66 protein-coding genes are annotated in these 80,941 nt (G+C 71.8%); 23 read left to right on the forward strand and 43 right to left on the reverse strand.

Annotated elements, in window-relative coordinates:
* Positions 1 to 393 precede the first annotated feature (393 nt).
* The 3 genes from ACIBAD_RS32240 to thyX form a co-directional block, all read right to left on the reverse strand.
* A complete protein-coding gene (locus tag ACIBAD_RS32240) occupies positions 394 to 2,079 on the reverse strand; it encodes a ribonuclease J (protein ID WP_134070701.1) in 1,686 nt (561 codons plus the stop codon).
* 120 nt (positions 2,080 to 2,199) lie between these two features.
* Positions 2,200 to 3,099, reverse strand: a complete 900-nt coding sequence (dapA, locus tag ACIBAD_RS32245; RefSeq protein WP_398910267.1) for a 4-hydroxy-tetrahydrodipicolinate synthase — start codon at positions 3,097 to 3,099, stop codon at positions 2,200 to 2,202.
* Positions 3,100 to 3,347: 248 nt separating this feature from the next.
* Positions 3,348 to 4,088: an FAD-dependent thymidylate synthase gene (gene thyX / locus ACIBAD_RS32250; protein WP_134070705.1), complete on the reverse strand. Its 741-nt coding sequence runs from the start codon at positions 4,086 to 4,088 to the stop codon at positions 3,348 to 3,350.
* Positions 4,089 to 4,334: 246 nt separating this feature from the next.
* Between thyX and ACIBAD_RS32255 the strand changes: the two genes are divergently transcribed.
* Positions 4,335 to 4,574 (forward strand): hypothetical protein, encoded by a 240-nt coding sequence (locus ACIBAD_RS32255; protein WP_134070707.1) that lies wholly within the window; start codon positions 4,335 to 4,337, stop codon positions 4,572 to 4,574.
* A 47-nt stretch (positions 4,575 to 4,621) separates the two neighbouring features.
* Positions 4,622 to 5,188: a PH domain-containing protein gene (locus ACIBAD_RS32260; RefSeq protein WP_134070709.1), complete on the forward strand. Its 567-nt coding sequence runs from the start codon at positions 4,622 to 4,624 to the stop codon at positions 5,186 to 5,188.
* An 86-nt stretch (positions 5,189 to 5,274) separates the two neighbouring features.
* Here the strand turns inward: ACIBAD_RS32260 and ACIBAD_RS32265 are convergent, their stop codons facing one another.
* The 6 genes from ACIBAD_RS32265 to eccD form a co-directional block, all read right to left on the reverse strand.
* A complete protein-coding gene (locus ACIBAD_RS32265) occupies positions 5,275 to 5,733 on the reverse strand; it encodes a hypothetical protein (RefSeq protein WP_398910270.1) in 459 nt (152 codons plus the stop codon).
* Between the two features lie 18 nt (positions 5,734 to 5,751).
* Entirely contained in the window at positions 5,752 to 6,507 is a 756-nt protein-coding gene (gene dapB, locus ACIBAD_RS32270) for a 4-hydroxy-tetrahydrodipicolinate reductase (protein ID WP_134070713.1), read from the reverse strand.
* A 75-nt stretch (positions 6,508 to 6,582) separates the two neighbouring features.
* The gene (locus tag ACIBAD_RS32275) at positions 6,583 to 7,962 is read right to left on the reverse strand and encodes a M16 family metallopeptidase (protein ID WP_398910272.1); all 1,380 of its coding nucleotides are present in this window, start codon (positions 7,960 to 7,962) and stop codon (positions 6,583 to 6,585) included.
* Positions 7,959 to 10,181 (reverse strand): polyribonucleotide nucleotidyltransferase, encoded by a 2,223-nt coding sequence (locus ACIBAD_RS32280; RefSeq protein ID WP_134074363.1) that lies wholly within the window; start codon positions 10,179 to 10,181, stop codon positions 7,959 to 7,961. Before ACIBAD_RS32280 ends, ACIBAD_RS32275 begins: the two co-directional genes overlap by 4 nt.
* Positions 10,182 to 10,493: 312 nt before the next feature.
* Positions 10,494 to 10,781: a 30S ribosomal protein S15 gene (gene rpsO, locus ACIBAD_RS32285; protein WP_030161433.1), complete on the reverse strand. Its 288-nt coding sequence runs from the start codon at positions 10,779 to 10,781 to the stop codon at positions 10,494 to 10,496.
* A 184-nt stretch (positions 10,782 to 10,965) separates the two neighbouring features.
* The gene (eccD, locus tag ACIBAD_RS32290) at positions 10,966 to 12,483 is read right to left on the reverse strand and encodes a type VII secretion integral membrane protein EccD (RefSeq protein WP_398910275.1); all 1,518 of its coding nucleotides are present in this window, start codon (positions 12,481 to 12,483) and stop codon (positions 10,966 to 10,968) included.
* 218 nt (positions 12,484 to 12,701) lie between these two features.
* On the opposite strand from eccD, the gene eccCa reads away from it, so the two are divergent.
* The gene (gene eccCa, locus ACIBAD_RS32295) at positions 12,702 to 16,667 is read left to right on the forward strand and encodes a type VII secretion protein EccCa (RefSeq protein ID WP_398910277.1); all 3,966 of its coding nucleotides are present in this window, start codon (positions 12,702 to 12,704) and stop codon (positions 16,665 to 16,667) included.
* Between the two features lie 159 nt (positions 16,668 to 16,826).
* Entirely contained in the window at positions 16,827 to 17,072 is a 246-nt protein-coding gene (locus ACIBAD_RS32300; RefSeq protein WP_030161442.1) for a DUF397 domain-containing protein, read from the forward strand.
* Positions 17,073 to 17,147: 75 nt separating this feature from the next.
* Here ACIBAD_RS32300 and ACIBAD_RS32305 read toward each other — a convergent pair whose 3' ends face one another.
* The 4 genes from ACIBAD_RS32305 to eccB all read right to left on the reverse strand — a co-directional run bounded on the left by ACIBAD_RS32305 (position 17,148) and on the right by eccB (position 20,969).
* Entirely contained in the window at positions 17,148 to 17,456 is a 309-nt protein-coding gene (locus tag ACIBAD_RS32305) for a WXG100 family type VII secretion target (protein ID WP_134070720.1), read from the reverse strand.
* A gap of 63 nt (positions 17,457 to 17,519) precedes the next feature.
* Complete coding sequence (locus ACIBAD_RS32310) at positions 17,520 to 17,855, reverse strand: WXG100 family type VII secretion target (RefSeq protein WP_030859748.1); 336 nt, start codon at positions 17,853 to 17,855, stop codon at positions 17,520 to 17,522.
* A gap of 211 nt (positions 17,856 to 18,066) precedes the next feature.
* Positions 18,067 to 19,347, reverse strand: coding sequence for a type VII secretion-associated serine protease mycosin (gene mycP, locus ACIBAD_RS32315; RefSeq protein ID WP_398910337.1), 1,281 nt, complete (start codon positions 19,345 to 19,347; stop codon positions 18,067 to 18,069).
* 17 nt (positions 19,348 to 19,364) lie between these two features.
* On the reverse strand, positions 19,365 to 20,969 hold the full coding sequence (gene eccB / locus ACIBAD_RS32320; protein ID WP_398910279.1) for a type VII secretion protein EccB: 1,605 nt from the start codon (positions 20,967 to 20,969) through the stop codon (positions 19,365 to 19,367).
* A 222-nt stretch (positions 20,970 to 21,191) separates the two neighbouring features.
* On the opposite strand from eccB, the gene eccE reads away from it, so the two are divergent.
* From eccE to ACIBAD_RS32335, 3 genes are all read left to right on the forward strand, one after another.
* On the forward strand, positions 21,192 to 22,466 hold the full coding sequence (eccE, locus tag ACIBAD_RS32325) for a type VII secretion protein EccE (RefSeq protein ID WP_398910281.1): 1,275 nt from the start codon (positions 21,192 to 21,194) through the stop codon (positions 22,464 to 22,466).
* Entirely contained in the window at positions 22,463 to 23,161 is a 699-nt protein-coding gene (locus ACIBAD_RS32330; protein ID WP_134070726.1) for a hypothetical protein, read from the forward strand. Before eccE ends, ACIBAD_RS32330 begins: the two co-directional genes overlap by 4 nt.
* A 230-nt stretch (positions 23,162 to 23,391) precedes the next feature.
* Positions 23,392 to 25,845 carry an SCO5717 family growth-regulating ATPase gene (locus ACIBAD_RS32335; RefSeq protein ID WP_398910283.1) on the forward strand — a complete coding sequence of 818 codons (2,454 nt, stop codon included), beginning with the start codon at positions 23,392 to 23,394 and terminating at the stop codon, positions 25,843 to 25,845.
* Positions 25,846 to 25,942: 97 nt separating this feature from the next.
* On the opposite strand, the gene ACIBAD_RS32340 is transcribed toward ACIBAD_RS32335, so the two are convergent.
* From ACIBAD_RS32340 to rimP, 8 genes are all read right to left on the reverse strand, one after another.
* Positions 25,943 to 26,899, reverse strand: coding sequence for a bifunctional riboflavin kinase/FAD synthetase (locus ACIBAD_RS32340; protein ID WP_134070730.1), 957 nt, complete (start codon positions 26,897 to 26,899; stop codon positions 25,943 to 25,945).
* Between the two features lie 355 nt (positions 26,900 to 27,254).
* A complete protein-coding gene (gene truB, locus ACIBAD_RS32345; protein WP_398910286.1) occupies positions 27,255 to 28,163 on the reverse strand; it encodes a tRNA pseudouridine(55) synthase TruB in 909 nt (302 codons plus the stop codon).
* On the reverse strand, positions 28,160 to 28,621 hold the full coding sequence (rbfA, locus tag ACIBAD_RS32350; RefSeq protein ID WP_030708679.1) for a 30S ribosome-binding factor RbfA: 462 nt from the start codon (positions 28,619 to 28,621) through the stop codon (positions 28,160 to 28,162). Before rbfA ends, truB begins: the two co-directional genes overlap by 4 nt.
* 28 nt (positions 28,622 to 28,649) lie before the next feature.
* Positions 28,650 to 28,943, reverse strand: coding sequence for a DUF503 domain-containing protein (locus ACIBAD_RS32355; protein WP_030651158.1), 294 nt, complete (start codon positions 28,941 to 28,943; stop codon positions 28,650 to 28,652).
* A gap of 153 nt (positions 28,944 to 29,096) precedes the next feature.
* Entirely contained in the window at positions 29,097 to 32,222 is a 3,126-nt protein-coding gene (gene infB, locus ACIBAD_RS32360; protein ID WP_134070734.1) for a translation initiation factor IF-2, read from the reverse strand.
* Positions 32,223 to 32,370: 148 nt separating this feature from the next.
* Positions 32,371 to 32,658 carry a YlxR family protein gene (locus ACIBAD_RS32365; RefSeq protein ID WP_078622365.1) on the reverse strand — a complete coding sequence of 96 codons (288 nt, stop codon included), beginning with the start codon at positions 32,656 to 32,658 and terminating at the stop codon, positions 32,371 to 32,373.
* Positions 32,659 to 32,777: 119 nt separating this feature from the next.
* Positions 32,778 to 33,788 carry a transcription termination factor NusA gene (gene nusA / locus ACIBAD_RS32370; RefSeq protein WP_030161474.1) on the reverse strand — a complete coding sequence of 337 codons (1,011 nt, stop codon included), beginning with the start codon at positions 33,786 to 33,788 and terminating at the stop codon, positions 32,778 to 32,780.
* 2 nt (positions 33,789 to 33,790) lie between these two features.
* On the reverse strand, positions 33,791 to 34,288 hold the full coding sequence (rimP, locus tag ACIBAD_RS32375) for a ribosome maturation factor RimP (protein ID WP_134070736.1): 498 nt from the start codon (positions 34,286 to 34,288) through the stop codon (positions 33,791 to 33,793).
* Positions 34,289 to 34,444: 156 nt separating this feature from the next.
* Here rimP and ACIBAD_RS32380 point away from each other — a divergent pair, with 156 nt between their 5' ends.
* The 4 genes from ACIBAD_RS32380 (at position 34,445) to ACIBAD_RS32395 (ending at position 37,482) form a co-directional block, all read left to right on the forward strand.
* A complete protein-coding gene (locus ACIBAD_RS32380) occupies positions 34,445 to 35,005 on the forward strand; it encodes a hypothetical protein (protein WP_398910290.1) in 561 nt (186 codons plus the stop codon).
* Positions 35,002 to 35,460: a ferritin-like domain-containing protein gene (locus ACIBAD_RS32385; RefSeq protein WP_398910292.1), complete on the forward strand. Its 459-nt coding sequence runs from the start codon at positions 35,002 to 35,004 to the stop codon at positions 35,458 to 35,460. The genes ACIBAD_RS32380 and ACIBAD_RS32385 overlap by 4 nt, the downstream gene beginning before the upstream one ends.
* A gap of 16 nt (positions 35,461 to 35,476) precedes the next feature.
* Positions 35,477 to 36,379 carry an aminoglycoside phosphotransferase family protein gene (locus ACIBAD_RS32390; RefSeq protein WP_134070740.1) on the forward strand — a complete coding sequence of 301 codons (903 nt, stop codon included), beginning with the start codon at positions 35,477 to 35,479 and terminating at the stop codon, positions 36,377 to 36,379.
* Between the two features lie 119 nt (positions 36,380 to 36,498).
* Positions 36,499 to 37,482 carry an SPFH domain-containing protein gene (locus ACIBAD_RS32395; RefSeq protein ID WP_398910294.1) on the forward strand — a complete coding sequence of 328 codons (984 nt, stop codon included), beginning with the start codon at positions 36,499 to 36,501 and terminating at the stop codon, positions 37,480 to 37,482.
* 28 nt (positions 37,483 to 37,510) lie between these two features.
* On the opposite strand, the gene ACIBAD_RS32400 is transcribed toward ACIBAD_RS32395, so the two are convergent.
* The 11 genes from ACIBAD_RS32400 to ACIBAD_RS32450 all read right to left on the reverse strand — a co-directional run bounded on the left by ACIBAD_RS32400 (position 37,511) and on the right by ACIBAD_RS32450 (position 53,892).
* A complete protein-coding gene (locus ACIBAD_RS32400; protein WP_398910296.1) occupies positions 37,511 to 39,205 on the reverse strand; it encodes a proline--tRNA ligase in 1,695 nt (564 codons plus the stop codon).
* A 42-nt stretch (positions 39,206 to 39,247) separates the two neighbouring features.
* The gene (locus ACIBAD_RS32405; RefSeq protein WP_134070746.1) at positions 39,248 to 39,820 is read right to left on the reverse strand and encodes a GNAT family N-acetyltransferase; all 573 of its coding nucleotides are present in this window, start codon (positions 39,818 to 39,820) and stop codon (positions 39,248 to 39,250) included.
* 91 nt (positions 39,821 to 39,911) lie between these two features.
* Positions 39,912 to 40,757: a GNAT family N-acetyltransferase gene (locus tag ACIBAD_RS32410; RefSeq protein ID WP_208328974.1), complete on the reverse strand. Its 846-nt coding sequence runs from the start codon at positions 40,755 to 40,757 to the stop codon at positions 39,912 to 39,914.
* Positions 40,758 to 40,927: 170 nt separating this feature from the next.
* Positions 40,928 to 42,085, reverse strand: coding sequence for a flavodoxin-dependent (E)-4-hydroxy-3-methylbut-2-enyl-diphosphate synthase (ispG, locus tag ACIBAD_RS32415; RefSeq protein WP_053693180.1), 1,158 nt, complete (start codon positions 42,083 to 42,085; stop codon positions 40,928 to 40,930).
* Between the two features lie 185 nt (positions 42,086 to 42,270).
* The gene (locus ACIBAD_RS32420) at positions 42,271 to 43,572 is read right to left on the reverse strand and encodes a site-2 protease family protein (RefSeq protein ID WP_134070750.1); all 1,302 of its coding nucleotides are present in this window, start codon (positions 43,570 to 43,572) and stop codon (positions 42,271 to 42,273) included.
* Positions 43,569 to 44,822, reverse strand: coding sequence for a 1-deoxy-D-xylulose-5-phosphate reductoisomerase (dxr, locus tag ACIBAD_RS32425; protein ID WP_398910299.1), 1,254 nt, complete (start codon positions 44,820 to 44,822; stop codon positions 43,569 to 43,571). The genes ACIBAD_RS32420 and dxr overlap by 4 nt, the downstream gene beginning before the upstream one ends.
* 20 nt (positions 44,823 to 44,842) lie before the next feature.
* Entirely contained in the window at positions 44,843 to 46,252 is a 1,410-nt protein-coding gene (locus tag ACIBAD_RS32430) for a hypothetical protein (RefSeq protein WP_398910301.1), read from the reverse strand.
* Between the two features lie 89 nt (positions 46,253 to 46,341).
* The gene (locus ACIBAD_RS32435) at positions 46,342 to 48,285 is read right to left on the reverse strand and encodes an acyl-CoA dehydrogenase family protein (protein WP_398910303.1); all 1,944 of its coding nucleotides are present in this window, start codon (positions 48,283 to 48,285) and stop codon (positions 46,342 to 46,344) included.
* A gap of 155 nt (positions 48,286 to 48,440) precedes the next feature.
* Positions 48,441 to 49,886: an aldehyde dehydrogenase family protein gene (locus ACIBAD_RS32440; protein ID WP_134070756.1), complete on the reverse strand. Its 1,446-nt coding sequence runs from the start codon at positions 49,884 to 49,886 to the stop codon at positions 48,441 to 48,443.
* Positions 49,887 to 50,066: 180 nt separating this feature from the next.
* The gene (locus ACIBAD_RS32445) at positions 50,067 to 51,647 is read right to left on the reverse strand and encodes a PucR family transcriptional regulator (RefSeq protein ID WP_134070758.1); all 1,581 of its coding nucleotides are present in this window, start codon (positions 51,645 to 51,647) and stop codon (positions 50,067 to 50,069) included.
* A 118-nt stretch (positions 51,648 to 51,765) separates the two neighbouring features.
* Positions 51,766 to 53,892: an ATP-binding protein gene (locus ACIBAD_RS32450; protein ID WP_398910306.1), complete on the reverse strand. Its 2,127-nt coding sequence runs from the start codon at positions 53,890 to 53,892 to the stop codon at positions 51,766 to 51,768.
* A gap of 249 nt (positions 53,893 to 54,141) precedes the next feature.
* Between ACIBAD_RS32450 and gabT the strand changes: the two genes are divergently transcribed.
* Both gabT and ACIBAD_RS32460 read left to right on the forward strand, forming a co-directional pair.
* Positions 54,142 to 55,488 carry a 4-aminobutyrate--2-oxoglutarate transaminase gene (gene gabT, locus ACIBAD_RS32455; RefSeq protein WP_134070762.1) on the forward strand — a complete coding sequence of 449 codons (1,347 nt, stop codon included), beginning with the start codon at positions 54,142 to 54,144 and terminating at the stop codon, positions 55,486 to 55,488.
* Positions 55,489 to 55,621: 133 nt separating this feature from the next.
* Positions 55,622 to 56,464 carry a phosphatase PAP2 family protein gene (locus ACIBAD_RS32460; protein WP_398910308.1) on the forward strand — a complete coding sequence of 281 codons (843 nt, stop codon included), beginning with the start codon at positions 55,622 to 55,624 and terminating at the stop codon, positions 56,462 to 56,464.
* Here ACIBAD_RS32460 and ACIBAD_RS32465 read toward each other — a convergent pair.
* From ACIBAD_RS32465 to ACIBAD_RS32500, 8 genes are all read right to left on the reverse strand, one after another.
* Positions 56,449 to 58,251, reverse strand: coding sequence for a chitinase (locus tag ACIBAD_RS32465; RefSeq protein WP_398910310.1), 1,803 nt, complete (start codon positions 58,249 to 58,251; stop codon positions 56,449 to 56,451). The genes ACIBAD_RS32460 and ACIBAD_RS32465 overlap by 16 nt on opposite strands.
* Before the next feature lie 97 nt (positions 58,252 to 58,348).
* A complete protein-coding gene (locus tag ACIBAD_RS32470) occupies positions 58,349 to 58,813 on the reverse strand; it encodes a hypothetical protein (protein ID WP_398910312.1) in 465 nt (154 codons plus the stop codon).
* A 182-nt stretch (positions 58,814 to 58,995) separates the two neighbouring features.
* Positions 58,996 to 60,414: an NAD(P)/FAD-dependent oxidoreductase gene (locus tag ACIBAD_RS32475; RefSeq protein ID WP_398910314.1), complete on the reverse strand. Its 1,419-nt coding sequence runs from the start codon at positions 60,412 to 60,414 to the stop codon at positions 58,996 to 58,998.
* Between the two features lie 21 nt (positions 60,415 to 60,435).
* Entirely contained in the window at positions 60,436 to 61,230 is a 795-nt protein-coding gene (locus ACIBAD_RS32480; protein ID WP_134070772.1) for an ABC transporter permease, read from the reverse strand.
* Positions 61,230 to 62,159, reverse strand: a complete 930-nt coding sequence (locus ACIBAD_RS32485; protein ID WP_134070774.1) for an ABC transporter permease — start codon at positions 62,157 to 62,159, stop codon at positions 61,230 to 61,232. The genes ACIBAD_RS32480 and ACIBAD_RS32485 overlap by 1 nt, the downstream gene beginning before the upstream one ends.
* On the reverse strand, positions 62,156 to 63,325 hold the full coding sequence (locus ACIBAD_RS32490) for an ABC transporter ATP-binding protein (protein WP_134070776.1): 1,170 nt from the start codon (positions 63,323 to 63,325) through the stop codon (positions 62,156 to 62,158). Before ACIBAD_RS32490 ends, ACIBAD_RS32485 begins: the two co-directional genes overlap by 4 nt.
* A gap of 73 nt (positions 63,326 to 63,398) precedes the next feature.
* Entirely contained in the window at positions 63,399 to 64,649 is a 1,251-nt protein-coding gene (locus tag ACIBAD_RS32495; RefSeq protein WP_398910317.1) for a spermidine/putrescine ABC transporter substrate-binding protein, read from the reverse strand.
* Between the two features lie 72 nt (positions 64,650 to 64,721).
* Positions 64,722 to 66,239 (reverse strand): gamma-aminobutyraldehyde dehydrogenase, encoded by a 1,518-nt coding sequence (locus ACIBAD_RS32500; RefSeq protein WP_398910319.1) that lies wholly within the window; start codon positions 66,237 to 66,239, stop codon positions 64,722 to 64,724.
* Positions 66,240 to 66,421: 182 nt separating this feature from the next.
* Between ACIBAD_RS32500 and ACIBAD_RS32505 the strand changes: the two genes are divergently transcribed.
* Together ACIBAD_RS32505 and ACIBAD_RS32510 are read left to right on the forward strand one after the other, a co-directional pair.
* On the forward strand, positions 66,422 to 66,973 hold the full coding sequence (locus ACIBAD_RS32505) for an NADAR family protein (RefSeq protein ID WP_134070782.1): 552 nt from the start codon (positions 66,422 to 66,424) through the stop codon (positions 66,971 to 66,973).
* Positions 66,974 to 67,453: 480 nt separating this feature from the next.
* The gene (locus tag ACIBAD_RS32510) at positions 67,454 to 69,055 is read left to right on the forward strand and encodes a TROVE domain-containing protein (protein WP_398910322.1); all 1,602 of its coding nucleotides are present in this window, start codon (positions 67,454 to 67,456) and stop codon (positions 69,053 to 69,055) included.
* Positions 69,056 to 69,092: 37 nt separating this feature from the next.
* On the opposite strand, the gene ACIBAD_RS32515 is transcribed toward ACIBAD_RS32510, so the two are convergent.
* Complete coding sequence (locus tag ACIBAD_RS32515) at positions 69,093 to 69,758, reverse strand: DUF4190 domain-containing protein (protein WP_398910324.1); 666 nt, start codon at positions 69,756 to 69,758, stop codon at positions 69,093 to 69,095.
* Positions 69,759 to 69,867: 109 nt separating this feature from the next.
* On the opposite strand from ACIBAD_RS32515, the gene ACIBAD_RS32520 reads away from it, so the two are divergent.
* On the forward strand, positions 69,868 to 70,893 hold the full coding sequence (locus tag ACIBAD_RS32520; protein WP_134070789.1) for an adenosine deaminase: 1,026 nt from the start codon (positions 69,868 to 69,870) through the stop codon (positions 70,891 to 70,893).
* 21 nt (positions 70,894 to 70,914) lie between these two features.
* Entirely contained in the window at positions 70,915 to 71,613 is a 699-nt protein-coding gene (locus tag ACIBAD_RS32525; protein WP_208328975.1) for a glycerophosphodiester phosphodiesterase, read from the forward strand.
* Between the two features lie 162 nt (positions 71,614 to 71,775).
* Here ACIBAD_RS32525 and ACIBAD_RS32530 read toward each other — a convergent pair whose 3' ends face one another.
* Together ACIBAD_RS32530 and ACIBAD_RS32535 are read right to left on the reverse strand one after the other, a co-directional pair.
* Positions 71,776 to 72,954: a PotD/PotF family extracellular solute-binding protein gene (locus ACIBAD_RS32530; protein ID WP_398910327.1), complete on the reverse strand. Its 1,179-nt coding sequence runs from the start codon at positions 72,952 to 72,954 to the stop codon at positions 71,776 to 71,778.
* 104 nt (positions 72,955 to 73,058) lie between these two features.
* Entirely contained in the window at positions 73,059 to 74,498 is a 1,440-nt protein-coding gene (locus ACIBAD_RS32535; RefSeq protein ID WP_134070793.1) for a gamma-aminobutyraldehyde dehydrogenase, read from the reverse strand.
* Positions 74,499 to 74,667: 169 nt separating this feature from the next.
* On the opposite strand from ACIBAD_RS32535, the gene ACIBAD_RS32540 reads away from it, so the two are divergent.
* From ACIBAD_RS32540 to ACIBAD_RS32565, 6 genes are all read left to right on the forward strand, one after another.
* Positions 74,668 to 75,171 carry an Lrp/AsnC family transcriptional regulator gene (locus ACIBAD_RS32540; RefSeq protein ID WP_134070795.1) on the forward strand — a complete coding sequence of 168 codons (504 nt, stop codon included), beginning with the start codon at positions 74,668 to 74,670 and terminating at the stop codon, positions 75,169 to 75,171.
* 3 nt (positions 75,172 to 75,174) lie between these two features.
* Positions 75,175 to 76,536 carry an aspartate aminotransferase family protein gene (locus ACIBAD_RS32545; RefSeq protein WP_030162551.1) on the forward strand — a complete coding sequence of 454 codons (1,362 nt, stop codon included), beginning with the start codon at positions 75,175 to 75,177 and terminating at the stop codon, positions 76,534 to 76,536.
* Between the two features lie 183 nt (positions 76,537 to 76,719).
* Positions 76,720 to 77,517 carry an ABC transporter ATP-binding protein gene (locus ACIBAD_RS32550; protein WP_398910330.1) on the forward strand — a complete coding sequence of 266 codons (798 nt, stop codon included), beginning with the start codon at positions 76,720 to 76,722 and terminating at the stop codon, positions 77,515 to 77,517.
* The gene (locus ACIBAD_RS32555) at positions 77,499 to 78,572 is read left to right on the forward strand and encodes a hypothetical protein (RefSeq protein ID WP_398910332.1); all 1,074 of its coding nucleotides are present in this window, start codon (positions 77,499 to 77,501) and stop codon (positions 78,570 to 78,572) included. The genes ACIBAD_RS32550 and ACIBAD_RS32555 overlap by 19 nt, the downstream gene beginning before the upstream one ends.
* Positions 78,573 to 78,598: 26 nt before the next feature.
* A complete protein-coding gene (locus tag ACIBAD_RS32560) occupies positions 78,599 to 79,699 on the forward strand; it encodes an LOG family protein (RefSeq protein WP_134070801.1) in 1,101 nt (366 codons plus the stop codon).
* Positions 79,700 to 79,821: 122 nt separating this feature from the next.
* The gene (locus tag ACIBAD_RS32565; protein WP_398910334.1) at positions 79,822 to 80,739 is read left to right on the forward strand and encodes a hypothetical protein; all 918 of its coding nucleotides are present in this window, start codon (positions 79,822 to 79,824) and stop codon (positions 80,737 to 80,739) included.
* The last annotated feature ends 202 nt before the right edge of the window (positions 80,740 to 80,941 follow it).

The following is an 80,941-nucleotide window of genomic DNA, read 5'->3' on the forward strand; positions in this document are numbered from 1 at the left end:
GGACGCTTCCTTTGTACTCACCCTCTCGGGCTTTCCTCCGGGCTTTCGCTCTTCGTTCTTGCGTTTCCGACTCTATCAGAGTCGGTCCCGCTTGCCTTCCGGGGTCTTCGCTTTCGCGCTTTCCCTTTCCGGCGATTCCAACCTTACCAGATCCTTTCCGCTCCGTTTCCGGAGTGGAATTGAATTCCGTGGCCGTTGGAGGGCCTTTCCCTTTCGGGCGGATCAGACTTTATCAGGTTTCCCCGGTCTCGAATCCCACCCGCTCGCGCATGACACGTACGGGCACACGTGTGTGCCCGGGGTGTTGTGCGAGGTGGAGACGTAAACGTACTGGAGCGGGGCCCCGGATGCAAATCCGGTTGCCCCGCTCCAGTGACGGCGCTACGGCGAGGCTCAGACCTCGACGACGACCGGGAGGATCATCGGGCGGCGGCGGTAGCCGTCCGAGACCCACTTGCCCATGGTCCGGCGGATGAGCTGCTGGATCTGGTGCGGTTCGGCGACGCCGTCGGCCGCGGCGCGGGCGATGGCTTCCTCGATCTTCACCATGACGGAGCCGAAGGCCGAGTCCTCGATGCCGGAGCCTCGGGCCTGGATGTTCGGGCCGCTGACGACCTTGCCCGTGCTGCTGTCCACGACCACGTAGACCGAGATGATGCCCTCGTCGCCGAGGATCCGGCGGTCCTTGAGGGAGGCCTCCGTGACGTCGCCGACCGACAGGCCGTCCACGTACACGTACCCCGCCTGGACCTTGCCGGAGATCCGGGCCTTGCCGTCGATCAGGTCGACGACCACGCCGTCCTCGGCGATGACGATGCGGTCCTTCGGGACGCCCGTCATGGCGCCGAGCTCGGCGTTGGCGCGCAGGTGCCGCCATTCGCCGTGGACCGGCATGAGGTTCCGCGGCTTGCAGATGTTGTAGAAGTACAGCAGCTCGCCGGCGGAGGCGTGGCCGGAGACGTGCACCTTGGCGTTGCCCTTGTGCACGACGTTGGCGCCCCAGCGGGTCAGGCCGTTGATCACGCGGTAGACCGCGTTCTCGTTGCCCGGGATCAGCGACGACGCGAGGATCACGGTGTCGCCGGGGACGATCCGGATCTGGTGGTCGCGGTTGGCCATGCGGGACAGGGCCGCCATCGGCTCGCCCTGGGAACCCGTACAGACCAGCACGACCTCGTCGTCCGGCAGGTCGTCGAGGGTCTTGACGTCGACGACGAGGCCGGCCGGAACCCGCAGGTAGCCCAGGTCACGGGCGATGCCCATGTTGCGGACCATCGAGCGGCCGACGAAGGCGACCCGGCGGCCGTACTCGTGGGCGGCGTCGAGGATCTGCTGGATGCGGTGCACGTGGCTGGCGAAGGACGCCACGATGATCCGCTTCTGGGCACCCGCGAAGACTCCGCGAATGGCGTTGGAGATGTCGCGCTCCGGCGGGACGAACCCCGGGACCTCGGCGTTCGTCGAGTCCGAGAGGAGGAGGTCGATGCCCTCTTCGCTCAGGCGCGCGAAGGCGTGCAGGTCGGTGAGGCGGTTGTCCAGCGGCAGCTGGTCCATCTTGAAGTCGCCGGTGGCGACGACCAGGCCCGCGCCCGTCCGGATCGCGACCGCGAGGGCGTCCGGAATGGAGTGGTTGACCGCGATGAACTCGCAGTCGAAGGGGCCGAGGTTCTCGCGCTCGCCTTCCTTCACCTCAAGGGTGTAGGGGCGGATGCGGTGCTCCTGGAGCTTGGCCTCGATGAGGGCCAGCGTCAGCTTGGAGCCGATCAGCGGGATGTCCGGCTTCTCCCGGAGGAGGTACGGGACCGCGCCGATGTGGTCCTCGTGGCCGTGCGTGAGGACGATGCCCTCGACGTCGTCGAGCCGGTCCCGGATGGACGAGAAGTCCGGCAGGATCAGGTCGATGCCCGGCTGCTCCTCCTCGGGGAAGAGAACGCCGCAGTCGACGATCAGCAGGCGGCCGTCGAACTCGAAGACGGTCATGTTGCGGCCGATCTCGCCGAGACCGCCCAGGGGGGTGACCCGGAGGCCGCCCTTGGGGAGCTTGGGCGGCGGGCCGAGTTCAGGGTGCGGATGGCTCAAAAGTATCTCCTCACCACACACGCCACGTACCTCGTCGTAAGGCACGCGGCGCGCATGTCATTCGTGCACTTGCATTCGTCTGTTTTGTTCGTCTTGCTTATTCAGTTGTGAAGTCTGATGTCAGAGCTGTACCCCGCCGGCGGCAAGATCGATCTTGAGCTGGGCCGTCTCTTCGGCCGTCAGCTCGACCAGCGGGAGGCGGAGCGGTCCTGCGGGCAGGCCCTGCAGGTTCAGCGCGCCCTTGGTGGTGATCACACCCTGGGTGCGGAACATGCCGGTGAAGACGGGCAGCAGCTTCTGGTGGATCTCGGTGGCCTTCTGGACGTCGCCGCCCAGGTGGGCTTCGAGCATCGCGCGGAGCTCGGGGGTGACCACGTGGCTGACGACGGAGACGAAGCCGACCGCGCCGACGGACAGCAGCGGCAGGTTCAGCATGTCGTCGCCGGAATACCAGGCGAGTCCGCTCTGGGCGATGGCCCAGCTGGCACGCCCGAGGTCGCCCTTGGCGTCCTTGTTGGCCACGATCCGGGGGTGCTCGGCGAGCCGCACCAGGGTTTCGGTGTTGATCGGGACGCCGCTGCGGCCGGGGATGTCGTAGAGCATCACCGGGAGCTCGGTGGCGTCGGCGATCGCCGTGAAGTGCCGGTAGAGGCCCTCCTGCGGCGGCTTGCTGTAGTACGGCGTCACCGCGAGCAGGCCGTGGGCGCCGGTGGCCTCGGCCTGGCGGGCGAGCTCAAGGGTGTGGCGGGTGTCGTTGGTGCCGATGCCGGCGACGACGTGGGCCCGGTCGCCGACTGCTTCGAGGACGGCTCGTACGAGGTCGTTTTTCTCCGCGTCGGTGGTGGTCGGGGACTCGCCGGTGGTCCCGCTGAGGATCAGGCCGTCGTTGCCTGCGTCCACCAGGTGGACGGCGAGCCGCTGCGCGCCGTCGAGGTCGAGTGCGCCATCCGCCGTGAAGGGCGTGATCATGGCGGTGAGGACCCGCCCGAAGGGGGTCTGCGGAGTCGAGATCGGAGCCATGGGTAACACGCTACTCGCTGCCATGCTCGCGTTGCCCCCTCGGGGGACGTCAAGAGGGTGTGGCTCCCGGCACGGGCCCCGGAGGGTTGTTGGATCCCGGCACTGCCTGCTCGGGGGTTCAAGCAGTGCCGGGTCCGTTTGATCAGCCTAGATGAACTTTACGAAACGTGGCAATACGGACACTTCGGACTTGACTCCGCACATCTGTACGCCATGGGCTCATCCGTCCCCATCGGGCCGTACCGTCCTTACGGGGCGACGCGTCCGTTGGCGTTGTACGCGGCGTACGTGAGCGGCATCAGCGAGGCCCAGTGCCGCTCCATCTTCTCGCCGACCATCTCGATCTCCCGCTGCGGGAAGGACGGGGTGGTCGCGAGCTCGTGCTGCGTGCGCAGGCCGAGGAAGTGCATGAGGGAGCGCGCGTTGCAGGTGGCGTACATCGAGGAGAAAAGTCCGACCGGCAGGACCGAACGGGCAACCTCCCGGGCCACGCCCGCCGCCAGCATCTCCTGGTAGGCCTCGTAGGCCTGACGGTACGAGTCCTCCATGACCCTGCCCGTCAGTTCCTGCTGGGCCGCGGTGCCCTCGACGAACACGTACTTGCCCGGACGGCCCTCCTGCACGAGCTTGCGCTCGGAGTCCGGGACGTAGAAGACCGGCTCCAGCTCCCTGTAGCGGCCCGATTCCTCGTTGTAGGACCAGCCGACGCGGTGCCGCATGAACTCCCGGAACACGAAGATGGGCGCACTGATGAAGAAGGTCATCGAGTTGTGCTCGAACGGGCTGCCGTGCCGGTCGCGCATCAGGTAGTTGATGAGGCCCTTGGAGCGCTCCGGGTCCTTCTGGAGCTCTTCGAGCGACTGCTCGCCGGCCGTGGAGACACGGGCGGCCCACAGCACGTCGGAGTCGGCGGCGGAGTGCTTCACCAGCTCCACCGTCACATCACTGCGGAAGCTGGGTTTCAGGTCTGAAGCGGCGGTCTCGCTCACCGGGGGTCCTTCCGAACGACTCTCTTGGGGCGCGCCCACTCTACGGCGCGGCTCACGGCTCGACGCGCAGCTCTCCCCCGGGACCGGGAGGCCCCTCGGCCACCCTTTCAGCTGACGCCCAGCCATAAAATTTGGTTAATGTCCCGAATTCCGGCACCGATTGGACGGTTCGTACGTCTTCACCAGTAGACGTCACACACCCCCGCCGCCCCCGCCCCCGGGCCCGACCGTGAGGAGAGTCGCTCTATGTTTCGCCGGAGCGAGCCCGTTCCGTTCGCCTTCGTCGCCGAGGCCGACCGCTTCCGCAGCAATGTCACTCCGCCGCCGCGCGAGCGTCTGGGCACGGCCCAGATAGCCGCCCGTAGTCTGGTCGGGCTGACCGTGGTGGCCGGGCTCGCCGGCTCCCTGCTCTTCGGCATGCCGGCACTGCAGCCCCACCAGGCGCCCGCCAAGTCGCAGCAGTCGGAGGCCTCCGAGGGGCGGTAGCCTCACGGTCAAGCCCAACCGAACGTGCATGTGAGTGAGGTACAGCCGTGCCCCTGCCCTTCTTGACGGCCGACCGCGCGTTCGACGCGCACGAAGACAGCGCCGGCGAGGACGTACTGGCCCACGAGGACCCCGACCGCTGGCGCCGGCCGTACCGGCCCGGGCCCTGGCGGGTGGCCGGCGCCGCGCTCCTGCTCCTGCTCGCCGCTTTCATGCTGCTCTCCACGATGATCATCGCGTTCGCGGGCACCTGGGCCGGCGCCCTCATCTGCCTGGCCGCCGCGCTCTGCGTGATCGGGTCCGCGCTGCGGATCCTCATGGCGGGCGTCTGGGTGAGCCCCGCCGGACTGCGCCGGGTGTCGTTCTTCCGGACCCGCTCGATCGCCTGGGACGAGATCACCGAGCTCCGTACGGTCCAGCAGCCGGTGCGCTGGCTGGGACTGCCGCGGACCGTCCAGGGCCAGGCCCTGACGGCGGCCGGGCGCGGCGGCGCCGAGCTGCCGGTGCTGCTGACCGACCACAATGCCGATTTCCTGTCGCGGACCGAGGCGTTCGACCGGGCCGCTGACACCGTCGAGGCCTGGGCCGAGGAGTACCGGGCCGTGCCCGCCTGACACCGGCGTCCAATGCCCTGGAAGCCCGTACGGGATCCGCCGAGGCGGCCTGTACGGGCTTCCGGGGTCCACGGGGCTTTCGGGCCTTACGGTGCCACCTGGCGGCGCGCTCCGCCGTGCAGGGCGATGGCCCGCTGCATGGCCTTGCGGGCCCGCGGGGTGTCTCGGGCGTCGTGGTAGGCGACGGCGAGGCGGAACCAGCTGCGCCAGTCCCCCGGCGCGTCCTCCGTCTCGGCCTTGCGGCGAGCGAAGACCTCGTCGGCGGAGTCGCGCAGGATCCGGCCGTACTGGTCCCGCTCCAGCTCGTCGACGGGCAGTCCGCCCTCGGCCTCCAGCTCGGTCGCGAGCTGGTTCGCCCTGGTCACGAACTGCGTGTTCTTCCAGAGGAACCAGACGCCGATGACCGGCAGGATGAGTACGGCGGCACCGAAGGCCACGGTCAGTGCGGTGCCCTGCCGGATCAGCATCACCCCCCGGCTGCCGACCAGGACGAAGTAGACGACCAGGACGGCGGCCGTGAGGAAGTAAGTGATCTTCGCGCGCATGGGACTACTGCCTGCTCATCAGCCGAGGTCGAGGAAGTTTTCCAGGCCGAACGTGAGGCCCGGGTGCTGCACGACGCGGCGTGCGCCGAGCAGGATGCCCGGCATGAAGCTGCTGTGGTGCAGGGAGTCGTGACGGATGGTCAGGGTCTCGCCCTCACCCCCGAGGAGCACCTCCTGGTGGGCCAGCAGGCCGCGCAGGCGGATCGCGTGCACCGGGACGCCGTCGACGTCGGCACCGCGTGCGCCGTCGAGGGCGGTGGCGGTGGCGTCGGGCTGCGGGGCGCAGCCGGCCTCGGCGCGGGCGGCCGCGATGAGCTGCGCGGTGCGGGTCGCGGTGCCGGAGGGGGCGTCGACCTTGTTCGGGTGGTGGAGCTCGACGACCTCGACCGACTCGAAGTAGCGGGCGGCCTGGGCGGCGAACTTCATGGTGAGGACGGCGCCGATGGAGAAGTTCGGGGCGATGAGCACACCGGTCTGCGGGGAGCCGGCCAGCCAGGTGTCCAGCTGGGTGAGGCGCTCCTCGTTCCAGCCGGTGGTGCCGACCACCGCGTGGACGCCGTGGCCGATGAGGAAGTCGAGGTTCCCCATGACCGACGCGGGGGTGGTCAGCTCGACCGCGACCTGCGCGCCGGCCTCGACCACCGTCTCCAGTTTGTCGCCGCGGCCGAGGGCGGCCACCAGCTCCATGTCCTCGGCGGCCTCGACGGCCTTGACCGCTTCGGAGCCGATGCGGCCCTGGGCACCGAGAACCGCTACCCGCAGCTTGCTGCTCATGCTTGTTCGCTTCCTGTCGTACGGGCCGGGCACCGGCCGGCGGCGGCCGGTGCCCGGCCTCGGGGTGTCAGGGTCTCAGGCCACCGCTTCGTCGAGGCGGGCGGCCTGCTTCTCCTTCAGCGGGCCGACCACCGCGAGCGACGGCCGCCGGGCCAGTACGTCGGCGGCGACCGAGCGGACGTCGTCCGGGGTGACGGACGCGATCTTCGCCAGCATCTCGTCGACGGACATCTGGTCGCCCCAGCAGAGCTCGCTCTTGCCGATGCGGTTCATGATCGCGCCGGTGTCCTCCAGGCCGAGGACGGTGGAGCCGGACAGCTGGCCGATGGCCCGCTTGATCTCCTCGTCGGCGAGCCCCTCGGACACGACCTTGTCGAGCTCGCCGCGGCAGATCCGCAGCACGTCGTGGACCTGGTTCGGGCGGCAGCCCGCGTACACGCCGAAGAGGCCGGTGTCGGCGAAGCCCGAGGTGTACGAGTACACGCTGTAGGCCAGGCCGCGCTTCTCCCGGACCTCCTGGAAGAGGCGGGAGGACATGCCGCCGCCGAGGGCGGTGTTCAGCACGCCGAGCGCCCAGCGGCGCTCGTCGGTGCGGGCCAGGCCGGGCATGCCGAGGACCACGTGGGCCTGCTCGGTCTTGCGGCCCACCAGCTCGACGCGGCCGGACGTGCGGATGCGCTTGGTCCCGGTGCGCGGTCCGATCGGCTCGGCGTCGGTGTGCCCGAGGGCGCCCGCCTTCTCGAAGGCCGCGCGGACCTGGCGTACGACCTTGTTGTGGTCGACGTTGCCGGCCGCGGCCACCACCAGGTGGCGGGGGTCGTAGTGCTTCTTGTAGAAGCGGCGGATCCGGTCGGCGCCGAGCGCGTTGATCGTGTCGACGGTGCCGAGGACGGGGCGGCCCAGCGGGGTGTCCCCGTACATGGTGTGCGCGAACAGGTCGTGGACCATGTCGCCCGGGTCGTCCTCGGTCATCGCGATCTCTTCGAGGATGACGCCGCGCTCGGCGTCGACGTCCTCCTCGCGGATCAGCGAGCCGGTGAGCATGTCGCAGACGACGTCGATCGCCAGCGGCAGGTCGGTGTCGAGCACCCGCGCGTAGTAGCAGGTGTACTCCTTCGCCGTGAAGGCGTTCATCTCGCCGCCGACCGCGTCGATCGCGGAGGAGATGTCGAGGGCGCTGCGCTTGCCGGTGCCCTTGAAGAGGAGGTGTTCGAGGTAGTGCGTGGCACCGTTGAGCGTGGGCGTCTCGTCACGGGAGCCCACGTGCGCCCAGATGCCGAAGGTGGCGGAGCGGACCGAGGGCAGCGTCTCGGTGACGATGCGCAGTCCGCCGGGGAGGACCGTGCGCCGGACGGTGCCGATGCCGTTCTCGCCCTTGAGGAGGGTTTGGGTACGGGCGACGGCCCGCCCCTCCGAAGAGGGGCGGGCCGTCACACGGGAACTACGCGACGTCACTTGTCGGAGTCGTCCTTGTCAGCGTCGTCGCCGGCGGCCTCGCCGTCGATCACGGGGATCAGGGAGAGCTTGCCGCGCTGGTCGATCTCGGCGATCTCCACCTGGACCTTGGCGCCGACCGCGAGCACGTCCTCGACGTTCTCCACGCGCTTGCCACCGGCGAGCTTGCGGATCTGCGAGATGTGCAGCAGGCCGTCCTTGCCCGGGAGCAGGGAGACGAAGGCACCGAAGGTGGTGGTCTTGACGACCGTACCCAGGTAGCGCTCGCCGACCTCCGGCATGGTCGGGTTGGCGATGCCGTTGATCGTGGCGCGGGCGGCCTCGGCGGCCGGACCGTCGGCGGCACCGATGTAGATGGTGCCGTCGTCCTCGATCGTGATCTCGGCGCCGGTGTCCTCCTGGATCTGGTTGATCATCTTGCCCTTGGGGCCGATGACCTCACCGATCTTGTCCACCGGGATCTTGACGGTGATGATCCGCGGGGCGTTCGGGGACATCTCGTCCGGCGTGTCGATCGCTTCCATCATCACGTCGAGGATGTGGAGGCGGGCGTCGCGGGCCTGCTTGAGGGCCGCGGCCAGGACGGAGGCCGGGATGCCGTCCAGCTTGGTGTCCAGCTGGAGGGCGGTCACGAACTCCTTGGTGCCGGCGACCTTGAAGTCCATGTCGCCGAAGGCGTCCTCCGCACCGAGGATGTCGGTGAGGGCGACGTAGTGGGTCTTGCCGTCGATCTCCTGGGAGATCAGGCCCATGGCGATGCCGGCGACGGGGGCCTTGAGGGGCACACCGGCGTTCAGCAGCGACATGGTGGAGGCGCAGACCGAGCCCATGGACGTCGAACCGTTGGAGCCGAGGGCCTCGGACACCTGGCGGATCGCGTAGGGGAACTCCTCGCGGGTCGGCAGGACCGGCACGATCGCGCGCTCGGCGAGCGCGCCGTGGCCGATCTCGCGGCGCTTCGGGGAACCGACGCGGCCGGTCTCACCGACGGAGTACGGCGGGAAGTTGTAGTTGTGCATGTAGCGCTTGCGGGTCACCGGGGAGAGGGTGTCCAGCTGCTGCTCCATGCGGAGCATGTTGAGGGTGGTGACGCCCAGGATCTGGGTCTCGCCACGCTCGAACAGCGCCGAGCCGTGCACGCGCGGGATGGCCTCGACCTCGGCGGCGAGGGTACGGATGTCCGTGATCCCGCGGCCGTCGATGCGGACCTTGTCCTTGATGACGCGCTCGCGCACCAGCGCCTTGGTCAGGCTGCGGTAGGCGGCGGAGATCTCCTTCTCGCGGCCCTCGAAGGCCGGGAGGAGCTTCTCGGCGGCGATGTCCTTGACGCGGTCGAGCTCGGCCTCGCGGTCCTGCTTGCCCGCGATGGTCAGCGCCTGGGCGAGGTCGCCCTTGACGGCGGCCGCGAGGGCCTCGTACACGTCGTCCTGGTAGTCCAGGAAGACCGGGAACTCGCCCTCGGGCTTGGCGGCCTTGGCCGCCAGGTCCGCCTGGGCCTTGCAGAGGGCCTTGATGAAGGGCTTCGAGGCGTCGAGGCCGGCGGCCACGATCTCCTCGGTCGGCGCCTCGGCGCCGCCCTTGACCAGGGCGATGGTCTTCTCGGTGGCCTCGGCCTCGACCATCATGATCGCGACGTCGCCGTCCTCCAGGACGCGGCCCGCGACGACCATGTCGAAGACGGCGTCCTCAAGCTCGGTGTGCGTCGGGAAGGCCACCCACTGGCCGCGGATCAGCGCGACGCGGACGCCGCCGATCGGGCCGGAGAAGGGCAGGCCGGCCAGCTGCGTGGACGCGGACGCGGCGTTGATCGCGATGACGTCGTACAGGTGGTCCGGGTTGAGCGCCATGACGGTGGCGACGACCTGGATCTCGTTGCGCAGGCCCTTCTTGAAGGACGGGCGCAGCGGGCGGTCGATCAGGCGGCAGGTGAGGATCGCGTCCTCGGAGGGGCGGCCTTCGCGGCGGAAGAAGGAGCCGGGGATCTTGCCGGCCGCGTACTGCCGCTCCTCGACGTCCACCGTCAGGGGGAAGAAGTCGAGCTGGTCCTTGGGCTTCTTCGACGCGGTGGTGGCGGAAAGCACCATCGTGTCGTCGTCCAGGTAGGCAACGGCGGAGCCGGCGGCCTGGCGGGCCAGACGGCCCGTCTCGAAGCGGATGGTGCGGGTGCCGAAGGAACCGTTGTCAATGACGGCCTCGGCGTAGTGGGTCTCGTTCTCCACTAGCGTTTTCTCCATTTTCGTCGTCTCCGTCCGCTGCCCGTGTGGCTGCGGACGGTGTCGGAGAAGCGCTCCTTGCGTGCGGGCCGGTCTTCGATCGAAGTACCCGGTTCGGTGCCCGTGGGGCATTCCGGGTACCACTACCGAGGACCGGCGGCCTGGGAGGGCGCTCCTCCTCTTCAGTTGTGCACGTGGTTCGCATGCACGTTGCGTCCAGACTACAAAGCGTCCGGTACGTCCCGCACGTAGAGCGACAGCACGTACAGCAAAGGGAGCGGCCCCCTCAGTGTGGGAACCGCTCCCTTCACAGCGTCTTTACTTGACGCCGGCCGCACCGCGGCGGATGCCGAGGCGCTCGACCAGCGTACGGAAGCGCTGGATGTCCTTCTTGGCCAGGTACTGCAGCAGGCGGCGACGCTGGCCGACCAGGATCAGCAGACCACGACGGGAGTGGTGGTCGTGCTTGTGGGTCTTGAGGTGCTCGGTCAGGTCCGTGATGCGCTTGGAGAGCATCGCGACCTGGACCTCGGGGGAGCCGGTGTCGCCCTCCTTGGCACCAAACTCGGCGATGATCTGCTTCTTCGTAGCGGCGTCGAGCGACACGCGTACTCCTCGTATAGGTCTTCGTGGCCACCGAGTGCCCCAGGTCGAATTCTCTGGGGATCTTCCGTAACTCGGGAGGCGGGGTCCGCTGAGCGCAGTCCGCAGACTCCTCGTCGAGGGATCCGGCGGACGCGTACACAAACGGCCGTCACACAGCGTACCAGGCTGCCGCCCGGCTCCTGTCTCAGCTGGTGAGAGCTCGGGCCCGGGCGTACACGTCCAGCACGGCGAGGGCCAGCGGGACAAGACTGAGAAGTACTGCCGCCTCGGCGAGGTCGAGCAGCCGTCCCCAGAAGGGTGACAGACCCTTGCGCGGGATGACAAGCGCAATTCCAGCGAGGAGGGCCGCGCCGGCGGCGACGGCGGCGGAGAGCCAGATCGTACGGAGGTCCAGGCCGCCGCGGTCGTGGTACAGGACGAGCTCGCGGACCAGGTCGGCCGGCGGGTGCAGGGCCAGGCCCAGGATGAGCAGGGCGATGGCGGCCAGACCGGCGACCAGGGTGCACACGACCTGCGAGGTGTAGCGGAAGAGGCGGGCGCGCAGCAGCATGGCCAGTCCGGTGGTCAGGGCCAGGAGGCGGCCCCAGGTGTTGTCGGAGAAGCCGAGGACGGCGGCGGAGCCGACGGCGACCGCGGCGCAGCCGCCGACCAGGCCGAGCAGCATCTCGTGGCCGCGGCGGGCCTGGGCGGCGATGGCCTCGGCGTCGAGCGGGGTGCCCGCCTCGTGCTGCTCGGAGCCGGAGGGGTCGCCGTACGGCTCGGTCTCGTAGCGGTCCGGGGTCCCCGCGTGGTCGACGTACTCGTCGGTGGCGCTCTGCGGGGCGGCGTAGCCGATGGGCAGGCGGGCGAAGCGGGCGGAGAGGCCGGGGAGGAAGGCGACGAGGCCGATGGCGACCGGGGCGCAGACGGCGGCGGTCCCGGTGGCGGAGGCCTCGGAGACGATGGCGAGGAAGGTGGCCAGGGTCCCGGTGGCGGCGAGGAAGGTCGCCGCGACGAAGGGGGCGTCCCCGTTCGGGGTGAGGGCGACCAGGGCGACGGAGGCCACCAGGACGCAGGCGCAGCCGAGCAGGAACTGCAGCCGGCCGGGTCCCTCGCCGGCGCCGGCGGCGACGATGCCGGAGCCGGCGATCAGCAGGAGCGGAAGGGCGCCGAGGCCGAGGGCGACGGCGGAGCCGCGGTCGCGGTAGACCCGGGCGCGCACTCCGGCGGCGGCGGTCAGGAGCACGCCCGCGGCGCCGGCGATGATGCCGGGCAGGCCGTGCATGTCGTGGCGGACCGGGTCGGCGTACCAGAGGACGAAGCCGAGCAGGACGAGGAGCAGGGCGGCGCCGATCAGGCCCGCGCCGCGCAGCATGTCGTCGCTCCAGCGGTGGCGGTCGCGGACGACGGCGGAGGCGACCGCGTCGGAGACGTCGTCGAAGACGGCGGGCGGCAGCGAGTCGGCGAACGGGCGCAGGCTCAGCACCTCGCCGTCGAGCACCTGCTGGGCGGCGAGCGTGCGGGCGCCGTCGAGGACGGTGCCGTCGCGGCGGACCAGGTGGAAGCCGGTGGGAGCCCCGACGGGCTGGGTCTGGCCGGTGAGGCGCAGCAGTTCGGGGTAGACGTCGGCGACGGCGATGTCCTCGGGGAGGGCGACGTCGATGCGGCTGTCGGGAGCCACGACGGTGACCCTGCAGAAGCCCGTCGTTGCGGCCGTACTCACCTGTGTGACCCCCCTGGTTGGCGAAGCGGGTGCATGCACCGCCGCATTGGATTCGCCGTGGATTCGCGGATGCGCATGCTGCGCGGGCCACCCTACCGGGCGTATGAGTGACTGTCGGCAAGTAGGATCACCGTCGCGCAGGGGAGACCCCCTTCGCGCCCGGGACTTGGGGGCGCCGGTTGCGACGTCCCGTCCGTTTTCGAGGGATTGATGCTCCGGTGAGTCAGATCGTCGTCAAACGCCCGCCGCGGTCCTTGCCGCCCGAAGTTCCTTCGGACGAGCTGAGGCTGGAGGCTCCGCCGGAGCTTCCCCGCGGGCAGCAGGAGGGCATGCTGATGCAGCTCCTGCCGATGCTCGGCATGGGCTCGTCGGTCGTGTTCTTCTTCATGCCGGGTGCGGCGCCCTTCATGCGCATCATGGGTGTGCTGATGCTGGTGTCCACGGTGGGCATGGTCTTGGCCCAGCTGGTGCGCCACCGGCGCGGTACGCAGGGGCAAATGGCCGATGTGCGCCGGGACTACCTGAAATACCTCGCGCAGACCCGCCGTCAGGTCCGCAGGACCGCGCGGGCGCAGCGCGACGCCCAGCTGTATCTGCACCCGGCCCCCGAGCAGTTGTGGTCGGTGGTCGCCGAGGGTTCGCGGCTGTGGGAGCGGCGCGTCGGCGACGAGGACTTCGGGCAGGCGCGGCTCGGGCTGGGCGCGCAGCGCCTGTCGACTCCGCTGGTGGCGCCGGACACGGCGCCGGTGGACGAGCTGGAGCCGCTGACGGCGGGCGCGATGCAGCGCTTCCTGAAGGTGCACTCCTCGCTGGACGGGCTGCCGGTGGCGGTGTCGCTGCGGGCGTTCTACCACGTGACGGTGTCCGGGGAGCCGGAGTCGGCGCGCGGGGCGGCGCGCGCGCTGGTGGCGCAGCTGGCGACGCTGCACTCCCCCGAGGACCTGGTGGTGGCCGTGGTGGCGGCGCCCGGGGCGGTGCCGTCCTGGGACTGGACGAAGTGGCTGCCGCACACGCAGGTGCCGGGGCAGGTCGACGGGGCCGGTACGAAGCGGCTGTTCAGCGACGACCTGACCGAGCTGGAGGGGTTGCTGGCGCCCCGGCTTGAGGGGCGGCCGCGGTTCAGCCGGGACGTGTCCCCGGTGCTGGACCAGCCGCACCTGGTCGTCGTGCTGGACGCGAACTCGCGCGGCGGGCTGGTGCCGCCGGACTCGGCGTTCGCGGCGGCCGAGGGGCTGCAGGGCGTGACCATCGTCGAGGTGGTCGCGGGTGAGCTGGACGAGCCGCGCGGCGGGCTGTCGGTCGTGGTGCGGCCGGGCCGGCTGCGGCTGGAGTCGGGCGCGGGGATCGCGTACGAGGGCGTACCGGACACGCTGTCGCTGCCCGCGGCGGAGGCGCTCGCGCGGCAGCTGGCACCGCTGCGCACCGGCGGCGGGGACGATGACGAACCGCTGCTGGCCAACCTGGACTTCACTGACCTGCTGAACCTGGGCGACGCGGCCTCGATCGACGTGGCCCGCACCTGGCGGCCGCGTTCGGCCGGTGAGCGGCTGCGCGTGCCGATCGGCGTCGGCGAGGACGGTGCGCCGGTCATGCTGGACCTGAAGGAGGCGGCGCAGGAGGGCATGGGCCCGCACGGCCTGTGCGTGGGCGCGACAGGTTCCGGCAAGTCGGAGCTGCTGCGCACGCTGGTGCTGGGCCTGGCGGTCACGCACACCTCGGAGACGCTGAACTTCGTACTCGCGGACTTCAAGGGCGGTGCGACCTTCACGGGCATGGGGCAGATGCCGCACGTGGCCGCGGTCATCACCAACCTGGCGGACGACCTGACGCTCGTGGACCGCATGGGCGATTCGATCCGCGGTGAGCTGCAGCGCCGGCAGGAGCTGCTGCGCTCGGCGGGCAACTACGCGAACATCCACGACTACGAGAAGGCGCGGGCGGCGGGTGCCCCGCTGGAGCCGCTGGCCTCGCTGGTGCTGGTCATCGACGAGTTCAGCGAGCTGCTGACCGCGAAGCCCGACTTCATCGACATGTTCATCCAGATCGGCCGCATCGGCCGTTCGCTGGGCGTGCACCTGCTGCTGGCCTCGCAGCGCCTGGAGGAGGGCAAGCTGCGCGGGTTGGACACGTACCTGTCGTACCGGATCGGTCTGCGGACCTTCTCGGCGGCGGAGTCGCGGACCGCGATCGGCGTGCCGGACGCGTACCACCTGCCCTCGGTGCCGGGTTCGGGCTACCTGAAGTTCGGCACGGACGAGATGACGCGCTTCAAGGCGGCGTACGTCTCGGGCACCTACCGCTCGGGCGGCCCGGACCTGTCGGTCGGGCTGTTCCCGGTGGAGCGGCGGCCCGCGCTGTTCACGGCGGCGCCGGTGCCGGTCGTGTACGCGGCGCCGGACCCGGCGTACCTGGCGGCGCAGTCGCAGCGGGAGGACGACGCGCTCGCGGACACGGTGCTGGACGTGATCGTGGGCCGGCTGGAGGGGCAGGGGGTGCCGGCGCACCAGGTGTGGCTGCCGCCGCTCGACCAGGCCCCGCCGCTGGACCAGCTGCTGCCGGCGCTGGCGCCTTCGGCGGAGCGGGGGCTCCACGCGGAGGGGTACACGCGGCCCGGCGGGCTCGTCGTACCGCTCGGCCTCATCGACAAGCCGTTCGAGCAGCGCCGCGAGGTGCTGTACCGGGACTTCTCGGGTGCGGCGGGCCACATGATGGTGGTCGGCGGCCCGCAGTCGGGCAAGTCGACGCTGATGCGGACGCTGATCTCCTCGTTCGCGCTGACGCACACGCCGCGCGAGGTGCAGTTCTACGGGCTGGACTTCGGTGGCGGCAGCATGTCGTCGATCTCCGAGCTGCCGCACGTGGGCGGGATCGCCTCGCGCCTGGACCCGGAGCGGGTGCGGCGCACGGTCGCGGAGGTGGGGGGCATCCTCAACCGCCGCGAGGAGTTCTTCCGCGCGAACAACGTCGACTCGATCGGCACGTACCGGCGCCGGCGCGCGGCGGGCGAGCTGCCCGGCGAGGCGTGGGGCGACGTGTTCCTCGTCATCGACGGCTGGGGCGGCTTCCGGACCGAGTACGAGGGCCTGGAGTCGGTGGTCACGGACATCGCCTCGCGCGGTCTGGGCTACGGCATCCACGTGGTGATCACGGCGGCGCGGTACATGGAGGTGCGGGCCGCGCTCAAGGACCAGATGCTGAACCGGCTGGAGCTGCGGCTCGGCGACGTCATGGACTCGGAGTTCGACCGGAAGGTCGCGGCGAACGTGCCGACCGGGATGCCGGGCCGCGGCCAGGTCGCGGAGAAGCTGCACTTCCTGGGCGCGCTGCCGCGGATCGACGGCGCGCACGACCCGGAGGACCTGTCGGAAGCCACGGCCGCCTTCGTGTCGGCGGTGAAGCAGAACTGGGCGGGGGCCGCGGCTCCCGGCGTACGGCTGCTGCCGCGGCTGCTCCATGCCCACCAGCTGCCCCGGGGCGGGGACCAGCCGGGCCGCGGGCTGGCCATCGGCATCGACGAGACGGACCTGGAGCCGGTGTTCGTCGACTTCGAGAGCGACCCGTTCTTCCTGGTGTTCGGCGAGAGCGAGTCCGGCAAGACGAACCTGCTGCGGCTGATCTGCCAGCAGATCGCGGAGCGGTACACCCCGGACCAGGCCCGCCTCGTCGTCGGCGACTACCGGCGCAGCCTGCTCGGGGCACTGCCGGAGGAGCACCTGCTGGAGTACGCGCCGATGGCGAGCTCGCTGCAGACGCACATGGAGGCGCTGGGCGGGGTGTTCTCCCGGCGCCAGCCGCCGACCGACGTCACTCCGCAGCAGCTGCGCGACCGCAGCTGGTGGACGGGCCCGGACGTGTTCATCGTCATCGACGACTACGACCTGGTCGCCACCAGCCAGGGCAATCCGCTGGCCCCGCTGGTGGAGTACCTGCCGTTCGCCCGCGACACGGGTGTGCGCTTCATCATCGCGCGCAACTCGGCGGGTGCCTCGCGTTCGCTGTACGAGCCGTTCATGCAGCGCTTCAAGGAGCTCGGCGCGCAGGGCGTGGTCCTGTCGGGCGACCCGTCCGAGGGCGATCTGATCGGCAACGTCCGCCCCCGTCCGATGCCCCCGGGCCGCGCGTACTTCTCCTCGCGCAAGCGGGGCACGTCGCTGGTCCAGCTGGGCCGCCTGCCGGAGATGTAGGGGCCTGGGGAAGAGCACGGACGAGGAGCGGGGCCCGGCCGACGGCCGGGCCCCGCTTTCCCGTGATCGACGGGAAACGCTCCCCCGGGGGCGGCCGGAGCACCGATAATCGGGAGGGAACACCGCGGGAGCACCGCACCGCCGAGGGAAAGGCCGCACATGGGCACTCAGCAGGAGAAGGACGAGCTGTACGCGCTCGACATCAGCGGCGTGGAGTGGGAGGGGCCTCCGGGGTCCAGCCCCGACGAGGAGCGGGTCGAGATCGCGCGGCTGCCCGAGGGCGCGGTGGCCATGCGGTCCTCGCTCGACCGGGACACCGTCCTGCGCTACACGGCGGCCGAGTGGGAGGCCTTCGTACTCGGGGCCCGGGACGGGGAGTTCGACCTCGACCGCGGCCCGCGCTGAGTCCCGTAGGCCCGGACGGCACGAAGGGGCGCGCCCTGATCGGGCGCGCCCCTCTTCGCATGCGGTCGACCGGGCTCAGTAGGCCTCGGTGAACAGGCGCGAGGCCTTCACGTCGGTGGCGCGGTAGTCGCCCTTGCCGCGCTCGATCAGCGTGGCGACCTGCTCCAGCTGCTTGTGCATGTGGTCGGCCTTGCCCTTGTACTTCCCCTGGAGGGTGACGTACGCCTGGTGCGCCTCACCGTCCCAGGTGTCCGTGACGACCTTCAGGGCCTGGTCCATCTCCTCCAGGTCCGTCATGATCTTCTTCGAGACGACGCGGATGCGGTTCGCCATCTCCTGGACGCTCTCATACCGGACCTTGGTGTGCCCGCTGTCACCGGACATGTTGTGCTCCTTCGCGCTGAGTTGAGTGGGAACGACGTGGCGTCGTAGGACCTGGGCGGCAGGTCAGATGCCGTTGAGGCCCGAGCCGCCCTGGCCCGCGCCGGCCTGCACCGTCTTGAACGCCGCGCGCACGTCGTCGTCCTGCGCGTTGCTGAGGTTCTTGGTCTGCGCGACCGCGTTGTGCAGCACCCCGAGCAGACGGCGGATCTCGTCGTGGTCCTCGTTGACGACCGTCTGGGCGGAGACGAAGCCCGAGGCGCCCACACCGGTCCAGCCGGCGCTCACCGTGGCGAGGATGTCGGCCAGCTCTCGGGACTGGGTGGTGACGGCACGGGCCGTCGTCTCGATCTTGTTCTTCGCCTGGACGATCGGATCGTCTGCGAGTCCGAAATTGCTCATCCGAAGCTCCTCACTTCTCAATTCGCCGGCAGAACCGGCGGATTGCGCAGCGGAAGGGGTTCCGGGCGCGGATCTGAGCCACGCGCCACCGGAAATCCCCTCCGCCTCACGCGATCCCCCGATCACAGTCGTGAAGCCTGGTGTCACTCTAGCCAGTTCATCTGACAGCCCCAACACCGGTGGGCCGCTACCGTTGATGAACTGTGACGGTTCACTGCAAACGGCCGCGGCGCTTGCGGGCGTCGCGCACCACCGTCGCCGTGCCCGCGATGACCGCGATCAGCACGCCTGCGATGCCGAGAGCGTACGTGCCGAACCGCTCCTCGCGCTCCTGCGCCGTCTCGGTCATCCGCAGCGCCGCCGCCTCGGGCGCGGCCGCCGGGGGCGGGCCCGGGTCCGGGACGGGCGCCTTGGGCGCCTCGTGGTCCTGGGTGACCGCGCGCACCGGGTCGACGACTCCCCATCCGACGTAGTCGTCACGGCCGTTGACCGATCGCTCCGCGGTCCCCTGGATCTGCCAGATGATCTGCTGCGGGGTCCAGTCCTCGTGCTCGGCGCGCAGCAGGGCGGCGAGCCCGGCCACGTACGGCGCCGAGAAGCTGGTGCCGTTGTCGATGCACTGGCCGAAGCCGGGGACGGTGGAGACCATGTCCACGCCGGGCGCGGCGACCCCGATGAAGTCGCCGGGCTGGGAGAACGCCGCCCGCTCGTTGTTGCGGTCCGAGGCGGCCACCGCGAGGACGCCGGGGAAGGCCGCCGGGTAGGTCTTGCGCTTCTCCCCGGTCATGCCGTCGTTGCCCGCCGAGGCCACGACCACGACCTTGGCGTCGACGGCCCGCTGGACGGCCTTGCCGAGCTCGGAGTCGGCGCTCAGCGGGACGTCGGTGTCCTGGGAGATGTTGATGACCTGGGCGCCCTTGGACACCGCGTGGTCGATCGCCTGGCCGAGCGTGAGGGCGTTGCCCTTGCCCTGCCCGTCGTTCTGCCGGATCGGGATGATCGTGGCGTCGGGGGCCAGGCCGACGAAGCCGGTGCCGTCCTGCGGGCGGGCCGCGATCAGCCCGGCCACCTTGGTGCCGTGGCCGACCGTGTCGGTGGTGCCGTCGCCGCCCTTGGGGTCGATGAAGTCCTTGCCCGCGCCCACGTCTATGGCCCCGCTGAGCTGCGGGTTCGCCCGGTCCACGCCGGTGTCGATGACGGCGACGCGGACGGGCTTGCCGTTCTTGTCCTTGCCCTTGGTTTGCGCCCAGAGCGCGTCGAGCAGCAGCCGCTGCAGGGCCCAGGGGCGGTCGGCGATCTGCTTCTTCATGGGGAAGGTGCACTCGCCCGCGCCCGCGAGCGCCAGGGGGGCGGCCGGGGCACTGACGGGCTCCGGGTGCGGGGCCGCCGCCGCGGCGGCACCGGCCGCGGCGGTCGTACCGGACAGGGCCGCGACGGCGAGCGCGGCGCAGACGAGCGCACCGCGCGCGTACGGGGACATCGGGATCGGCATCGGCATCGGCGGCGTCCTCACGAACCCTGGGGCTGGCGGGCGGAGTTGGTGTCCAGGCGCGGCCCCTTCGAGAGGAACTCGGACCAGGCGATGGGCACCAGGGCCGGAGTGACGGTCCCGTAGCCGAGCCGGATCTGCGCCTGGCTGGCCTCCGGCCGGCTGTCGGCGGCGGGCTGGCCGTTCTGCTGGTCGGGCGCGCCGATCTTCGACTTCTCGGCGTCGCTGTCCCCGTTGGCCTGCACCGCGTACCGCAGGCCGGTGTCGGCGACCAGGAAGAGGGCGCCGCCCGCCGTGGTCTGGCGGCCCTGGACCTGCGTGTAGAGCAGCCCCGAGCCGGGCGTGACGTACGCGCTGGTGCCGCTGGCGGTGATGTCGATGGGGAATCCGGTGCCCGCCCACGTGCTCAGCGTCTGGTTGCCCTGGCCGTCGACCGAGCGCAGCACGTTGCAGACGGTGTCACGGGCGCCGGCGCCCTGGGCGGCCGCGCCCTGGGCACCCGCGGCGTCCGCGGCCCCGGCCGTCACGTTGACCCGGTCGGCCTTCTTCTGCGGCCACTTGGCCTCGCCCTTGAACGCGGTGGCGTCCGGCGTGAGGGACTGGAGGTCGACCTCGTGGGGCTTGCCGTGCATGTTGAGGCCGTCGGTCGCGGGCGCCGAAATCAGCAGCCACGCCATGAAGTCGGAGACCGGCGCGACCTTCCCGGGCAGGACGACGTAGTGCTGCGCGCCGGAGCCGGTCTGCGCCATCAGCACCATGCCGACCTTGTTGTCGGCGGTGGTCAGGCCCTGGACGTCCGCCTTGGTGCCGGCCGGCACCGGAAGCTGCGGGAACGCGAGGTCGTCCCCGGAGTTGAGGGTGGCCAGCCACGACTCGGTGACCTGCTGCGGGGTGGCGCCGGTGCTGCCGACCAGCGCGTTGGTCATCTTCGCGGCGTCCGGGCCGCCTTCGGGGAACTTGTACTTCGTCCCCGAGGCGTCGACCAGGTAGCGCTCCTTGGCCCCGCCCGTGCTCTGCACGTACAGCATCTGCTTGTCGGTGAGCTTGCGGCCGTCGTCCATCAGCCCCGCCTCGCGGTCGGCGAGGACGAACGTCGCGGTCTGCACGGTCTTGCCGTTGCCGCCCGGCGCCTGGCAGACGGCCCACCGCTTGGCCTTGCCCGCGTCCTGCGGGGCGGGCAGCCGGTCCGGCGCGTACGGGATGCCGATGATGGGCCCGCGCGGCGGCTTGCCCGCGTCCAGGACCTTGTCGTCGATCTGGATGACCTTGAACTTCTGCGGATCCAGCAGGAGTCGGGCGGAGGCGAGGTTGAGCACCGGGTGCAGCCGGGTCTGGTCCTTGCCGTTCACCTTCGTCGTCAGCACCACGTACCGGGTCGTCGACTGCTTGCCGACGATGACCTTCGTACCGGCCTCGTCCCAGCCCTTGGGGGCCTGCGGCTTGAACATCCCCCACGCGCCGAACGCGGCGAGTACGAGCGCCCCCGCGACCAGCCCGGGCAGGACCGCGCGAAGCGGGCGCGGGGCGCCTTCCTCGGAGCCCGTGGCGGAAGGCTGGAGGAACGCGGAAACCGTGCGCCGCTTCGCAAAGGTGTACGCGTTGAGTTCATCACGTCGTGATGCCATGACCGCCTGCTTCTCCCCGCACGGCCCGGTCGGTGAGTACGGTCCCCGGGCCTCGATTGTCGGACCGGGCACCTACTATGCCTCTTGACGGAGGGTGGGTACGGGCCGGGTAGGGTGAGGCCGCCGCTCACTGCCTTCCGGACCGCACGAATCAGCGCGGGGACACGGCCCTGGGGGCACCTCCCGGCGGTAGCTGGGGGAGAAAGGGGAGGTGGGCGCGTGATGGCCACCGCGACGCAGCCGCAGACGGGTGCGCCCGCACCCGCGCGGGGCGGGGTGACGCCGTATCCGAAGTCGAGCCCGGGCCGCTTCGGCCCGTTCCGACTGCAACAACTCGTCCTGCTCCAGATAGCCGTGGCCGCCCTGCTGGTGGCCTGGGTCGTGGAGCCGATGCTGTTGGTGCCCGCCGGTGTCCTGGCGCTCGCCCTGGTGGTGCTCGCCGTCGTACGCCGCCACCAGCGCTCCCTGCCCGAGTGGCTCGGCAGCGCCCTCGAACTGCGCTCGCGGCGCCGCCGGGCCGCGGCGTTCGCGGTGCCCGCGGGTACCGAGCCGGGGCTGGCCCCGCTCGTCGAGGCCGATCCGGCGCTGCGGACCCTCACGTTCAGCGACCGCGACCGGCGGCCCGTCGGGATGGTCGGTGACGGGACGTTCCTGACCGCCGTGGTCCAGGTGGACATGGACGCCACCGCCCTGCGGCCCGACCGCGGCGCGCGTCCGCTTCCGCTCGGGCTCGTACGGGACATCCTCGAAGTCGACGGCATCCGGCTGGAGTCGGCCCAGCTGGTGCAGCACACGCAGCCCGCGCCGGCCCCGCACCTGCCGGCCCAGTCGATGGCCACCCGCAACTACGCGCCGCTGCAGGCCGCCACGGGCACCCCGGCGGTGCGGCTGACCTGGATCGCGCTCAAGCTCGACCCGGAGCTGTGCCCCGAGGCGGTCACCGCGCGCGGTGGCGGCCTCGCGGGCGCGCAGCGCTGTGTGGTGCGGGCGGCCGACCAGTTGGCGAGCCGGCTCACCGGGGCCGGCTTCCGGGCCACCGTGCTCACCGAGCAGGAGCTGACGGGCGCGCTGGCCACGTCCTCGTGCGCGAACCCGATGGCGATCACGCAGGCGGGGCGCTCGGCGAGCACCGGCCGGCGGACGGAGGAGACGGCGCGGATCTGGCGCTGCGACGACCGGCGGCACACCACGTACTGGATAGCCCGCTGGCCGCAGCTCGGCGGCGGCGGGGCGGCGTCCCTGCCCCAGTTCGTGGCGCTGCTGACCTCGCTGCCGGCGCTGGCGACGAACTTCAGCCTGACGATCGCTCCGGCGGATCGCCAGGGCGTGACGCTGACCGGCCACGTACGGGTCACGGGACGCAGTGACGAGGAACTCGTCGCGGCCCGCCGGGAACTGGAACGGACCGCCCGCGGCGTGCGCACCGGGCTGGTCCGGCTCGATCGTGAACAGGTACCGGGGCTGCTGGCTTCGCTGCCGCTGGGAGGGGCGCGATGAAGGGCGGCTTCGGGCTGATCGGCCCGCGCCGGGAACGGCACGCGGTCCCGGCGGCGGATCTGGACGCGCTCGCGCTGCCGGTCGGGGACGACGGGGTCGTCATCGGCGTGGACGCCGAGGGCCGTCCGGCAGTGCTCGGCGTCAACCGGCCGACGCCGTACGAGGTGACGCTGATCGGCGGCCTGTGGACGGCTCAGGTGCTGGCGCTGCGCGCGGCCGCCACGGGGGCCCGGGTGGCGGTGGAGACCGGTCGCGGACAGGTGTGGTCCGGGCTGGCCCAGGCGGCGGGCGGCGGGCAGCAGTGCGTGACGCTGCACGAGGTCGGCCGGGTGCCGCCGCAGGGCGCGTCGGCGGGCAGCCCGGTGCTGGTCATCCGGGACTGCGGGATGCGGCCGCCGCGCGGACGCGTGGTGGCGGGACCCTGGCAGTCGGTGCTGACCCTGCTGCCGTACCTGAGTCCGACGGCGCCGCGGCTGCTGCAGAACTCCTCCCTGGTGGGTGTCCAGCGGGTGTCCCCGGACGAGGCGGAGCAGCTCGGCCGCCTGATGAACCTGCCGCGGGCGGCCGTGGATTCGCTGCCGACGCTGGGCGACGGGGTCACCCTGTGGTGCACGCCGCGGGACCGCCAGTTCGTGATGACCCAGGGCACGGAGGCCGAGACCGGCCTCCTGGGCCCGTCCCGCCGCATCGACTGAGCCCGGCCCGGCCCCGCCGTCACCGGGCCCGGGCCCGGTGACGGTTGCTCAGGAGGCGGCCACCCTGTAGGCAGGACGGGAAGGACGACGCCACCGGGCGGCCCGCAGGGCCCGGCACCGCGGCCCGTCCGACGGGGGCGGACACCGGCGTCGGCGCGCGCGATTAGGCTGAGCGTGGGCGCGGCGTCGAGGTGGGCGCCGGACCAGTGTTCGACAGACCAGGAGGACCAGTGAGCGGCGATCGGAACGAGAGGCGCGGCGGGACTTGGGACGTCCCGACGGACGATCAGTCCGACGCGGAGCCCGAGGTGACGGGCGAGTTCACCATCGACTACACCCCGCCGGCCTGGTACACGCAGGGCGCGGCTCCGGCCACCCCCGTGCCGGGGCTTCCCGTGGGCAGCGGCTTCGAACCCCACCGCCCGTCGGACGTGGCCTCGCCCCCGACGATGCGGATCGCCCCGCCGGCCCCGCGCACTCCGTCGGACGGTGCGGGCGCGCCTTCCCCCTTCCCCGCCCCGGCGCCCGCCGACGACGCCGCCCCGGCCGCGCCTCCGGCTCCGGCTCCCTTCAGCACACCGGCCGACACGCCCCCGGCGTACCCGGCGCCCGCCCCGGCCGCGACGGCACCGGCCCCCGCCGACGCGCCCCCGGTGCTCCCGGTACCGGCCCCCGCCGACACGCCCCCGGCCCCGGCGGCACCGGCCGACGGCAGCGGCGCCCCCGCGTCCGAGGCGCCCGCTCCGCCGGCCCCGGCCCCCTTCGCCGCCCCGGCCCTCCCGGCACCGGTCGACGCGCCCGCGCTGCCGGCTCCGGTCCAGGTCCCGGCGCCCTTCGCCGCCGAGCCCTCGGACGCGCCCGAGCCGCTGGTGAAGGCCTCCTTCGAGGCGCCCGTCCCCGCCCAGCGGCAGGACACCCCGCCCGACGGGACGCCCGTCCCGTTCGCGAGCACCGAGCCCGCCGCCGGGGAGGAGGAGCCCCGGGACGCGGTCCCCGTGCCGGAGGCTCCGAAGCCCGTCAGCCCCGCGGAGGCGGTTCACCCGCCCGTGGACGCCCCCTTCGGAGGACCCGGCGGCGAACTCCCGGCGCTGCCGCCCGCGTTCCCCTCCAGCCCGGCACCGCAGGACGGGTACGGCTTCCCGCCCGCCCCCGGTCCGGCCCCGACCGCGCCCCGGGACGGGTACGGGTTCCCCCCCTCCCCCGGCCCCTCGGCGACCGCCCCCCAGCAGGGCTACGGGTTCCCCCAGGCCCCCGTCCCCGCCGCGCCCGCGCCGCAGGACGGGTACGGCTTCCCCCCGGCTCCCGCACCGGCGCAGCCGATGCCGCAGCCTCAGCCGCCCGTGGACGCGAGCGACTACGCGTTCCCGCCCGCTCAGCCCGCGCCCGTACCGCCGCAGCACCAGCAGCCGGCGCCGCAGCCGCAGTACGACCCCCGTACCGGCGCCCAGTGGTCCGCCGGGCCCCAGCCCGGTCCCCAGCCGCACGACCCGCGCTACCAGCCCGGCCCGGGCACCGGCGGCGGCGCGCCCCTCGGCTACACCGCCGCCGTCGAGCTGTCCTCGGACCGCCTGCTGCGCGGCAAGCAGAAGCCGCGGCCCCAGCGCTCCGGGTTCCGGTTCGGCGGCAAGGCCGCCGAGGCCGAGCGCCTGCGCAAGCTGGAGCTGATCCGCACCCCGGTCATCTCCTGCTACCGCATCGCCGTCATCAGCCTCAAGGGCGGCGTCGGCAAGACCACGACCACGACCGCCCTCGGCGCCACCCTCGCCACCGAGCGCCAGGACAAGATCCTGGCCATCGACGCGAACCCCGACGCCGGCACCCTCGGCCGCCGGGTCCGCCGCGAGACCGGGGCCACGATCCGGGACCTGGTCCAGGCGATCCCGTACCTGAACTCGTACATGGACATCCGGCGGTTCACCTCCCAGGCCCCCTCCGGCCTGGAGATCATCGCCAACGACGTGGACCCGGCCGTCTCCACGACGTTCAACGACGAGGACTACCGCCGCGTCATCGACACGCTCGGCCGCCAGTACCCGATCATCCTCACCGACTCGGGCACCGGTCTCCTCTACTCCGCCATGCGGGGCGTCCTGGACCTGGCGGATCAGCTGATCATCATCTCGACCCCTTCGGTGGACGGCGCCAGCAGCGCGAGCACCACGCTCGACTGGCTCTCCGCGCACGGGTACGCCGATCTCGTCTCCCGCTCGATCACCGTCATCTCGGGGGTCCGCGAGACCGCCAAGATGATCAAGGTCGAGGACATCGTGCAGCACTTCGAGACCCGCTGCCGGGGCGTCGTCGTGGTCCCGTTCGACGAGCACCTCGCGGCCGGCGCCGAGGTCGACCTCGACATGCTGCGGCCGAAGACCCGAGAGGCGTACTTCAACCTCTCCGCACTCGTCGCCGAGGACTTCCTCCGCGCGGCCCAGCAGGCCCCCCAGGGCCACTGGGGCGCGCCTCAGCAGCCGCAGCCCCAGCCCCCACCGCACCAGCAGGCTCCGCAGCAGCCGCAGCCGCAGCCGCAGGGCCAGCCGTACGGCCAGCCCCAGGGCCCGTCCCCCTACCAGCAGCCTCCGCAGCCGTACGCCCAGCCGTATCCGCAGCCCGGCCAGCCCTGGCAGCCCCAGCAGCAGCCGCCCCACCACCCGCAGCAGCCCCCGCGCGACCCGCGCCTCGGCTGACGGCGGCGACCGCCGACGAGAAGGGCCCGTACCTCCCCCGGGGGAGGTACGGGCCCTGGCGCTTTCGGGGCGGTGGGCGCAGCCGTCGCGACCCGGCTCAGCGCTCCGCGTCGTACGACTCGGTCAGCGTCCGCGCCCGCTTCACGTCGTCCGCGATCGCTTCGAGGAGGCCGTCCAGCGATTCGAACTTCGCCATGCCGCGCACGTACGCGAGAAAGTCCACGGTGACGTGCAGGCCGTACAGGTCCAGGCCGACCCGGTCGATCGCGTACGCCTCCACCGTCCGCTCGGTGGCGTCGAACTGCAGGTTCGTGCCGACCGAGATCGCGGCCGGCATCCGCTCGCCGTTGGCCGTGAGCCAGCCCGCGTACACGCCGTCCGCCGGGATCGCGGTGTGCGGGGGCGTCTCGACGTTGGCGGTCGGGTAGCCGAGCTCGCGCCCGCGCTGGGCGCCGCGTACGACGACGCCCTCCACCCGGTGCGGGCGGCCCAGGATCTCGGCCGCGCCCTCCATGTCGCCTTCGGCGACCAGCCTGCGCGCCAGCGTGGAGGAGAAGGGCACGCCGCCGCCCGCCTCGCCGCGCTCGACCAGGTCCACGACGTCGACCTCGTAGTCGTAGGTGGCGCCCAGCTCGCGGAGGAAGTCGACGTTCCCGGCGGCCCGGTGGCCGAAGCGGAAGTTCGGACCCTCGATGACGGCGCGCGCGTGCAGCTTGTCGACGAGCACCTTCACGATGAAGTCGGCCGGGGAGAGCTGCGAGAACTCCGCCGTGAACGGCAGGATCAGCAGCGCGTCCACACCCAGTCCGGCCATCAGTTCGGCACGGCGGTCGTACGGCGCCAGGATCGGCGGGTGGCTGCCGGGGCGCACGACCTCGCTCGGGTGCGGGCTGAAGGTGACGACGACGGACGGGACGCCGAGCGCGCGGGCCTTGGCCACGGCCCGCCCGATGATCAGCTGATGGCCCCGGTGCACACCGTCGTACGAGCCGATGGTGACGACGCTGCGTCCCCAGTCCTGGGGGATGTCCTCCAAGCCACGCCAGCGCTGCACTGTGACCGCTCCTCGCCCGAACCGTGTAGGCCCTTGTACTGGTTGCCGATTGCTGGTCTAAGACTGCCATGCCCGTGCCCGGGGCCCCGCATCGGCATCTGGCTGGGGGCCGTCTCCGTCATCTCGGGAAGGCGGCGCCCCCGGCGGGAGGGGCACGGGGGCGAAAGCGCCCCCTTACGCTCCCTCCAGTCACTCCGAGCGCCTGCCCGGACGGGTGAATACGAGGGCCCGACTGGATAGAGACCTACCCGAGGGGGGTCGTGGAGCGGTGAGCGGCAGGAGATGTGCGCTCACCGCTCCACGTCACAGCGGACCAGCGGGTCGGCGGGTCGGCGGGTCCTGGGAGACCGGCGGATCAGGCGAAGACCGCCAGCGACTTCGCCTTGCCGCCCTTGCTCTCCACGAGACCGAGCAGCACGCCGTCCGGCCCGTAGACCGCCACCGTCTGCCCCGCGGGGTACGCGTCCGGCATGTCGATCCGCACGCCGTTGGCGAGCAGCGAGGCCCGCCGGGCGTCGAGGTCCCAGCGCGGGAAGGCCGCGGCCGCCGCCTCGCCGATGGGCATGACGGTCAGCTCCTCCTGGAGCTGGTCCAGGGTCCGCGCCCGGTCGATCTTGTACGGGCCCACCCGGGTGCGCCGCAGCGCGGTCAGGTGGCCGCCGACGCCGAGGTCGGCGCCCAGGTCACGGGCGAGCGCGCGGATGTACGTACCGCTGGAGCAGACGACGGAGACGACGAGGTCGACGACCTTGGTGCCGTCCTCGGCTTCCGCGTCCCGCATGTCGTACACCTGGAAGGAGGAGATCGTCACCGGCCGGGCCGGGATCTCGAAGTCCTCGCCGTCCCGGGCGCGCTTGTAGGAGCGCACGCCCTTGATCTTGATGGCGCTGACCTTCGACGGGACCTGCATGATCTCGCCGGACAGCTTGGCGATGCCCTGGTCCACGGCCTCGCGCGTCACCGAGGAGGCGTCCGCCGAGGAGGTGACCTCACCCTCCGCGTCGTCCGTCAGCGTGTTCTGGCCGAGGCGGATCGTCCCGAGGTATTCCTTCTCGGTGAGCGCGAGGTGGCCGAGGAGCTTGGTGGCCTTCTCGACGCCCAGGACGAGGACGCCCGTCGCCATCGGGTCGAGCGTGCCGGCGTGGCCGACGCGGCGGGTCTTGGCGATCCCGCGCATCTTGGCGACCACGTCGTGCGAAGTGAAGCCGGACGGCTTGTCGACGATGACAAGGCCGTCCGGCGTCTTTCCTACCTGCGTGCTCATTCCGCGGCTGCGTCCTCGTCGGAGTCGTCGGCGTCCTCGCCCGGCTTCTTGTACGGGTCGGCGTCCCCGGCGTACTGGGCGCCGGAGGACACCTCGCGCACCTGGGCGTCGGAGGTCCGCGCCTTCTCGAGGAGGTCCTCGATGGTCTTGGCGTTCTCCGGGAGGGCGTCCGCGACGAAGGTCAGGGTGGGCGTGAACTTGGTGCCCGCCGCCCGGCCGACCGCGGAGCGCAGTACGCCCTTGGCGCTTTCGAGGCCCGCCGCCGCGCTGGCGCGGTCCTCGTCGTCACCGTAGACCGTGTAGAAGACCGTGGCCTCCCGCAGGTCGCCGGTGACCCGGGTGTCCGTGATGGTCACGTGCGTACCGAGGCGGGGGTCCTTGACACCACGCTGCAGCTTCTCGGCCACCACCTCCCGGATGAGGTCCGCCAGCTTCTTCGCCCGCGCATTGTCGGCCACTGGTCCGTCTCCTTCTTATGTCTTGCAGTCAGTCTTCATCACCGTGCAGCCGCCGTCTCACCGACAGCAGCTCCACTTCCGGACGTGCCGCGACCAGCCGCTCGCAGCGGTCCAGTACATCCGAGAGGAACCCCGCGTCCCCACTGACCAGAGCGACCCCGATACGGGCCCTGCGGTGCAGATCCTGGTCGCCCACTTCGGCCGCGCTCACGGAGAACTTGCGTTGGAGCTCGGCGACGATGGGCCGGACGACAGAGCGTTTCTCCTTCAACGAGTGGACGTCGCCGAGGAGCAGATCGAAGGACAGAGTCCCCACGTACATTCAGTTCCGGATATCCCGCCGGTGCGGGTTCGGTGGCCTGCCGGCCGTCGCGCGGCAGGGTCACCAGAACCGTACACGCAACGGCCGGGGCCGATCGACGGATATTCCGCCGACCGGCCCCGGGCTTACGACACGGTGCGAACCGCCTCGCGCTTACGCGCGGGGCTTCTCGCGCATCTCGTACGTCGCGATGACGTCGTCGATCTTGATGTCGTTGAAGGAACCGAGGTTGATACCACCCTCGAAGCCCTCGCGGATCTCGGTGACGTCGTCCTTGAAGCGGCGCAGACCGGAGATGGTGAGGTTCTCGGCGATGACCTTGCCATCGCGCAGGAGCCGCGCCTTGGTGTTGCGCTTGACCTCGCCGGAGCGGATGAGGACACCCGCGATGTTGCCCAGCTTGGACGAGCGGAAGATCTCGCGGACCTCCGCCGTACCGAGCTCGACCTCTTCGTACTCCGGCTTGAGCAGACCCTTGAGGGCCGCCTCGATCTCCTCGATGGCCTGGTAGATCACCGAGTAGTAGCGGACGTCGACGCCCTCGCGGTCCGCCATCTGCGCGGCACGGCCGGCCGCACGGACGTTGTAACCGATGACGATGGCGTCGGAGCCCATCGCCAGGGCGATGTCGGACTCGGTGACCGCACCCACACCGCGGTGCAGGACGCGGATGTCGACCTCTTCGCCGACGTCGAGCTGGAGCAGCGAGGACTCAAGGGCCTCGACCGCACCGGACGCGTCGCCCTTGATGATGAGGTTGAGTTCCTGGACCAGACCGGCCTTGAGGACCGAGTCGAGGTCTTCCAGGGACACCCGGCGGACACGCTTGGCGAAGTTGGCGTTGCGCTCACGCGCAGCACGCTTCTCGGCGATCTGACGGGCGGTGCGGTCCTCGTCGACGACGAGGAAGTTGTCGCCGGCGCCGGGGACGTTGGTGAGACCCAGGACCAGGACGGGGGTCGACGGACCCGCTTCCTCGACGTTGTTGCCCTTGTCGTCGAGCATGGCGCGCACACGGCCGTAGGCGTCGCCCACGACCATCGTGTCGCCGACGCGGAGGGTACCGCGCTGGACGAGGACGGTGGCAACGGCACCGCGGCCGCGGTCGAGGTGGGACTCGATCGCAATACCCTGAGCGTCCTGCTCCGGGTTGGCGCGCAGGTCGAGCGAGGCGTCGGCGGTGAGGACGACGGCCTCCAGCAGGGAGTCGATGTGCAGACCCTGCTTGGCGGAGATGTCGACGAACATCGTGTCGCCGCCGTACTCCTCGGCGACCAGACCGAACTCGGTGAGCTGACCGCGCACCTTGACCGGGTCGGCACCCTCGACGTCGATCTTGTTGACCGCGACGACGATCGGGACGCCGGCGGCCTTGGCGTGGTTCAGCGCCTCGATCGTCTGCGGCATGACGCCGTCGTTGGCCGCGACCACGAGGATCGCGATGTCGGTCGACTTGGCACCACGGGCACGCATGGCGGTGAACGCCTCGTGACCCGGGGTGTCGATGAAGGTGATCTTGCGGTCTTCACCGTTGACGTTGGTGCCCACCTGGTAGGCACCGATGTGCTGGGTGATGCCGCCGGCCTCGCCCGCGACGACGTTCGTCTTGCGGATGGCGTCGAGCAGTCGGGTCTTGCCGTGGTCGACGTGACCCATGACGGTGACGACCGGGGGACGCGGCATGAGGTATTCCTCGCCGCCCTCGTCCTCGCCGAACTCGATGTCGAAGGTCTCCAGGAGCTCGCGGTCCTCCTCCTCCGGGCTGACGATCTGAACTTCGTAGTTCATCTCGCCCGCGAGGAGCTGGAGGGTCTCGTCGGAGACGGACTGCGTGGCAGTGACCATCTCGCCGAGGTTCATCATGACCGCGACCAGCGACGCCGGGTTGGCGTTGATCTTCTCCGCGAAGTCGGTGAGCGAAGCACCGCGCGACAGGCGAACGGTCTCGCCGTTGCCGCGGGGCAGCATCACGCCGCCGACCGACGGGGCCTGCATGGCCTCGTACTCCTGGCGCCTCTGACGCTTCGACTTGCGACCGCGACGGGCGGGCCCGCCGGGACGGCCGAAGGCACCCTGCGTGCCACCACGGGCACCGGGACCGCCGGGACGGCCACCGAAGCCGGGACGACCGCCGCCGCCGGCGCCGGCCGGGCCGCCGCCGAAGCCGCCGCCACCCGGACGCGGGCCGCCGAAGCCGCCGCCGCCCGCGGGACGCGAGCCGGGACCGGCCGGACGGCCGGCGAAGCCGCCGCCGCCGGGACGACCGGCGCCACCGGGACGCGGGCCGCCGGCACCGGGACCACGGCCACCGGGGCCGCCGCCGGGACGGGGACCGGGACCACCGGCAGCGGGACGCTGCGGCATCATGCCCGGGTTCGGACGGTTACCGCCGGGAGCACCACCGGGACGCGGGGCGCCGCCCTGCGGACGGGGCATGCCGCCCGGGGTCGGACGGCCCGCACCGGGACCCTGGGGACGCGGAGCGCCACCGGGACCGCCCTGCGGGCGGGGAGCACCCTGGCCGCCGCCGGCGCCGGGGGCACCGGGACGGGGAGCGCCGGCCGGACGGGGCGCCTGCGGGCGCGCCATGCCGGTGGAGCCACCGGAGGTGAACGGGTTGTTGCCCGGACGGGGACCGGCCGGACGGGCGCCCTGCGGACGCGGGGTCTGGGAACCGGGACCGGAGGGACGCTGTCCCTGGCCGGGGGCGGTGCCTGCCGGGCGCGGGGCGCCGGGACGGGCGCCGGCCTGGCCGCCCTGGGCCGCGGGACGCTGCTGCGCCGGACGCGGGCCGGGGGTCGCGCCGGGACCGGCGGGACGCTCGGTGCGCGCCGGGGCGGCCGGGGCCGCCGGAGGCGCGGAGAACTCGGTCGCCACGGGAGCCGCCGGAGCGGGCTTCGGGGCGGCCGGGGCCTTCGGACCGGGACGCGGGCCGGGGGCGGCCGGGGTCACCGGGGCGCTGGCGGCCGGAGCCTCGGCAGCGGCCGGCTTGGGGGCCGGGGCGCCGGGCTTCGGGGCAGCGGGACGTGCAACGGCACCCGGGGTGGGAGCCCCGGGCTTGGAGGGCGCGGCCTTGCGGGGCGCGCCCGGCTTCGCAGCGGACTTGCCGGCGTTGCCGCCGGGCCCCTGCAGTGCGTCAGTCAACTTGCGTACAACCGGCGCCTCGATCGTCGAGGACGCCGAACGGACGAACTCACCGAGTTCCTGGAGCTTGGCCATGACGACCTTGCTCTCAACTCCGAACTCCTTGGCGAGTTCGTATACCCGGACCTTAGCCACTTCGCTCCTTTTAGGTCCGGGTTACGCCGGACCGTCGCTACTTCATGGGCGTACTCATCGCGTACTCATCGAGTGCTCATCGCAATCTCGACCTACTTCCAACTCGCGAGGTACCTGACCGCACGGGGTATCCGTGCCGTACTACTTCTTACGGTGTCGCCTCGGCCACGACGGCCACGGCTTTGCTCAGTCCGGTCGTGTCGAGTGCTCCCGGGGACCGAAGGGCCCGGGGGAACGCTCTGCGACGGACCGCCTTGTCCAGACAGACCACGGCAGGGTGCACGTAGGCGCCCCGGCCGGGCAGCGTACCGCTTGGATCAGGGACGCATTCGTCCCCGATCGCCACGATGCGCAGCAGATCGCTCTTGGCCGCTCGCTCCCGACACCCCACACAGGTGCGTTCGGGGCATGCGCGGGCTTGCGTCCGGCCAGACACGCCTAAGTCTACCTCCCCGCACCGACCTCACCCCTTCGGGCGAGAAATCGAACGGATGTTGTCGAGATCTGCTGTCTTGATCCTGTCTACCGGCCGGACAGCTCCGACCGGTACCGGATTTATTCCCCGCCCCGGGCCCGGTCGGCGTCCGGGGACACCTCGGTGTCGGGGCGGATGTCGATGCGCCAGCCGGTGAGCCGCGCGGCGAGGCGGGCGTTCTGGCCCTCCTTGCCGATGGCCAGCGACAGCTGGTAGTCGGGCACGGTCACCCGGGCGGAGCGCGAGTCCCAGTCCACGACCTCGACCTTGCTCACCCGGGCGGGTGACAGCGCGTTCGCGACCATCTCCGCCGGGTCGTCCGACCAGTCGACGATGTCGATCTTCTCACCGTGCAGCTCGGCCATGACGTTGCGCACACGGGCGCCCATCGGGCCGATGCAGGCGCCCTTGGGGTTGAGGCCCGAGCGGGTGGACCGGACGGCGATCTTGGTGCGGTGGCCGGCCTCGCGGGCGATCGCCGAGATCTCGACGCTGCCGTCCGCGATCTCCGGGACCTCCAGCGCGAAGAGCTTCTTCACCAGGTTGGGGTGGGTGCGCGACAGGGTCACGGACGGACCGCGGACACCCTTCGCCACCCGTACGACGTACGCCTTGATGCGCAGGCCGTGGGTGTACTCCTCGCCGGGGACCTGCTCCTGCACCGGCAGGATGGCCTCCAGCTTGCCGATGTCGACGAGGACGTTCTTGGGGTCCTTGCCCTGCTGGACGACGCCGGTGATGACGTCGCCCTCGCGGCCGGCGAACTCACCGAAGGTCAGGTCGTCCTCGGCGTCGCGCAGACGCTGCAGGATCACCTGCTTGGCGGTCGTCGCGGCGATCCGGCCGAAGTCCGACGGGGTGTCGTCGAACTCCTTGGCCTCCTGCCCCTCCTCCAGGTCCCGCGGGTCCTCCGTCGCCCAAACGACGACGTGGCCGTTGGTGCGGTCCAGCACAACGCGGGCGCGCCGGAAGCTGCCCTCGGTGCGGTGGTACGCGATGAGGAGGGCCGACTCGATCGCCTCGACGAGCAGGTCGAAGGAGATCTCCTTCTCCCGGACCAGACCCCGCAGGGCACTCATGTCGATGTCCACGGCTACGCCTCCTCTTCCTTCTTGTCCTTGCGGTTGAACTCGATCTCGACCCGCGCCTTGGCGATGTCGGTGAAAGCAATGCGGCGGGCGGTCGCCTTGCGGCCCTTCACGCCCGGAACCTCAAGGTCCATTCCCTCGTCGTCCACGTCGAGGATGCGGGCGATCAGTTCCCCGCCCTCGGCGAGCTGGAACTTCACGAGGCGGTCGATCGCCCGTACGTAGTGACGGTGCTCGGTCAGCGGGCGGTCGGCGCCCGGCGAGCTCACTTCGAGGACGTACTCGTCCTCGCCCATCACGTCGGATTCGTCGAGCTGGTCGGAGACCTCGCGGCTCAGCTCTGCACACGCGTCCAGTTCCACGCCCTCGTCGGAGTCCACGATGACGCGCAGCATCCGGCGCTTGCCGGCCTTGGACATCTCGATGTCCTCAAGGTCCAGGCCCTTGGCGGCGACGAGCGGCTCCAGCAATGCGCGCAGCCTGTCGCTCTGGGTGGTGCTCATCCGGGTGACTCCTCGGCCGCGTGTGCTGTTGTGGTTTACGTCGCGTGTCAGGTCAAAGGGTATCCGGTCGCGGAGGGTGTTGCCGTCCGCCGTCGGGCCGGGGCCCCGGGTACGGTGATCACACCCTGCCCCGCCACCACCTCCGAGGACGTCTCCGTGCCCTGGACCCTGCCTTCGCGGCCCTCTCGCAGGAGCCTGCTCGCCGGCGCCGCCGACGCGGCCGGCGCCGCGCTGCTCACCGGGTGCTCCGACGGGGGCGGCCCGTCGGGCACCGACGCCGGGGTTTCACTCGAACGGCGGATGCGGGAGACGGCGGTTCGAGACAGCGAGCGGCTGCTGGAACGCTACGACGCGACCGCGGCCGCCCATCCGGCCCTCGCCGCGCGCCTCGCGCCGCTGCGCTCCGCGGTCGCCGCCCACGCGGGGGCGCTCGCCTCCGCGGACGCCCCGGCCGACAGGACCGCGAGCTCCGCCCCGCCGTCCCCGTCGACCTCGTCCGCCGCGGCCGGCGCCCCCGTGGCGGGCGCCGAGCCCGTGCCGCCGAAGCCCGAGGAGGCCCTGACCGCCCTCGCGGACGCGGAGCGGAGCCTCGCCGAGGCGCGGACCGTCACCCTCGCCGGGGCGCCCGGGGAGCTGGCCCGGCTGCTGGCCTCGGTGGCCGCCTGCGGCGCCGTACACGCGTACCTGCTGACCTCGCCCCAAGGAGACAAGCCGTGAGCCCCGACCCCTCCTCCGCGAGCCGCGCCCTGGAGGCGGCGCAGGCCGCGCTCGCAGCCGAGCACGCGGCCGCCTACGGCTACGGGGTCATCGGCGCCCGGGCCGCCTCCACCCGGTCCGCCGAGGCGCGCGATGCGTACGGCGGCCACCTGTCCCGCCGGGACGCGCTCGCCCGGACGGTGCGCGAGATGGGCGGCTCGCCGCGGCCCGCGGAGGCGGCGTACGCCCTGCCCTTCGAGGTGCGCACCCCGGCCGACGCCGAGCGGCTGGCCGCCGAGATCGAGGACAGGGTGGCGGGCGCCTACTCCGACCTGGTGCGGGCGGCGGACGGCCGGCTGCGCCGTGAGGCGGCCGACGCGCTGAGCGCCGCGGCCGTGCGCGCGGCACGCTGGCGCGGGGTCGGCGTAGCCTTCCCTGGGCTCACGGAACGTGGAGAACGAGCTCGGACCAGCTGAAAGGGACCACGCACGCATGGCTTTCGAACCGCCGCAGCGGCTTGTACGGGCGCTCGGCGAGACGCCGGAATCGGCGCAGAACGCGGACTGGCTGGGGCAGTTGCCCCGGCTCGCCGAGGAGGCGCTGACACGGCGTGGGGTGCGGGCCCAGCGGGTGCAGGCTCCCGGCGGCCGGAGCAGTCTGGTCCTCCTCGTCCACTACGCCGACGGGACTCCGGCCGCGCTGAAGCTGGCTCCCCCGCAGGCCCGGCCCGACCGGGAGTTGGCCGCGCTGGCGCACTGGGGCGGTTTCGGGTCGGTGCGGGTCCTCGACACCCGCCACCACGAGGAGGACGGGGCGCTGCTGCTGGAGCGGCTCCACCCGGAGGTGTCGCTGCGCTCGCTGCCCGAGGCGAAGGCCCTGCTGGAGGCGTCCGGGACACTGCGCAGGCTGTGGGTGGCCCCGCCGGCGGGGCACCCGTTCGAGACGGTGTCGGAGCGCACCGCGCAGCAGGCGGAGCTCCTGCGCGAGGCGCCGCCGGAGGCCGAGGCGCTGGCGTCCGCCGCGCTCGCGGCCCGCGAGGAGCTGACGGCGCTGCCCGGTGAGGAGCTGCTGCTGCACGGGAACTTCCGGCAGGGCAAGGTGCTGGCGGGCGAGCGGGCGCCGTGGCTGGCGGTGGGGCCGGATCCGCTGGTCGGGGACCGTGCGTACGATCTGGCGCGGCTGGTCCGGGACCGGCTGGAGGACCAGGTCGCCTCCTCGGCGGGGGCGGCGGGAGCCCGGCGCCGGGTGAACAAGCTGGCCGACTCGCTGGAGCTGGACCGGGACCGGCTGCGGGGCTGGACGCTGTTCCGCGCGGTGGAGTCCGGCAACCGGGCGCTGGCCGCGGGGCGGCGCCGGGAGGCGGAGCTGCTGCTGGAATTCGCGGCCTGGTTGTAGGGGGTGCCCTTCGGGCGGGCCGGCCCGGGCCAGGGTCCGGGTCCGAAAGACGCAGCCTGGGCATACCGTAGATACGGGGTGCCTCTTGGATTCCGGTCGGCGCCTCGCGGGAGGCCGTCATGGTCCAGGAACTGCTGGCAGTGGGAATCGGGGCGGCCGCGGCCATCGCGGCGTACTCGGGTGTGGCCGCCCGCGTGGTGCGCCAGTACGAGCGGGGCTTGGTGTTCCGTTTCGGCCGTCTGCGGAAAGGGGTCCGGGGGCCCGGCTTCACCATGATCCTTCCGTTCGTCGACCGCATGCGGAAGGTGAACATGCAGATCGTGACGCTGCCGGTGCCCGCGCAGGAGGGCATCACGCGGGACAACGTCACGGTGCGGGTGGACGCGGTCGTGTACTTCAAGGTCGTGGACCCGGCGAACGCGATCATCGAGGTCGAGGACTACCGCTTCGCGGTGTCGCAGATGGCGCAGACCTCGCTTCGCTCGATCATCGGCAAGTCGGACCTGGACGATCTGCTGTCCAACCGGGAGAAGCTGAACCAGGGGTTGGAGCTGATGATCGACAGCCCTGCGGTGGGCTGGGGCGTGCAGATCGACCGGGTCGAGATCAAGGACGTCTCGCTGCCGGAGACGATGAAGCGGTCGATGGCGCGGCAGGCGGAGGCGGACCGCGAGCGGCGGGCGCGCGTCATCAACGCCGATGCGGAGCTGCAGGCTTCGAAGAAGCTGGCCGAGGCGGCGGCGGTGATGTCGGAGCAGCCGGCCGCGCTGCAGCTGCGGCTGCTGCAGACGGTGGTGGCGGTCGCCGCGGAGAAGAACTCCACGCTGGTCCTGCCGTTCCCGGTGGAACTCCTGCGCTTCCTGGAGCGCGCGGCCCCGACGCCGGGCGGGGCGGAGCCCGCCCCGGATCCCGGGCCCGCGCCCCTGGACGCCGCCCCGGACCCCGGCCCCGCGCCCCTGGACGCCGCCCCGGACCCCGGCCCCGCGCCCCTGGACGCCGCCCCGGACCCCGGGCCCGAACCGGCGGACCCGCCGCCGGAGCCCGGGGCGGACGAGGCCGCCCCCGGCCCCGCGCGACCGGGCGGGGACGAGCCGCCGGCCTAGGGGGTGTCCGGCCGGCCGCCGTACGGGGTCACGTCAGGCGGGCGAGGGCTTCCGCCAGGGGGAGTTCCTCGCGGGTTCCCGTGGCGCGGTGCTGGAGTTCGACCACCTCGTCCGCCGAGCGGCGGCCCGCCACCAGGATCCACGGGACGCCGATCAGCTCGGCGTCCGTGAGCTTCACGCCCGGGGACAGGCCCGCGCGGTCGTCCAGCAGGATCCGCAGCCCGGACCCCGCCAGGGCCTCGGCCGCCCGCTCCGCGAGCCCCAGTTGGACGGCCTTGCCCGCCGCCACCACGTGGACGTCCGCCGGGGCCACCGCCGCCGGCCAGGCCAGGCCCCGTTCGTCGGCGGTCTGTTCGGCCAGCGCGGCCACCGCCCGCGAGACGCCGATCCCGTACGAGCCCATCGTGACCCGCACCGGCTTGCCCTCGCGGCCGAGCACGTCCAGCCCGAAGGCGTCGGCGTACTTGCGGCCCAGCTGGAAGATGTGCCCGATCTCGATCGCCCGGTCCAGCCGGAGCCCGGCGCCGCAGCGCGGGCAGGGGTCGCCCGGCTCGACGACGACCACGTCGAGGTACCGGTCCACCTCGAAGTCGCGCCCGCAGACCACGTTCCGGGCGTGCGTGTCCGGCTTGTTGGCGCCGGTCACCCACGAAGTGCCGGGCGCGACACGGGGGTCGGCGAGGTAGCGGACCTTGCCGAGGCCCTGCGGGCCGACGTATCCGCGCACCAGGTCGGGGCGGTCGACGAAGTCCTCGGCGGTCACCAACTCCACCACCGCCGGGGCCAGATGCTCAGCCAGCTTGCCGAGGTCCACCTCGCGGTCGCCGGGTACGCCCACGGCCGTGATCTCGCCGTCGACCTTCACCAGGAGGTTCTTCAGCGTCGCCGACGCGGGCACGCCGAGGTGCGCGGCGAGGGTCTCGATCGTCGGAGTGTCGGGGGTGTCGACCTCCTCGATCGCGGGGTGCTCGGCGTCCACCGGGGCGAGGGCGAAGGTCACGGCCTCGGTGTTCGCCGCGTAGTCGCAGGACGGGCAGTCCGCGAAGGTGTCCTCGCCCGCCGCCGCGGGCGCCAGGAACTCCTCCGACGCGGAGCCGCCCATCGCGCCCGACACGGCGGACACGATGCGGTGGTCCAGGCCCAGGCGTTCGAAGATCCGCTGGTACGCGGCCCGGTGCAGGGCGTACGACTCGGCGAGACCCTCGTCGCTCACGTCGAAGGAGTACGAGTCCTTCATCTGGAACTCGCGGCCCCGCAGCACGCCGGACCGCGGCCGGGCCTCGTCGCGGTACTTGGTCTGGATCTGGTAGAGCATGACCGGCAGGTCCTTGTAGGACGTGCACTGGTCCTTCACCACGAGGGTGAAGATCTCCTCGTGGGTGGGGCCGAGCAGGTAGTCCGCGCCCTTGCGGTCCTTGAGCCGGAAGAGCAGGTCCCCGTACTCCGACCAGCGCCCGCTGACCTCGTACGGCTCCTTCGGCAGCAGCGCCGGGAGCAGCACCTCCTGGGCCCCGATCGCGTCCATCTCCTCGCGGACGATGCGCGAGACGTTGTCGAGGACCTTCTTGCCGAGCGGCAGCCAGGTCCACACTCCGGCGGAGCTGCGGCGGACGTAGCCGGCGCGTACGAGGAGCCGGTGGCTGAGGGTCTCCGCGTCGGCCGGGTCCTCGCGGAGGGTCTTGGCCATGAGGCGGGACATGCGCTGCACGTGTTGCGATGACATGTCGGGAGGCTACCGGGGGCCTGCGGCCCCCCGGAAACGGTTTCAGGGCCGGCGCAGCGGCAGCGGGGCCCCCATCACGGCGTAGGGGAGGCTCGCGCTCGGGAAGTGCACCTGGCGGGCCAGGTCCGTGTAGCCGAGGGCCCGGTAGAGCCCGCGGGCGGGGCTCTCGGTGTCGATGGCGGAGAGGATGGAGCGGGGCTCCTGGGCGGCGTCGGTGAGCCGGGTGATGAGGGTGCGGCCGACGCCGCGGCCCTGGAAGCCGGGGTGGACGTGCAGCTCGGTGATCACGAAGGAGCCGTCGAGCCAGCCGTCGAGCCCCTCGGTCCGCAGATACGGCTCGACGACGGAGGACCACCAGTACGCCCGGTCGTTCGGCATCCCGTACACGAACCCGGCGAGGGCCCCGTCCTCGGTGAAGGCGCCGAGGGCTCGGGCTCCGCGGCAGGTCATGTGGCGCTGCACGATGTAGCGCCGGATGCCGACCTCCTCCTCGCTGAGCCCGAAGGCCACGGCCTGCACGCGCAGGGCCTCGTCCACGCGGTCGGCTAGGTCGAGGGGGCCGATGCGGAGTCCGGCGGGCCGGTCGGGGCCGTCGCCCTCGGGGGTAGGCAGCATGCCGCGACCTTACTGGGCGCCCCCCGTCGGCGTCCCCACGGCCCCCGTACCGCCCGCGGCGGGGCCGGGCCGGGCCGCGCGGGCGGCTCGTCTAGAACAGCACGCTCATGAAGGCGCCCACCTCGCGGAAGCCGACGCGGCGGTACGCGGCCCGTGCCGCGGTGTTGAAGTCGTTCACGTAGAGGCTGACCACCGGAGCGATGTCGCGCAGCGCGAAGTCGACGACGGCGGCCATCCCGGTCTCGGAGTGCCCGCGGCCGCGGAACTCGGGGTCCACCCACACGCCCTGGATCTGGCAGGCGCGGGCGGTCGCGGCGCCGATCTCCGCCTTGAAGACGACCTTGCCGTCGTCGATGCGGGCGAAGGAGCGGCCGGTGCCGACCAGCTCGGCGACCCGGGCCTGGTAGAGGAGCCCGCCGTCGCCGGCCATCGGTGAGACGCCGACCTCCTCGGTGAACATGGCCACGCAGGCGGGCATGATCAGGTCCATCTCGTCCTTGCGGATCCGGCGCACGAGCGGATCGGGGCGCACGTCGGCGGACGGCCGCTCGGTGACCATGAGCGGCTGGTGGGAGCGGACGTCGCGGGCGGGGCCCCAGCTGGGCTCCAGGAGCCGCCACAGCAGCCGGGTGGCCTCGGCGGGCCCGACGATGGAGGAGCAGCGGCGGCCGGTGCGGCGGGCCCGGTCGGCGAAGGCCCGGATGGCGTCGGAGTCGGCGCAGACGGGGACGAGATTGGCGCCCGCGTAGCAGAGGGAGCGCAGCCGGCCGTCGGTGTAGTAGCCCCACATCTCGCCGCCCAGGCGCCACGGGTCGAGGCCGGCGACCTGGACCCGGGAGGTGACGAAGGCGTTCTCGACCGGCTCGCGCCCGAGGACTTCGAGGGCGGCGTCGAGATCACTGGGCTCAAGGACCCGGGTGGTGGTCTGCGTCAACACTGGGGCCTCACCATACAAGTCTGCTGATCTCCGCACTGTACCCGCCGCCACCGGAGGATGCCTGGTCCCACAGGTCACGAAAAAGCCCCGGCCCCGCCCGCGAGCTGCGGGAACGGGGCCGGGGCCAGTGCCTTGGGGGTGCCGGGCACAGGGCCCGGACGCCGCCGTGCTCAGACGCCGATGGCGACGGTGGGCTCGCCGGAGGCGATGCCGTCCTTCTCCATCTGCTCGGCGATCTTCATCGCCTCTTCGATGAGGGTCTCCACGATCTTCGACTCGGGAACGGTCTTGATGACCTCGCCCTTCACGAAGATCTGGCCCTTGCCGTTGCCGGAGGCGACGCCGAGGTCGGCCTCGCGGGCCTCGCCCGGGCCGTTCACGACGCAGCCCATGACCGCGACGCGCAGCGGGACCTCCATGCCCGTGAGGCCCGCCGTGACCTCTTCGGCCAGCTTGTAGACGTCCACCTGGGCGCGGCCGCAGGACGGGCAGGAGACGATCTCCAGGCGGCGCGGCTTGAGGTTCAGGGACTCCAGGATCTGGATGCCGACCTTGATCTCCTCCACCGGCGGAGCCGAGAGGGAGACGCGGATCGTGTCGCCGATGCCCTCGGAGAGCAGTGCGCCGAACGCGACGGCGGACTTGATGGTGCCCTGGAAGGCCGGGCCGGCCTCGGTGACGCCGAGGTGCAGCGGGTACTCGCACTGGGCGGCGAGCTGGCGGTAGGCGTTGACCATGACGACCGGGTCGTTGTGCTTGACCGAGATCTTGATGTCGCTGAAGCCGTGCTCCTCGAAGAGGGAGGCCTCCCACAGCGCGGACTCCACCAGCGCCTCGGGGGTGGCCTTGCCGTACTTCTTGAGCAGTCGCGCGTCGAGGGAGCCGGCGTTGACGCCGATCCGGATCGGGGTGCCCGCGTCCTTGGCGGCCCGCGCGATCTCCTTGACCTTGTCGTCGAACTGCTTGATGTTGCCCGGGTTCACGCGGACGGCGGCGCAGCCGGCGTCGATCGCGGCGAACACGTACTTGGGCTGGAAGTGGATGTCGGCGATGACCGGGATCTGCGACTTCTTCGCGATCACGGCGAGCGCGTCGGCGTCGTCCTGCGTCGGGCAGGCCACGCGCACGATGTCGCAGCCGGAGGCGGTCAGCTCTGCGATCTGCTGGAGCGTGGCGCCGATGTCGGAGGTCCTGGTGGTCGTCATCGACTGCACCGAGATCTGTGAGTCGCCGCCGACGGCCACCGAGCCGACCTGGATCTTGCGGCTGACCCTGCGGTCGGCAAGCTTCGTCGGCACGGCCGGCATTCCGAGAGAGATGGCAGTCATCTGCTGTGCAACCCCAAGGTGTGGATCAAGGTCCCGAGATCGGCGGGCTCCAGGCTTCGAGATTACGCCAATCAACGGGCCGCCCACGCATCCGAGGGGCTGGAACACCCGAACGTAGGGAGCCGGGCACGATACGTGCCCGGCTCCCTCACGGCTCCTGTACGCCCCGCACAGGTGCGGACGTACTAAGTGATCTTGATCGGGTTCACCACGTCGGCGACGAGCACGAGCAGCGTGAAGCAGACGAACACGCCGGCGACCACGTACGCGGCGGGCATCAGCTTCGCCACGTCGAACGGACCGGGGTCGGGGCGCCGGAACACACGCGCCACGGTGCGCCGGACCGACTCCCACAGCGCTCCTGCGATGTGCCCGCCGTCCAGCGGGAGCAGCGGGAGCATGTTGAAGAGGAACAGCGAGAGGTTGAAGAACCCGACGAGCTGGAGGAAGAACACCAGCCTCTGCTCGGCCGGGATGTCCAGGGTGGCGATCTCGCCGCTGATCCGGGCCGCGCCGACGATGCCCATCGGGGAGTCGGGCTCGCGCTCGGCTCCGCTGAAGGCCGCGTTCCACAGCGCCGGGATCTTGGCGGGCAGCTTGAGCAGCCCTTGGACGCTGTTGTCGACGACCTCGCCCATGTGGTCCACGGACTGGCCGAAGGACAGCGGGGCGATCTCGCTCTTCGGGCTGAAGCCGAGCCAGCCGGCCGTCACGTACTCGCCCTTGACGTACCCGCCGTGGCCGTCCGTCTTGGCGACCTTGTTCTCGATCAGCTTGACGGGGAGGGTCTGCTGCTGCCCGCCGCGCACGACCGTGACGGTGGCGGGGCCGACGGTGTCGCGGATCTGCTTCTGCAGGGCGGCCCAGTCGGCCACCTTGCGGCCGTTGAAGGCCACGATCCGGTCGCCCGCCTGCAGCCCGGCGGCCTTGGCCGGGGCGACCGGGTCGCCGGCCTTGCAGACCTCGCGCTTCTCGCTCTGCTGGATGACGCACGGGGAGATGCTCGCGACCTGCGTGGTCGTCTGGTTGATGCCGAAGCTCATCCAGACGCCGAAGAAGATCGCCAGCGCCAGCACCAGGTTCATGAACGGGCCCGCGAACATCACGATCACGCGCTTCCACGGCCTGCGCGTGTAGAACAGCCGCGTCTCGTCGCCGGGCTGGAGCTCCTCGTACGCCGCCGAGCGGGCGTCCTCGATCATCGAGCGGAACGGCGAGGTCGACCGGGCGGTCACCTTGCCGTCCTCGCCGGGCGGGAACATCCCGATCATGCGGATGTAGCCGCCCATCGGGATGGCCTTGATCCCGTACTCGGTCTCGCCCTTGTGCCGCGACCAGATGGTCGGGCCGAAACCGACCATGTACTGGGGCACGCGGATGCCGAAGAGCTTGGCCGTGGACAGGTGGCCGAGCTCGTGCCACGCGATGGAGACGAGCAGCCCGAATACGAAGATGAGTATTCCGAGCACCGTCATGAGTGCTGTCATGCGCGCGCCTCCACGGCGGCCCGGGCCGCCATCTCCTGTGCCCGGGCCCTGGCCCAGGTCTCCGCTTCGAGGACGTCCGCGACGGTCAGGGAAGTTCCCGCGTCCGGCGTCCCGTGCTCATCGACCACGGCAGAGACCGTATCCATGATTGCTGTGAACGGCAGCCGTCCGGCCAGGAACGCCTCCACGCACTCCTCGTTCGCCGCATTGAACACGGCCGGGGCGGTGGAGCCAACCGTGCCCACGTGCCGGGCCAGGCCGACCGAGGGGAAGGCCTCGGTGTCGAGGGGGAAGAACTCCCAGGCCGACGCCTTGGTCCAGTCGAAGGCGGGGGCCGCGTCCGGCACGCGTTCGGGCCAGCCGAGGCCGATCGCGATGGGTCCGCGCATGTCCGGCGGGGTGGCCTGGGCCAGCGTGGAGCCGTCGGAGAACTCCACCATCGAGTGGACGTAGGACTGCGGATGGACCACGACCTCGATGCGGTCGAAGGGGATGTCGTAGAGCAGGTGCGCCTCGATGACCTCCAGCCCCTTGTTGACCAGGGTCGCCGAGTTGATGGTGATCACCGGGCCCATGGCCCAGGTGGGGTGCGCGAGGGCGTCCTCGACGGTGACCGAGGCCAGCTCGGCGCGGGTACGGCCGCGGAAGGGACCGCCGGAGGCGGTGACCACCAGCTTGCGGACATCGGCCCGGGTGCCGGCGGCGAGGGCCTGGAACAGGGCCGCGTGCTCGGAGTCGACCGGGATGATCTGGCCGGGCTTCGCGAGGGCCTTGACCAGCGGGCCGCCGACGATCAGCGACTCCTTGTTGGCCAGGGCCAGGGTCCGCCCCGCCCTCAGCGCCGCGAGGGTGGGCGCGAGGCCGATGGAACCGGTGATGCCGTTGAGGACGGTGTGGCACTCGGAAGCCGCGAGCTCGGTCGCCGCGTCGGGCCCGGCCAGGATCTCGGGCAGCGGCTCCGAAGCGCCGTACTGGGCGTTCAGGGCCTCCTTCAGGGCCGGGACGACGTCTTCGCGGGCGACGGCCACGGTGTTCACCCGCAGCCGGCGGGCCTGCTCGGCCAGCAGCCCGACGCGCCCGCCGGCGGCGGACAGCGCCGTCACCCGGAACCGGTCCGGATTGCGCAGGGCGAGGTCGATGGCCTGGGTCCCGATGGACCCGGTGGATCCGAGGATGACGATGTCCCTCCGGCCGGCCGCGGGGTCGAAGAGGAGGTGCGGATCGGCGAGGGGGGCTGGGCGGTCGCTCATGCCCCCATTGTTGCCGCAACTCAGGGGCGCGTGGACACGGAGTCCCCGTCGGTGACCCGCAGGAGCAGGTGCGGGAGCGTTCCGGCGAAGTCGGGGAGGGTGCGGGCCACCCGCCACCAGGCGTCCGGGTCCTCGCCGAGGGCGAGGGCGAACAGCCGGTCCGCCTCGGCGCGGGCGGCGAGCACGGCCTCGGGGCGGTCGTGCCGGTCGGGGTGGTCCACGTCACCGAGCCAGTGGTCCTCGTCCAGGGCCCAGCAGGCGGGGAGTTTGTGCCGGACCACGTCGACGCCGGTGAGCAGGGACCGGTCCAGGCAGTCCCGTACCCAGCGGATGTCCTCCTGGACGGTCTCCATGGGGACGGCGAGGCTGGCCAGGGCGAGTTCCCGCTCCACTCCCCCGGTCACCGGCTCGGCGGCCGTCGGGGCCAGGTGGCGCACGGCCCGCGCGAGGGCCGCCCCGTCGTACTCCGCGCGGCCGCTCGGCGCGGGCGGGGCCGGCGGGGCTAGCGGGGCTGATGGGGCAGCTGGGGCCGGCGGGGCCTGCGGGCTCTGCGGCGGCCCCGGCAGGCTTCCCGCGACCACGGCGGCCACCAGGTCCGGCAGCGGCCCGGCGAAGCCGGGGGCGTGCCGCAGCAGTTCGGACCAGAGCCGGGGGTCGTCCCCCAGCGGGTTCAGCGCCCGGGTGACGGCCGTGCGCATCCCGGCCTGCTCGGGCAGGTTCCAGCGCAGGCCCGGCCCGGGCGGGAGATGGCCGAGGAGCAGGGTGTGGCGGGCGGGGGCCACGCAGGCGACGAGCTCCTCGTGGGTGAGCCGGCCCATCCGGACGGCGCGGACGGCGGGCCGGTGCCAGGAGCGCCCGTCCCGGGCGGTGGCCGGGGTGGCGAGCAGCGCGCGGACGGTGTCGTCGGGCAGTTCCGCGACGAGCAGCAGCGCCTCCACGGAGCCGGCGGCCAGCGGCTGCCGCTCGTGCTCGGCGGCCGCCTCGCGCGGGTCGAGCACGTAAGGGAGCCGCAGGACGTCGAGGGCGACGCGGGGCCTGCGTATGCCGTGCCGGCGCAGCAGGCCGATCAGCTCCGCGGTGCTGAGGGCGCCGTCGGTGGGGTCCCGGCCGAGCTCGGCCCGCAGTACGGGCAGCAGTTCGGGCGGGGTCCGGCGGTGTGCGTACCGGGCGGGGCCGGGCAGCCCCGGCAGGGGCCGCCCGACGACGCGGGGGTTTCGGGCGATGAAGTGGCGGTCCGCCTCGCTGCCGTGGCGCAGGAGCAGGGTGACGGCCGAGGCGGGGAGCCACTCGTCGCGGCACAGGTACTTGCGGGTCGGCCGGTCGAGCCGGCCGAGGAGGTCGAGGGCGATGTGGTCCGGTGCGTGGCGCAGGACGTGCGCCACGCACCATGCCAGCCGCCGGCTGTTGCGGTCTTCCACGGCCGTCGACATCGCTGCCCGCCTTGCCCTCGTACCGGTAGGCGTACGCGTACGCCTGCCCGTACCCGTACATCAGTGCGCCTGATGTCGATCCTCTCAGGTCAGCGGAGGGGACGGTGCACGTTTTTGTGAGTCGAGGGGCCGGGAGTGGCGTCCGCGATCCACGGGCCGTCGCCGGAGGGGTCGAGCACGCCCTCCTCCAGCCAGGTGTACGTGCCGGACAGGACGCCCGCGACGACCTTGCGGTCCAGGTCGTCGGTGTTGGACCAGAGCCGGCCGAAGAGCTCCTCGACGCGGATCCGGGACTGCCGGCAGAAGGCGTCGGCCAGCTGGTAGGCCTCACGGCCGTGCTCCCCAGAGGCCCGCAGGTGCTCGGCGCGCACGCAGGCCGCGCTCATCGCGAAGAGCTCGGCGCCGATGTCGACGATCCGGCCGAGGAAGCCCTGCTTGGTCTCCATCCGGCCCTGCCAGCGGGACATGGCGTAGAAGGTGGAGCGGGCGAGTTTGCGGGCGCTGCGCTCGACGTAGCGCAGGTGGACGGAGAGGTCGGGGTGGCCGCCCGGGTGGAAGGCCCGGTACGTGCCGGGGACGTGGCCGGGGCCGGTGGCGAGTTTGGGCAGCCAGCGGGCGTAGAACCCGGCGGCGCGGGCTCCGGCCTTGGCCTTGTCGCCGAGAGCCTTCTCGGGGTCGATGAGGTCGCCGGCGACCGACAGGTGGGCGTCCACGGCCTCGCGGGCGATCAGCAGGTGCATGATCTCGGTGGAGCCCTCGAAGATCCGGTTGATGCGCAGGTCGCGCAGCATCTGCTCGGCGGGGACGGCGCGTTCGCCGCGGGCGGCGAGCGATTCGGCGGTCTCGAAGCCGCGTCCGCCGCGGATCTGGACGAGCTCGTCGGCCATCAGGCAGGCCATCTCGCTGCCGTAGAGCTTGGCGAGGGCGGCCTCGATGCGGATGTCGTTGCGGTCCTCGTCGGCCATCTGGGAGGCCAGGTCGACGACGGCTTCGAGGGCGAAGGTGGTGGCGGCGATGAAGGAGATCTTGGCGCCGACCGCCTCGTGCCTGGCGACCGGGCGGCCCCACTGCTCGCGGACGGCGGACCATTCGCGGGCGATCTTCAGACACCACTTCCCGGCGCCGACGCACATGGCGGGCAGGGACAGCCGGCCGGTGTTCAGCGTGGTCAGGGCGATCTTCAGTCCGGCGCCCTCGGCTCCGATGCGCTGCGCGGCGGGTACCCGGACCCGGTGGAAGCGGGTGACGCCGTTCTCCAGACCGCGCAGGCCCATGAAGGCGTTGCGGTGCTCGACGGTGATCCCGGGGGAGTCGGCCTCGACGACGAAGGCGGTGATCCCGCCGCGGTGGTTCTCCGACTTCGGTACGCGGGCCATCACCACCAGCAGGTCCGCGACGACCCCGTTGGTCGTCCAGAGCTTCACGCCGTCGAGGACGTACGCGTCGTCGCCGTCGGGCACGGCGGTGGTGGCCAGGCGCGCCGGGTCGGAGCCGACGTCCGGCTCGGTGAGCAGGAAGGCGCTGATGGCGGTGGTCGCGCAGCGCGGCAGGAAGGTCTCCTTCTGCTCCTGCGTGCCGAACATCTTCAGGGGCTGCGGGACGCCGATCGACTGGTGTGCGGAGAGCAGGGCCCCGATGGCGGGGCTGGCGGAGCCGACCAGGGCCAGCGCCTTGTTGTAGTACACCTGGGTGAGGCCCAGGCCCCCGTACTTGGGGTCGATCTTCATGCCGAGGGCGCCGAGCTCCTTGAGCCCGCGCACGGTCTCGTCGGGGATCCGCGCCTCGCGCTCGATGCGCGCGCTGTCGATCTCGGTCTCGCAGAACGCCCGCAGTCGGGCCAGGAAGGCCTCGCCGCGCCGGACGTCCTCGTCCGCGGGCATCGGGTGCGGGTGGATCAGGTCGAGCCGGAAGTGCCCCAGGAAGAGTTCCTTGGCGAAGCTGGGCTTGCGCCAGTCCTGTTCCCGGGCCGCTTCCGCGACCTGCCGTGCCTCGCGCTCGGTCACCTTGGGCTGTGCGGGCTGTGTTGCGGACATGAGCGGGCTCACCTCGCCGCCGGAGAGTCGGTGGTACCGGCCTACTGGCCGGTGCTACCTGTGAGTCGTACCCAATCCGGGCCCGCGGGAAAAGGGGGACGGCCGGAGCCCCCGCACAGTGGGCTCCGGCCGTCGGCTTTTTGGCCGTACGAGAATCAGATGTCGAGGCCGGTCAGGACCAGGACTCGCTCGTACGTGTAGTCGTCCATCGCGTAGCGGACACCCTCCCGGCCGACACCCGACTGCTTCACTCCGCCGTACGGCATCTGGTCGGCACGGTAGGACGGCGCGTCGCCGACGATCACGCCGCCGACCTCAAGCTCGCGGTGGGCGCGGAACGCGGTCTGGATGTTCCGGGTGAACACGCCGGTCTGCAGGCCGAACTTCGAGTCGTTGACGGCGGCGAAGGCCTCGTCGGTGTTCTCGACCTTCGTCAGCGTCAGCACCGGTCCGAAGACCTCCTCGACGGCGAGGGTGGTGTCGGCGGGCAGGTCGGCGATGACGGTCGGCTCGTACGAGGCGCCCTCGCGCTTGCCGCCGGTGAGCAGCTTGGCTCCGGCGGAGACGGCCTCGTCGACCCAGGACTCGACGCGCTTGGCGGCGTCCTCGGAGACGAGGGGGCCGACGTCGGTGGCGGAGTCGGACGGGTCGCCGGTGACCTGGGCCTGGACCTTCTCGACGACCTTCTCGACGAGGCGGTCGTAGACGGAGGCGTCGGCGATCACGCGCTGCACGGAGATGCAGGACTGGCCGGCCTGGTAGTTCGAGAAGGTCGCGATGCGGGTCGCGGCCCAGTCGAGGTCGGCCTCGGAGGACCAGTCGTCCAGGACCACGGCGGCGGCGTTGCCGCCGAGCTCCAGGGTGCAGTGCTTGTGGGGCACCGACTGCTGGATGGCGTAGCCGACCTTGTCGGAGCCGGTGAACGAGATGACGGGCAGGCGCTCGTCCTTCACCAGGGCCGGCATCTTGTCGTTGGCGACGGGCAGGACGGACCAGGAACCGGCCGGCAGGTCGGTCTCGGCGAGCAGCTCGCCCAGGATCAGACCGGAGAGCGGGGTGGCCGGGGCCGGCTTCAGGATGATCGGCGCGCCGACGGCGATGGCGGGGGCCACCTTGTGGGCGCACAGGTTCAGCGGGAAGTTGAACGGCGCGATGCCGAGGACCGGGCCCTTGACGAAGCGGCGGGTCAGGGCGAGACGGCCGACGCCGCCGGCGTCGGTGTCGAGGCGCTGGGCCTCTCCGCCGTTGAAGCGGCGGGCCTCTTCGGCGGCGAAACGGAACACGGACACCGCACGGCCGACCTCACCGCGGGCCCACTTGATGGGCTTGCCGTTCTCGGCGGAGATCAGCTGGGCGATCTCCTCGGTGCGCTCGGCGAGCCGCTTGGACACGTGGTCCAGGGCGGCGGCACGGACGTGGGCGGGAGTCGCGGAGAATTCGGCCGTCACGGCGTGCGCCGCGGCCACGGCCTCTTCGACCTGGGCGTCGGTGGGCACGCTGACGGTGCCGACGAGCCGGTTGTCCCACGGGGAGTGGACGTCGAAGCTGTCCTCGCCGGTGGCCTGGCGGCCGGCGAGCCAGAAGGCGTGGGTGGAAGTCATGCGAATCCCGGCCCTTCGAGTGTGTGCGGGGTCCTTGTCCCCTCCACCGTAGGACTCCGTCCGGGTTTCGGTGTTTAGCCGGGGTGGAGCATGACGGGCGCCGGCCGCGCCGCTTTGTCAGTGTCGCCCGCGCGCTGCGCCGCCCGGACCCGCGCGGCGCAGCGCGGCGGCAAGCCCGCTCTACGCGGCGGGCGAGGTGGCCTTGAGGGCGAGCCACAGCTCCATGCGCACGTCCGGGTCGTCCAGGGAGCGGCCGAGGATCTCCTCGACCCGCCGCATCCGGTAGCGCAGCGTATGCCGGTGCACGCCCAGATCGGCCGCCGCCGCGTCCCACTGCCCGTGCCGCGAGAGCCACGCCTGCAGCGAGGCCACCAGGTCCCCGCGCCCCTTCTCGTCGTGCTCGCGCAGCGCCCGCAACGTACCGTCCGCGAAGGCCCGCACCGCGTCGTCCGCCAGGAGCGGCAGCACCGACCCCGCCGCCAGGTCCTCGTGCTCCACCATCGGCCGGCCCCGCCTGCGGGCCACGGCCAGCGCCTGGTCGGCCTGTTTGAACGCCGCCGCCACCCCCGAAGGCACCGCGGCGGCGGACAGTCCGACCACCAGCTCGTCCGGCTCCGGACCGGCCGCATCCCGCCCGCGCCGCGACTCCAGCGCCTCCGCGTGCTCCGCGGCGGCCTGCACCGCCGCGCCCCCGTCGGCCGCCAGCACCACCAGCCGCCCCGGCTCCGGTACCACCAGCAGGGCCTCCCCCGCCCGGGCGGCCGCCGACTCCACCGCGTCGGCCAGCAGTGCCAGCCCCTCCGGCTGCGCGGTCCCCGGCAGCGCCGGCTCCGCCACGATCAGCCGGAACGGCGCCTCCAGCAGCGCCCCGTACAGGTCCCCGGCCACCGCCCGGGCGTGCTCGGGCTCCCCGTCCAGGAGCATCCGCAGCACCGCCGCCCCCAGCCGGGACTCGGCGTCGTGCAGGGACCTCGACCGCTCGGTGGTCAGGGTCAGCAGGGCCACCGCCGAGTGCACGGCGTACCGCTCGGCCGTGCCCAGCGGGGCGCCCGTGCCGACGGCCAGCGCGCCGCGGGCCCGCCGGCCGGTACCGAGGGACTGGAGCTCGACGCGGTCCTCCGACCCGCCGACCACGGCGCTCGCGGGCGCCGGCCGCTCCCGCAGCCGCTCCACGTCCGGGGTCAGCCGGGCGGCCCGCCGCGCGGCCCACTCCGGAGCGGCCGCGACCACCGCGCCCGAGGTGTCGTACAGGGCGGCCCAGCCGTGCACGTGCGCCGCCAGCTTCGCCAGCAGCTCGGCGGGCCCGTCGGCGGAGAGCGCGGCCCGGGTCAGCTCCCGCTGCGCCTCGAAGCCGGCGGTCACCGCGCGGTACTGGTCCGCGGCCAGCGCCGCCGAGACGGCCTTGCTGATCGCGAGGAACGGCGTCCTGCGCGGTACCTCCAGCAGCGGCAGGTCCTCGGCGCGCGCGGCCTCGACCAGGGCCTCGGGGACCGCCTCGTAGTTCACGCCGACGGCGAAGCCGATGCCGACGACCCCCGCCGCGGCGAGGCGGCGTACGTAGCGGCGCATCTCCTCGGGATCCTCCGCGTCCAGCTTCATCGCGGTGATCAGGAGCAGCTCGCCGCCCTCCATATAGGGGACGGGATCGGCGAGCTCGCTGACGTGGGCCCAGCGCACGGGGGTGTCGAGGCGGCCCTCCCCCGCCCGGACGCTGAGCTTGAGCGCCGAGTGCTGGACGAGTGAGGCGAGCGTGAGCGGCATCGGGTACCAGGGGCCTTAGAGGAGGGAGGGGCACGGCGGAGGGGAGGGGGCGCGGCGGTGAATTTCGCCTTGTCGTATGAACGACTCCCCTCGATTCTGCCACCTCGTACGGGTCGGCTCAGCCCGTGGCGGCCAGCCGCACCAGCAGCGGAGCCGCCCGCTCCCCCTTGACCGAGGTCAGCGAGAGCACGGCGTACCCGGGCGGTACGGCGTGCGCCAGCTCGGAGGCCGACCACCGCTCCCGCTCCACCTGCCGTACGGTCACCGCTTCCGTGGTCACGGCCTTGCCGGTGACCAGCTTGCGGAAGGCGTGGATGGCCCGGGTCAGCGGCTGGTCGGCGAAGACCGTCCGGTGGGTGACGTCGCGCGTCTCCACCCATTCGGTGCCCCAGGCCTCGGCGAAGCGCTTGCCGTCCCAGGTGGTGACCCCGGAGAAGGCCATCCGGCAGCCGACCGCGCCGAGCAGCGGGGTGCGCAGCGCCTCCGGTACGTCGTCCAGCGTGCGCAGCGTGAGCAGGACGCCCGCGTTCGCCGAGCGCAGCCGCTGCAGGCCGCGCACGGTCTGCGGGGTCAGGGTGTGCGAGGCGTCGTCGAAGGCGAGGAACGCGAACAGGGACCGGTCGGCGCGGGCCGCTGCGCAGGCGTTGAACTGCGCGAGCAGCAGCCGGGCCAGGATCCGGGAGGCGTCGGCGTGGCCGCGCTCGGGCAGGTCGACGCGGACGCGCAGCGGGTGCTCCAGGGCCCGTAGCGAGAAGGGCCTGCTCTGCCCGGTGGTGTCGAAGAAGCCGGCGAACGCGGGCCGGTCGAGCAGGGCCACCCGGTCGGCGAGGGCCGGTCCCGGGTCGCCGGGGGCCCCGTACTGCCGTTCCCGCGCGTCGAGCTCGCGGAGCATCAGGTGGTGTCCGGTGTCTTCGAGGGCGGTGCGCAGCCCGCCGAGGGCGCCCGGTACCTGGTCGAGCAGTTCGCGCAGTTCGGGCACGGCGGGGAAGCGGCCGTACGCGGCGCGGAACGGGCCGAGCAGCTGGGCGAGGGCCGTCGCGGCGCGGCGCACCTCCAGGCCGGGGACGTCGCCGACGAAGGCCTCGGCGAGCAGGGTGGCCGCCTCGTCGGCGTCGGTGGTGCCGCCGTAGAGGTCGAGGTCGTAGACGGATTCGGGGTCGCCGACGCGGACCACGACGTCGAACGCGGTGTCCGGCCCGAGCGGGGTGCCGGCCGAGGCGACGGCGATGACGGCGGCCTGCCCGGCCAGCGCCTGGAGGGCGAGCGATTCCACGACGGGCCGCACCAGCTGCCGGGTCTTGCCGGCGCCGGAGGGGCCGACGGCGAGCAGCGAGGTGCCGAGCACGGCGGGGTCGAGGGCGAGGCGGGTGCCGCGGCGGCCGTACGGGTTGCGTGCGCTGTCGTCGACCGTGCCGAGCAGCACCTGCCGGGCCAGCAGATCGTGCCGGGCGGCGCGGACGGGCAGGTCCCGGGCCCCGGAGGGGTGGACGCAGGCGCCCGCGCCCTTGTCCCGGACGGAGTCGGCGAAGGCGACGGCCCGGGAGGGTTCGGCCCGTACGGACTCCCAGGCGCGCCGGATCCGCGCGTAGTCCACGTCGTTCATGCGGCCGGACCCGGCCTCGGCGCCGAGGCGGTCGGCGATCTCCCCGAGTCCCGCCCCGCGCAGCTGCGGCCACCCGGCGGGATCGTCGGGACCGCCCTCCTCGGGCCGGGCGGGTACGGCGGCCTGCACGGCCTGGACCGCGCGGCTCCGGAGCATCCGGCGGGCCAGTTCGGGCCAGCGGCCGAGCCGGCCGAAGCCGACGGTCAGGGCGGCGATGACCAGGGCGTACCAGACGTACGAGGCGACCACCGAGGGCAGCGTCCCGGCCCAGGAGTCGGGCGTGAACATGTAGAGCGGCCAGAGCCAGAAGCCGCCCAGGTAGCCGTTCCACAGCAGGGACCACAGCAGCAGCCCGGCCAGCAGGGCGATCAGCGCACCGCTGATCAGCTGCCGGGTCGGGGTCCGCTCGGGCTCCTCGGCGGCGCGCGGCACGTGCCCGTACGTCCACACGCCGGGCCCGTCGGAGTTCCGCGGGGTGCGCAGCCAGTCGGCGAGCGTAGGGCCGGGGCCGGCGGGGGCGTGGGCGGGCTTCGGCGGGAGACCGGGCGGTGCCCCGACCGGCGGCGGGCCGGCCGGCCTCGGGACGTGCCCGGCGCGCGGCGGCCGCTTCTCGTCCGTGCCGTACGTGCCGTCGGTGTCCATGAAACCCCTGCCCCCTGCCCGTGCCTGCGCTGCGTCGCTCAATGTAGTTGCCCGGAGGCGGCCGTGGGCCCCGTACGAGCCCCTGCGTCCGCAGCGTCCACAAGACAGGCGGCGCGACCCTCCTATGGCCGTCACGGACAAGGACACGCGGACACCACTCCCGAACGGAGCATGCAGTACCCCCTCCCCCGGGCCTAGCCTGCGGACAAAGACACAAGTGCGCCCGAAAACACCCCCCAGGAGCCCTCTATGACCGCTGTCCCGCAGGAGCGCCGCATCGTCACCGCGATCCCCGGCCCCAAGTCGCAGGAGCTGCAGGCCCGCCGCCTCGAGACGGTGGCCGGCGGCGTGGGCTCCGTGCTCCCCGTCTTCACGGCCCGCGCGGGCGGCGGCATCATCGAGGACGTCGACGGCAACCGCCTGATCGACTTCGGTTCCGGCATCGCCGTGACCTCCGTCGGCGCCTCCGCCGAGGCCGTCGTGCGCCGCGCCTCCGCGCAGCTCGCGGACTTCACCCACACCTGTTTCATGGTCACGCCGTACGAGGGCTACGTCGAGGTCTGCGAGGCGCTGGCCGAGCTGACCCCGGGCAACCACGCGAAGAAGTCGGCGCTGTTCAACTCCGGTGCCGAGGCCGTCGAGAACGCCGTCAAGATCGCCCGTGCGTACACCAAGCGCCAGGCCGTCGTCGTCTTCGACCACGGCTACCACGGCCGTACGAACCTCACGATGGCGCTGACCGCGAAGAACATGCCGTACAAGAACGGCTTCGGCCCGTTCGCCCCCGAGGTCTACCGCGTCCCGGTCGCCTACGGCTACCGCTGGCCCACCGGCGCCGAGAACTGCGGCCCCGAGGCCGCCGCCCAGGCGATCGACCAGATCACCAAGCAGATCGGCGCCGACAACGTCGCCGCGATCATCATCGAGCCGGTCCTCGGCGAGGGCGGCTTCATCGAGCCGGCCAAGGGCTTCCTGCCGGCGATCGTGCAGTTCGCCAACGACAACGGCATCGTCTTCGTCGCCGACGAGATCCAGTCCGGCTTCTGCCGCACCGGCCAGTGGTTCGCGTGCGAGGACGAGGGCATCGTCCCGGACCTGATCACCACCGCCAAGGGCATCGCGGGCGGCCTGCCGCTCGCCGCCGTGACCGGCCGCGCCGAGATCATGGACGCCGCGCACGCGGGCGGCCTGGGCGGCACCTACGGCGGCAACCCGGTGGCCTGCGCCGGTGCGCTGGGCTCCATCGAGACCATGAAGAAGCTCGACCTCAACGCCAAGGCGAAGAAGATCGAGTCCGTCATGAAGACCCGCCTGACGGCCATGCAGGAGAAGTACGACATCATCGGCGACATCCGCGGCCGCGGCGCCATGATCGCGATCGAGCTCGTCAAGGACCCGGTCTCCAAGACCCCGTTCCCGGAGGCGGCCGGCGCGCTCGCCAAGGCCTGCCACGCCGAGGGCCTGCTCGTCCTCACCTGCGGCACCTACGGCAACGTGCTCCGCTTCCTCCCGCCGATCGTCATCGGCGAGGACCTGCTGAACGAGGGCCTGGACCTCATCGAGGCGGCGTTCGCGGCCATCGGCACGGACGTCTGAGCGACCTTCCGAACGCCAGAGCCCGCCGGTACCCGCGGTAACGGTCAGGCACTGTGAAGAAGATGTGGGGGGCCGATGGCAGGAGCGCGTTCCTGCTGTCGGTCCCCTTTCCGCTGCCGTACGGTTTCTGCAGATGAGTGAGACACCCCGCTCCCGGGAAACCGGGGGCGACACCAGTACCGGGCTTCCCCAGCGCCGCACTGGGCCTGCGTTCGCGCACACTCCTCACCGATCGGACGGCCGTTCGCCCCAAACCCCCCGGGGCGCTCGGCAACCCGATCCGGGCGGCCGTCCCGGAACCATCCCCCCTGTTCCGGGACGGCCGGCCATCCTCCTCCTTCTCTCCCTGCTGGGGCTCGCCCTGACGACCTGGCAGGTCCTCGTCTCGGGCCCGCTGCTCACGCCGGACGAGCGCCTCAGCCGCGCCCTGGTCCGCACGGTCCCCGACGCCGTCACCGAGCGCCTCTCCGACCTCGGCAACGCACCGGTCGCCGTACCGGTGCTGGTCCTGGCGATGGCGTACTCCGTCCGGCGCTCCCGCTCCTGGGCCCCGGCCCTGACGGCGGGGCTCGCGATGGCCCTGGTCCCGGCCGTGATCGTGCCGCTGAAGGAGTGGACCGCCCGCCCCGGCCCCCTGGAGCCGTGGGCCGCCGGCTACTTCCCCTCGGGCCACACCGCCACCTCGGCCGTCGCGTACGTCGGCGCGGCGCTGATGATCGGCCCGTACACCCGCCGCGCGTGGCCGATGGCCGCCGCGCTGCTCCTGACGGCGGCCACGGCCGGCGGCCTGATCCTGCGCGGCTGGCACTGGCCCCTGGACGTGCTGGCCAGCTGCTTCCTCTGCACGCCCCTGCTGTGGGCCGTCGCCCACACCGCCCGCCGCACCGCCGGACCCCCCGCCCAGCCTGACGCCCGTGTACGAGGAGGCGCTCGCGCGGGCCGGCCAGGGCGGCCGGGGTGTCAGCCGCCGAAGTAGGCGTCGAAGTTCTTCGAGAACTCCCAGGCGCCGAAGCGGTCCCAGTTGATCGACCAGGTCATCAGGCCGCGCAGGGCGGGCCAGGTGCCGTGGGTCCGGTAGGTGCCGCAGTCGGCCTTCTTCGTCAGGCAGTCCAGTGCCTTGTCCACCTCGGCGGGCGGGGTGTGGCCGTTGCCCGCGTTGGTCGTGGCCGGGAGGCCGATGGCCACCTGGTCCGGGCGCAGCGGCGGGAAGACGCGCGCGGTGTCGCCCGCGACCGGGAAGCCGGTGAGCAGCATGTCCGTCATGGCGATGTGGAAGTCCGCTCCGCCCATGGAGTGGTACTGGTTGTCGAGGCCCATGATCGAGCCCGAGTTGTAGTCCTGGACGTGGAGCAGGGTGAGGTCGTCGCGCAGGGCGTGGATGACCGGGAGGTAGGCGCCCGCGCGCGGGTCCTGGCCGCCCCAGGGGCCCGAGCCGTAGTACTGGTAGCCCAGCTGGACGAAGAAGGTCTCCGGGGCCATGGTCAGGACGAAGTCCGGGCCGTACTTGGCCTTCAGCGTCTTCACGGCCGCGATGAGGTTCACGATCACCGGGGTGGTGGGCGCGCGGAAGTCGGTGTCGCCGGCGGCGAGGGAGAGGGAGTGGCCCTCGAAGTCGATGTCGAGTCCGTTGAGCCCGTACTCGTCGATGATCTTGCTGACCGAGGAGACGAAGGTGTCGCGGGCGGCCGTGGTGGCGAGCTGGACCTGGCCGTTCTGGCCGCCGATCGAGATGAGGACCTTCTTTCCGGCCGCCTGCTTGGCCTTGACGGCCGCCTTGAACTCGGCTGCAGATTCCACGCCCGGGCATTCGCTCACCGGGCAGAGCGAGAAGCGGATGTCCCCCGAGGTCACGGAAGTCGGTTCGCCGAACGCGAGGTTGATGACGTCCCACGAGGCCGGCACGTCGGCCATCCGGACGTAGCCGGAGCCGTTGGCGAAGCTCGCGTGGAGGTAGCCGACCAGGGCGTGCGCCGGGAGGCCGGGGTTGCCCGGGTTGCCGCCGCCGCTCGTCGTGGAGGCGGAGACGGGGGCGCTCTTCGCGGACTCGCCGGCCGCGTTCACCGCGCCGACCCGGAAGGTGTACGAGGTGGACGCGGCGAGTCCGGTGACCGTCGTCGAGGTCCCGGTGACGCTCATGGGCGCGGCGCCGTCCCGGTAGAGCGTGTACGAGGTGGCGCCGGATGCGGCCGACCAGGAGAGGTTCAGGCTGCTCGCGGTGGCGCCGGACGCCGTCAGGCCGGTGGGGGCGGCCGGGGGCAGGGGCTGGCCGGGTCCGGAGCCGCCCGGGTCGGGGCCGACGAGCGTGACGTCGTCCGTGAAGTGGGCCGGCTGGCCGTACCAGCCGTGCGTGTAGATCGTCACTGAGGTGGTGGACGCGCCGGTACGGAACGTCGTGCTCAGCTGCTTCCAGGCGCCCGGGGTCTGCGTCCAGGTGGACACGTCGGTGGTGCCGGTCCCGGCCGCGCCGAGGTAGACGTACGCGCCCTGCACCCAGGCGGCGAGCGTGTAGGCGGAGTCGGGCTTGACGGTGACGGTCTGGGCGCAGCGGGCGTTGTCCTGGCCGGCCGGGGTGGCCCTGAGGGCGGAACCGCCGCCGTGGACGGGGGTGGTGACGACGGCTCCGCTGCCGACCGAGCAGTTCCAGCCGTCGAGTCCGGCCTCGAAGCCGCCGTTGCGGGCGAGGTCGGCGTCGGCCGCCGCGGCCGGGGGGCCCGCGGCGAGGAAGGCGGCCACCGCGAAGGCGGCCGCGGTAAGCAGTGACATGGGTCTGCGCACAACTGCCTCCGGAACATGGGGGGATGGAGTCAGGCCGCCGGTGATGCGGCAGCGGCGCCCAACATGGTCCAGACCAATGCCCTTGTCAAGGCTTGCGTCCTTCCTGCCCCGCCACCCGGGCCGCGGCCTCGTGCATGGCGAGCTCCAGCAGCACCGGATCGGTGAGCGTCCCGCTGCCGTCCGGGACCACCAGCCAGCGCACCCCGCCCGTGGTCCGGCCGGGGTACGGGACCACGATCCAGCTCCCGCGCCCCGCCCCCCGTACCCCGGTGCCGATCCAGCGGGAGGCCGTACCCGGGGGCACGAAAAAGCCCAGCCGGGCGTCGTCGAAGTCGGCGAGCACCGGGCCGGGCCGGTCGAGGAGCAGGGTCAGGACGTCGAGGGCGGCCTGCCCCAGCCCTCCGGGCAGGATCAGCACGTCCCACCGCCGGCCGGCGGGCAGCAGGGCGACCCCAAGAGGGTTGCGCTCCCACTCCCACCGGCAGGCGTCGGGATCCGGCGCCACCGATACGAGCCATTCCACCGCGGTCTTGATCTCCGAGCCGTGCATCGCCCGGCCTCCGTCCTCTTCGGTGAGGGTTCCTCACCGGGAGAGAGCGGGGCCGGGCCCTGCGATGACGCGGGTTTGCCCACCTCGTGGTGGTGAAGCGGCTCACGGCGTGAACCGCGGCGCGCACAGGGGGGCGCGGAGCGGGTCGGTCCGCCGGGCGGTCGGGCGGCGGACCGGCCCGGTCAGCTGTCGAAGCCGAGGCCGAGCTTGTCCATGGCCTTCAGCCACAGGTTGCGGCGGCCGCCGCGGGCGTCCGCCCGGGCCAGGGACCACTTGGTGAGCGTGATACCGGTCCAGGCGAAGGGCTCGGGCGGGAACGGCATCGGCCGGGACTTCACCATCTCCAGCTCGGTCCGCTCGGTGCGGGCCCCGTCCAGCAGGTCCAGCATCACGTCGGCGCCGAAGCGGGTGGCGCCGACCCCGAGCCCGGTGTAGCCGGCCGCGTAGGCGACCCTGCCGCCGTGCGCGGTGCCGAAGAACGCCGAGAAGCGCGAGCAGGTGTCGATGGCCCCGCCCCAGGCGTGGCTGAACTTGATGCCCTCCAGCTGCGGGAACGCGGTGAAGAAGTGCTGCGCGAGCTTCAGGTACGTCTCGGGGCGGTGGTCGTACTCGGAGTCCAGCTTGCCGCGGTAGGGGTAGATGGCGTCGTAGCCGCCCCACAGGATGCGGTTCTCCGGGGTGATGCGGAAGTAGTGGAACTGGTTGGCGCTGTCGCCCAGGCCCTGCCGGTTGCTCCAGCCGATGGCCTTCAGCTGGTCGGCGGTCAGCGGCTCCGTCATCAGCGCGTAGTCGTAGACCGGCACCGTGAACGGGCGGATCCGCTTGACCAGCGAGGGGAAGATGTTCGTGCCGAGCGCCACCCGCCGGGCGAAGATCCGCCCGTACGGGGTGCGTACGGCCATCCCCGCGCCCGAGGAGGCCAGGGACAGCCCGCGGGTGTTCTCGTAGATCCGCACGCCCAGCGACAGGCAGGCCTCCTTGAGCCCCCAGGCCAGCTTCGCGGGGTTGAGCATGGCGACGCCGTCGGTGTCCCACAGCCCCGCGAGGAACGTCGGCGAGTCGACCTCGGCGCGCAGCTCCTCGCGGTCCAGCCAGCGCGAGCCGCCCGCGAGGCCCAGCTTCCCGGCCTCCTCGTACAGCTCGCGCAGCTCCTCGACCTGGTGCGGCTCGGTGGCCACGTCGATCTCGCCGGTGCGCTCGAAGTCGCAGTCGATGCCGTAGCGGGCGATGGCCGCCTCGATCTCGTCGAGGTTGCGGGCGCCCATCTCCTCCAGCTTGGCGAGCTCGCCCGGCCAGCGGGCCATGCCGTTGGCCAGGCCGTGCGTGAGGGAGGCGGCGCAGAAGCCGCCGTTGCGGCCGGAGGCGGCCCAGCCCGCCTCCTTCGACTCGATCAGGACGACGTCCCGGGCGGGATCGCGCTCCTTGGCGATCAGCGCGGTCCACAGTCCGCTGTACCCGCCGCCGATGACGAGCAGGTCGCAGGCCTCGTCGGAGGTCAGCGCCGGCTGCGCGGCGGGCTTGCCGGGGTCGTCCAGCCAGTACGAGACCGGCAGTGCTTCGGAAAGGGATTGAGCAACACTTCGCATGGCGACTGGGGCCATGTCTTCCAACTCCCCACAGAGTTACTTGGGCTGTGCGTTCTTGCGGCGGTTGCCGACCATCTGGCCGACGAGCACCACCAGGACCGCGATGACGAACATCGCCGTACCGATGACGTTGATCTGTACAGGCGTACCGCGCTGGGCCGAGCCCCACACGAACATGGGGAAGGTGACGGTGTTGCCCGAGTTGAAGTTGGTGATGATGAAGTCGTCGAACGACAGCGCGAAGGAGAGCAGCGCGCCCGCCGCGATACCGGGCGCCGCGATCGGCAGCGTGACCCGTACGAAGGTCTGCACCGGGCCCGCGTAGAGGTCGCGGGCGGCCTCCTCCAGCCGCGGGTCCATCGACAGGACGCGCGCCTTGACGGCGGCGACGACGAAGCTGAGGCAGAACATGATGTGGGCGATCAGGATCGTCCAGAAGCCCAGCTGGATCCCCATGTTGAGGAAGAGGGCGAGCAGCGAGGCCGCCATCACGATCTCGGGCATGGCCATCGGCAGGAAGATCAGCGAGTTGACCGCGCCGCGCGCCCGGAAGCGGTAGCGGACGAGCGCGAAGGCGATGGCCGTGCCGAGGGCGGTCGCGCCGATGGTGGCCCACACGGCGATCTGGAGCGACAGGGACAGCGAGCCGCACAGGTCGGCGACCCCGCAGGGGTCCTTCCAGGCGTCGAGCGAGAACTCCTGCCAGGCGTAGTTGAACCGCCCGGCCGGGTTGTTGAAGGAGAAGACCGTCACGACGACGTTCGGCAGGATCATGTACGCGAGCGTGCCGAGGCCGAAGATGACGACGAGATTGCGCCGGAGCCAACGCATCAGACCAGGTCCTCCGTCCCCGCTCGGCGGATGTAGATGGTGACCATGATCAGCACGATGGCCATGAGGATGAAGGACAGCGCGGCGGCCGTCGGGTAGTCGAGAATGCGCAGGTACTGCGACTGGATGACGTTGCCGATCATCCGGGTGTCCGTGGAGCCGAGCAGTTCGGCGTTGACGTAGTCGCCGCTCGCCGGGATGAAGGTGAGCAGGGTCCCGGAGACCACGCCCGGCATGGAAAGCGGGAAGGTCACCTTCCGGAAGGTGGTGGCGGGGCGGGCGTACAGGTCCCCGGCCGCCTCGTGGAGGCGGGTGTCGATGCGCTCCAGCGAGGTGTAGAGCGGCAGGATCATGAAGGGGAGGAAGTTGTACGTCAGACCGCAGACCACCGCGAGCGGCGTGGCGAGCACCCGGTCGCCCTGGGTCATCCCGAGCCAGCTGGTGACGTCCAGGACGTGCAGGGCGTTGAGGACCTCCACCACCGGGCCGCCGTCGGCCAGGATCGTCTTCCAGGCCAGGGTGCGGATCAGGAAGCTGGTGAAGAACGGGGCGATGACCAGCACCAGCAGGAGGTTTCGCCAGCGTCCCGCCTTGAAGGCGATCAGGTAGGCCAGCGGATACCCGAGCAGCAGGCACAGCACGGTCGCGGTGCCCGCGTAGAGCAGGGAGCGCAGGAACTGCGGGTAGTACTCGGTCAGGGCGTCCCAGTACGTCTGGAAGTGCCAGGTGACCCGGAAGCCCTCTTCGAGTGAGCCGGTCTGCACCGAGGTGGAGGCCTGGTAGATCATCGGCAGGACGAAGAACACCAGCAGCCACAGGATGCCGGGGATCAGCAGCCAGTACGGGATCAGCCGCTTGCGCAGGGACGGCTTGTGGACCGGGGGTTCGGCGGGGGCCTCGGCCCGCGGCGGCGCGGCGGTGGCGGTCATGCGCCCTCCTCGACCGTCTCGATGCCCGCGTCGCCCATCGTCCCCGCGAGCATGGACTGGGCCGCGTCCAGGCCGAAGGTGTGCTCGGGGTTCCAGTGCAGGACGACCTCGGCGCCGGGGACCAGGCGGGCGTCGCGTTCGATGTTCTGGACGTACACCTCCAGCTCCGGGCAGACCGGGCTGTCGATGACGAACTGGGTGGAGACCCCGATGAAGGAGGAGGCCGCTATCCGCCCGCGGACCTTGTTGCGGCCGGCCGCGACGGTGTCCTCCTCGTCCGCGTGGACCAGGGATATCTTCTCGGGGCGCACCCCGACCAGCAGCTTTCCGCCGGCCTTGGGGGTGGTCGAACATCGGGCCGCGGGCAGCCGCAGCTTCGTCCCCGCCGAGCTGACCATCACCTCGGCGCCGCCCGCCTCCAGGACCTCGGCCTCGATGAGGTTGGACGTGCCGAGGAAGTTGGCGACGAAGGTGGTGCGCGGGTTCTCGTACAGCTCGGCGGGGGCGCCCAGCTGTTCGACGCGGCCGCCGTTCATCACGGCGACCGTGTCGGCCATGGTCATGGCCTCCTCCTGGTCGTGCGTGACGTGCACGAAGGTGATGCCGACCTCGGTCTGGATCCGCTTGAGCTCCAGCTGCATCTGGCGGCGCAGCTTGAGGTCGAGGGCGCCGAGGGGTTCGTCGAGGAGGAGCACCTGCGGGTGGTTGATGAGCGCGCGGGCGACGGCCACGCGCTGCTGCTGGCCGCCGGAGAGCTGGTGCGGCTTGCGCTGGGCGAACTGGCCCAGCTCGACCAGCTCGAGCATGTCGTCGACCTGCTTCTTGACGGACTTGATGCCGCGGCGGCGCAGTCCGAAGGCCACGTTCTCGTAGATGTTCAGATGCGGGAAGAGCGCGTAGCTCTGGAACACCGTGTTGACGGGGCGCTTGTACGGAGGCAGCTGGGTGACCTCGCGGTCTCCGAGGCTGACCGTGCCGGTGGAGGGCTCCTCCAGTCCGGCGATCATGCGCAGGGTGGTGGTCTTCCCGCAGCCCGAGGCGCCGAGCAGGGCGAAGAAGGAGCCCTGGGGGATGGTGAGATCCAGCGGGTGCACGGCGGTGAACGAGCCGTAGTGCTTGCTGATCCCGGCGAGGCGGACGTCGCCGCCCGCGGTCTTGTCAGTCATGGGTCGCGGCCTTCGGTGGTGGTGTCGTCGGAAGGGTGCGGGGCGCGGATGCCGGCACGGGGAGGGGGGTTCGTCAGGCTCCGATGAGCTTGGCGAACTTCTCCTCGTACGCGGTCTCTTCCTCACTGCTGAGGGAGCGGAAGGCGCGGGCCTTGGCCGCCATCGCCTTGTCCGGAATGATCAAGGGGTTGTCCGCGAGCGCGGGGTCGATCTTCGCAAGGTCTTCCTTGACGCCTTCGACGGGGCACACGTAGCTGATGAACGCGGCCAGCTGGGCGGCGATCGGCGGCTCGTAGTAGAAGTCGATCAGCTTCTCGGCGTTGGCCTTGTGCCGGGCATGGGCGGGGACCAGCAGGTTGTCGCTGGAGGTGATGTAACCGGGCGCCGGTATCGCGTACTTGATGTCCGGGTTGCCGGCCTGGAGCTGGATGACGTCGCCGGCCCAGGCCAGGCAGGCGGCGAGGTCGCCCTTGTCGAGGTCCGCCGTGTAGTCGTTGCCGGTGAAGCGGCGGATCTGCTTGGTGTCGACGCCCTTCTGGAGCCGGCCGATGGCGCCGTCGAAGTCGGCCGTGGTGAAGTTCGCCGGGTCCTTGCCCTGGTCGAGCAGGGTCATGCCGACGCTGTCGCGCATCTCGGTGAGGAAGCCGACGCGGCCCTTGAGGGAGGGGTCGTCCAGCAGCTGCGTGACGGAGTCGACCTTCTTGCCGTCGGTGGCCTTCACGTTGTAGGCGATGACGGTGTCGATGCCGGTCCAGGGGTAGCTGTACGAGCGGCCCGGGTCCCAGTCGGGGTTGCGGAACTGCGGGATCAGGTTGGCGTAGGCGTGCGGGAGGTGGGAGGGGTCCAGCTTCTGCGCCCAGCCGAGCCGGATGATGCGGGCGGCGAGCCAGTCGGTGACGACGATCAGGTCGCGGCCGGTGTCCTGGCCGGCCGCGAGCTGCGGGCGGACCTTGCCGAAGAACTCGACGTTGTCGTTGATGTCCTCGGTGTACTTGACCTTGATCCCGGTCCGCTTGGCGAACTCGTCCAGCGTGGGGTGGGTCTTCTCGTCCTCGCTGGTGTCCATGTACTCGGTCCAGTTGGAGAAGTTGAGCTCCTTCTCCTCGGCCGAGCGGTCTTCGGAGGCGACGGCCGTGTCACCCGCGCGCTTGGCGGGCGGGATGCCGCAGGCGGACAGGGAGGCCAGGCCACCGAGGGTGAGCGCTCCGACTCCGGAGGCGCGCAACAGCGAGCGGCGGGTGAGGGCGCCGCGCCCGCTGGTGAGGCTGCGCCGCATCGCGGCGAGTTGCGCCGCCGAGAGGCGGTCGGGCTCGAACTGCTCCATGAACTGCCCTTTCGGGAGGGGTGGCGCCGCTGGTCAGGCGGCCGGCTGCCACTCGGCGAGAGCCGAAGACGGTTAGGTGCGGTCCCCGAAGATGGTGCGGTGCCAGTCCTTGGCGGCCACCGCGGTGTTGTCGTACATCACGTGCTTGACCTGCGTGTACTCCTCGAAGGAGTAGGCGCTCATGTCCTTTCCGAAGCCACTCGCCTTGTAGCCGCCGTGGGGCATCTCGCTGATGATCGGAATGTGGTCGTTCACCCAGACGCAGCCCGCCTTGATCTCGCGGGTGGCGCGGCCGGCCCGGTAGACGTCGCGGCTCCAGGCGGAGGCGGCCAGACCGTACGGGGTGTCGTTGGCCAGCTCGATGCCCTCGTCGTCGGTGTCGAAGGGCAGGACGACGAGGACCGGGCCGAAGATCTCGCACTGGACGACCTCGCTGTCCTGGGCGGCGCCGGAGACGAGGGTGGGCCGGTAGTACGCGCCCTCGGCGAGCTCGCCGCCCGGGATCTCGCCGCCGGTGACGACGGTGGCGTAGCCGCGGGCGCGCTCCACGAAGCCGGCGACCCGGTCGCGCTGGGCGTGCGAGACCAGGGGGCCGAGGTCGGTGGCCGGGTCGAAGGGGTCGCCGAGGCGGACGGTCTCCATCAGCTCGGCCACGCGGGCGACGAAGGCGTCGTGCAGGGGGCGCTGGACGTACGCGCGGGTGGCGGCGGTGCAGTCCTGGCCGGTGTTGATCAGGGAGGCGGCGACGGCGCCTTGGGCGGCGGCCTCCAGGTCAGCGTCGTCGAAGACCAGGAAGGGCGCCTTCCCGCCGAGCTCCAGGTGGAGCCGCTTGACGGTGGCGGTGGCGATCTCGGCGACCCGCTTGCCGACGGCGGTGGAGCCGGTGAAGGAGGTCATCACCACGTCCGGGTGGCCGACCAGGTGCTCGCCCGCGTCCCGGCCGGCACCGGTGACGATGTTGACCACGCCGTCGGGCAGGCCCGCGTCCTTGGCCGCCTGGGCGAACATCAGGGAGGTCAGCGGGGTCAGCTCGGCGGGCTTCAGGACGATCGTGTTGCCCGCGGCGATCGCCGGGAGGATCTTCCAGGCGGCCATCTGGAGCGGATAGTTCCAAGGCGCGATGGAGCCGACGACCCCGATGGCCTCGCGGCGTACGTAGGAGGTGTGGTCCCCTGAGTACTCGGCCGCCGCCTGCCCCTGGAGATGCCGGGCGGCGCCCGCGAAGAAGGCGGTGTTGTCGATGGTTCCCGGTACGTCGAACTCGGTCGACAGCTTGATCGGCTTGCCGCACTGGAGGGATTCCGCGTACGCGAAGTCCTCCGCCTGCTCGGCCAGCACGGCGGCCAGCCGGTGCAGGGCGTCCGAGCGCTCCCCGGGCGTGGCCGCGGACCAGGCCGGGAAGGCCCGCTGGGCGGCGGCGACGGCCTCGTCGACGTCGGCGGTGGAGGCCAGCTCGTACGTGAGCACCTCCTCGCCCGTCGCAGGGTTGACGATGGCATGCGACTGCCCGGACGTACCGGACCTCAGCTGCCCGTCGATGTACTGTGCGCCGTCTGCGAAGCGGTCCTTGACCTGGAAGCGATTACCCATGACGCTCTCACGCTCTCCGTAGCTTCAGCTCGAATTGAGTGCCGATCCTGGCAGAGGCGGCCCCTACCGCCAAGGGATTCCGTTGTTGCCTTTTGATTACGCGACGGAATCGGTCGACCATGTGTCGAGACACGTCCCAAATCCCGTACGAAGTGTCCGTGGCGACTGCCAGACTCGCGTGCATGGAGAAGATCGACAAGTTGATCGAGCAGGTCAGCCGTGGTGAGCGGGTGAAGTACCTGCCGTTCTGGGGGCACCGGCCGCGTCCCGACGGGACGCTCGGCCCCAGCTGCATGAGCCAGTGGTGGCCCTCGCCGTTCACCGTGGGTGATGTCCGGTACGACACCGCGGAGCACTGGATGATGGCCGGCAAGGCCCGGCTGTTCGCGGACCCGGAGGCGGAGCGCGCCGCGCTGGAGGCGAAGACCCCGGCGGAGGCCAAGAAGGCCGGGCGGCTGGTGCGCGGCTTCGACGAGGAGACATGGGCGCGGGAGCGGTTCGCGCTGGTGGTGGAGGGCAGCGTGCACAAGTTCGCGTCCACCCCCGAACTGCGCGGCTACCTGCTGGGCACCGGGGACCGGGTGCTGGTGGAGGCGAGCCCGATGGACCGCATCTGGGGCATCGGACTGGCGGCGGACGACGAGCGGGCCCTGGACCCGGCCCGCTGGCGGGGGCTGAACCTGCTGGGCTTCGCGCTGATGGAGGCCCGCGACCGGCTGCGGACCCGGTCCTGAAGCCCCGTACCGGATCTTAAATCCGTGGCGGGCGGCCTGACGGGCCGCCTACCGTAGGACTCGTCCAGGTGCGCAGGCGAGACCTACTTCCACTCTTCATGGGCAGGTCGCGGGTTCGAGTCCCGCCACCGGCTTCCGGGCCGGTGTAGCTCAGTTGGCAGAGCAGCACGTGGTTTCGCCGACCTCGATCTCTGGACACCTACGTCACGCACCTCCCGGTGCGCGGGCTGCGGCTCCTTCTTTCCCAGAGAATCCCAAGCCGCCGCCACCTTGATCTCGGGAGGCACGCGTGCGGGACGCCCGGTGCGCAGGCGACGGCTCCTTCCGGATCGACAGGTCGCGGGTTCGAATCCCGCCCGGCTGCGGCCGGTAGCTCGGTGCGGATCGAGCAGTCGACAACAGTCCGTCGCCGACCCTGATCTCGGGCATCCCCGCACGTCACGCCTCCCCCGCGTTCCACTGAATTCGGGGGGATTCACCATGGCTCGTTTCAACCTGCGCGCGCTCAAGAGGAGTTCTTCCTCCGCAGCGGCGGGGCCCACCTCGCCCGTGCGCTCCACCGGCGGCCGTGCCGACAACCACCAGGGCGGCCGCGGCTTCGTCCGCGACGCGCGCTCCGAGCTGTTCCTGCTCGCCGTCGCCAACTTCGTGACGCAGCGGACCTTCTACGAGAGCGGTGAGGCCCGCGACGACCGGTTCGCCGCCCTCGTGCGCCGCCTCGCCGTCGAGGACCCCGCGTGGACCGCGGGCCTTCTCGGCTGGCTGCGCACCGACGGGAACATGCGGACGGCCTCGCTGGTCGGAGCGGCCGAGTACGTGAAGGCGCGGCTCGACGCCGGAGCCGTCGACGGGCCGTCCAACCGCGCGGTCGTGGACTCCGTACTGCGGCGCGCGGACGAGCCCGGCGAGCTGCTGGCCTACTGGACGGCGACGTACGGACGGGCCGTCCCGAAGCCGGTGAAGCGCGGTATCGCCGATGCCGTGCGCAGGCTCTACTCCGCCGCCTCGCTGCTGAAGTACGACACCGACTCCAAGGGCTACCGCTTCGGCGACGTGCTCAACCTCGTGCACGCCTCCCCCGATCCCGCGAAGCCCTGGCAGGGCGAGCTGTTCCGGTACGCCCTCGACCGGCGGCACCACCCGGAGACGGCCGAGGTGCCGGCCGGCAACCGCACCCTGCTCGCGCACCGGGAGCTCATGGAGCTGCCGGTGGAGGAGCGCCGGGCCGTGGTGACCGCACCCGGCGGGGCCGAGCGGCTCGCCGCCGCGGGCATGACCTGGGAGGCCCTGGCCGGCTGGCTCCAGGGGCCGATGGACGCTGCCGCCTGGGAGGCGGTCATCCCGTCCATGGGCCCGATGGCACTGCTGCGGAACCTGCGCAACTTCGACCAGGCCGGTGTCTCGGACGCGGTGGCCGCGCAGGTCGCGGCGAAGGTCGGCGACCCGGAGGCCGTCTCCCGGTCCCGGCAGTTCCCGTTCCGCTACCTGGCCGCCTACCGGCACGCGCCCTCGCTGCGCTGGGCGTACCCGCTGGAGCGGGCGCTCGGCCACTCGCTGGCCAACGTACCGGCCCTGCCCGGCCGGACGCTGGTCCTCGTGGACCGCTCCGGGTCGATGTGGGCACGGCTGTCGGACCGCTCGCAGCTCAACCGCGCGGACGCGGCGGCCGTCTTCGGCGCGGCGCTGGCGCTGCGCGCCGAGGACGCGGACCTGGTGCAGTTCGGGACGCACAGCAAGCAGGTCCCGTACGGCCGGGGCGAGTCCGTGCTGAAGGTGCTGGAGCGGTTCGAGGACCTCGGCGGCACCAACACCTCCGAGGCCGTGCGCAGGTACTACAGGGGGCACGACCGGGTCCTGATCGTCACCGATGAGCAGGCGGCGTACCACCACGGCGGCGATCCGAGCGCCCTCGTGCCGAACGAGGTACCGGTGTACACCTGGAACCTGGCCGGGTACCGGACGGGCCACGCGCCCTCCGGGTCCGCCAACCGGCACACCTTCGGCGGGCTCGGCGACGCGGCCTTCCGGATGGTCTCGCTGATCGAGGGCGGCCGGAACGCCGAATGGCCGTGGGCGGCTTAGGCCGAGCCGCTGCTCGGCCCGCTGCTCGGCCCGCCGCTCAGACGTGCTCGCGTATCTGCGTGTGCGAGGGCGAACCGCCGTTGTCGTAGTCGAAGTCGTTCCCGCGCCCCGGGTGACCGAGCAGGACTCCGGCGATCACGAGCCCGATCATCAGCAGGCTGAGCACGATGCCGACCGCGCCCAGGATGATGCCGGCGAGTGCCATCGAGCCGTTGTCGGCCTCGCCGCGCTGGGCCTTTCCGCGGCCCAGGATGCCGAAGATGACCGCCGGGACGCCGAAGAGCAGGCCCAGGTAGCACGTGACGATGCCGATGATGCCGAGCACGAGGGCGGTGATCCCGAAGCCGTTGCTCTTCTGCGGGTACCCGGGGTATCCGGGGTATCCGGGGTAGCCCGGATACCCCGGGTATCCCTGCTGGCCCGGGTAGCCGGGATGGCCGTACGCCGGCTGCGCGGGCGGCGGACCGGGGTACGCGTAGCCGCCCGGGTCCGGCTGGGCCGGGTACCCGTACGCGGGCTGCGGCGTCGGGCCGGGTATCTGCGCCGGCGGGACGTCGCCCCCCGGCATCCCCGCGATCGTCTGCTGGTCGTGCACGGACGGCGGACCGGACACCCCCGGTGTGGCCTGCGGTTTTCCGAGCTCCACCGCCGGCCGCTCCGGCGGCGCCCACGGGTCCCTCGGCTCGGGGCTCTGATCGGTCATGCGGCGCCCCCCTCTCGTACGCCCATGCTATGTGCTGTCACCGACAGTCCCGGAGCTGCCTACGATGAAGCCCGATCTGTCCGCACCCGCGTCCTCCCGGAGGCTCTCTGTGCCCGACCTGAACCCCTTCATCGCTGGGTTGCCCAAGGCGGAACTCCACGTCCACCACGTCGGCTCGGCCTCCCCGCGCATCGTCGCCGAACTCGCCTCCCGCCACCCCGACTCCAAGGTCCCCACCGACCCCGAGGCGCTCGCCGACTACTTCACCTTCACCGACTTCGCGCACTTCATCGAGGTCTACCTCTCCGTCGTCGACCTGGTCCGCACCCCCGACGACGTACGCACCCTGACCTACGAAGTCGCCCGCGACATGGCCCGGCAGAACATCCGCTACGCCGAGCTGACCATCACCCCGTACTCCTCCACCCGCCGCGGCATCGACGAGAAGGCCTTCATGGAGGCCATCGAGGACGCCCGCAAGTCCGCCGAGACCGAGCTCGGCGTCATCCTGCGCTGGTGCTTCGACATCCCCGGCGAGGCCGGCCTGGAGGCCGCCGCCGAGACCGCGCGCCTCGCCGTCGACCTGCACCCCGAGGGCCTGGTCTCCTTCGGCCTCGGCGGCCCCGAGATCGGCGTGCCGCGCCCCCAGTTCAAGCCGTACTTCGACGCCGCCCGCGCGGCCGGCCTGCACAGCGTGCCGCACGCCGGCGAGACCACCGGCCCGGAGACGATCTGGGACTCCATCCGCGAGCTGGGCGCCGAGCGCATCGGCCACGGCACCAGCGCCACCCAGGACCCGGAGCTGCTCGCCTACCTCGCCGAGCACCGGATCGCGCTGGAGGTCTGCCCGACCTCCAACATCGCCACCCGCGCGGTGACGGACCTGGACCGGCACCCCGTCAAGGAGATGGTGCAGGCGGGGGTGCTCGTCACCATCAACAGCGACGACCCGCCGATGTTCGGCTCCGACCTCAACAACGAGTACGCGGTCGCCGCCCGGCTCCTCGACCTCGACGAGCGCGGGCTCGCGCAGCTGGCGAAGAACGCCGTCGAGGCGTCCTTCCTGGACGAGGCCGGCAAGGCCAAGCTCAACGCGGAGATCGACACGTACACCTCCGCCTGGCTGGCGCGCTGACGCCCCCTGAGAATGGGTGCCATGCGCACCCTGACGGCCGTGGGCCACCGCGGCGATCCCTACCGTGTCCGTGAGAACACCCTGCCCTCGATCCGCTCGGCCTTCGCTCGCGGGGCGGACGCGGTGGAGATCGACGTACGGCTGACCCGCGACGGGGTGCCGGTACTCCTCCACGACGAGACGCTCCAGCGGCTGTGGGGCCACGACGTGCGGCTCGACGCCGTCACGGCCCCGCAGCTGAAGGAGTTGACGGAGGGCGGGGTCCCGACGCTGCGCGAGGCGCTGACGGCGGCCGGCGCGGGCCGGGTGATGATCGACCTGCCCGGGGCCACGGCCGAGGCCGTACGGACGGTCGTCGGCCACGTCCGGGAGTGCGGGGCGCGCGACCGCACGTACTACTGTGCGGGCCCGCACACGATGCTGGCCGTGCGCGCCGCCGATCCGGGCGCCGAGATCGCCCTGACGTGGACCACGCTGTCGCCGCCGCGCCGGGTGCTGATCGACGCGGTGGCGCCGTCCTGGCTCAACTACCGCTTCGGGCTGGTGGACCGGGAGCTGACCGACGCCCTCCACCGGGAGGGCCTGCTCGTCTCGGCCTGGACCGCGGACACGACGCGGTCGATGCGCCGGCTGGTCGCGGCCGGCGTGGACTCCGTCACCACCAACCGGCTGGACGCACTGTCCCGCGTACGGGCCGAGCTCGGCGTACCCGGCCCCTGAGCAGCGGGCTCGCCGGGCTCGCCGGGCGGCAGTGCCCCGAGCATGCGGCGGAGCACCAGCGGGCGCACGACCCCGAAGGCGGCGAACGACACGTCGACGAGGCTCCACCCGAAGCGTGCAGTTCCGTGGCCGGACCGCGACCGCCCCCGCGCCGTCGGGCGCTCAGAGACCGACGATGGCGTTCCAGCGCTGGGCGAGGGAGCGGCGCTCGGCCGAGGAGATGTCGCGGGCCACGACGAGGCGCTTGCGCATCTCCTCGTCGGGGAAGATCAGCGGGTTCTCGGCGAGTTCGGCGGTCTCCTTGTCCTCGGAGGCGGCCAGGACCTCGCGGGCGGCCGGGACCGGGCAGACGTAGTTGACGGCGGCGGCGAGCTCGGCGGCCACCTCCGGGGCGTAGTAGTAGTCGACCAGGGCCTCGGCGTTGGCCTTGTGCCGGGCCAGGTTGGGCACGAGCAGGCTCTCCGCCCAGAGCTCGGCGCCCTCCTCCGGGACCACGAACTCGATGTCGGGGTTGTCGGCCTGGAGCTGGATGGCGTCGCCGGAGTACGCCTGGCAGGCGAGGACGTCGCCCTTGCTCAGGTCGGACGTGTAGTCGTTGCCGGTGAAGCGGCGGATGTGCTTCTTCTTCACCATGCTCTCCACCTGGTCGCACATCCGGTGGAAGTCGGACTCGGTCCACCGGGTGACGTCCACTCCGTTGCCCTGCATCAGCAGGGCGAAGGACTCGTCCAGGCCGGAGAAGAGGGTGACCTTGCCGGCCAGGTCCGGTTGCCACAGGTCCCGCACGGACTTGATCTCCCGGCCCAGCGCCTTGCGGTTGTAGGCGATGCCGGTGATCCCCGACTGCCACGGGACGGTGTGCAGGCGGCCCTCGTCGAAGGCGGGGGACCGCAGCTGCGGGTCCAGGTGGGCGGCCACGTTGGGCTGCGACGCACGGTCCATCTTCTGGGCCCAGCCCAGGTGGACGAAGCGGGCGGCCATCCAGTCGCTGACCACCACCAGGTCGTGGCCGGTCTCCTGGTGGTTCATCAGGGCCGGGCTGACCTTGCCGAAGAACTCGTCGTTGTCGTTGATCTCCTCGGTGTACCGGACCTCGATGCCGGTCTTCTCCGAGAAGGCGTCCAGGGTGGGCCGGCGCCCCTCGTCCTCGTCGTCGGTGTCGATGTACAGCGGCCAGTTCGAGAAGGCCACCCGCTTGTCCCCCTCGGAGCGGTCCGGGCCTCCCCGCCGGTCCTCGGGGACGAACGCGGCGGGCACACCGCAGCCGGTGAGGGCCGCGAACAGGCCGGCGGCACCGAGGCCGCGCAGCGCCGCGCGGCGGGAGAAGGCGAGTTCAGGCATGGGCAAAGCCTCGGGGAACGGAGGAGGGCGGGCAATAGACATATTGTCTACTGCCCGCCCTCTCAAGCCCCTTCGGTGATCGATGCGATCGCCGCGGAGAACGATCAGCCGTCGAGCGAGGTCATCACGTGCTTGATGCGGGTGTAGTCCTCGAAGCCGTAGGCGGAGAGGTCCTTGCCGTAACCGGACTTCTTGAAGCCGCCGTGGGGCATCTCGGCGACGAGCGGGATGTGCGTGTTGATCCACACGCAGCCGAAGTCGAGGTTCTTGGACATGCGCATCGCGCGGCCGTGGTCCTTGGTCCACACGGAGGAGGCGAGGGCGAACTCGACGCCGTTCGCGTACTCCAGGGCCTGGGCCTCGTCCGTGAAGGACTGGACGGTGATGACGGGGCCGAAGACCTCGTTCTGGATGATCTCGTCGTCCTGCTTGAGGCCCGAGACCACGGTCGGGGCGTAGAAGTAGCCCTTGTCGCCGACCTGGTGGCCGCCGGCCTCGACCTTGGCGTGCGCCGGGAGGCGCTCGATGAAGCCCGCGACCTGCTTGAGCTGGTTCGGGTTGTTCAGCGGGCCGTAGAGCACGTCCTCGTCGTCCGGGGCACCGGTCTTGGTGTCGGCGGCGGCCTTGGCGAGGGCGGTGACGAACTCGTCGTGAATGGAATCGTGCACGAGCACACGGGTCGCGGCGGTGCAGTCCTGGCCGGCGTTGAAGTAGCCCGCGACCGCGATGTCCTCGACGGCCTTGGCGATGTCGGCGTCCTCGAAGACGACGACCGGGGCCTTGCCGCCGAGCTCCAGGTGGACGCGCTTGACGTCCTTCGAGGCGCTCTCGGCGACCTGCATGCCGGCGCGCACCGAGCCGGTGATGGAGGCCATCGCCGGGGTGGAGTGCTCGACCATGGCCCTGCCGGTCTCGCGGTCGCCGCAGATGACGTTGAAGACGCCCTTGGGCAGGACCGAGTCGATGATCTCGGCCATGAGGACGGTCGAGGCCGGGGTGGTGTCCGAGGGCTTGAGCACCACGGTGTTGCCCGCGGCGATGGCCGGGGCGAACTTCCACACGGCCATCATCATGGGGTAGTTCCACGGCGCGACCTGGGCGCATACGCCGACCGGCTCACGGCGGATGATCGAGGTCATCCCGTCCATGTACTCGCCGGCCGAGCGGCCCTCCAGGAGGCGGGCCGCACCCGCGAAGAAGCGGATCTGGTCCACCATCGGCGGCAGCTCCTCGCTGGCCGTGAGGCCCAGCGGCTTGCCGGTGTTCTCCGACTCGGCGGCCACGAGCTCGTCCGCGCGCGCCTCGAAGGCGTCCGCGATCTTGAGCAGGGCCTTCTGGCGCTCCGACGGGGTGGTGTCGCGCCAGCCCGGGAAGGCGGCCGCGGCGGCGGCCATGGCGGCGTCGACATCGGCCTGGCCGGAGAGCGGGGCAGTGGCGTACACCTCGCCCGTGGCGGGGTTGACCACCTCGGTGGTCCGCCCGTCGGCGGCGTCCTTGAACTCTCCGCCGATGTAGTTGCGCAGACGACGCAGTTCGGTGGTCACTCCAGCCACACTCCTGATCACATGTCCAACGATTGAGACGAATCCCAATCCTAGCCCCTTGGCGGACGCTTTCGGCAGGGCCGCACGCCACGAACTACGAAATCAGTGAGATCACGGATCTCAAACAACGGATTTCATCGATTCCGTCTTGCGGAACAGACGACTCCTCGTGCACAGTGAGTCCGTGGTCAGTCGAAGCGCAGATTCCAGGAACAGACAACCGTCCCCTTCGGTCGATGCTGTGTCCCTGGCGATCATCGAGCAACTGCAGGAGGACGGTCGCCGTCCCTACGCAGCGATCGGCAAGGCCGTCGGCCTGTCGGAGGCGGCTGTGCGCCAGCGCGTGCAGAAGCTGCTCGACCAGGGCGTCATGCAGATCGTCGCCGTCACGGACCCGCTCACCGTGGGCCTGCGGCGCCAGGCCATGGTCGGCATCAACGTCGAGGGGGACCTCGACCCGGTGGCCGACGCACTGACCCAGATGGCCGAGTGCGAGTACGTGGTGATGACCGCGGGCTCGTTCGACCTGATGGTGGAGATCGTCTGCGAGGACGACGACCACCTGCTGGAGACGATCAACAAGAAGATCCGCGCGCTCCCCGGCGTGCGATCAACCGAGAGCTTCGTTTACCTGAAGCTCAAGAAGCAGACCTACATGTGGGGAACTCGATAGCCCGTGAGCCAGGACCTCTCCAAGACCGCGTACGACCACCTGTGGATGCACTTCACCCGCATGTCGTCGTACGAGAACTCCCCCGTCCCCACCATCGTGCGGGGTGAGGGCACCTACATCTTCGACGACAAGGGCAAGCGCTACCTGGACGGTCTCGCCGGACTGTTCGTGGTCAACGCCGGTCACGGCCGCAAGGAACTGGCCGAGGTCGCCTACAAGCAGGCGCAGGAACTCGCGTTCTTCCCCATCTGGTCGTACGCGCACCCCAAGGCCGTGGAGCTCGCCGAGCGCCTCGCCGACTACGCCCCGGGCGACTTGAACAAGGTCTTCTTCACCACGGGCGGCGGCGAAGCCGTCGAGACCGCTTGGAAGCTGGCGAAGCAGTACTTCAAGCTGCAGGGCAAGCACACCAAGTACAAGGTCATCTCCCGCGCGGTCGCCTACCACGGCACCCCGCAGGGCGCCCTGTCCATCACCGGCCTGCCGGCCCTGAAGGCCCCCTTCGAGCCGCTGGTGCCCGGCGCGCACAAGGTGCCGAACACCAACATCTACCGCGCCCCGATCTACGGCGACGACCCCGAGGCCTTCGGCCGCTGGTGCGCCGACCAGATCGAGCAGGAGATCCTCTTCGAGGGCGCCGACACCGTCGCCGCCGTCTTCCTGGAGCCGGTGCAGAACGCCGGCGGCTGCTTCCCGCCGCCGCCCGGGTACTTCCAGCGGGTCCGCGAGATCTGCGACGAGTACGACGTGCTCCTCGTCTCCGACGAGACGATCTGCGCCTTCGGCCGCCTCGGCACGATGTTCGCCTGTGACAAGTTCGGCTACGTGCCCGACATGATCACCTGCGCCAAGGGCATGACCTCGGGCTACTCCCCGATCGGTGCCTGCATCGTCTCGGACCGCATCGCCGAGCCGTTCTACAAGGGCGACAACACCTTCCTGCACGGCTACACCTTCGGCGGACACCCGGTGTCCTCCGCGGTGGCGCTCGCCAACCTCGACATCTTCGACAAGGAAGGCCTCAACCAGCACGTGCTGGACAACGAGGACGCCTTCTTCTCGACGCTGAAGAAGCTGCACGACCTGCCCATCGTCGGCGACGTCCGCGGCAACGGCTTCTTCTACGGCATCGAGCTCGTCAAGGACAAGGTCACCAAGGAGTCCTTCACGGACGAGGAGACCGAGCGCGTGCTCTACGGCTTCCTCTCCAAGGCGCTCTTCGAGAACGGCCTGTACTGCCGGGCCGACGACCGTGGCGACCCGGTCATCCAGCTGGCCCCGCCGCTGATCGCGGACCAGGGCACCTTCGACGAGATCGAAGGCATCCTGCGCTCGGTGCTCACCGAGGCGTGGACCAAGCTGTAGAGCTCGGGAACCGAGCAGCGGCAAACAGTCCGAACCACACGGCCCGGATCCCCCGTTCGAGTGAGAACGCGGGCGTTCGGGCCGTGTGCTGTCACCATCCAAGACGTTCATCTCTTTACATCTCAGTGCGGCGCCAGTGACCGAACCGGTTCCGCTTCGTTCCCCCGGACGGAGGTGTAAGCCATGGTGGCTCCACCGGACAACGCCCCACCGGACAATGACGTCCTCTGGGCACGGTCCGTTCACTACTCCCACAGCGGTTCACCCGGCCTCATCGGGGTCTCGGTGGGCGTCCGCCAGGGCGAGGTACTGGCCCTGACCGGCCCTCGCGGCAGTGGGAAGACCACCCTGCTGCGCTGCCTGTCGGGCCATCTGGTGCCCGAGCAGGGCGAGATCTGGTTCAACAGCGTGCCCGTCCACACCATGGGCGCCGTGGCCCGCGAACGGCTGCGCCGCGACCGGTTCGGCTGGATCGGCCCCGACCCCGCGCTGCTGCCCGAGCTCAAGGTGTGGGAGAACGCCGCCCTGCCGCTGCTGGTCTCCGGCGCCCCCCACCGCACCGCCAAGGCCGCCGCCTGCGAATGGCTGGACCGGCTCGACATCGGCGCCTTCGCCCGCAAGCGCCCCGGTGCGCTGACCCGGGCCGAGTCCCAGCGGGTCGCTCTCGCCCGGGCCCTGGTCAAGGAGCCCGCGGTCGTCTTCGCCGACGAGCCCACCGCCCCGCTGCACCGCGCCGAGCGCGCCCTGCTGCTCCGCACGCTCACCACCGCGGCCCGCTCGCACGGGATCACCGTGCTGCTGGCCACCCATGACGAGGAGAGCGCGGCCGTCGCCGACCGCCGGGTCGAACTGCTCGACGGACGGCCCGCCGGAACCGCGGCCGCCGTCAGCGGCGCCATCGGCGTGGACGGTGCCGGCGGTGTCGGCGGGCCGCCCGACGAGACCCCGGAGGGCCAGGCCGCGTGCTCGCTCTCCGCCTAGCCCGCGGCTCCCGCCCGGCCGTCCAGCTGCGCCGGCTGCTGGTCGCCGCCGCCGGCGCCGGTACCGGACTCCTCCTGCTGTACGTGCTCGCCGGGGCCACCGCCCGGCCTGCCGGATCGTTCCCGCGCCTGCTGTGGGCCCTGGTCCCGCTCGCCGTCACCGTGCAGTTCGCGGTCGCCGTCGCCCGGACCGACCCCGCGACCCGGCCCCGTGAGGGAATGGACGCCGTCGGGCTGGGCCCCGTACGGCTCCTCCTCGTCGCGGTGGTCTCCACCGCGATCTCGTGCACGCTGGGCAGCGTCCTGGCCCTGGCCGCCTTCCTGCACCTGCGGGGCGAGCTCACCGGCCTGCCCTTCGACGGGGCCGGGGCCGGGCTCCTGCACGCCGAGCGGCCGCTGCCCGTGGCGGCCGCCCTCACCCTGCTGGCCCTGATCCCGCTGGCCGCCTGCGCCGCCACGGCCCTGGCCCTGCGCCCGCACGCGCCGCTCGCCCCGCAGACGGCCCTGCCCTGGGGCATCGCCCTCACCGCCTGCGGACTGGCGGTCGAGGCGTACGCGGGCCCCGGCGGCGCGGGGATGCCGGCCGGCTGGGCCCTCACCGCCGTCGGGCTCTCCCTCGCGGGCCCCGGAATCGCCTACGCCTGCGGGGCCCTGGTCCAAGCGGTCCGCCCGGGCGCCATGCGGCTGCTGGCCGGGCGGACCCTCCAGGAGGAGGCGCCCCGGCTGGGCCGTCCCCTCGGCGTGCTGTGCGCGATCGGCGCGGGCGCCCTCACCTCCGCGGCCCTGCGCGAACGGGGCGGCTTCGGCGTGCCGCTGGGCCCGCTGACCGGGCCGGCCTGCGCCCTGGTGGTGCTGTGCGCGGCCGCGACGCTGCTCACCCGGGCCATCGAGGTCCGCCAGGACCGCTCGGCCGTCCGGGCGGCCCTGCGCGACCTGGGCACTCCGGGCGGGGTCCTGCGTACGGCCGCGACGCTGCGCGCCACGGCGCTGGTGGCCGTGTGCGGACCGGTCGTATGGGGTGTGGCACAGCTGACGTCTCTGGCATTGACCCGCTGACACGGGCAGCCCTTAGGGTGGGCCGAATGGTCAACGCAGACATCGAGATCGAGACGCTCGCCGAGTTCGACCGGGTCGCGGCCCGCGGCTCGCTCAGCGGCTACCGGGTCCAGTCGGTCAACCTCCTGGAGCGCACGTTCGCCCTGCTGTCCGCCGACACCTCCGCGGCCGTCTTCCTCGGCTGCGCGATGGAGCCCGACGCCTCGGCGAAGGTGCGCGCGGACGGCGCGCTCGTCTTCCCGCCCGTCCCGGACCTGCCCTTCGACCCGTACCGCGGCCTGCTGTACACCGCCGACGAGCTGTTCACGGGGCTGTCCGCCGGCTACGAGACCACCCCGGACGCCGAGTCGTACGCCTGGTTCCAGGAGACCACAGCGGACGGCGACGTCTTCTCCTCGATGCTGCGGTCCGTCCACGACGACGCGATCTCCGACGCGCTCGACGAACACCTCGCCGGCGCCCGCGTGGTGGGCGTCATGGGCGGCCACGCGATGGCCCGCGGCGGCCTCGACTACCAGGGCGCGGCGGAGCTCGGCCGGAAGCTGGCCCGGTCCGGACTGACGGTGGCCACCGGCGGCGGCCCGGGCGCGATGGAGGCGGCCAACCTCGGCGCCTACCTGGCGTCCGCCCCCGACGAGGCCCTGGCGGAGGCGCTGGAGATCCTGGCCAAGGCCCCGTCCTTCGTCCCTTCGGTGTCCGACTGGGCGCGGGCGGCCTTCGCCGTACGGGACCGCTGGCCCGGCGGCGGCGACTCGGTGGGCATCCCCACCTGGTTCTACGGGCACGAGCCGCCGAACGCCTTCGCCGGCCACATCGCCAAGTACTTCGCGAACGCCACCCGCGAGGACGGGCTGCTCGCCCGGTCGAATGCGGGCGTGGTCTTCCTGCCCGGCGCCGCGGGCACCCTCCAGGAGATATTCGACAACGCGACGCCGAACTACTACGAGTCGCGCGGCGAGCCGACGCCGATGGTGCTGGTCGGACGGACCCACTGGACCGAGCACCTGCCGGCGTGGCCGCTGCTGCAGGCCCTGGCGCGCGGCCGCGCGATGGAGTCGCGGATCGCGCTGGTCGACTCGGTAGACGAAGTGCCCGCGGTACTCGCGGCGCTGAACACGACGCACTGAACGCGATGCAGTGGACGAAGTAGATGAAGTAGGGGACGGCGCGAGGCAACTTCCCGGCCCCCTCACACGTCTGCCATAGGTAATCAACACGCAAAACCTGCCAGACGTGAACGGAGCCCTCGGTGCTCATAGGCCTGCTGACCGCGATCGCGGCGTCCATCTGCTACGGCACGGGGTCCGTCCTGCAAGCCGTCGGCTCGCGCAGGGCGGCCCGGATGTCCCCGCCCGCCGAGGGCGTGACCGCGCACGGCGGCCCGAACCTCTCGTCCACCGCGAAGGCGGCGATGACGTGGGAGTTCATCGTCGGCACCATCCTGGACTTCGTGGGCTTCGGGCTGGGCGCGCTGGCCGCCCGGCTGCTGCCGCTGTTCCTGTCCCAGACGGTGATCAGCGCCAACCTGGTGATCACGGCCGTGCTCAGCGTGAAGATGCTGGGCATCCGGCTGACCCGCAGGGAGTGGACCTCGATCGGGGTCGTCTGCGCGGCGCTGGTCCTGCTGGCGACGGCGGCGGGCCACGAGGGCGGCCACCACGCTCCGACGTCCACGCACTGGTGGCTGTTCGCGGTGACCCTGCTGATCATCGCGGGCGGCACGGTGGCCGTCCGCCTCCTGGGCGCCAGGGCGGCGATCCTGGCGGGCCTGCTGTCGGGCCTGGCCTTCGGCGCGCTGGGCGTCGGCGTCCGGATCCTCGACGGCATCGACCCGTTCGACCTGGGCTCGCTGCTCGCCGACCCGGCGCTCTACGCCATCCTGCTGGCCGGCGTCGGCGGCATGTACCTGCACACGGTCGCCCTCCAGATCGGCTCGGTGAACGGCGCGACGGCCGCACTGGTCGTCGGCGAGACCGTCCTGCCGGGCGCGATCGGCGTCCTGTGGCTGGGCGACGCCTCCCGTCCCGGCCTGGCCTGGCTGGCGGTCCTCGGCTTCGTCCTGGCCGTCACGGGCGCGGTGGCCGTCGCCTGGTACGGCAACCACGACGGCGCGGAGGAAGCCCCCGCCGAGGAACCCAGCCCCCGGACCAGCCCCGCCGGCGTTTGAGGCCAGACCCCGGGACCGGCCCCCGGGTCGAGGGGGTGTCCCGCCGATCATGCCGGGCTCGCGGCGGCGGGCGCCGCTCCCTGGTCCGGCCTGATCGACAAGACGCCCCTAGTCTTCTGAGTCAGGAATTCTGTTCAGATAGCTGGCGAGGCGTTCGAGGATCTCGTCTGCGGTCTTGGTCCAGACGTAGGGCCTCGGGTCG

The organism is Streptomyces sp. NPDC051109 (genome assembly GCF_044455885.1).
Classification (GTDB): domain Bacteria; phylum Actinomycetota; class Actinomycetes; order Streptomycetales; family Streptomycetaceae; genus Streptomyces.

What these genes read in the sequence shown, in the direction of transcription:
- dapA (WP_398910267.1), bottom strand. Translation starts at nt 3,099, where the DNA reads ATGGCTCCGATCTCGACTCCGCAGACCCCCTTCGGGCGGGTCCTCACC.
- ACIBAD_RS32255 (WP_134070707.1), top strand. Translation starts at nt 4,335, where the DNA reads ATGTTTCGCCGGAGCGAGCCCGTTCCGTTCGCCTTCGTCGCCGAGGCC.
- ACIBAD_RS32265 (WP_398910270.1), bottom strand. Translation starts at nt 5,733, where the DNA reads ATGCGCGCGAAGATCACTTACTTCCTCACGGCCGCCGTCCTGGTCGTC.
- dapB (WP_134070713.1), bottom strand. Translation starts at nt 6,507, where the DNA reads ATGAGCAGCAAGCTGCGGGTAGCGGTTCTCGGTGCCCAGGGCCGCATC.
- ACIBAD_RS32300 (WP_030161442.1), top strand. Translation starts at nt 16,827, where the DNA reads ATGGGCACTCAGCAGGAGAAGGACGAGCTGTACGCGCTCGACATCAGC.
- ACIBAD_RS32305 (WP_134070720.1), bottom strand. Translation starts at nt 17,456, where the DNA reads ATGTCCGGTGACAGCGGGCACACCAAGGTCCGGTATGAGAGCGTCCAG.
- ACIBAD_RS32310 (WP_030859748.1), bottom strand. Translation starts at nt 17,855, where the DNA reads ATGAGCAATTTCGGACTCGCAGACGATCCGATCGTCCAGGCGAAGAAC.
- mycP (WP_398910337.1), bottom strand. Translation starts at nt 19,347, where the DNA reads ATGCCGATCCCGATGTCCCCGTACGCGCGCGGTGCGCTCGTCTGCGCC.
- eccB (WP_398910279.1), bottom strand. Translation starts at nt 20,969, where the DNA reads ATGGCATCACGACGTGATGAACTCAACGCGTACACCTTTGCGAAGCGG.
- eccE (WP_398910281.1), top strand. Translation starts at nt 21,192, where the DNA reads ATGGCCACCGCGACGCAGCCGCAGACGGGTGCGCCCGCACCCGCGCGG.
- ACIBAD_RS32330 (WP_134070726.1), top strand. Translation starts at nt 22,463, where the DNA reads ATGAAGGGCGGCTTCGGGCTGATCGGCCCGCGCCGGGAACGGCACGCG.
- truB (WP_398910286.1), bottom strand. Translation starts at nt 28,163, where the DNA reads ATGAGCACGCAGGTAGGAAAGACGCCGGACGGCCTTGTCATCGTCGAC.
- ACIBAD_RS32355 (WP_030651158.1), bottom strand. Translation starts at nt 28,943, where the DNA reads ATGTACGTGGGGACTCTGTCCTTCGATCTGCTCCTCGGCGACGTCCAC.
- rimP (WP_134070736.1), bottom strand. Translation starts at nt 34,288, where the DNA reads ATGAGCACCACCCAGAGCGACAGGCTGCGCGCATTGCTGGAGCCGCTC.
- ACIBAD_RS32390 (WP_134070740.1), top strand. Translation starts at nt 35,477, where the DNA reads ATGGCTTTCGAACCGCCGCAGCGGCTTGTACGGGCGCTCGGCGAGACG.
- ACIBAD_RS32395 (WP_398910294.1), top strand. Translation starts at nt 36,499, where the DNA reads ATGGTCCAGGAACTGCTGGCAGTGGGAATCGGGGCGGCCGCGGCCATC.
- ACIBAD_RS32400 (WP_398910296.1), bottom strand. Translation starts at nt 39,205, where the DNA reads ATGTCATCGCAACACGTGCAGCGCATGTCCCGCCTCATGGCCAAGACC.
- ACIBAD_RS32405 (WP_134070746.1), bottom strand. Translation starts at nt 39,820, where the DNA reads ATGCTGCCTACCCCCGAGGGCGACGGCCCCGACCGGCCCGCCGGACTC.
- ispG (WP_053693180.1), bottom strand. Translation starts at nt 42,085, where the DNA reads ATGACTGCCATCTCTCTCGGAATGCCGGCCGTGCCGACGAAGCTTGCC.
- ACIBAD_RS32420 (WP_134070750.1), bottom strand. Translation starts at nt 43,572, where the DNA reads ATGACAGCACTCATGACGGTGCTCGGAATACTCATCTTCGTATTCGGG.
- dxr (WP_398910299.1), bottom strand. Translation starts at nt 44,822, where the DNA reads ATGAGCGACCGCCCAGCCCCCCTCGCCGATCCGCACCTCCTCTTCGAC.
- ACIBAD_RS32430 (WP_398910301.1), bottom strand. Translation starts at nt 46,252, where the DNA reads ATGTCGACGGCCGTGGAAGACCGCAACAGCCGGCGGCTGGCATGGTGC.
- ACIBAD_RS32435 (WP_398910303.1), bottom strand. Translation starts at nt 48,285, where the DNA reads ATGTCCGCAACACAGCCCGCACAGCCCAAGGTGACCGAGCGCGAGGCA.
- ACIBAD_RS32440 (WP_134070756.1), bottom strand. Translation starts at nt 49,886, where the DNA reads ATGACTTCCACCCACGCCTTCTGGCTCGCCGGCCGCCAGGCCACCGGC.
- ACIBAD_RS32445 (WP_134070758.1), bottom strand. Translation starts at nt 51,647, where the DNA reads ATGCCGCTCACGCTCGCCTCACTCGTCCAGCACTCGGCGCTCAAGCTC.
- ACIBAD_RS32450 (WP_398910306.1), bottom strand. Translation starts at nt 53,892, where the DNA reads ATGGACACCGACGGCACGTACGGCACGGACGAGAAGCGGCCGCCGCGC.
- gabT (WP_134070762.1), top strand. Translation starts at nt 54,142, where the DNA reads ATGACCGCTGTCCCGCAGGAGCGCCGCATCGTCACCGCGATCCCCGGC.
- ACIBAD_RS32460 (WP_398910308.1), top strand. Translation starts at nt 55,622, where the DNA reads ATGAGTGAGACACCCCGCTCCCGGGAAACCGGGGGCGACACCAGTACC.
- ACIBAD_RS32465 (WP_398910310.1), bottom strand. Translation starts at nt 58,251, where the DNA reads ATGTCACTGCTTACCGCGGCCGCCTTCGCGGTGGCCGCCTTCCTCGCC.
- ACIBAD_RS32470 (WP_398910312.1), bottom strand. Translation starts at nt 58,813, where the DNA reads ATGCACGGCTCGGAGATCAAGACCGCGGTGGAATGGCTCGTATCGGTG.
- ACIBAD_RS32475 (WP_398910314.1), bottom strand. Translation starts at nt 60,414, where the DNA reads ATGGCCCCAGTCGCCATGCGAAGTGTTGCTCAATCCCTTTCCGAAGCA.
- ACIBAD_RS32480 (WP_134070772.1), bottom strand. Translation starts at nt 61,230, where the DNA reads ATGCGTTGGCTCCGGCGCAATCTCGTCGTCATCTTCGGCCTCGGCACG.
- ACIBAD_RS32485 (WP_134070774.1), bottom strand. Translation starts at nt 62,159, where the DNA reads ATGACCGCCACCGCCGCGCCGCCGCGGGCCGAGGCCCCCGCCGAACCC.
- ACIBAD_RS32490 (WP_134070776.1), bottom strand. Translation starts at nt 63,325, where the DNA reads ATGACTGACAAGACCGCGGGCGGCGACGTCCGCCTCGCCGGGATCAGC.
- ACIBAD_RS32495 (WP_398910317.1), bottom strand. Translation starts at nt 64,649, where the DNA reads ATGGAGCAGTTCGAGCCCGACCGCCTCTCGGCGGCGCAACTCGCCGCG.
- ACIBAD_RS32500 (WP_398910319.1), bottom strand. Translation starts at nt 66,239, where the DNA reads ATGGGTAATCGCTTCCAGGTCAAGGACCGCTTCGCAGACGGCGCACAG.
- ACIBAD_RS32505 (WP_134070782.1), top strand. Translation starts at nt 66,422, where the DNA reads ATGGAGAAGATCGACAAGTTGATCGAGCAGGTCAGCCGTGGTGAGCGG.
- ACIBAD_RS32510 (WP_398910322.1), top strand. Translation starts at nt 67,454, where the DNA reads ATGGCTCGTTTCAACCTGCGCGCGCTCAAGAGGAGTTCTTCCTCCGCA.
- ACIBAD_RS32515 (WP_398910324.1), bottom strand. Translation starts at nt 69,758, where the DNA reads ATGACCGATCAGAGCCCCGAGCCGAGGGACCCGTGGGCGCCGCCGGAG.
- ACIBAD_RS32525 (WP_208328975.1), top strand. Translation starts at nt 70,915, where the DNA reads ATGCGCACCCTGACGGCCGTGGGCCACCGCGGCGATCCCTACCGTGTC.
- ACIBAD_RS32530 (WP_398910327.1), bottom strand. Translation starts at nt 72,954, where the DNA reads ATGCCTGAACTCGCCTTCTCCCGCCGCGCGGCGCTGCGCGGCCTCGGT.
- ACIBAD_RS32550 (WP_398910330.1), top strand. Translation starts at nt 76,720, where the DNA reads ATGGTGGCTCCACCGGACAACGCCCCACCGGACAATGACGTCCTCTGG.
- ACIBAD_RS32560 (WP_134070801.1), top strand. Translation starts at nt 78,599, where the DNA reads ATGGTCAACGCAGACATCGAGATCGAGACGCTCGCCGAGTTCGACCGG.